Below are 115343 nucleotides of genomic sequence, written 5' to 3'. Positions count from 1 at the left end.
TAGGCAAATTCAAAACCATTGCCCCAGGAGAAATCCTGTGTGTCATTAATAAATTTATTCCTACTCCTTTAATTCATCTATTAAAGCAGCATAAGGCCCAAGACGCTTACGTAGAAACAAAGTCGAAAGAACTTTTCTATACTTACTTTCTAAAGCAATCGGAAGGTCTTTCGAATGCCAATGAGAACAAGAGTGCCTCTACCCCTCAAACAGATGCGCCCGATTCAAATGAGAATCTAACGTTTCATTCTCCCGAATCGTTTGAAGCACTTTTAGCAGATACCCCCCTTTCTAGACAAAAGCAGATCGACGTTCGTTCGCTTGAAATGCCAGGTCCCATGGAAGCTATTCTTCGTGAATTAAAAGAACTTCCTCCGACCCATTTGCTTTTTGTTTACCACAAGCGTATTCCTATCTATTTACTTGAAGAATTAAGCGGACAAAATTTCAAGGTGCATGTACTTCAAAAATCAGAAACGGACATTCAAATGATTTTCATTCCTTCTCATGGCAAACATTAACATTGCAAAAGCGCCCAAAAATGTAGCAATCGCACCCTTTTACATTTCAGGAGCCTTATGCTTCCTAACGCTTTGTGTAATGATGCTGTTCTCCTCCAGCGCTTTTCTTGGACATTATTTTTCTGCTTATATCCTTGCCATTGTGCATATGGCCGCACTAGGATGGGGAACCATGATCATCTTTGGCGCCTCCTATCAACTCTTACCGGTCATTTGTGAAAGAAGCCTTTTTAGTGAAAAACTAGCTCTTAGTTCCTGGGCTCTACTTCTTATGGGCCTTCTAATTTTGGTATGCAGCTTTTGGCATATGTATACTGGCTGGCTCATGGTTTCTGGTGGTACTCTGGTGGTAGTCGCTGCGGTGCTATACCTCATCAATGTTTTGAAAACAGCATCGCTTTGTAAAACCTATTCCATTCAGCGTCTTTTTATGGCAAGCTCCGCCTTTTGGCTTGTCTTTACAACCAGTGTCGGAGTGTTACTCGCTTACAACCTGGCATTCCCCTATATTTCGAGCAATCACTTAGACTTTCTTAAATTGCATGCTCACGCAGGCCTTGGTGGTTGGTTCTTACAACTTATAACCGGCGTAAGCACGAAACTCGTTCCTATGTTTTTGCTTGGGAAATCACAAAAGGAGCGCTTCTTAGTAGGCAGTTTTGTATTGCAAAATTTGGCCTTAGTCCTCTTCTTAGTGGATGGGTTCTTTTTTGGAATTACCCTAAGAGTTGTGCTCTATGCAGCGCTTACCCTTTCGGGAGTTATTCTGTGGATGCTTTATCTCTACGATGCTTTTAAAAACAGACTTCGAAAAAAAATAGAACTGCTCATGAAGCATACTTTCGTCTCCATGATGGTTTTACTGCTCTCGCTATTATTGATTCCAGTCATTTACTTGACAAGTTCGACTTCCGTTACAGTTCTATACGGCACGCTCCTATTTATGGGCTGGATTACTGGCATTATTTTAGGCAAAACATTCAAGACCCTACCGTTCATTGTTTGGAACTCAAAGTATAAACATTTATCGGGCAAAAAGAACATTCCGCTTCCTAAAACCCTCTATAGTGAGAAGCTAGTAAAATTTCAATTTATTCTTTATCTTGCAGCCCTTACTGTACTAAGTTTGGGGATACTTTTCCAAACCCATTGGGTAATACAACTGGGACTAATCCTATGGGTTAGTGTCGCTGGAATTTATCTCGTAAACGTAAGCAAACTCTTTAACCATTTAATAAAAACAACCCACTCATGAGTTCTCAAACCACCTTACCTAAAGACGAACGAGCCATGAATGCTCTCTATGATGTAATCGACCCTGAACTTAATGTCAACATTGTAGATTTAGGACTTGTTTATGACATCACTTTTGCTCCTAACACCGTGCATGTACTCATGACTCTTACTTCACGCTTTTGCCCCATGGGGGATGCCATCAAAACCGGAGTTGTCAATGCACTCGAAGCCGAGTTCCCAGGCGAGGAAATTGAAATCGAATTAACCTTTGAGCCTGCATGGAATTTCGAGTTCGTTTCAGACCAAGGCCGTGAGGAGCTAAACAACCGCTAACCCCCTACTTTTCACACCAAATGACAAAAGTCATACCTAAAAATTTTACAATTCGATTTAAATCAGATAAATTTGTCCTATTAAATTAAACGTTATGAAAAAGACAGTATTATTACTCAGTGCAAGCGCCCTATTATTTGTGGCCTGCAAACAAAACATTGCGAAAGACGCAAACCAAATGACTGCGACTGAAGCGATCGAAATCAAAGCGACCGGAGCTCCAGAAACGCAGGCAATCACTAACCCTCCTTCCCTTCCTGCTCCTGTAGGAGATCGTGAGGCTAAAAAGGTGGTAGTCCACCTAGAGGCAACCGAAATTGAAGGGGAACTAGCGGACGGAGTTACTTACAAATTCTGGACCTTCAACAACACTGTTCCAGGAACTTTTATTCGATTAAGAGTCGGAGACGAAGTGGAGCTGCATCTTAAAAATGCCAGCAACAGTGTAATGCCACACAACATTGACCTTCATGCTGTCAATGGACCTGGAGGTGGAGCAGAAGCTACCAACGTAGCACCAGGGAAAACAGCGATCTTTAATTTCAAAGCGCTTCAACCTGGACTATTCGTATACCACTGTGCGATGGCTCCTGTCCCAATGCACATTGCGAACGGAATGTATGGACTTGTACTTGTAGAACCTGCTGGTGGACTTAGTGAAGTAGACCGTGAGTACTACATTATGCAAAGTGAATTCTATACGACTGGGAAAACAGACGAGAAAGGACTGCAAGACTTTGACCAAGACAAAGGTCTAGACGAAAACCCAACATACGTCGTTTTCAACGGAAAGAAAAATGCACTAATGGGTCCTAACGCACTACAAGCAAAAGTAGGAGAAACTGTAAGACTTTTCGTAGGAAACGCAGGACCAAACCTAGTGAGTTCATTCCACGTGATTGGAGAGATCTTCGATAGAGTGTATATGGAGGGCGGATCTAGAATCAATGAAAATGTTCAAACGACAGTCATTCCAGCTGGGGGTGCCGCTATCGTAGAATTCAAAGTGGAAGTTCCTGGCGAATATGTACTTGTAGACCACTCTATCTTTAGAGCGTTTAACAAAGGTGCAATTGGAAAACTGATCGTGACAGGAGAAGAAAACCAAAAGGTATTTCATAAAGTACAATAAACTTACTCTAATATCAAATTAATCCCAAATGAGAAACCCAATGAAAACAATTACAAAATGGAGCTTTTTGCTAATGGGTTTCTCATTTGTCTTTATCTCCTGCCATAAACCCTTGCAAAAAGAAGCTACTGAAATCAGTGCTGCAACCCAAACCCAAGGAATAAACCCCGAGGTAAAAATGGTCAAAATAGAGGGAGGATTTCTAGAGCCTTTTTACGGAGCTGATTCCACACTAGTGGAAGTGCAAGACTTTCTGATTGACGAGCGAGCTGTCACCCATGAGGAATACCTCGAGTTTGTTAAAAAAAATCCACAGTGGAGAAAAAGCCAAGTCAAAGCTCTTTTTGCGGATGAAGATTATCTTAAAGATTGGCCCGACGACTTAACTCTACCCAAAAACACCCACCCCAAATCTCCCGTGGTTTATGTTTCTTGGTTTGCAGCTTCAGCATATGCGAAGAGCGCTAACAAGCGACTACCTACATTAGACGAATGGGAATATGTGGCTATGGCAGATGAAACCACAAAAAATGCGAGATCCAAACCGGGGTACTCTGAACATTTAATCGAACTCTACAATCAAAAGTTCCGTGAAAAAGGAGAAGTCAAAAAAACCCGTCCGAATTACCACGGAGTTTATAATGTATTTGATCTTGTCTGGGAATGGACCAGTGATTACAATTCCATCATGACCACCTCCGATTCAAGAAAAGGATCGTATGATGACAAAGGACTTTTCTGCGCCGGTGCAGCTACCTCCGCCGCAGATGTATTAAACTACGCCGCTTTTATGCGCTACGCGTTTCGCGCAAGTCTAAAAGCAGATTATTCAATTGCAAACCTAGGCTTTCGATGTGCGAAAGACTTAAAACCTTAAATTATGAGAACCCTACTTATACTCCTCATCCCCTTTTTATTACTAGCGTGCAAAGACACAGGAGCATCCGATTCTAAGCTAGAGCCTGAGTCCAATTCTGTATTTTTACTAGACTCAGAGTGGCAAAATCAAAACGGTGAGACCTTGAAATTAGAACAATTGAAAGGCAAAAATATGGTGGTAGCCATGATCTTCACCTCTTGTACCACTGCCTGTCCCATCCTTATTGCAGACATGAAAAAGATATACAATGGAATAGATGCTAAACATCAGGAATCAACTTCGATGGTTTTGATTTCCATTGATCCGGACAACGACAGTCCAGAGGTACTGAAAGAATTCGCAAAGACCCAAAAAATGGATCAAGAACCTTGGCAGTTTTTAGTCAGTGATAAGGAAAGTCTCCGAAACCTAGCAAATGTGCTCGCTGTGAAATACAAGAAAATTTCTCCGATGGAATTCTCTCACTCAAACATTATAAGTGTCTTTGACAAAAATGGAGTTTTAGTGAATCAAGTAGAAGGAACCGTGCAGCACGATAAAGTTATAAGTGCAGTGAATTCATTGTAATTCACTCGTACACCCAACCGAGTCAATAACTCGTTTTTTTCATTTTTTTCAGAAGCAACTCTTAGTATCTACTAAGAGTTGTTTTTTTGTACAACACTTTATTGATTTCATCATTACAATAATTAAAATCAATTTACATAATCAATAATACTTTAAATGTAATAAAAAATTAAATAAAACCTATCGAAAGTTTTCTTATTTTAATTTAGAATAATTCTAATTAATATCTAAATTTGCTCCCGAAATAAAAAAACGATACAGCTTTATGCGAAAATTAATCCTACCCGCTTTCCTTTTGCTTGCCACTCAATGGCATGCCCAAAACGTAGATACAACTCAGGTTCAAGACATTACAGAGGTCATTATCAACCAAACCAAAACCTACAAAAATGAAAATGCATTTGCAGTTTCAAAGCTTAATCTAAAAGATATTGAAAATCCACAAGTCTACATCAGCATTCCAAAAGTTATTCTTAGAGACCAGGTGGCAACCAATTTTAAGAGCGTTCTCTCAAATGCCACCGGAATCACGCGTCTTTGGGAAAGCACTTCGCGTGGTGGCGACGGAGCCGAATATTACACCATGCGCGGGTTTTCAACACAATCTCGTCTTGTGAACGGAATGGCAAGTTTTAACAACGGAGGACTAGACCCACAGAACATTGAAAACATCGATGTAATCAAAGGACCCTCTGGGACGCTCTACGGGGGAAGTCTTGTTTCCTACGGGGGATTAATAAACATACAAACCAAAAAGCCCGAAGATCACTTCAAAGGAAACATCAATTACATTACAGGGACTAACGCCCTTCACCGCGTTACTGCCGATGTCAACACTCCAATTTCACACGGTTTGTTTCTACGCGTAAACACCGCGTACCACCAAGAGAATTCATTTCAAGATGCAGGATTTACTCGCTCCTTTTTCATTGCACCTTCTTTAAAATACAAAGCAAATGAGCGCCTGACTTTCCTAGTCAACACGGAATTTAAAAGCAACAAAGGTGCGAATGCACCGATGATCTTTTTAAATCGAAATGCACCACTTTCGTTTCATTCCATGGACTTATTTGAAAAGAATTATAAAAAATCTTACACAAGCAATAATTTGACGACTGAAAATCCAAGCTTTAATATTCAGAGCCAGATGATTTATAAACTATCTCCGAGCTGGACCTCGCAAACGCTCGTTTCCTCTAGTTCGAGCAAAGCTCTTGGGTACTATCATTATTTATGGGACAGTTCCAACGGGGATGAATTTAGCCGACTTGTTTCCAAGGCAAACAGTGAGACTTTGGCTACAGGAATTCAGCAAAATTTCATTGGAGATTTTTCTATTGGCACCATGCGAAACCGCCTAGTCGTAGGACTTGATTACCTAGGGACTAATGTAATCAACAACGACTCCGAATGGGTAGGATATGGAACTATTTCGTTAAAAAACCAAACAGACACGGGCATTTTAACCACACAAGGTGCCGATCAAGCCCTTGCTAATGCGAAGGTAGTCCCTGCACAGGCAAAAACAAACATTAAAAGTCTTTACTTTTCAAATGTACTAAATTTGACACCTAAGCTTTCTGCAATGGTTTCCCTTCGCGTAGATAACTTTAGTGGAAAACCAACCCAGTGGTCAGAGGACAAAATCGAAAACCAAACCTCATTTTCCCCTAAGTTAGGTGTGGTCTATCAACCCATTCTGGGCTCACTTTCTCTTTTTGCCAACTACATGAACGGATTTCAATATTTGGCGCCTGTGAAAGTCACTGCAGCTGGTGGAGGCACTCCTACTCTAAAAATATTTGATCCCGAACGTGCAAACCAATGGGAGGTAGGTGCAAAAGCAAACCTGGTCAAGAACAAACTTTCCCTTACGTTAAGTTACTACCATATTAATGTAAGTAACAAAATAATGACTGATCCTGAAAACATCAACAACTCCATTCAAGGAGGAGAAGTCTTAAGCGAAGGATTCGAATTAAGCGCAGTAGGGAATCCAATCGAAGGATTGAGCTTTATTGCCGGCCTGAGTAAAAACTACGCAACTCAATTAAGTGGCGATCCATCCTATGACAATCAACGCCCCGAGGAAGCTGGACCTAAGATTCTTGCGAATTTATGGGCCCACTATAAAATCCCATCCGGAACTCTCCAAAACCTATCGTTTGGCGCAGGGTTGAATTACGCAAGCGAGCAGCACACCTTAAATCGCACCACCACGGGAAGATTTACTCTACCTAGCTATACCGTCTTAAACGCAATGGTAGGTTATTTTCCAAATCGCTATAGCATAGCTCTAAAGCTAGACAACCTAACTAACAAGCACTACTATTCAGGATGGAGTACGGTTAGCCCCCAAAAACTAAGAACGCTCTCCCTTTCGTTAGGGTTTAACTTCTAGGTTTTAATTTTCACGTTTGTTCTGGATGGTCTATCCATCCAGAATTTTTTAAAACTCAACTTTATTCTAAAACTCTTTTCCTCTCTTCCAAAATCAAAAACCCATGAATCCTCGAGCACCCAAAAAGACAAAAAGTCGATTTAAATCCACGATCAAACGCCTGCATCTCTACTTCGGTCTGACGATAGGAGTCTTAATCGTGATTATAAGCCTTACCGGAGCGCTCTATGTTTTTAAAGAAGACTTCGAAAAAGCTCAAAGAAAAGAGATCACTTACCACGGGGAAGAAAACTACGAAACAAAGAAACCACTTCCAATTGCTGCATTAGAACGTCAAATTGACATCCAAGTGGCAGAACCCTACCCTCTGCACTGGGTGGAAATTCCAATTGACAAAAGCAAATCCTACAAATTTTTCTATTTTGAACGCGATCCCGAGGCATGGAACTATTTTGAGGAATACCCTATATACAAATCCGTCTATATCAACCCTTATTCTGGCAAGGTACTTTCCGTGCAGGATGAGAAAATGAACTTCTTCGCCATTGTAAAGTCCATCCATTGGAGCTATATGCTTAATTCTGATTGGGGTAAATATGTGGTCGGAATCCCCGTTATCTGTTTTTTGTTTATGCTTATTTCCGGCATTATATTATGGTGGCCCAAAAACAAAGCCGCACGTAAGCAGCGGTTTTGGTTTCAGTGGAAAAACATTAAAAACTGGCGACGTAAAAACTACGACCTACACAGTATTTTAGGATTTTACGCATCGTTTATCGCCCTTATTGTCACCATCACAGGTTTATTTTACAGCTTTTATTTTATTCAAGCTGCACTGTATTTCGCGTTTTCAGGCGGCAGCACAGTGTATCCAGATAACGCTCATTTAAAATCCCCTGATAAACCTTTAGCAAACACAGAACATGTCTTTGATCGAGTGGTAAGCCAGATCGACGAGCTCTATCCCCATGCAAGTGCCTACTCCTTCGATTTAGGTCATGAGCACCCTTATGATCATGAAGATCCAGAGAATAACCTAGCAGTTTATGTTCGAGGGTACGCGCAAAAATATTACAATTACAGTGAAGTTTTCTTCGATAAAAATTCAGGGCGTTTGCTACTAAATCGACCATATGAAACGCGCAACTTAGGAGAAAAATACATTGCCGCCAATTATGACATCCACGTGGGTGCTATCCTTGGGGTCTTTGGGAAAATTCTTGCCCTAATTTCAAGTTTGGTTTGTGCGAGTCTGCCCATTACCGGGTTTCTCGTGTGGCGGGGTCGAACCAAAAAGAAGAAACGTACGAACGATTCTCCAGTTTAACAAACTTTAGCAAGAATATACCCTCCCTTTGGAAACCTTATTTTCAAAGGGATACGACGGGCTTTTTTAAATCGTGATAGAAAAGAACTGTCCAATTCTTTTCATAGGCTTGCGTTTTCCATTTTTCTCGCAGTTCGCTCGCGGTTTTCCCATCGTAATCGGACTTGTACGCGACTTTGCGTCTCCAATAGCTATACTGAGGCAAATTGTCTCCGCCGTAAAAAACGATTTGTGAGGAAGAAACGATCCAAAATTCTTGATGATACTGCGTATGCCCCCCTGAAATCTCATAATAGATTTCTTTAGTGATCCAACCTTTTGGTTCTTCTAAAAACCGAACTTGGTCTGATTCCTTTAGAGCTTCTAATAAAGGTAAAATATACGAAGTACTGTCCTTACTTTGAAGTGCATTCTCTAAATCGCCTCTTGACACATAAATATCGGCCTTTTTGAAGTGCATCTCAAATTCTCCATGGGCAAAGTGCCCTAGACCCATTACGTGATCTTTATGCAAATGAGAAAGTAAGACTTTGGTCACTTCACTCGGATCGATGCCCTGCGTTTCAAACGCTTGCAGAAGTAGAGACTGGGAAGAATCCTGCAATTGCACCCTCAAATCAATAAGAATTAAATCGAGCTTTGTTCTAATTAAAAAAGGCTGGACTGCCATCCTAAGTCCAGAACTTGGAGAACTCGAACTTAAAATAGAAAATTCGCCATTTGAATCCACATGAAAGTGGCCTAGAAGTAAGGGGATAATCTGCATTCGTTTAAACTATTTTTAGCGTACGTATTTGCAATTTACAACGAATTTTTGATCCTAAGCGAAAGCGATACGCTTTCGATTTGAACCGCTTTTGGAACAAATCTGCAAAACTCGACTGTCCTGTGATGTATTCAGCTCAAAGCTACCGTTCAAAAACCTCATATACTACTGATTATCAATAAAATAATATTTACCATTTTATATCTTAATATTTTATATCTTTAATATCTCAAAATTAGACATTAAAACTTTTTAAATTTATTGACACTCAAACTTTTTAACGATAATTTCATGAAACAACGATTATTGACGCTATGCTTTGCGGTCGGACTCTTAGTAGGTGTTGGTGCACAGCAATCTGCAATTTACCTAGATTCCTCGCAACCTATCGAAAAACGTGTAGAAGATGCGCTCTCAAGAATGACACTTGAAGAAAAAATTGGCATCATTCATGCCCAATCCAAATTTAGTTCTGCGGGCGTGCCACGCCTAGGCATTCCAGAGCTATGGATGACGGACGGTCCCCACGGAATTCGTCCGGAAGTTTTATGGGACGAATGGGAACAAGCAGGTTGGACCACCGATTCATGCATTGCGTTTCCTGCCTTAACCGCCCTTGCCGCAGGGTGGAATAAAGACCTTTCTTTGCTTTATGGAAAATCCCTGGGGGAAGAAGCTCGTTACCGTAAAAAAGACGTTTTGTTAGGGCCTGGGGTAAACATTTACCGTACGCCTTTGAACGGTAGAAATTTTGAATACCTAGGCGAAGACCCTTTTCTAGCTTCCCAAATGGTGGTTCCTTACATTAAAGGGGTACAGTCGAACGGCGTAGCCACAAGTGTAAAACATTTTGCCCTTAACAATCAAGAAACCAATCGCCACGGATACGATGTCATTGTAAGCGACAGAGCTCTTTATGAAATCTACCTTCCTGCCTTTAAAGCGGCTGTTCAAGAGGGAGATTCCTGGACGATTATGGGGGCATACAATAAATACAAGGGACAACACGCTTCCCACAACAAATACCTTCTGATTGACATTCTAAGAAATGAATGGAATTACAAAGGGGCAGTGGTCGCAGACTGGGGCGGAGCTCACGATACAAAAGAAGCAATTTACAACGGTCTTGACCTTGAATTTGGAACTTGGACTGACGGTCTTACCATGGGACAAACCAATGCATACGATAATTATTACCTCGCAAAACCTTACCTTGATTTAATAAAATCAGGAAAAGTGGGCACAGAACAATTGGATACGAAAGTGAGAAATGTCCTTAGACTGTCCTTTAAAACCACCATGGACCAAGACAAACCTTTCGGATCTTTTGGTACAGAGGAGCATGCTGAGGCAAGTAAGAAAATTGCTGAGGAAGGAATCGTACTTTTGAAAAACAAGAACAACCTTTTGCCACTAGATCTAAAATCCTCCAAAAAAATTGCCGTCATTGGGGAAAATGCAATCAAAATGATGACCGTAGGAGGAGGAAGCTCTTCACTTAAAGTAAAATACGAAGTTCTCCCACTGGACGGAATCAAAAACCGTGTAGGCTCGAATGCTACAGTAACCTATGCTCGTGGCTACGTAGGAGATCCAACTGGAGATTACAACGGCGTGGTTTCAGGGCAAAACCTAAAGGACGACCGCTCTGTAGAACAACTAACTAAAGAAGCAATCGATTTGGCAAAAGAATCTGACGTGGTTATTTTCATTGGTGGACTTAACAAAAGCGATTATCAAGACAGTGAAGGGTTTGACCGCAAAGAGCTAGAACTGCCTTATGGGCAAAACGAACTTCTTGCGAAACTTGCCAAAGCAAATAAGAATCTGGTATATGTAAATATCTCTGGGAACGCAGTGGCTATGCCGTGGGTAAATGAAGTGAACTCTATTGTACAAGGATGGTTTTTAGGTACGGAAGCAGGAAATGCTCTAGCCTCCGTTCTTTTCGGCGATGTAAACCCAAGCGGTAAACTGCCCTTTAGTTTCCCCGTAAAATTATCTGACAATTCAGCGCATGCACTAGGGGAATTCCCTGGAGACGATACAATTCAGTACAACGAAGGTCTGTTTGTAGGGTACAGATGGCACGACAAAGAGCATATCGAACCTCTATTCCCTTTTGGACATGGACTTAGTTATACAAAATTCCAATATGGTAATGCCAGCATTGACAAGAAAAGCTTAACTCAAAACGATACCTTTACCATCACGACCACAGTGAAAAACACAGGACAAAGAGCAGGATCGGAAATTGTACAGTTATACATTTCGGACCTTAAATCCTCACTACCCCGCCCTATCAAGGAATTAAAAGGTTTTGAAAAAGTGGAACTTCAACCTGGTGAGCAAAAAACTATCACTTTCACGCTTGACAAATCCGCACTTAGCTTTTTTGATGATAAAAAACACGAATGGGTCGCAGAACCAGGAGCCTTCAAGGCACTTATCGGTGCTTCTTCCAAAGACATTCGTTCGGAAGTCAAATTTGATCTAAAATAAAAATCATTTCACAATTTCATATCAATTGGACCAGCTGTAATAGGCTGGTTTTTTTTTACTTTTGTTAACTGTGCTAGATACAAAATTCATTAGGGTAAGTGCTGTTAACCAATCGTATTTTTCTGTCCGTCGATTTTTGCTAATCATTTTCATCTGTTTGGCTGAATAGTTTTTTTGTAAGATTAAAGTCTGTTAAATTGTGGTTTTTAATTGTCAAAAAATACTTTGTCTGCCAACTTTGAGTTTTTTGTGCTTGTTTATTTGTCGGATTGTCCCAGGGGGGATAAACTCTAATTCCACGTTTTCCCTCTTTGCCATTATTTGTTATTATTCCTTTGTCCACCAAAACGGATTTGGGAAAAATAAACTGTCCAAATTTATCAGCATTTTTTGATGTGATAATTATAAAATCTAAGTCATCTGATATGTCAAATGGTGCCGTTATTCCGTCTTTATTTCTTCTCCACATTGTCACAAACTGCCCCGTTTTTGTTGGTGTTATCTTAGAAACACGATGTTGAATTGTCTTTCCGTTGAGTACAAATGAACAAGCTCCGTATTCTGCACTTTCGGGATTCAACTTTGGGTCGGTCAAGTCAAAACCACAATTATCATAAACCAATTCTTTCGCAACCTTTAAATCGCTATGAAATGAATTTATGATAGTCAATACGTCTTTTGTAGTCATACTTCTTGTTGAAATTTTGTTCGTTTGTAATGTGTTTCGATGTTTTTGAAATAACCTCTAACGTTCCAGTACAACAGCGAGTCTGGGACCAAATTGAGCTTCGTTTTCAGAATTGGCAAATCATCCCAAATATAAACAAACTTCCCATTAAGCCAATTGCCCAAATCCGTTGTAGTCACTATTATGTGTGGTTTTTAGTCAAATCAAAATAACTTCGTTTCTTCAAAATGTTGGATCATTGTTGTACCAATTTGAAATTTGGTGGTAAAAAATAAGCACTTACAGTGCTGTAAGTGCTTGATTTTCAAATAGTGGTCCCACCTGGGCTCGAACCAGGGACCACCTGATTATGAGTCAGGTGCTCTAACCAACTGAGCTATAGGACCTTATTAATATATTACTTTTGTTGGATTGCAAAAATAACACTTTCCATCGACTTTTGAAAGAATTATTTAATTTCTTGACACAATTCCACGAGCACTCCTCCAGTAGATTTGGGATGAAGAAATACAACGAGCTTATTATCTGCACCTTTCTTTGGCTCTTCCGAAACAAATTCAAAACCTTCTTTTTTCAGCCTTTCAACCTCAGCCTCGATATTCTCCACTCCAAAAGCAAGATGATGAATCCCTTCCCCTCGTTTCTCAATAAATTTTGAAATTGCAGACTCCGGTTTGGTGGATTCTAAAAGTTCGATTTTACTCTCTCCTATTTGATAAAAAGAAGTAATCACTCCCTCCCTTTCCACTTCTTCTTTTTTGTAACTACCCTTTCCAAGCAGTCTTTCGAAAAGTGAATCGGATTCTTTAAGCGATTTCACGGCAATTCCTAAATGTTCAATTTTCATGGTATTTAAGTTCTTAATACACCTTAGCCAACTCTTACAATAGAGTCCAGCGAGAGCGAGAGAATATTCAAACAAAAGTAGTAAATTTGCGCCATGAACGAAAGTAACAGACAAAGAAAAGTCGCCCAAATCATTCAGGAAGATTTTTCCGAATTATTTAGAAAACAAGCCTCAGAGAGCAAGCAAAGTTTTCTTGTAAGTGTTTCGGATGTAAAAGTTTCTGCCGATTTAAGTATTGCAAAAATCTATTTAAGTATATTCCCGAACGATTATCGTAAAGCGATTATGAAAGAAATCGAAGAGAACAAATCTCAATATCGAAATTTCTTAGGGAAGAAAATGGGAAAACAGGTCCGTATTATTCCAGAGCTTCAATTCTACCTAGACACTTCGCTGGACGACGTGGAAAGAATTGAGAAAGAATTAAAGGGCGAAGGAGACAATCCCACACTATAAGGAAAGGTGGCAAGTACAGCATACTACATTGCAAAACGCTATTTAATAGCTAAAAAAGGCTCAACTGCAGTCACGTTTATTACGTGGCTTGCCGCTTTTGCAATGATGACCGCTGTAGCCTCCATGTTCATCATTGTGTCTGTTTTTACCGGACTGGAAGACCTCAACAAGGCTCTTATTTCAGATCTGCATGCGGACATTACCATCTCAAGTACTTCTGAAAAACAGCTTAAGGATCCCGTTTTAATTACGAAACTCCTAGAAAAACAAAAAGAAGTAGAGGCCTACTCCAAATTAATTGAAGAAAAAGTCTACCTCAACTACGGCGGCGTAGGTGAAATAGCCTATTTACGAGCGGTCGATTCAAATTACACAAAAGTAAATCCCATAGACAAACGAATTTTCTTTGGAAAACTGCCGGATCTTCGAAAAGGCAAGGAAGTTATTTTAGAAAACAATTTGGACAACCGCCTGGCCATTCCTGTGGGAGAGACGCTAAAACCTGCGTTCATTTACATGCCTAAACCAGGAGTTGGACTCATCAATTCAGAGGCGGACATTTTTGAAAAACAAGAAATTATTGCTACGGGGGTATTCCCAGGAAACGATCAATTGGACAACTACATTATTGCCCCTATTAGTCTTGCTCAATCTCTCTTAGGCACTTCCAATGAAAGTGCATATAAAATTGTTGCCAAACTCCACGACCCAACCCGGGCCTCTAGTGTAAAAGCAGCCCTTAAAAAACAAATGGGTAGCGAATACCAAATAAATACGAAAAACGAAGAAAACGCAGCCTTTTGGAAAATGATCAACACAGAGAAGCTTATGATTTATCTAATCTTTTCTCTTGTTATTTTGATTACTACTTTCAACTTGGCAGGTGCGATCATCATTCTTCAACTCGATAAGAAAAGGCAAGCCATGTCTTTAATTTCTCTAGGGTTTCCAAGAGCGCAGCTACGAAAAATCTATTTCTATACAGGAGTACTTATCGTTGTGATTGGAATCTTCTTAGGACTTGCAATTGGAACCATTCTGTGTGTGATTCAAATGCAAACAGGACTTTTCAAAGCAGGCATTGAACTTCCATTCCCTGTGAGAATCACCCTCGAAAATTATTTCATAGTCGCGGGAGTCGCCCTTGTATTTGGTCTTTTGGTTTCTTGGTTGTTTTCAAAAATCAAGAAAGACCCCTTCCCTGCAGATTAAATCAAGCCTCAAGCCAAAAGTTCCAAAAAAAGCATTGAAACCATTCTCGTCGCGCAAATGCGTGTGAAATTATGTATATTTGATTTATGGAATTACAGGCAAATTACGGACTCGTTGGAAAGGGAATCTCTTATTCTTTTTCACAAAAGTATTTTACCCAAAAGTTTAGAAAATTATTTTTGAAAAATTACAATTATTTCCTACTAGACTTGGAAGACTTAAGCCATATCAAAGAGCGAATTCAAAAGGAAAACTTAAAAGGGTTTAATGTCACCATTCCATACAAAGAACAAATCATTCCCTTTCTCGATGGGCTTAGCCCAGAAGCGAAGGTAATCGGCGCTGTAAACACAGTGAAAATAACGGGCGGGCAATGGGTCGGATACAATACCGATGCTTACGGCTTCGAAAAAACGCTTGAATTGCATCGCAAAGAGCACCATAATTCCGCCCTAATCCTAGGGAATGGCGGTGCTGCGAAAGCGGTTAAATACGTCCTAGATAAACTTGAAATCCCCTACCAAGTTATTGAACGCAAATCGTCTCAAAACTTTGAATCTTTGACCAAGAGTCAAGTGGAGTCAGCCTCACTCATTGTGCAATGCACGCCTGTGGGTACGTATCCAGACCTTGAAAACAGTGTCCCCTTCCCCTTTGAAGCACTAGGAACTAAGCATTTGGTGATTGATCTGATTTACAATCCAGAATATACGCAGTTTATTAAAAAAGCAAGCGATCAAGGAGCAAAATGCTTAAATGGCTATTTCATGCTGGAACAGCAAGCAGAAAAAGCCTGGGCTCTATGGAATAAGTCCCTACCGTGAACGAAAAAAAGCCCAACTACGAAAGAAATCGAAAAAATGTCTATATTTAACGGGCTATTTTCACACGGCGCGTGAAAGAGACCACTAACATAAAGTCAGAAGTTATGAGTATGCAGGATTCCAATGCGACAAACCCCGAAAACAATACAAATCCGAGCGAGCACACGCCTCAAAATTTAGATCCGAGCCAAAACATGGAGCAGCAAGAACCGTTCGAGATTCCAAAGGAAAAGGTGCTTTCGGAAATTGACCCTAAAAAACAGGAGCAGCTTACCGATCAAGTGGCTCCGGATTCCCCAAGTACCTCGCATACCGAGATCATGACTCAGCATACAGCAAATGCACAAAATGTAGAAACGCTTCCTTCCCTTGAAATTCCTGAGGAGAAAGTCCTTTCAGAAATTGATCGCGAAGAAAAAAAAGACGCTCCCTCCTCCAAAAGTAAAAAGCAAGATCCTGTCGGCAACAGAAAAAAAATAGGCTCTCACGAATCGGACTCGGTCGAAAATCTTCTGAGCGACCTCGAAAAGCTAGTGAACCTTCCTGATGCAGGAGAGAGAATCCGATCATTCAATCAATTAAAAGACTGGTCTACTAAGAAAATATCGTTTGAAACGGATCAAAAACGAAAACAGTTCCTTGCCGACGGAAGTCTTGAATCCGACTTTGATTATGAACACCCTTTTCAATCAAAACTCTCAGCCCTTATCTCCATTTTCAAAGAAAAACACGTAGAATGGGTGAAAGACCAAGAAAAACAGTTCGAAGAAAATCTAACTCAGCGACAAGCCATTCTAGAGAGACTAAAAAATCTATACACCTCTAGCGAACCAGGAATTAACCTTTTTCATGAAATCCGCTCCATCAAAAAAGATTGGAATGACGCGGGGCAAGTGGCAAAGTCTCAATTCAAATTATTGAATAACGATTATTACTATCATTTGAATCAGTTTTATCAGGTTTTGGACCTTAACAAAGAATATTTAGAACAGGAACATGTGCACAACCTTGAAAAGCGTCAGCATATCATTGAACGTGCAAAAGATCTTCTAAAAGAACCGGTTCAAAAAGCACTCAATGAACTTCAGTATCTTCATAAATTATGGAAAGAAGAGGGCGAACCTGTGGCAGAAGAGTTCCGTGAATCAACATGGAATGAATTCCGAGCCATTTCCAATCAGATTCACGATCGACGCGTGGAACTTCACACCCAAATGGATGCGCTGCATGACGAGAACTTAAAAAAGAAACGTGAGCTGATTACCCAGATTAAAGGAATCACAAGTACGATTGTTCCTGACAATAATATCAACTTCAAAGACACCTTGAGTAAGGTAGAACAAATACGATCCACCTTCTTAAAAATAGGATCCGTTCCAAAAGAGAATGTAAACGAAACTTGGTCCGAGTTTAAAGAAGCAGTGCGTCAATTCAATTCGGCAAAAAACAAGTTTTTTAAAACCATTAAGAGTGCCCAGCAAGAAAACCTATCGAAAAAATTATCGCTGATTGAAACGGCCAAGCAAAACATGAATTCGGAAGATTGGGACAAGATGGTACCCCTATTCAAAAACTTACAAAGCGAATGGAAGCGCATTGGACCTACCCCGCGCCATACCGTGCAGTCTACTTGGAATGATTTCCGAGAAGCGTGCAATGTCTTCTTCACCAATTTCCGTACAAAAAGCCCTGCTGCTCAGGACAACTGGCTTGACAATTTCAAAGCGAAGAAATTGTTAATGGACGAACTCGCCTCGGTGACAAACCACGCGGACAGTGAGGCAAAAATAGAAGACATAAAAGCTCGTTGGAATGCCTTAGGCAAAGTTCCAAAAGATCGACTTTACATCCATAGTCAGTTCAACAAATTGCTACGTGAAAAATTAAAACTAAACAATCTTAGCGAATACGACCTTAAGGATGAAAATCTTTCCGAGAGCCAATTAACGGACAAAGCAAGAAAGATTAAAAATCAAATTGCAGACCTTGAGACACAAGTCACCAATCTGGAGACCAACCTAAGTTTCTTCCAATCGCCTGGACGTGAGAATCCTTTACTGAAAGACACCTACGAAAAGCTTGACGAGAAAAAAGAACAATTGGAACGACTAAAAGTAAGCCTCCATCATATCATCACAGGAGAATAACAAAATATAAGAGCGTTTCTTTTAGGAGATGCTCTTTTAAAATATTACCATGAGCGATAAGGCCTATATGACACGATGCTTGGAACTTGCCCAAAAAGCGCTTGGAGACACTTATCCAAATCCAATCGTGGGTGCAGTTATTACACACAATGACAAAATCATAGGGGAAGGCTTTCACCAAAAGGCAGGATCACCGCATGCGGAAATCAATGCCATAAGCCAAATCGAGGACCATTCTATCTTAAAGGAATCAACCCTCTACGTTTCATTAGAACCTTGCAGTCACTTCGGCCTGACTCCGCCCTGCGCACTTAGGGTGAAGGAACTAGGATTTAAAAGAGTTGTCATTGGCGTTTTAGATCCAAGTGAAAAGGTGGACGGCAAAGGGGTCAAACTGCTTAAAGAAGCCGGAATTGAGGTCTGTGTAGGAGTTCTCGAAGAAAAAGCAAGAGAGTTAAACAAACGCTTTATAACTTCGCAGATAAAAAAAAGACCTTATATCACTTTAAAATGGGCACAATCTGCAGATGGTTTTCTAGATCAAGACTTCAAACCCACCTCGATATCTAACCCTAAACTTAATCAGTGGGTGCATTTGTTAAGGCATCAAGAACATTCCATTCTTGTAGGAACCCGCACGGCACAAAGGGATAAACCAAGCCTTACGGTACGTCATATAGAGGGCAGAAATCCAATCCGTATTGTTCTTGACTTAGATTTAAAACTCTCTACGGACACCCCACTCTTTAATCTAGAGGCTCCTACCTTGGTGTTTAATTCCAAAAAACAGCAAGTTGAGGGCAATATCGAATACATGAAAATAGATTCTACGAATCTAATTCCGAATCTTTTAACAGAACTTCACCTTCGTGGTATTCAATCCGTACTAGTGGAAGGAGGAGCACAAATGCATAGGCAATTCCTAGAGCTAGGTCTATGGGACACTGCCTACCAAATTCAAAATCCAGAACTTTTTTTAGAAAAAGGAACCCTTGCACCCACAATTAATTCCTTAGCAACTCAAAAGTGGACTATTGGAAATAATCTTTTGACGGAATACAAAAACGATTACTCCTTTTTTAACAGCTCTTCAAGTTGAAAATATCTATCCCCTAGTTTCTTTTTAAGACGTTGATTTGATTTCTTCACAGCCTCTTGGGTTACACCGAGAAGCTGCGCAATTTCTCGTGAAGACAGACCCAATTTTCGCAGAAAGTCAAATCTCTTATTCGATTCGACACTATCCCATGACATGCAACTTTGGGACAACAATCTAGATTTTATGCATGCGTTTTCGTTGAAAATCAACTATCGAAAAAATTCATCTGCGTTTTAAAAATGAGAATGATTCTGTAGAAGATCTACAAAGTTCAAATTTAGTTCAAATTGAACCTTCTCTTTCCTTTTGGAAACAATTCCAATACGAGGTTTTAGCCGCAAAATAATACACTCTGCTCTTTATGCAAAAAACAACCTGGCTATTAAAACACCAAGTTAGTTAGTGAACTACCCACCCACGCTAGAGGCGATGGGCTGGGCTTCGGGCTTCATAGAGTGTGCGTTATTGCTAACGTCTGATTTTCTCTCCACCTTTGTAATGGACAGTTCCTGCCCATATATTTTTAATCCCTCTTTGAGAATGTTCTTTGCAGCATTATGGTCACGGTCTAATTTATGACCGTTGCTACAAATCCATTCTCTTATGGAAAGATTTAAGTCTTGATTTATACAACCACACACGTTGCAAGTTTTTGACGAGGGATAGAAACGATTAACTTTTATAAGTTCTTTCCCATACCAATCACACTTATATTGAAGTAGTGTGACAAAATTACCCCAACTTGCATCAGCAATATGTTTAGATAATTTGTGGTTTTTAATCATACCTTTTACGTTTAAGTCTTCAATACTTATTAAATCATAGGATTCAACAAGCTCTTTACTAACTTTATGTAAGGTATCTAACCTACTGTTTGCGATTTTCTCGTGAATCTTTGCAACCTTGAGCTTTTGTTTTTCAAACCCATTACTGTCTTTTTGTTTACGAGATAAGTGTTGTTGTGCTTTTTTTAATTTCCGTGCATATTTTTTTGTATATCTATTATTTTTAAATTTCCTATTTTCGGAGGTAATCGCAAAGTCTTTAATCCCTAAATCTATACCAACCTGCTTATCTGTTTTTGTTAACTGCTCAATTTCCTGTTCAGTAAAGATTGAAACAAAATATTTCCCTGTTGGTGTTCGGGTTATGGTCACCTTACCAATCTTTCCTTTCAATTCACGGTGCATCTTGATTTTGATGCCATCTTTGAATTTAGGTATAATTAATTTACCGTCATCAATTCTACCGAATTGTGGTACTGTAAAACTGTTCTTGTTTCGACGTGATTTGAACTTTGGAAATTGTGCATTTCCACGAAAGAAGTTTAGATAAGCCGTGTCTAAAGACCTTAAAACAAACTGCAAGCTTTGGCTATTAACTTCTTTCAGCCAATTCGTTTCTTCTTGCTTTTTTATTTTAGTTAATGTGGCTGCTTGCGCATAATAGGTGTCAGACTTCTTATCTGCTTGGTACTGCTGCTTGCGCTCATTTAAAAAGTAATTGTAAACAAAACGTGTACATCCAAAATGTTTAGCAAGGAGTACCTCCTGCTCTTCATTTGGCATCAATCTAAAGCGATATGTCTTATTTACCGTTGTCACTTATGCAAGTTACGACATTTATGCGATAAATACCACTTGTGTAAAAGGTTACGTCTTTAGGTGAAAAACATTTGCAAAAAGCTATAGTATGCAATCCAATTACCTTCGTACCAATCATTCAAAACATTATTTAGGACCGTCTAGTAAACAAAGCAATTCTCTGCCCTTTTAAAGGGCAGTTTTCTTTGGTCAAAAGTTTTCTTATTTTCGCAGTATGATCACGGAGTTTAAAACAGCAGCCTCAAAGGTCGAAAACATTTTAACAAAAGAAAAAGGAAGTAAATTCATTGGGTTTTTATATCCGATTTCAACCGAAGAAGAATTTCAAAAGGCCTTAATTGACATTAAAGCCGCGCATCCTAAGGCCACCCATCACTGTTATGCATTTCGCCTTGGACTTGAGGGAGAGAATTACCGCGCCAATGATGACGGAGAACCCTCTGGAAGTGCCGGACTTCCGATTTACAATCAACTGCTATCCAATGAACTCACCAACGTACTACTCGTTGTAGTTCGTTATTATGGAGGAACAAAGCTTGGCGTATCAGGGCTTGTAAAGGCCTACAAGGAGTCTGCTATATTAACGCTGGAAGAATGTAAAATCATAACCCAAGAATTAGAATCACTTGTACGAGTCACATTTCCATTCGCTTCTCAAAATGTAATATTTACGGTTTTAAACAAACTGCAAGCAAAAGTTCTACAATTTGATGCAGACCAAAGTTGCCAGATCACGGCTAGAATCAAAACTTCACAAAAAGACGACATTTCAAACCAATTTGCTGAAATGCCGTCTGTTCAATTTGAAATAGAGGAGATTCTCTAATTTCAGTATAATTTCATTTCTAATTATTACTTCTTCCGCCAAAAAGCAGAGAGGCAAAATAAATCAATTGAGCAAGAGAGCCCAAGGCGGCAACCACATACGTTCTTGCAGCCCACTTAAGGGAATCCTCAGCTCCTTCGTATTCTGTTTTGTTCGCTAAGGTTCCACTGCTTTTCAGCCAGGCCAAAGCGCGATTGCTTGCATCATACTCCACAGGCAAGGTGACAAAGGCAAATGCAGTAGTCACAGCAAACAAAATTACTCCGACAAGAAGTACGGTTTTGTTTCCACTCATCGCAAGAACCACAAGTCCAGCCATCAGAACAAACTGAAGTAGTCTTGACGATATGTTTACCATGGGTACCATCTTGGAGCGTAGCGTAAGCATTGCGTAAGCCGTCGCATGCTGAACCGCATGGCCCGTTTCATGGGCAGCGACTGCCGCTGCAGCTGCATTTCGTTGCATATAAACTCCTTCGGAGAGATTGATGGTTTTGTTCTGCGGATTGTAGTGGTCAGTCAATTGACCCGGCACAGAAATAACTTGCACGTCGTGAATTCCACTGTCGCGAAGCATTTTCTCTGCAATTTCTTTTCCAGAAAGTCCGTTTTGCAAATGAACCTTACTGTAGTGTGCAAACTTAGATTTTAGCTTATTTTGCACAATCATGCTGACAATAAACACCAGCCCTATAATCAAATAATAACTACCCATATTTCTTATTGTATTGCTTCATAATTTTCGAATGCCGAATATACTAAAAAAGAAGGAAAAACCGTGCCAAATACGTCCACTAAAAAATTAATAATTATCTTTGCCAATTCAATCTAGAAAAATGCCACAACTCTCTGTACAAGAAGTTAAATCTGAGGATGACTTGATGAAATTCATTCAATTCCCAATGGATTTATATCGAAATAACCCGAATTTCGTTCCTTCTTTAATTCAGGATGAAAAATCAATCTGGGATCCCGCCCAAAATCCGGCCCTCGCTTACGCAGAAGCCAAGCAGTTCATTGCGCTAAAAAACGGTAAAGTCGTAGGTCGTATTGCCGTGATGATCAACCACAAAGAGAGAAAAGAATTGGGGGTAGAAAAAGTGCGTTTCGGATGGCTGGATTTCATTGATGATCTTGATGTATCCAAAGCATTGCTTGACACCGCTGCTCAATACGCAAGGCAAAAGGGAATAAACACAATTGAAGGCCCAATGGGGATCACAAACCTTGACAAAGCAGGAATGCTTACCATGGGATTTGATCGTCTGGCCACTATGATTGGGCTATATAATTTCGAATACTACCCTCAGCATATGGAGAGCCACGGCCTTCTAAAAGAAAAAGAATGGGTTGAATACGAATTAACCTTCCCTGAAATCCTTCCCGAAAAAGTAGTGCGTTTTTACAACCTTGTCTTGGAAAAATACGGTTTAAAGGTTTTAAAATTTCAATCCAAAAAAGAGCTGATTCCTTTTGTGGAACCGATGTTTGAACTTCTTGACGAAACGTATCGAAATTTATCCACCTATACTCCTATCTCTCCTGAACAGATCAAAATGTACAAGGAGAAGTACTTCAATTTCATTCACAAAGATTATGTCGTCTGTGTTTGCGATTCAAGTGGGAAATTGGTTGCATTTGCCATTACAATGCCTTCCTATTCCAAAGCATTGCAAAAATCGAAAGGGAAAATGTGGCCTTTCGGATGGATGCATTTCCTTTCCGCAGGACGCAAAAACGAACGAGCCAACTTCTATTTGATTGGCATCCACCCAGAATACCAAAGACGAGGAATCACCTCCATTATTTTTACAGAAATCTACAAATCGTTCAAAAAGAAAGGAATCAAATTCTTAGAAACCAACCCTGAACTAGAAGAAAACAAAAACATTCAAGTTTTGTGGCAAGATTACCATCCCGTTAATCACAAACGAAGAAGGACTTATAGTAAAAAACTTTCCTAAAATGAAAAAGCACCTTCTCGTATATGCTGCTCTGGTCGTACTTTACATTGCATACAACCTCTTTTTCGAGGTGGAGGATCCAAGAACCAATGCAGCGATCAACATTTTAGCCACGAGCGTGCTGTTTTTGTATATCGCTATTCTCGCATTCGTTTTGATCAGAAAGCTGAAAAAAAACAAAAAAGAATAGTTATTTATAACAATTCTAAATTGAACACCCTCTGTTCATTTAAAAAGTCTTTTCTATACCTCATATTTTTTTTCTATCATTAATTCATTAAATTTGCATCTACTATTTAATGCAGTTGCTATGAATTTACCTGAAAATTATATCCCTATACTCTTCCAAGGATTGATAGGACTTAGTTTCGTGCTCTTATCTCTTCTCGGCACCCATTTTCTTGGACCGAAGCAAGTGAAGGGCAATACGAAGAAAAACGAAAGTTTTGAATGCGGTGTGGATGTGGAAGGAAATGCAAGAACACCCTTTTCTGTTAAATATTTCTTGACCGCGGTTCTATTCGTTCTTTTCGACATAGAAATCGTATTCTTTTATCCTTACGCGGTGAATTTCCGCGAGTTTGGAATTGAAGGCTTTTTAGCCGTACTTACGTTTGTCTCTATTTTCTTCTTGGCCTTCCTATACGTTTGGAAACGTGGGGCCTTAGATTGGGACCGTTAAACATTAATTATTAAAACAAACATTATGTCAGATAACAAACCCGTAATTAGAATGGACGCAACTCCACCGGAAGGACTTGAAGGAGAAGGTTTCTTCGCGACCCAGCTCAGCAGTGTGGTGGGACTTGCAAGAAAGCACTCCCTTTGGCCTCTTCCCTTTGCGACCTCTTGTTGTGGAATTGAATACATGGCGTTTCTGAATCCCACATACGACGGAAGTCGTTTTGGTATGGAACGTAACTCCTTTTCTCCACGCCACGCGGACATGCTAATGGTCTGTGGAACTATTTCTAAGAAATTAGGCCCCGTGCTTAAGCAAGTATATACCCAAATGGCAGAACCTAGATGGGTTGTGGCAGTGGGTGCATGCGCCTCTAGCGGAGGGATTTTTGACACTTACTCCGTGTTACAAGGAATCGACAAAATTATTCCTGTAGACGTCTACGTACCCGGTTGTCCTCCAAGACCAGAGCAAATCATTGAAGGAGTCATGCAGGTACAAGCCTTGGCAGAAAGTGAAAGCATTCGAAGAAGAGATTCCGACCAGTACAAAGCTCTTTTAGAGTCTTACGGAATCAACTAAACTATTTGAGGGCACAATAAAGCAGACCTCTTTTGGGAAGCCTGCGCAAATAAAGAAACAACATGAATAACGAATTCGTTTTAGAAGCTCTGCAAAGAGAATTTCAAGATAGCATCCTCTCCTTTAGTGAGCCCTACGGTATGTTAACGCTAGTGGTAAAGAAAGGGGACTTAAAAAAGATCGTCCATTTTTTACGCGATTCTTCGCTCGAAATTAACTTTTTAACGGACATTACGGGCATTCACTATCCAGAGGATACTGACAATGAACTGGGTGTAATTTACCATCTTCATAACATGAAGGAAAAGTTCCGTTTACGAATTAAATCCTTTACCAAGAAAGAAGGTGCCGAGTTTGAAACCCTTACGGATCTTTACGCAGGAGCCAACTGGATGGAAAGAGAAACCTATGATTTTTTTGGAATCAAATTCTCAGGACACCCTGACCTTCGCGTGATCTTAAACATGGAGGATTTGGGATACCACCCGATGCTAAAAGAATACCGTCTCGAAGACGGAACCCGTAGCGACAAGGACGATAACATGTTTGGTAGATAATGCCTACCCATTAACAAGAGCCTATTATGAAAGACAATCAACTCTCCAATATAATTAACCAATTCGATGCCAAGGAACAAATCGACGGTCAACTCTATACGCTGAACCTTGGACCTACGCACCCGGCAACGCACGGTATCTTTGAAAACGTGCTTACCATGGACGGGGAACGAATTGTACACGGTGAACAAACCGTAGGGTATATTCACCGCGCGTTTGAAAAAATTTCAGAGCGCCGAAATTTTTCTCAAATCACGACCCTCACCGACCGAATGAATTATTGTTCGGCACCTATTAACAATATAGGTTGGCACATGACGGTTGAGAAACTAATTGGATGCAAAGTGTCCAAACGTGTCGATTACATGCGAGTGATTATGATGGAACTTGCCCGAATTGCCGACCATATGGTATGCAATGGGGTTACTGCAATGGATGCAGGAGCCATCACGGGACTTACCTATCTCTTTAGAGAGCGTGAAGCCATCTACGAAATGTACGAGCAAATTTGCGGAGCAAGGATGACCACAAACATGGGTAGAATTGGTGGATTTGAAAGAGATTTCACTCCTAAGTTCCACGAACTTCTTCAGACTTGGTTAAAAAAATTCCCTAAAATTTGGGGTGAATTTTGTGCCTTGAACGAAAGAAACAGAATCTTCATGGACCGAACTATTGGAACGGGACCCATTTCGGCAGAACGTGCCTTAAGCTATGGATTTACAGGTCCTAACTTAAGAGCGGCGGGTGTCGATTACGACGTCCGTGTAAACTCCCCTTATTCTTCGTATGAAGATTTTGACTTCATGGTGCCGATAGGTTCCGCAGGAGATACGTACGACCGATTCATGGTCAGACAACACGAGGTCTGGGAAAGTTTAAAAATCATTGAACAAGCCTACAAGAATCTACCGGAAGGAAACTTCCATGAAGATGTCCCCGAATTTTATCTTCCAGAAAAAGCAGAGGTCTACAACAGTATGGAGGCTCTTATCTACCATTTCAAAATTGTCATGGGAGAAACGGAAGTTCCTAAAGGAGAAGTGTACCACTGTGTAGAGGGAGGAAATGGAGAACTTGGATTTTATCTAGTGAGCGACGGCGGAAGAAGCCCTTACAGACTGCACTTTAGACGTCCTTGCTTTATCTTTTACCAAGCTTACCCTGAAATGATTAAAGGTCAAATGATTTCGGATGCCATTGTCACTATGTGTTCAATGAATGTCATTGCCGGAGAACTTGACGCCTAATAAAACGACGTATTTGAAAACCGTTTTGCTTTGAAAAACAAAGTCTTTGACTCCAAAGTAAAACACTATAGAATTCTATACCATGAGCGAAACAATTGCTTTTAAACCCGAATCTTTAGAAAAGGTTCATAAAATAATTGCCCGTTACCCTGAAGGGAGACAAAAATCGGGATTGATTCCAATTTTGCATCTTGCCCAAAAAGAATTTGGCGGATGGTTGGATGTTCCTGTAATGGACTACGTGGCAAGTTTACTTCAAATCAAACCGATTGAGGTGTACGAAGTGGCCACTTTTTACACGATGTTCAATATGAATCCAATGGGTAAGTATGTACTCGAAGTATGCAGAACAGGTCCTTGTTTAACAAGAGGAAGTGAGAAAATTTTAGACCACATCCGTACCACCCTGCAAATTAAAGACGGAGAAACTACGTCGGATGGAATGTTTACTCTTAAGCCTGTCGAATGCTTAGGTGCATGTGGGTATGCCCCAATGCTTCAGCTTGGCAAGTTTTATCATGAAAATTTAACTACTGAAAAAGTGGATGAGATTCTTGCTCTATGCAGACAGGGAGCCCTCGCTTTGGATTAATTTATAGAAGGAGAAATGGGTAAAAAACTTTTACTTAAAAACGCACATATAGAAGGAATTAGAAACTTCGACGTCTACCGCGAGCACGGAGGCTACGAAGCGGCTGAAAAAGCCTTCAAAATGACCCAAGAGCAAATTCTCGAAGAAGTAAAAACTTCGGGACTGCGTGGACGTGGAGGAGCCGGATTTCCAACCGGCTTAAAATGGAGCTTTTTGGCTAAGCCCGAAGGAGTTCCAAGACACCTTGTGGTTAATGCAGACGAATCTGAGCCCGGCACCTTTAAGGACCGATACCTCATGGAATTTCTACCTCACCTACTGATCGAAGGAATGGTTATCTCCTCCTACTGTCTGGGGGCCAACGTTTCCTATATCTACATTCGTGGAGAATACTCTTGGATACCTGACATTTTAGAACAGGCAATAGACGAGGCGAAAGCGGCAGGATTCCTGGGCAAAAACATTTTAGGTTCTGGATTTGATTTGGAAATCTATGTTCAAAGAGGAGCAGGAGCTTACATTTGTGGAGAAGAGACTGCCCTTTTAGAATCCTTAGAAGGAAAAAGAGGAAATCCAAGACTGAAACCTCCTTTCCCGGCTGTGAAAGGCCTTTGGGAAAGACCGACTGTAGTAAACAATGTGGAGTCCATTGCAGCCGTTGTTCCTGTTATTGAAATGAGCGGCGCGGAATACGCGAAAATTGGAGTGGGACGTTCCACGGGAACCAAGCTGATTTCAGCTTGTGGAAATATAAACAAACCCGGAGTCTACGAAATCGACATGAACCTTTCAGTAGAAGAATTCATCTATTCAGAGGAATACTGTGGGGGCATTAAGGATGGAAAAAAACTAAAAGCCTGCATCCCTGGTGGATCCTCCGTTCCTATTCTTCCAGCCAATCTACTTTTGAAAACCATCAACGGCGAACCCAGACTCATGAATTACGAATCTCTTGCGGACGGCGGATTTGCGACGGGTACTTCCATGGGGTCAGGAGGATTTGAAGTACTGGACGAAGATCAGTGCATCGTAGAGCATACCATGACCCTATCCCGGTTCTATGCCCATGAGAGTTGTGGACAGTGCACACCGTGCCGTGAAGGAACTCCATGGATGTATAAAATACTTAAGAAAATTGAACAAGGACAAGGAACCATGGAGGACATCGATCTTCTTTGGGATATTCAAAGAAAAATTGAAGGAAATACGATTTGCCCTCTAGGCGATGCAGCCGCATGGCCTGTGGCAGCTGCAATCCGTCATTTTAGAGACGAATTCGAATGGCATATAAACAATCCGGAAGCCCTAACAAAAAATTATGGACTTGCAAATTATGCAGATCCAATTCCAGTAGCGGCAAGTGCCGAATAAAATGAAGAAGATCTTTCAAATTTTTGTAATTCTTTTTGGAGCTGTGCATTTTGCTTATGCCCAAGAAACCGACACTCTGCAAAACCAAAAAGAATTGGATCTCGAGATTCAACCTTTATCCAAAAAAGGACAAATGTTTGTCTTTTGGGGGTGGAATCGAGCAGGATTTACCGATTCTGACATTCGATTCAAAGGAGCAGACTATAACTTCACTTTAGAAAATGTCGTGGCGCACGATCGTCCTTCGAAGTTAAGTTTAGATTATATCAATCCCGGAAAAATTTCCATTCCTCAATTTAATTTTAGATTGGGATATTTCCTCAAGGATGATTTGGCGCTTGTGATTGCTCAAGACCACATGAAATATGTGATGGACCAAGACCAAACCGTAGGATTCAAAGGAGAAATCACAGATCCTGTATATGCGGCAAAAGTGCAAAATGGAGAGGTTAATTTAAGCGACAGCGAATTTTTAACCTTTGAACATACGGACGGGTTAAACTATGTCAATTTAGGTTTGGAGAAATACAAACCAATCCTCAAAAAGGAAAAGATTGATATCTTATGGAGTTACGGGGGTGGAATTGGAATGCTAATGCCCAAGAGTAACGTAAAATTGTTCGGAAACGAAAGAAGCGATCGTTTTCACGTGGCAGGTTTCGGTCTTGATGCGAGAACCAATATCAATGTCATCTTTTGGAAACGATGGATGGCCAGAGTAGAAGGCAAAGTCGGTTATATTAATATGCCCGATATAAAAACCACCTTAAACAACAAACCCGATAAAGCCTCACAAGACTTTATGTTTGGGCAACTTAATTTTGGGGTTGGCTATATTTTTAAAGTAAAATAATAATTAATTCATTTTAGAATTCAACTATAATGAGCGAAGAAGTTAAAAAATTCAAAATCACCGTAGACGGACAAAGTGTCGAGGTAGATCCTGGAACCACTATTTTAGAAGCGGCCAGACTCATTGGCGGCAAATCCGTGCCTCCGGCGATGTGTTATTATAAGCCCCTTGAAAGCAGTGGAGGGCGTTGTAGAACCTGTTTAGTAGAAGTCTCCAAAGGCTCCGATGCAGATCCTAGACCCATGCCCAAACTGGTTGCCAGTTGTAGAACCACCGTCATGGATGGGATGGAAATTAAAAACCTAACGTCGGAAAGAACCCAAGAGGCTCGAAGTGCGGTAACCGAATTCCTCCTTGTTAATCACCCTTTGGACTGTCCTGTTTGCGATCAGGCCGGAGAATGCCACTTGCAAGATTTAGGCTATGAACATGGAGTCTCACACTCTCGAACTGAATTTGAAAGACGCACGTTTGAACCCGAGGACATTGGACCTAACATCAAACTGCACATGAACCGCTGCATCCTTTGTGCACGTTGTGTACTTGCTGCAAACCAATTAACGGAGGGAAGAGAACACGGAATTCTATTCCGTGGCGAGCATGCAGAAATATCGACCTATCTAAACAAGGCCTTAGACAATGATTTTTACGGAAACGTGATTGATGTTTGTCCAGTAGGAGCCTTAACGGACCGTACCTCGCGCTTTGCTTCACGCGTTTGGTTTACCAAACCTATGGATGCATCATGTGATTGTGAGAAATGCTCAGGAAATGTAGTATTGTGGATGAAGGGAGAAGAAGTAATCCGTGTGACGGCTAGACAGAATCAGTATGGCGAAAGCGAAGAATGGATCTGCAACACGTGTCGTTTTGAGAAAAAAGACCTTAAGTTTTGGAAGGTAGAAGGACCTAGAGCTATCGATCGTCATTCGGTAATTTCACTCAACCATTACCAAAAACCGCAAGACGAACATCTTTTGTTAGACAATCCAGGAGCAAAAGAACTTAGTGCAGAAGACAAGAACTCCTCCTCTCACACGTAAATAGAAAAAAGAAAAAAATCCAATTGATAATTAATTGGTAAGTAAAGTACAGAACTATGGATTTAATCACCTTTAAGATCATACTAGTCGTCAGTCTCTTTGCACTTTCCTTGGGGATTGCAGCATATTCTACTTGGGGAGAAAGAAAGCTGGCCGCTATTTTACAAGACCGAATTGGCCCTAACCGTGCGGGTCCCTTTGGACTCTTGCAACCTTTAGCAGACGGAGGAAAACTCTTCTTTAAAGAAGGCTTTATTCCGCAAAATGCAGAACGCTTTCTTTTCATCTTAGGACCTTCTATTACCATGTTTATCGCCCTAATTACAGGAGCGGTTATCCCTTGGGGGAAAACACTAAACATCGGGGGAGATTCCTTTGCCTTGCAAGTCGCTAACATTGATGTCGGAGTTCTGTTTCTGATTGGAATGGTTTCCATTGGCGTCTACGGAATGATGATTGGAGGTTGGGCCTCGAATAACAAATATTCTCTTATAGGTGCCATTCGTGCTTCTTCACAGATGATCTCTTATGAGCTCGCCATGGGACTATCTCTTCTCTCCATTATTATGATGAGTGGAAGTTTAGATCTAATGAAAATAGTAACGGATCAAGGGACTGGAAAGCTTTGGGGACTTTTTTCCGTGGACGGCCTTAATTGGAATATCTTTTATCAACCCTTAGCCTTTATTATATTTTTTGTAGCGGCTATGGCAGAAACCAATCGACATCCTTTTGATTTGCCAGAATGTGAATCCGAACTTGTTAACGGGTACATGACGGAATACTCCTCGATGAACTTTGGGATGTACATGTTTGGAGAATACGTAAACATGTTCATTTCCAACGCTTTAATTGCCACCTTATTCTTCGGAGGATTTAATTATCCCGGAATAGAATGGGTCACTCAAAATTGGGGTGAAAACGTCGCGGGAATCTTAAGCATCGTATCCATTCTCGCAAAATCTGTGATTGGTATTATGATCTTCATGTGGATTCGTTGGACCATTCCAAGATTCCGCTACGATCAATTGATGCACCTGGGATGGAAATCATTAATCCCACTTGCCCTTTTAAACCTTGTTGTAACAGGAGCTGTAATTTTACTTGCAGGCGCTTAAAAAAAAATAACATTTTGTAGATCTAAGGGAGAAAGCCTCAGGATCCAAACCAAAATAGAATCAGATGAAATTAACAAACAGATCCAAAGTAGTTTCCAATAAGGAAATGACTTTTATGGAGAAGCTATACCTCCCGGAAATTGTAAAAGGAATGGCAATAACGCTGCGCCACGCAATTGAAGGTCCAAAGGGAAAAGTCTTTTCATATCCTGAGGTAGAAAAGCCTCGTGCGAAAGTATGGAGAGGTCTTCATGTCCTGAAAAGAGACGAACAGGGAAGAGAACGTTGTACCGCTTGTGGTCTTTGCGCTGTGGCCTGCCCAGCAGAAGCCATTACGATGACAGCCAGTGAACGTACCCAGGACGAAAAAAATCTTTACCGCGAAGAAAAATATGCTTCGGTTTATGAAATCAACATGCTGCGATGTATCTTTTGTGGTATGTGTGAAGAGGCCTGTCCAAAATCTGCCATCTATTTAACCGATCGACTCGTTGATGTGGAATTGAACCGTGGATCTTTTATCTATGGCAAAGAGAAACTAGTGGAGGATATCAACAATCGCATTGATATCACGGAGCGTCAAAGTGAACTTCAAAAAAAGGCCGTCAAGTAATGGAACAGTTTTTATTTTTCTTAGTGGCAGCAATTGCCCTAGCGAGTGCCTTCTACTTTGTCTTTGCTAAAAGTCCAATGTACGCGGTTCTTTCTTTAATCGTTACAATGTTCTCTATTGCTGGTATGTATGTGCTTCTAAACGCACAATTTTTAGGGATCGTTCAAATCATCGTGTATGCAGGCGCCATTATGGTCTTGTTCCTCTACATACTTATGATGCTTAATTTAAATGAGATGGACGAAAGTAAAAAGCAAAACACTCTTAAATTTATTGGGGTCTTTGCAGGAGGAATCCTGCTTATTGGAATGCTAGGCGCATTTAGAGGTGTGAGTGAAAACATTTATGCGGCCGAAGGAACTGACTACACGGTAGGACTTACAAAAAACCTAGGTCGATTGCTATTTAATGAATATGTACTGCCTTTTGAATTGGCCTCTATTTTAATCCTAGCTGGGATTGTAGGAGCGGTATTAATCGGTAAAAGAGAATTATAAGTTATGGGAGACGTTAATACATTTATTCAAACCGTGCCACTGAACTATTTCATAGTTCTATGCACACTGCTTTTTTGCTTAGGAGTTACAGGAGTGCTTCTGAGAAAAAATGCCATCATTATTTTAGGATGTGTAGAGCTGATGCTAAACTCAGTAAATCTTTTGCTTGCAGCCTTCTCTAGTTATAGTGGAGACGGACACGGTCAAATACTAGTGTTTTTCATCATGGTTGTAGCCGCTGCCGAAGTAGCTGTGGGACTCGCCATTATTTCTATGTTGTATCGAAATACAAAATCGGTAGACATAAGCATCTTTAACAAACTAAGAGGATAACAAACAATGGAAAATTTGGTTTACGCAATCGTTTTATTACCTCTCATTGGGTTTGTTTTTAACGGACTCTTTGGAAAAAACTTACCCAAAATAGTTGTGGGCACCCTTGCCTCACTCATGGTTTTAGGTTCCTTTTTAATAGCGGGGTATCTCTTTTTAAACTTCCAAGCGGACTCAGCGCCTGTGATTGTACGCGCTTTTGAGTGGTTTACCATTCATGGAATGCAAATTAATTTTAGCTTTCAAATAGATCAACTTTCCTTAATGATGATCTTAATCATCACAGGAATTGGATCTCTTATCCACTTGTATTCTATCGGATACATGCATACAGACAAAGGGTTTCATCGCTTTTTCGCGTATTTGAACCTGTTTATCTTTATGATGCTGCTGCTTGTCATGGGATCCAATTATGTAATTCTATTCATTGGATGGGAAGGCGTAGGACTTTGTTCTTACCTACTCATTGGATTCTGGTACGAAAACAAAGAATTTGGGAAAGCAGCACGAAAAGCCTTTATAATGAACCGTATTGGAGACTTAGGTCTTCTAATGGGTATTTTCATGATTGCCCAACATACCAATGCACTTGATTACCTATCGGTGGCTCAAAATGCATCCCTATTTCAACTCGATTCAGGTGTAATCATATTCATTTGTGCCTCATTGTTTATAGGTGCCGTAGGTAAATCCGCTCAAGTTCCTCTTTACACATGGTTACCCGATGCGATGGCAGGACCTACCCCGGTTTCGGCTCTAATCCATGCTGCAACGATGGTAACTGCCGGAATCTACCTAGTGGTTCGTTCAAACTTTCTGTATGTCCTTGCCCCTACTGTAATGGATGGAATCCTTTTCATAGGAATTCTCACCGCGTTACTTGCCGCGTTCTACGCATTGAGACAAAATGATATCAAAAAGGTTCTAGCCTATTCCACAGTTTCACAACTTGGATTTATGGTCGTTGCCTTAGGAGTCGGAGCTTACTCTGCTGCTATGTTCCATCTAATGACACATGCCTTTTTTAAAGCCCTTTTATTCTTAGGTTCAGGTTCCGTAATTCACGCGATGAGCGGAGAGCAAGACATGCGCCTAATGGGAGGACTTAAAGACAAAATTAAAATCACGCACATTACCTTCTTAATCGGTACGTTTGCTATTTCTGGAATGCCTCTTTTCTCAGGAATGATTTCCAAAGATGAAATCCTTGTGGCTACTTGGGCGAAAAGTCCACTTTATTGGGTACTACTCTTCGCCATTGCAGCGATGACCGCTGCCTATATGTTCCGTCTTTATTACTTGACCTTCCATGGAAGCTTTAGAGGAACAAAGGAACAAGAAGCGCATCTTCACGAAAGTCCTTTGAATATGACTTTACCTCTTGTGGTCTTAGCGGTACTATCTGTAGTGGGTGGATTCTTAAACCTACCGCATCTCATTGCTGAGGGTAAATTTGCAAACCTAGAGCACTGGCTTAGCCCCGTTTTAACCGATACGGTCAAAAGCCAAATTCAGGCAAATTTACAGGGACTGAGTCATACCACTGAACTGATTCTTCTAGCCCTTACTATCACCATGTTCTTTATTGTATGGATGGTCGTTAGACACCTGTATGTAACGAAGAATAAACTAGCCTTAGAAGATTCAAAATACACAGGCTGGGAGAAACTCTCTGCTCGGAAACTATACATAGATGAGCTATACAATGCCCTAATTGTACGCACGGTCGAGGGACTGGGTCGTGCAGGTAAAATGTTTGATGTTTCCATCCTGGACAAAGCGGTAGATTTCGTAGGAGAAGGTGCCGAAGAAAGTGGAAAATCCATGAAACGTCTACAAAACGGAAACGTAGAGAACTACGTACTCGTGATGGCTCTTGCCGTCGGACTTATTTTGATCGTTAACTTTATATTACAATAGTAATGTCGTATCATTTATTAGCATTATTACTGCTGCCCCTATTAGGCGCTATCGTTCTGTTTTTCTTGAAAGGAAAAAGCAGTAAGTTTATTGCCTTAGGCCTTTCCATCGTTCAATTAATTGTGACCTTGTGCACCTTTAGTGGTCTGGACTCGTCTTTAACGGTGAACCAAGTATTGCAGCATGAAATTAACTACCCGTGGCTGCAATTTGTAAAGAGTACCCTACATTTCGGGATCGATGGTATGTCTATGCTGTTGCTCTTACTTACCAACATTTTGGTGCCGCTGATTATTTATTCTTCGTTCAATAAAAAAAATCCGTACCGCTCTAGCTTCTATGCATTAATCCTATTGATGCAGTTCGGACTCGTTGGTGTGTTCACATCGTTGGACGGACTTTTATTCTACATCTTTTGGGAAGTTACTTTAATTCCGATTTGGCTCATCGCGGGTCTTTGGGGTCAAGAGGACAAAAAGCTTAAGTTTACCACGAAATTCTTCGTGTACACTTTTGTGGGCTCTTTGTTTATGCTTGGTGGATTTATCTACGTGTACCTCTACTCTCCTTCGTTTGCCTTAACCGACATGTACAATGCAGCTCTGAACTTAAATCAGCAAACCGTCGTTTTTTGGTTTATTTTCTTTGCTTTTGCCGTCAAATTACCGGTTTTTCCGTTTCATACATGGCAACCCGACACCTATACCTATTCTCCCACTCAGGGAACCATGCTTCTTTCTGGGATCATGCTTAAAATGGCGATTTACGGTATTTTACGTTATCTACTCCCGATCGCGCCGGACGCAGTTGCAGGTATATCCGGAACCATCGTTCTGGTTCTTGCCATCGTAGGAGTCCTCCACGGTGCCTTAATTGCTCTCATACAAACTGACATCAAACGAATTTTCACATATTCCTCGTTCTCTCACGTCGGCCTGATGGTCGCAGGTATTTTTGCCTCAGCCCTACTCGTACTTAAGGGTACGTGGACAATTGAAGGAGGAGAAGGAGCTTTGGTGCAGGCTTTTGCTCACGGATTCAATATCGTGGGACTGTTCTACTGTGCGGACATCTTAATTAAACGATTCCAAACCAGAGACATTCGCCAAATGGGTGGCCTTGCCAAAACGGCCCCTAAGTTTGCGGTGCTCTTTATGATTGTGCTACTTGGATCAGTAGGACTACCCTTGACCAATGGTTTTATCGGAGAATTTATTCTACTAAAATCCATCTTTGATTACAATGTCCTAGCAGCCATTATTGCGGGAATCACGATTATTTTAGCTGCGGCATATCTCTTTAGAGCCTACGGTCATACGATGTTAAATTCAGGAGACCCTTCTATCCTGGAGAGTACAAAAGATTTATCCACCTCTGAATTCATCGTCATGGCTACCCTTGCAGGGTGCGTGATTTTCTTTGGTGTCGTACCCGGACCCATCCTTGATTTGGTCGGAAGTTCATTGACGTTTATCTACCAATCCATGGTAAACTAATAAGTATAAAATGAGTGTATTAATTATTGTTTTCATAAGCGCAATTGCAGCCCTATTTTCTGGAGTTTTTAACCAAGGAAAATATGCACGTTACCTTGGAATCGCGGGACTTCTAGTCGCCCTCTATGTAAGTTATTTACCGGAACCTTCGTTCTTTCTTAAGTACCATTCGATGTACGAATACGGAGCCAATACGGCCCTGTTTACAAAACTTACCCTAGTCATTACCCTATTAATCTTCTTCTTAGGAGGTTTCTCCTTTAACAACCACCGCTCTCATCAATCTGAGCTATATGCATTGATGCTATTTTCGGTTTGTGGAGCTATTGTACTCTTTGGGTATCAAAACTTAGTTACTTTATTCTTAGGAATTGAAATTCTCTCCATTCCACTTTATGTTCTGGCGGGAGCAAGCAAAACCAACTTACGATCCAACGAAGCCTCGGTTAAATATTTTTTAATGGGTTGTTTTGCAACCGGATTCCTACTCTTTGGTATTGCTTTAATTTACGGAACTTCCGGAAGCTTTGATCTCTATCAGATTCACCAATATGCAATTGAATATCCTTCGAACTTAATGCTTATCATGGGCGTGATAATGATGATTGCAGCGATGGGATTCAAAGTTGCACTCGCTCCTTTTCATATGTGGAGTCCGGACGTTTACCAAGGTTCTCCTTCGCTCGTCACCACTTTTATGATGAGTGTCGTTAAAATTGCAGGATTCTATGCCCTCTTTAGATTGATGACCATTGCCTTTATTGGAGTCTACGATCAATGGTTCAATATTTTAGGAATTATGGTGATCATCACCTTGTTACTGGCCAACACCATGGGTCTTGCTCAGACCAATGCAAAAAGAATGCTTGCCTACTCTTCTGTTTCCCACGCCGGGTATATAGCACTCATTTTTTATGGGCTCAACTCTCTCTCTACTTATAATTTGGCTTTCTACCTATTTGTTTATGCAATTGCATCGGTAGGGGTAATGCTCTGTCTAATCTGGGTCGAAAAACTAAAAAGAGAGACCTCGTACAACGCCTTTAAAGGCTTGGCGAAAACCGAACCTATCCTAGCCGTGGTTGCGACTGTTTCCCTACTTTCGATGGCAGGAGTGCCATTAACGGCAGGGTTTATGGGGAAATTTAGTCTCTTTGCTCAAGCCATGGATGGCGCAGTCTTTTTGGTGCTTGTCGCCATTCTAGGATCTGCCGTTTCGATTGCCTATTACCTTCGATTGATTATGGCAATGTTCTTCTTTAAAGAAACTACTTTCAAGACTTCCGAGACCTCCTCTTTGACGTACAAAATCGTGGCCTTATTTGTAATTGCTGTGCTCATTGCTTTAGGAGTCTACCCTGATCTCTTTGCCATGCAGTTTGCAAGCTAATTGGCTTACATAAAAGAAGAAATGGCCTTTCCAGATTGGAAAGGCCATTTTACGTCAAGAAGTACTGCGAATTTGAAGGGATTCCTCACTTAAAATTTGTAACTTTATCCTAGTTATAACCTAAAAACAAATCCCCATGAAAAAACTATTTCTACTAGCGATTAGTGCATTCTTTACGCTTAACGCTTGTCAAAAAACAGAATCCACCTCCTCTGAGCACATGCATGAAGCGGCGATGTCTCATGCACAAGATTCCTTCCAGGATCTAAGGACAATTGAACAGCAAGCCAAACTTGAATTAAACGGCACAGATCGCTGGGAAACCAACCCTGAAATGCTTCCCTTCATCCAAAAGCAAGAGACCCTGCTTGCAGATTTTAATGCCTCAGAAAAATCCTATTCTCAACTTGGGAAAGAAATGAATGAGGCCAACGAAGAACTCATCAAAAGTTGCACGATGGAGGGGAAATCTCACGAGGTTCTTCATGTATGGCTTACAGAGCATATGCATGGCTTGGAAGCGCTCGCTGGAAGCACAGATCAAGAGCAGGGAGAAAATGCTCTTAATAGCTTAAAAATATCGATGAGCACTTACCATAAGTATTTCAATTAAAATTTGAGTTTGAAATTGGAGTCGAAGCAGGATTCCTCTTTAAAGTGAAAGCCGTCCCGATAGTAGGTATCGAAACGGCTTTCTTTTTTGCTTTGTATGATTAATTTACCTTTCGAAAACAAGGTAACCAGAGACCGGTAAATCGAACTTGACTTTTCCAGTAAGTTCCTTTTGGCTTTTATCAAATACATTCGTAAATGTTCCCTTCACATTTGGATCCTCGAGTTCGAACTGAACCGGTTCCTTAGAAAAATTTAAAAGCGTAAGAACCTCTTTTTCCCCATTCACTCTTAAATACGCTAGGACTTTCTCTTCCTGCGTCGTGTTTAACCAAAAGGTTTTCACTTTTGGATCTCCCCCGCGAAGTGCAGGATTCGAAGCTTTCAACTCTAATAGCGTTTTATAAAAGCTATGTAGTTCGGGCTGAGAAGTCCAAGGAATTGGATCTTTCTCGAAAAACTCTAATCTTTTGGTTTTAAGTGGTAACTCTTGTCCGTTGTAAATTAACGGAACTCCGTTCCATGTGACTGAGAAGACGGCAAGCGGTTTGGCAAAAACACCGTATTTTTCGTATTCTGTTCCGTTCCAAGTATTTTCATCATGGTTGGATGTGAACCAGGCCCGCATAGAGTTATCTCCAATATCAGAGTAGCGCTGTAAAAGTGATTTCAGCTCACTTAGAGGTAAGTCTTTCTCGTTAAAATCTTTTGTTTTGTGCATCCAATTCCAAATGTAACTGGCATCAAAAACTTTTCCATATTCAGGCGTGTCTAATTCATCAAACTCTCCAAGCCAGAAAAGAGGTCTTACCTGATCTAGTTCCGCTCTAGCCTCCTGCCAAAAATCCACTTCAACCCAGGATGCGAGGTCGCATCGGAACCCATCAATGCCCGTGTTCTCTACCCAAAACTTCATTGCATCGATCATTGCTCTTCTCAACTGAGGTTTGCTATAATCTAACTCAATAATATCCTCCATACCGGAAGCGATTTGAAACGTATCCGTTTTAGGATCTATCAAATAATATTCGGGATGAGTTTTAGTCCACGTATGGTCCCAACCTGTGTGGTTTGCTACCCAATCGATAATTACTTTAAAACCCATGGAATGCGCCTCATCCACGAGATGCTTAAAATCTTCAAGACTCCCAAATTCAGGATTAATCGACGTGTAATCGGCTGCTGCGTATTGACTTCCTAAAGTTCCCTTCTTTTGCTCCTGCGCAATGGGAGTAATTGGCATGAACCAAAGCGTCTTCACACCCATATCCTTTAGTCGTGGAAGATGCTTTTCAAAGGCTTTAAAGGTCCCCTCAGGAGTATATTGTCTAATATTTACTTCATAAATCGTAGTTGTGTGTTTCCACTCACTTGGTGTCTCACTCATGGTCATACTGTTTTTAGGGCTGTTGCAGCTTAAAAGCAAAAGGCTTAGTGCAGCAAAAAGGATCAATTTATTCATAATACATTTATTAAGTTTAAGTCGCTTAATTGCTTCTTCTTGGCGCAATCCGGCCAAAGCTTAACGCGCAAATCTACGGATTTGAAGCGAAAGTTACCCAATTAAAAAGCTGCACTCTTTAAAAAAGTGCAGCTTTATTTATGCTTGTGTTTATAGGCCTCTTAATCCAAATCCTCCTCAAAAGAGGAATCAGAATACCCCTCAGCTTCATCGTCTTCAAAGTCGAGCGAATCGTCATCAAAATCGGCATCCCCAAAATCATCGTCAAAACCGAATTCATCGTCTTCTCCACCTACCTTCGGACTTCCTTTTGCTTTGGCTGGACCCTGCTTACTCGGGGCTTTGAGAGGCACATTTCCAAATCGAAATACCGTTATGGGGTAGTTAACCGAAGGTTTCTCCTCGTTAATTTCAATGAGTTCCAAGAAAAACTCCCATAAATCTAAGAGTCCATATTGAAACTGTACTTTATCGCCCGCTGTTTCAAAGGCTTCACTTACGTAGATATCAGACATAATTTCCCCGTCACCTAAATCACTCATGTCTTCTAAAGGAACGCTTTTATAAACAGTCCCGTCGGATTCTAATAAGTTGAAATTGGACAGCTCTTCGCCTTGAAGAGAAAATGCACTTTTGATTCCTAAATGCAAGTTCCATAGAGTTTGTTTCCCTTTGATTTCAATATCGCGAAAGATGTCTTCCCTTGTATCTAAAATAATACGGATTTTGTAAACCATAGTCTTTTCAGCACTTTAATTTTTATTGATTCGTTTGCTCTGATTAGAGCTGCAAATATATAACAATTGCAAAATCCTTTTGGAGAATTTTGTAAAAATAAATTCAAAAAAAAGAATTAAATTCCGACCCTACACCGGGGCTTTTTCGAGAAAGAAGCCAAACTTAGTGCCCTCTAGATATACGCTTTCCACGTGAATCGACTCGTTATGAGCCTCCAAGATATGCTTCACGATTGCAAGTCCAAGTCCGCTACCGCCTTCGCGGCGATTTCGGCTGGATTCGACGCGGTAAAACCTTTCAAAAATACGAGGAAGAGCCTCCGGCTTGATTCCCATCCCATTGTCCTCGACCTCGATTAAAACTTTGCTTTTTAAAACGGTCGTACGGACACTAATTTGAGGTTTTTGGCGATTTGCGTAATGAATCGCATTGGAGATTAAATTGATCAGCACCTGCTCGATTTTTTGCTTATCGGCGAGCACATAGACCTGGGGTAAGGCTCCTGTAATACTTAATTTCGCATTGCGCGACTGGGCATCTAAATCAAGCATATCAAAGACTTCACGCGTTAAGCTATGGATTTCAAATTTAGACACCTTTAACTTTATCTCTCCCGCCTCAAAACGGTTAATCATGTCTAAATCATTCACAATGGTCAAGAGTCGCTCTACTGATTTCCCTACACGGGTTAAATACTTATCGCGAATACTTAAGTTCTCTACGGCACCATCAATCAAGGTCTCAATGTATCCTTGAATAGAGAATAGCGGGGTCTTAAGTTCGTGCGAAACATTTCCGATATATTCCTTTCGGTAGGTTTCCATCTCGTTAATCATATCGAGTTCACTCGCGCTGCGATTGAGCTTTTCCGAAAGCTCTTTAAATCCAATGTTATTTGGATCGGCAAAAAAATCCTTCGGAAGCTCTGTGGCCATTTTTTGAATTTGCTTCCGAGAATAGTAACGAACCAAATAATCCACACCTACATAGGTGATAAAGAATATGAGCAAAATACTGATAATAAAAAGCAGAATATTATCGTTAGGACCATCATAGGCACCTTTATAGTAATCATACATCAGCACGATAGCCGTAATAGCTAACGTCATGAAAAGGGCCGCGATGGAGGAGAGACGGTTCAAAACAGAAGTTGAAATTTAAATTAGACCACTAACTTATATCCAATTCCTTTTAGGGTTTGGATACGGCGGTCACCTAATTTTTCGCGTAGTCGGCGAATGTGCACATCAATAGTACGTTCCCCAACGATCACATCATTTCCCCAAACTTTCTCCAATATTTCTTCTCGCTTAAAAACCTTTTGTGTGTTAGAAGCCAGAAGGTATAGCAGATCAAATTCTTTCTTAGGGAGTAGAAATACTCTTCCTTCTTGCGTGACTCGGAAGTTATCCTTGTCAATAATTAAATCCCCTACTTCCAGTACATTATTCACCTCCTCACTTTTGCTTGTGAGTTGCAAAAGAGCATTAATTTTTGAAATAAGAATCTTTGGTTTTATGACTTTGACGACATAATCGTTTGCGCCAGCTTGGTAACCTGCTAGTTGGGAGAACTCCTCTCCTCGTGCTGACAAAAATACAATTAAGGTCGACTCTAATGATTTGATTTTTCGAAGTTCTTGGCAGGTTTCGATCCCGTCTTTCTCCGGCATCATCACGTCAAGTAAAATTAAATCTGGATTAATTTCCCGCGCCTTTTCAATCCCTTCGGTACCGTTATCGCAAGCAAAGACCTCGAAGCCTTCCTTTTCTAAATTATACGATAGAATTTCCAAAATATCGTGCTCGTCGTCAATTAAAAGAATTTTTTTTCGGCTCATTTTTAAAGCGGTGATGTATTAAAGAGGTAAAGTTAGCTAATTTCATTGAGTTGGGACACTGGCCTCGCCGTGTGTTTACAGAAACTTAACATTGCCCTAAATCTCGTAAAGGTTTATTAAAGATTATTTAAACATTCGTAAACCGCCTCAGACCTCCAAGTTGAGTTCCTTTGTGGCGAATTATAACAGAAACGAAAAGCAATGAAAAGAAGTACAATAAGTATCGCGGCGTTTTTTCTATCCGCCTCCTTTACTTACGGGTTTGCACAAACCCAGGACACAATCAGAACCGAAAAGAAAATTGAAGGGGTTGTGATCCGTGGAACCACGAACAAAGGCGCAGAAGCAAACCTTATTCAAACCCAACGACGCTCTTTAGAAGTCATCGAACGTGTAGGCTCCCTACAATTAGAGAAACAAGGAATTGGGGATGTTTCCCTTGCGGTAACCAAAGCAACAGGAACTCAAAAACAACAAGGATCTGGACAGATCTTCATCCGTGGACTAGGAGACCGTAGCAATGCAACGACCATCAACGGACTTTCGATTCCTTCAAACGATCCCTCTTTCAAAAACATCGATTTGAGCATTTTGAAAACGGACATGATTGATTACCTTTCCCTAGACAAGGTCTATCATCCGAAACTTTGGGGCGATGTCTCTGGAGCCACTGTCGATATAGTATCTAAAATTCATACGGGAAAACCTTATTTTAAAGTAAGCCTTTCCAGCTCTGCAAACCTCTCAACGCTTAAGCAAAATACATTCTACAAAGCACAAGGACTTAATTTCTTTGGCTGGAATGGCGCGACCAAGCCTACTGATAATGCTGTTTTAGCCCAAGGATTTGCCTTTACAAAAGGAACTCAAAACCAGGAAACCTTCACCCCTATCAATTCCTCATTGGCTGTCGACTTTGGTCGCAACTTCAAAATAGGATCAGAGGGCAGACTTTCCGTCTTTGGATATGGTGCTTTTGAAAATGATCATCAATATGCTCAAGGTACTTTCGGAGGCTCATACGATAGTGGCACTTCCTCCAACAAACTTTACTCTCGAAGCGAAGAATTCAAATATACGACAAACACTACGGGCCTTATCAATTTGAACTACCGTATGAATTCGAGAAACTCTGTTAATTTCACAGGGAATTACATCCACACAACAGACCAAAAATTAGGATTCTATGAAGGACACAACCGAGATTTCTTGGACGATCCTTCCGAAACCACAGGCTATACGCAGATGCGTCGTGCGGCTACGAAAGTCAACGACCTTCTTGTTCTCCAACTTAGAGGCGAGCATGCGCTAGCAGACGATTTAAAATTGAATTGGAATTTAGGATATAACAACCTAGACAGTAAACATCCAGACCGTCAACAAAACGTATCTGTATTTGATCGCGCAAGCTCCCAAAGCTATTTCGCGAGTAGTAACCCAGGTGTAAATCACCGATACTTTGACTCCTTAATTCAGTCTGACTACGTTGGAAACCTATCACTTGACTACCAGCTTAGCGACAGAGCAAAGGTATCCTTAGGATACAATACAAAATATCAGGACAGTGATTTCCAAGCTACGCAGTACAACTTCCGAGTGAAGCTTGCACCTTTCAACTACTATGTTGACCCTGGCAATTACGACTCGTTTTTCAATCTAGGGAATTACCAGACTGGCGCTTATTTTGACATTGTTACCTTTAGGGGAGACATCCTACACAATGGGCAGGCGGCTCTTATTCCTCAGTTTTACCAATCAGAAGTATTCAACAATGCTGGATATGCCAATTTAGACTATGAAATAAGTGATCGTTTCACTGGACAATTGGGAGTTAGAGTGGATCACCTGGACCAGCACATGGTTTACAACACCGCAATCTTTTCCAACGGAGGTGAAGTTCAAAAAAACTACACAAAAATCTTACCTGCACTTAACTTAAAGTATGTCCTAAACGATACGCAGAACTTACGATTTTCCGCTTCCAAAACCTACACATCCCCACTATTGCTGGAACTAGCCCCGTTTGAATATGAAGACATTGACGATTCTAGCTATGGAAATATCGATCTCTATCCTTCTGACAATTACAACGTGGATTTGAAATGGGAAATGTTTCCTAAGAAAAGTGAGTTAATTTCAATTACTGCTTTTGCGAAACTCATTCAAAATCCAATTGCGAGAGTGACGGTAGCCTCTTCGGCGAACTTATCCTCTTTTGTTAACGTAGGAGATACGGGGAAAATCTTCGGTTCCGAAGTAGAAATCCGTAAGGATTTGTATGAAAGAAATGGAACGAGGTTGTATGCTTTTGCCAATGCCACCTACCTCCACACCACGCAAGATCTTGATGCGGCCAAAGTGAGCAGGGAAAACACAACTGTTGCCGTGAACTTCATTAAAGACCAAGACAACATGACCGGCGCTTCTGATTTCCTTGCCAACGTAAATCTAGGATGGCAACAAAAAGGAAACCGTGGTGAAACTCTTGACTTTGTAGTATCCTACTCTCATATTTCTGACAATGTCTACGCTTTAGGTTATGAAGGACTTGGAAACCAAATCGACAAGTCAATCAATACTCTGGATGCGGTCGCTAAAATTAAATTCAACAATGGAATTGGATTAACCTTTAGTGGGAAAAACCTATTAAACCCTACTTTCTCGAGAATCCAAAGAAACACGACGGTAGACCACACCATCCGAGAGTTCAAAACAGGAATTTCTCTAGGCGCAGGCGTTTCTTATGAATTCTAACCCCCCTTTAATACAATCAATCAAACAAATAATTAATAAATCAAAATTTTAAAGTAATGAAAAAAAATCAACTAAAAGTATGGACCCTTGGCGCACTAATTGCCTCAGGTCTTGCCCTTCAATCTTGTGACAATTCAAACGATCCCGTAATTGCTCCCCCAACAGGGATTGCAACGAATCCAAGTGACTTTAAAGGAGAAGTTAAATCAGGAGAAACAGTAACGCTAGACGCTAGCCAAACCTATACAATTACAGGAGCTATTCACGTAAAAGAAGGTGGAAAACTTGTCATTCCTGCAGGAACTCAATTCAATGCAACCGCTGGAACTGCAGCATACCTAACCGTTGAGCAAGGAGGACAGATTTTCGCAAACGGTACAGCGACACAACCGATTGTCTTCACGTCAAGTGCAAAAACACCAGGAAGCTGGGGAGGTATCGTTTTAAGCGGCAGAGCACCAATCAACAAAGGAACTATAGCGACGGCAGAAGTTGGAAATACACAGTACGGAGGAACCAATGCTTCGGATAACTCAGGTTCATTGACCTATGTGAGAATCGAATATGCAGGAGCTTTATTTACCGCTGAAAAAGAATTTAACGGACTTTCTCTTTTCGGAGTAGGTAACGGAACCAAAATTGACAACGTATCTTTAATCAACGGATCTGATGATGGAATCGAATTCTTCGGAGGAACTGTGAATGTATCGAATATTGTCTCTGTTTACAACGAGGACGATGCCTTTGACTGGACAGAAGGATGGAACGGTACTGCTACGGGGATCTATACCAAAAGAAGAGCAGATAAAATCGGAAACCGTGGGATTGAAGCGGACAACAATTCTAACAACAACGATGCGGATCCAAGATCAAATCCTACTATCAAAAATGCAACCTTTATTGGATTTGCAGGAGTTGGAGAATCTGATGGAATTAAATTAAGAGTAGGTAGCCATGGAACCTTTGACAACATCGTACTAGACGGATGGAGCACAGGATTCAACTTTGAACACGACTCTACCTTAAGTCATTTCCTAGGAGGTAGCAAAATTACCAACGTAAAATATGTGAACATTGGAAAAGAAGCTTCTGCTAAAACTTCACTTGGAATATCTATGGACATTCCTGCATTAACCATTGGCGTGAACGCAAGCGCAACGGGCGCAGGTGCAGGTTCTGCAACACCAACTTGGGCTACCGGTTGGTCTGGACTTTAATCAAACTGTTATAATTCAAATGGTTTAGCCGTTGGAGCAATCTGGCGGCTTTTTTTGTGCCTTTGGATAAAGGCTCAATTTAAAGCCAAAACAAATAGGGAAAACCCTTTCGATCTTCCCTCCATTCTAAACTTAAAAAAGAATTCTCTTTAAAGCTAGTCTTCGTCCGAATACTGCTCCAAAAAATAGGAAAACTCGAAGTCATCTACTTCCTCCTCCAGATCTTCAAGCGTCTCAATAAGCCCTTCAAACGTCTCAAGCTGATCCACACTCATGTTGACAAACTCAATATGAAGAGGAAGCTTTACCTCGCTTGAAATGGAATCGTGGAGTGCATCTAAATTGTCCCCAAAATAATCTGGAAGAGTTAGTTTTTCCTTCAATTGACTATAGAATTCACTTTCTTCTCCAATGATGCTGAAGTCGATAAAGACTTGGTTTGTGTCCATAACTTAAAAAAGATTTTTGGCTTATTGTTTTTGAAATGATCTGTAATGGTCTTTGCTTAACCAAACCTCTCCTTTCTTGGTAAAGACAATCCGATCCTTCCCTCTTTGGCCACAGTTGTAGTTTACATCTGCTTCCATGTAGGTATTTTCAATCGGCAAGAGTTTTTCGCGGTTGCCAAATATGTCTCCTCCGATGGCCTGTCCAGGTAAAATTTCACAAAGGTTTCCCTCGCTGGCAATCCACCCTTTATGTTTTGCTTGCGATTTCGTAAGATAATAAGAGGGCAGCTGCCCATTTTCTTTCACATAAGAAATCACTAGGTCTTGCCGGGTTAATTCCTTTATGTCCTCGTTGGATTTTAAAACGACATCCTTATTTTCCATCGCGCTTTGAACGGGTTCAATTTGCTGTGGGCTTGCGTCCGGCACAATTATCGTCCCACTACTTTGGCCTGTAAGATCTCGAAAATCTCCAGAATTAATAAAAAACAGGGCGATGAACATGGTCATGGCTCCGATAAAGAAAAAAAGTATTTTTTTATTTCGATCTGATTTCATTTGTCAATTTATTTTAATCTCTCCACTGTTCCGGGATATCGCAAACAGGAATTGGATTCATTTTATGTTGCGCTTGAGAATTCATGCGCTTAAAAATCTGGTAGACTTCGAGCATTCGTCCCTGATAATCGTCTTGCGACTTTTCTCCCCATTCTTTTTGAATGGCTTCAAGCTCCTTGTAAGTAGCTCCAATTTGGTCCTCATCGGTACGCTCCACGTCCCATAGCCCATCAGTGGGAATGGCATTTTGAATTGAATCTACCAAATCCAATTCTCGCGCCAAGTTGTAGACTTCTGTTTTATAAAGATCTCCTATGGGAGAGACATCCACACCTCCATCTCCGTATTTGGTATAAAAACCGATGCCAAAATCTTCCACTTTGTTTCCTGTACCACAGACGAGCAACCCTTGAGTTTGTCCATAATAATAAAGCGTTAGCATTCTTAACCTCGATCGGGTATTGGCTAAGGCTAGGCGGTTGTCGCTTACCGGAAGATTCGATTCAAGCGTGCCCTCCAAATTCTCAAAGGGATCGGTTAAGTCCACTTTCAAAGCTTGCACATGACTATATTTCTTCTTTAAATCTTCTATATGCTCCCAAGCTCGGTTCACCTCAGACTCTTTCTGACGAATGGGAATTTCTAAAAGCAAAAGTTCAAGTCCCGTTCTTGCGCATAGTGCAGAAACTACGGCGGAGTCCACTCCCCCTGAAATACCAACCACATAGCCTTTCACACCCGCATTATGAGCGTACTCTTTTAGCCAGTCCACGATCCGATTAATTATTTTTTCGCTTTGCATCTTTTTTATTTGAACTTCGAACCTTGCAACGAGGCAAGTCCTTTTATTTTACTTAATTTTGTAAATTATATTACGTGGTAAAGATAACAAATGACATGCAGAGATTGGGTGGGATGTCTTATTTTTTTAATCAGAAATTTTGAATCTCTTGATTCTCATTTTGATTAAACAATGGACAGAAATAAAAAATCCACATTTCCCAAGCAAGCCCACTTACTCTCACTAATCCCTAAGCAAATGCTTAGCAGAGAATTTTAATAAAATGAAAAAGACGCAAATCACACTTGATGTAGAACTAGACGAAAACAACGTGCCAGAATCCATCTTATGGAATGCCCAAGACGGCGGAGTTGAAAAACAGCCAACCAAAGCGACAATGATCTCAGTTTGGGACGATCGTACGATGGAGGCTTTGCGGATCGATCTGTGGACGAAAGACATGCCGCTTGATCAAATGAAGATGTTTATCCATCAGGTTCTAATTTCACTTGCTAGTACGTATTCGAGAGCTTCTGGTGAGGAAGACGTAGCCGCATGGATGGAAGAAATGGCCGAAGAATTCGCCAACAAATCAGCAATTAAAATGTAAAGAACGATGAAATTTAATACCAAAGTTATTCATGGCGGTCAACAGCATGAACCGCATACCGGGTCGGTAAATGTACCCGTTTTCTTAACCTCCACTTTTGCCCAGGAAACTCCTGGAAAATTAAAAGCAGGATATGAATACTCACGAGGCGCAAATCCCACAAGACAGGCCTTAGAAGATTCTCTTGCAAGCATTGAAAATGGCCACACGGGTCTAGCCTTCGGTTCAGGACTTGCTGCCATCGATGCCGTGTTAAAACTTTTAAATCCAGGCGATCACATTGTGGCTGTGGATGATTTATACGGCGGCACTTATCGATTGTTCACAAAATTGTTTTCTAAATACCAACTAGAGTTTTCTTTTGTAAGCTTCGAGAACGCAGAGAATTTAGACTCAGTGATTCAAGAAAACACAAAGCTTGTTTGGCTCGAGACTCCCACCAATCCGCTAATGAAGTTAGTGGACATTAAAAAAGTGGCAGCTCTTGTGAAAGGCAAAAATATTTTGGTAGCCGTGGACAATACCTTTGCTACGCCTTACATTCAGCGCCCACTTGATCTGGGTGCCGACATTGTAATGCATTCGGCTACCAAGTATCTAGGAGGGCACTCCGATGTGATCGCTGGAGCCTTAATTACCAAGACCAAAGAGCTTGGAGAAGAACTGCATTTCATCCAATTTGCAAGCGGAGGAATTTTAGGACCTCACGATTCCTATTTAGTTTTGCGAGGAATCAAAACGCTTTCCCTTAGAATGGAACGTCATAGCGAAAACGGAATGAAAGTCGCCGAATTCTTAGCGCAGCATCCCAAAGTAGACAAGGTATTTTACCCCGGACTGAAATCAAATCCTCAGTACGATCTTGCTCAAAATCAAATGAATGGTTTTGGCGGAATGGTCTCCTTTACTTTTAAATCCAATGACAAACAGCAGGCTGTGAAATTTTTAGAATCTATCAAGGTTTTCACCCTAGCAGAAAGTCTTGGCGGTGTGGAATCTCTAGCCAACCACCCTAGCACCATGACCCATGCCTCGATTCCTGCAGAAAAAAGACAAGAATTAGGTATTACAGACGATCTCGTGCGACTAAGTGTCGGTATTGAAGATGCAGATGATTTGCTAAGCGACTTAGAAAACGCTTTATCCTTTTAAAGTAAAAAGAACGGCCTTGCCGTTCTTTTTTGATCTAATTTTAGTACCATGACAGACTTTACTCAATATTTAGAGAACTATATTTCTTTAACCTCCAGTGAAAATTGGCAGCAACAACTCCTTCTTTCTAAACAAAAAACGCTAGACTTGCTTAGTCCACTTTCCGACCAGCAGGCCCTGTTTCAATACCAAGATGGCAAATGGAGTATCAAAGAAGTCTTGCAACATCTTATCGATGCCGAAAGGATTTTCCTTTACCGTGCCCTACGCTTTTCACGTAAGGATACGCAGCCACTGCAAGGATGGGACGAGGAACTTTATGCCCAAAATGCGGCGGCAAATGCTCGCCCTCTCTCTGAGATGCTAGAAGAATTTAAGTGTGTACGAAAATCTACTTTCCTATTTTTTCAAGCACTCCCAAAAGAGAGTCTGCATTTTTCCGGCGTAGCAAACGGCCACGAAATCCAAGTCGAACAACTTGGCAAACTCTTGTTAGGCCATCATTTGCATCATCATGAAATTCTTAAAACTCGCTATTTTCAAAAGGCACCATGGAACAAGTAATTGAGGTTTTAAATAACGACGGGGTCATTCTTTACCCCACCGATACAATTTGGGGTTTAGGCTGCAAAGCTACTAGTCTAGAAGCCATTCTTCGCATCTACGAGATTAAGTCTAGAGAAAAGAGCAAATCCATGATCATCCTAGTGGAAAACGAGAAAAGATTGATGGACCTCGTGGAAGTACCCTCCATTGCTTGGGAACTCATCGATCTTGCGGAGAAACCACTGACCCTAGTCTACGACCAGCCGAAGGGCCTTCCAAAAGAGCTTTTGGCACCCGACGGGAGCATAGGTATTCGCTTAACCAAAGAGCCCTATTTGAAAAAACTAATCTCAAAAATAAATTGCCCTTTGGTTTCCACTTCAGCCAATTTAAGTGGCGACAAAAGTCCTCTGCAGTTTTCGGACATCCATAAAGACATTGTCTCTAATGTTGACTTTGTTGTCAATCAGGACCAAGATCGCGTTTCTACGTTTTCAGGTTCTTCCATCATTCGCATTTGGAGTGACAATCGAATCCACGTGATACGTGAGTAATTTTCTAAAGGATTCGTATCTTTGCCAGGAAGGGAACTTTGCCACACCTGGAGCACCCATTGTCCTTACTAAATCCAAGGATTTTTGTCAATATGAAACTCAATTTAGTACAAAATAAAAATTTCAAGCTTTTCAAAACGATCTCGCAAATCGCCGAGCAACGGGGCCAATCCGCCTATATTGTGGGAGGCTATGTGCGTGATCTTTTATTAAAAAGAGACACACCTACAGATATTGATTTTGTCACGGAAGGCTCTGGTTTAGAACTTGCCACGGCCGTGGCATCGGAACTTGGACCCAATCTAAAGGTTTCACTTTTTAAAACCTATGGAACGGCTATGTTCAAGCACAAGGGGCTTGAACTTGAATTTGTTGGCGCAAGAAAGGAAAGTTATACGGAAAACAGCCGCAATCCTAATGTCGAATCTGGCAGTTTAAAAGACGATCAGATGCGTCGCGACTTCACCATCAATGCCATGGCGATCTCGCTTAATCCTGAGTCTTTCGGAGAGCTCATTGATCCATTCTTTGGCATTGAAGATCTTGAAAACAAAATCCTTCGAACCCCTTTAGAACCTGAGCAAACCTATAGTGACGACCCCCTTCGAATGATGCGTGCGCTCCGATTTGCTTCTACCTTGAATTTCACGATAGAACCCAAATCCCTAGCCGCCATTACGACGCAAGCAGAGCGAATAAAAATTGTCTCCATGGAAAGGGTCATGGTGGAATTCAATAAAATAATGCTTTCACAGAAACCGTCCCTTGGCCTACGCCTTATGGAAGAAACGGGTTTATTAAACCTAATTATTCCCGAACTTGTTGCGCTAAAAGGAGTAGAAGAAATTGAGGGACAAACCCATAAAGACAACTTCTACCATACCCTTGAGGTAGTGGACAACATTTCCTTGTTCACAGAGAATTTATATTTGCGCTATGCCGCTCTTTTCCACGATGTGGGAAAAGCACCCACTAAAAAATTCGTCGATGGAATAGGCTGGACTTTTCATGGCCATGAATACCTAGGTTCAAAAATGGTAAGAACGCTCTTTCAAAGACTTAAACTTCCACTAGGTTCAGACATGAAATATGTGCAAAAACTTGTCAAACTATCCTCTCGACCTATTTCACTGGTTACCGACGATACTTCTGACAGTGCCCTTAGACGTTTGCTATTTGATGCGGGGGAAGATATGGAGGATCTATTCACTTTATGCAAAGCCGATATCACCACCAAAAATTCAAAAAAACAGCGTAACTTTAAAAAGAATTTTGATTACGTGGCTAGCAAAATCAAGGAAGTCGAAGAGAAAGATCAGATTCGAAATTTTCAACCTCCTGTTTCTGGAGAAGAAATCATGGCACTTTTCAATCTATCCCCCGGACGTGAAATTGGAATCCTAAAGGAGAAAGTCAAAGAAGCTATTTTAGAGGGTGAAATTGAAAATGAAAAATCCCAGGCGATTTCCTATGTGATTAAGGAAGCTGAAAAACTAAATGTAAAACAGAAATAAAACAAACAAAACCACCAAATCATTTGATTCTGGTGGTTTTGTTGTTCTTCTTTATACTTCTTAAAATTGATATTCAACCCCTAGCATGTAGGAACGAGGAAGCGTCGTGTAGCCTGCAACGTCCGTGTAGGACTTATTAAAAAGATTTCCAATATTTAAATTCGCTTGTAAGGCCTTCGTGATCTTCTGATTCGCGCTTAAGCGAAACACGTGGTAGCTTTCCAAATTCACATCTTTCACACTTGCACTTTGATCATCCCAGTAGGAGTCACTGCGGGAGGAAACGAATTGATGCGAGAGAGCTAGTGAAGTGCTTTCAAAAGGATCGTACTGGATATAGGAATTTACCCTCTGTTTAGGTTGACGCAAACGAGTAAGCTCATTTTCTTTCTCAACAAAACTGAAATTGGCACCTAGTCTCCATTTCTGTTGCCATTTGGTGTCAAATCCCAATTCAAATCCGTTCACTTTGTTTTCATTCACATTAATAAATTGTCCTGTGAAATCAGGATTGTTCACGTAGGCGAAAACATCTTGTTCGTTTCGCATAAAGAAAGATCCGTTTAATACAAGAGACTGGTCCTTGCGACCTACACTAAAATTCACCTCGTGCGTGGAATTGGTTTCCGGTACGAGTTCTTTGTTTTCTACTGTATAGGGTAAGCTTCCATAAAATTGGTAGAGCGTAGGTGCAATGAATGCAGTGGCGTAAGAATATCCTATTTTATAATAGTTTGAACCAAATTCTTTGAGGACAAATGGATTTACACTGTATACCAAATGATTTCCAAATTCAGAATGGTGGGTGTTTCGGGCGCCTAGGTCCAAATGGAACAACCCCCAGTTTAAATTGGCATTGGCAAAGACATCAAAATTCGAAACCTTCGTTTCTTTCAAAACAAGGACGTCTTCCATCGATTCTCCACCCCAAGGAAGAGCTTTGGATCCCATTTTCTGAGTCTCGTAGGAAACTCCTGCACTTAGAGAAATGTGCTGATTAAATGTATAGTGATTTAAAAGTTCTACAAAGCTATTCTCACCCTTGTAAAAATACTCATCACGGTAGTGGTCCGAATTCCAATTCTGAATTGTTCTTTCAGAGCCAGACAAACGTGAATTGAGCACGAGTTGTCCACCTTTGTATTTGTAATACCCTCCAACACCCACGAATTGTTGGGAGTCGTCTCCTCTTCCTTTACCGTCCGAAAAGGCCCCCTGATCATCCTCGTGGAAATGATGAGACATATTGCCTTGCGCATAGAATCCAAAAGAATCTCTGTCATAGCCGATTCGAGCCCCCAGACTTTGTCTTTCGCTTCCATCTTTATCAAACCCCTCTCCTTTTGCAGAAGAAAGTCCGTCCTGTTTCTCATTTGTTCCATTCAGATTGTAGCTCCAAGCCCCTAGTTTCCCACGAAGAGCTAGCTGTTGACCAAAATGACCAAATGAACCTCCTTTTAAACCTGCGACTCCCTGCAGTTTTTTCTGAGCGCTTTCAAGCGTTCGAATATTAATAACCGATACGGTCGCATTCGATCCATACAGAACGGAAGAAGACCCGTTAAGAACTTCGATACTTTCTATGGTCTCCAAAGGAATCAGACGAAGATCCGTAGCGGTATAGTCGTTTCCTGTCACATCTTTTAGGGGTACTCCATCGATTAGGATGAGTACATTGGCAAGTTTACCTCCTCGCACTTTTGGGAATTTGGGTTCTTGCGAGTTGTTCGAGGCACCAGTGAGTTGAATGCCGCTCACACTTTGAAGTACCTCGCCTAAGTCACTTCCCTTAAAGCGCTGTAAATCTTGGGAAGTTAAAAGCATCACGTTCTTACCGGTAGCATAAAGTTGCTGCTTCTGTTTACCTGCAATTGTTACCTCTTGAATTTCGCCAATTGCGGGTTGTTGTTGGGCATGCACTACTGATTGTACGACAAGCAGCGCTCCAACAAAAATTAATCGTTTTCTCATAATTGAAAAATTTTGGTTAAAGTTTACTTACCGGAAAAAATAAAGTCTAAGTCCTTTGCCGTAATGCAAGGGATATTCAGGCTTTTCCTCCGAAAGCGTTAATAATTCGAGTGCTCTTAGATAGGTTTCCTGACTTTCACATTTTTAGGCCTTCTCCTTACGGGATGTAAAAATGGCTCTTCTAAAAATTAGACGACGGTGATTTACAGTTGCGGGGACAGTTGGTGAATTGCACACCATTCCCTGTTCTAGGAACGAGGCGAAGATACGAATAAAGAAAGAGTCTTACTTTAAAAAATTATAGGAAGCTGGAGTCAAATGAAAACGGAAGCAAATCCCGAATGGAGCGTGTTTTGCAGACCTCTCCAGTAGTGGACGCAAAATACACTTCAATCTCTTGTCCCTGCTTGCTTTCATATTCAAGAATGCTTTGTCGACAAGCGCCGCATGGAGGGGCAAGTACAGGATTCTCTACAGACCTTTCTGGACCGCCGATGACAAACAATTTAAGAATTCTTTCACTCGGATAGTTTGCCGAAGTCCAAAAGATGGCTGTACGTTCTGCACAAAGGCCAGAGGGATACGCAGCATTCTCTTGGTTATTCCCCAAAACAATCTCTCCATTTTCGAGTAAAAGTGCACAGCCCACTAGGAATTTAGAATAAGGGGCATACGCGTTTTTGCGAGCTTTTTGGGCCGCTTCGTAAAGTTTCTGTTCCATCGCATCTAGCTGCTCAACGGAATCGAAATATTCATAGTCGATGGTCAATTCTTTGTTCATCTAAAACATCTATAAAGTGGGAGTAAATGTAGGACTTTTTCTTGGAGAGTAAAGCCCAAGCCTAGGTTAATGAACGAAAAAAGGTTAATTTTACCTCTTATACAATCAAAAAATAGTACGAATGAAACTTTTCACTCCCTTAAAGCTACGAAATTTAGAATTGGAAAATCGCTGGGTGATGTCTCCCATGTGCATGTACAGTTGTGAGCATGGAATGCCCAATGATTTCCATTTTGTTCATTATGGATCTAGAGCCATGGGAGGTACAGGACTTTTAATTATGGAGGCGACCGGCGTTTTACCAGAAGGTAGGATAACTCATAAATGCCTTGGGCTTTGGAACGATAAGCAAAAAGTAGAGCTAGAAAAAATCGTTTCTTTTATTCATAAAAATTCGAATTCAAAAGTAGGCATCCAACTTGCGCATGCGGGAAGAAAAGCCTCCACTTGGGAAGGTGTTCAATTGCCTGCTTCCGAGGGCTGGATTCCCGTCGCACCTTCTCAAATCCCCTACAAAGACTCGGAACAGATTCCACACGAATTAAATGAACAGGAGATCAAAGAGATCGTTCAGGCCTTTAAAAATGCAGCAGAGCGTGCGCTTGACGCGGGGTTTGACCTTCTTGAAATTCACGGTGCTCATGGATATTTGATTCATCAATTCCTCTCTCCTTTGTCCAATCAAAGATCGGATCTGTACGGTGGCTCCTTTGAGAACCGGATTCGTTTTCTACTTGAAATTATAGACCAAATCACTCCTTTGCTAGATCAGAAGCATCCCCTTCTTGTTCGGCTATCTGCGGATGAATATGCGCAAGAGGGTTGGGATGTATCGCAAAGCATTGCCCTTTCCAAAATTCTGAAATCGAAAGGGGTGGATTTAATTGATGTCTCAAGTGGTGGGAATATTCAGGGGGCTAGAATTTCCGTATTTGATTCTTACCAGGTACCCTTTGCAGAAGCCATTCGAAGTGAGGCATCGATTAAAACAGGAGCCGTGGGACTTATTCACAATGCATTGCAAGCAGAAGAGATTTTAATCCAAGACAAAGCAGACCTTATTTTTGTAGGTCGAGAAATCCTTCGAAACCCATATCTCGCAAGCCAAACGGCCATGGAGTACAATGAAAACTGCAGTTTTCCAGTGCAATACGAACGAGCTAAACGAGGATGAAATTAGAAGATTTTTTCTGGAGTTGTCCCTATAAAACTTACCTAGGCATTGAGTGCTATGGGTGTGGAGCGCAGACTGCCCTTGCTTTACTTTGGAAAGGAGAATTTGCCGAATCGTTTCGCACCTATCCCGCGCTCCCCACTCTACTACTACTTGGACTCGTGTTTCTTTTCTTTGTCATAACAAAAAAGAGGAAGCTACAAAACTTGCTGCTTCCCCTTGTGATCCTTAATGTGGTCCTTATTCTAGGCTCTTATTACCTACTCTAAGTTTACGATTTAAACTTACTTATGACCTCTAATGTTTTTTCAAGTTCTTGTTCTTTTATTGCATCGGAAATAAACCAAGTTTCAAAACCACTCGGTGGTAAATAAATACCGTGGCTCAATAAATGGTGAAAGAATTCATTGAACATCTCGTGATTCGCTTGAGCCGCCTGATCGAAATCTTTCACCTCTGAGGTTTCGAAGAACAAAGACATCATAGAGCCTTTGCGGTTGATCAGATGAGAGATCCCTTTTTCATTTAAAATAATGGAAATTTCACGGTCTAAAATTTCAGCTGTACGGTTAATTCTTGTATAAAACTTCTCGTCTCCTAGAATTTGTTCTAAAGTCACTAGCCCGGCTCTCATCGCTAAAGGGTTCCCACTCAACGTACCGGCCTGATAAACGGCACCCTTAGGTGCAAGATGATCCATAATTTTATTCGGCCCTGCGAAAGCGCCCACCGGCATTCCTCCTCCTATTACTTTTCCAAACGTGACGAGGTCTGCACGAACACCAAAAACCTGTTGCGCTCCCCCGAAAGCAAGACGAAAGCCTGTCATTACTTCATCAAAAATCAAAAGTGCACCGTGTTGGTCGCATAGGTCTCTAAGGGCTTGCAAGAAATTGTCTTCGGGTAGAACACATCCCATATTCCCCGCTACCGGTTCAATAATGATTGCGGCAATATCGCTTCCTTCTTTTTCAAAAAGTGACTTTACGCCCTCTAAGTCATTATACTTTGCAAGTAGAGTGTCTTTCGCTGTTCCTTTCGTCACTCCTGGAGAATTCGGATTCCCGAAGGTCGCAGCTCCACTTCCTGCTTTAATTAGGAACGAATCCGAATGACCGTGGTAACATCCTTCAAATTTTACAATTTTATCTCTCCCAGTACATCCTCGAGCTAACCTCACGGCGCTCATGCAAGCCTCAGTCCCTGAAGAAACCATACGAACTTGGTCTATATTGGGTACTTTGGAGACGATCAATTTCGCGATTTGAGTTTCAAGTTCGGTGGGAGTACCAAACGAAAAACCACTTTCAGCCTGCTGTTGAATCGCTTCTAAAACTTTAGGATGTGTATGCCCTAGAATTGCGGGCCCCCAAGAATTAATATAATCAATATATACTCGGTTGTCTTCGTCAGTTAAATAGGCTCCCTTCGCCGACTTCATAAACACGGGTACTCCCCCTACGGATTTGAAGGCACGTACGGGTGAATTCACCCCGCCAGGAATGTATTTTTTCGCCTCATCGAAGAGTTCTGAACTTCTTTGGTATACCATAATAAATCAATTTAAGAACGAAAAAATCTCTTCGTTCAAGGTGTGCAAATTTACGAAATTAGAAGGAGACTTAGCGTCTCGGCTTGCGCTTTTGGAGATAAATCAGCTGGCCTACACGGGGCTGTTCGCCGTAAGACATTCGATTTTTAGAATAAAGTTGGGAGAGCTTCACGCCAAATTTCTGAGCGATGTCATGCATGGTTTCACCTACTTGTACCTCGTAGGTTGCAACTAGGGCTTTGGAAGATTTGGCTTCTAGGAACAAAACATCGTTTTTCTGTAGCTCTGGACCAGAAAGCTCGTTCCATTTCATAATCTGCTTCTCTCCAATATTAAATTTATTGCTGATAAATGCAACGGTAGTGGTGGCAGGAATGATAACAAATTTCTTTCGAGAATTGGGATGGGTTTTAATGAGAATTCCTTGAAGGAGTTCCGCTTCCGAACGCAACTGCTGAACATCCTCCACTCTTTGCGCATAAGAAACTTGCTTATAAGGAACAGTTAAGGTGACAGGTTCCGTTTTCGCATTGGTTTGATCTAATTGCGCCATGAAAATCTTATCCTCCCGCAGTTCCGGATATAGCTTTAGAAGTGTAAAGTAAGTCTCTTTCGAACTTGTACGATCGAATTCGTACAGTTTTAATTTTTCAATCTTATCAATTAAAATATAAGCATACATAGGATTCGTTGCGTACCCTGCTTTTTTAAGTCCATGGGCCCATGCTTTGTAATCTTGCATGTCTAGCGTGAAAAGATTCTGATAGTATTTTCGAAACCGTAAAAATTTAGAATGATCTTCGTAGGATTCACGCGGATCTTCATACACTCGAAAGCATTCATTGGGCGCATCGTCCGTATGGGACATGGTTTTCCCAGTCCACTCTTCCTTGCATTTAATTCCAAAATGATTGTTGCCCATTTGCGCGAGACGGCTCTGGCCTCCTCCGGTTTCTAATAGACCTTGAGCTAAGGTTATTGACGCGGGAATTTGGTACTTCTCCATTTCCTCCACCGCATAGGGTGCGAATTTTTGGATGTATTGATCTTCTGTCTTCCAACTTTGACCATTCAAAAATGTAATTATTAAAAGCGTAAAAGCAACCAAGCTCTTTTTCATGTCTTATCTATTTAAACTAAATTAGTTTTGCTCTAATTCTCTACAGGTTGAATTAACACTCTGCCCTTTGATTGCAAAAATTCATTTGCGCCTGCAATTCCTTGCAGACCACCCGTGTGAATGGCTAAGATCCTGGTTCCTTTTGGGAAATAATCTTTCTCGATTAACCCGAGTAAACTCTGCATCATCTTCCCCATATAAAGAGGGTCTATCGCCACCGAAAACTGACTCGAAAATGCATTCACAAACTCAATGAGTTCGACCGACATTTTTCCATATCCGGCTTCCGCCGCCTCGATCAATTCAAAATTCTCTCGTCCTGAAAGACGACTAATAATCGCATCCAAGCTTCCATCCTTAACGACCTTAAACCCTAGGATTTTCTGATTTGGACCCGCAAATTTGGAAAGCCCTGCAAGGGTTCCCCCCGTGCCTACGGGCGCACAAATATAATCAAAACTTTGAGTTTCAACCCCTAGAACATGTTTAAAGCCTTCCACTGCCAATTCACTCGTGCCTCCTTCCGGGATTAAAATTGCATCTTTCGCTAGGGCTTTCACAAGTTGCACAATTTGTCCTTTCTCTCGGTAAACCTCTCTCGAAACAAAACTAAATTCCATTCCATTTTGGTGGGCAAAACGAAGAGTGGGATTTTGCATCCAACTGTCTTTTAACTCCTCTCCACGCACAATTCCATGGGTGGCAAAACCAAAGCGTTTTCCCATCGCAGAAATTGCGGCAATATGATTGGAATAAGCACCTCCAAAGGTATAGATTACCGGTTTTTTTGTTTCATTTTCCAGTAAAGTTTTGATGGGATAGAAAAGTTTCCAGAATTTATTCCCCGAAATCTCAGGATCTATCTGATCCTCTCTTTTCAAAAAGAGGCGCACCTCCTTTTTTATCGGAAGCTCAACAATAGGAGCGGTATTCAATGGCAGTTCCATATAGGTTTCAAAATTAAAACATTTCCCGCAACTTCGTCCTATTTTGCCAGCCGAATTCAATAGCCCCCGCGCACAAAGCCTCTATTGGGTAGCAAACAAAAATTTAATAAAACTAAATAGAGCCTTCTATTTTATGCTAAGATTTTAATATCTTCGCCATCAAAACGACGCGAGGTGGGCGAAAAAGAGCAAATCTTTTCCAAATTAATAAAAGATAATCAAGGTTTGATTATCAAAGTCTCACGCCTCTATACAAACTCTTTGGAAGACGAAGAAGACCTTTTCCAAGAAATTGTGTTACAATTATGGAGAAGCTACGACACATTTAAAGGACAAAGTAAAATTTCGACATGGATGTATCGCGTCGCACTGAATACCGCTATTACGCTATTTCGAAAGAAAACAAAATCGCCGAAAACAGATGAACTCATGGAATACCACCAAAGAGATTATCTGGAAGAAGACAACGATGAGAAACAATCTCAGATAGCCCTACTCTACAAAGTAATTAAATTACTTCCAAGAGTAGAACGAGCCATCGTTGTCATGTACTTGGACGATCAGCCCTACCGAGAAATTGCAGAAACGTTAGGTATCTCCGAAGTAAACGCTCGGGTCAAAATGAACCGTCTAAAAAAGACACTTAAAGAATTGATGGAAAAGCATGCCTGAATTTGATCTTGATAGCCTGAAAGAGCAGTGGCAAACACAGCCACTTACTCAAAAATACGGAGCGCCAGAAATCCTTGAAATGCTCAATAAGAAGTCACGTAATTATGTGAAATACATTTATTATATAAGCATCGCAGAGTTCACCCTTTTTATTGCCATCGCTTTGTATTACATCCTAAGTGGAGACGATTTGGGTGATTTCATGAAAACCATTGGGAAATTAGGAATTGAAAATCCCGATCAGTACCGCGAAATATTCTCGGTGTTGTATACGGTAATGAAAGTGTCAAGTCTCCTCGTGAGCAGCCTGTTTGTGGTGCGCTTCTACAGGGCATACAAAAAAATCAAAGTTGAGGAAAATCTAAAAAAATTCATACTACAAATTGTAGCATTTCGAAAAACAGTGAATTTATTTATACTGGTAAACATTTTATTAATCGTCCTGTTTATTGGAATGATTATTACTTTCCTCTTTGCTCTTTTATACCAAGAAAACGTTCAAATAGACAGTCCGACTCTTTATGGACTTGCTACAGGTATGATCGTCTCAACGATCCTGAGTGTGGTTCTAATCTGGGGGTACTACCGTCTGGTTTATGGCATATTAATAGGTCGCTTAGGTAGAAACTTAAAACAACTTCAGCAGATTGAAAATACAAACGAAAATTAAAATAGGCGTACTTTAAAAAGTACGCCTATTTTAATTTCGCATAAGATGCTTTTCTTTGTTAGAAAGCAGAATGCTACAATTCCTTTCTTAATCTAGCTACGGGAATACTTAACTGTTCACGATATTTAGCAATCGTTCTACGAGCAATATTATACCCCTTTTCTTTTAACAAACCGACCAGCGCATCGTCCGTATAAGGCTTTCTTTTGTTTTCATTATCAATCACTTCCTGCAAGTGCATCTTTATCTCTTTGGTAGAAACCTCTTCACCATCGTCGTTGGTTAACGAATCTGAGAAAAGATCTTTTAGATAGACAATACCATTGGGCGTATCTGCATATTTACTTTTCACAACCCGCGAAATGGTCGATATATCAAACCCAGTGATGTCAGCGACATCTTTCAGAATCATGGGTTTAAGGGATTTATCATCTCCAGTCAAAAAGTATTCCTTCTGCAATTTCACAATCGCAGTAATGGTTTGAAGCAGTGTATTCTGCCTTTGGTTAATAGCATCAATATACCATTTTGCAGCGTCTAGCTTTTGTTTAATAAACAGTGCTGCTTGCTTGTGCTCACTCGAAGTTTTGTCATGGGAATACGTAGAGAGAATCTCCTTGTATTCATCAGAAACCCTTAGAGTAGGTGCATTTTTGCTATTAAGCAAAGGAACTACTTCGAATTTTCCTTTGGCTAGTTCCTTGATTTGAATTACAAAATCCGGAATGATTTCCTGGTTGATTGTGATTGTTTGGGTATCAAAATTCCCACCAACTTTGGGAGAAAGTTTTGATATTTCCTCTAACGCATCTTTGAGATCCTCCTCTTCCACATCGTACTTCTGCATGATCTTGCTATAGTGCTTATTGGTCAGAGCATCAAATTGATTGCGAAGGATATTTGCAGCTAAACTAACAGACTTATCGCGTGTGACTTTCTTTTCAATTTGAAGCAGAAGACATTCCTGCAGGCTTCTTGCCGCCACTCCCGGAGGATCTAGTTTTTGCAAATAGTTCTCCAGGATATTTTCAACCTCTTCTTTGGTCGTGTAGATCCCTTGAGAAAAAGCCAGATCGTCTACAATCGCCTTAATTTCACGTCTTAAATAGCCGTCTGTATCTAGGTTGCCAATTATATATTCCCCTATTTTTAGTTCATTTTCTCCGATATTAATTAGGCGAATCTGTTCGATCAAGTAATCGTACAGGGTCTGCCCTTCCGTGAGAAGACTTTCATTGTCAAATTCTTCGTCATCCGCTGAATAATTGCTTGAAGCGGTTTTATAGGAGGGTTCATCGTCGAAAAGATATTCATTCACATCAAAATCCGTATCGATTGTCTCGGTCCCTTCCTCTTCATACTCCGCACCGTCCTCAAAATCGTCCCCTTCCTTTTCCTCTTCACTCGTCCTTTCAAGGGCAGGATTTTCCTCCAACTCTCGCTCCAACTCTTCTTCAAATTCAAGTGTATGAAGCTGAATCAGTTTCATCAATTGAATCTGTTGAGGAGCCAGTTTCTGGCCTAGTTTAAGTTGTAAATTTTGTTTTAACATATATCAGTTCAAGCTACAAAAATAACGGCTATTCTATCGGGGGATTCTATAGGCTTTCCGAAATATTTTATATAATTATTAAAATTCTGCGCTTTTTGGGGTCCTAGGGAACGGAATCACATCTCTAATATTGGTCATTCCGGTCACAAATAGAACGAGTCTTTCAAGACCCAATCCAAATCCAGCGTGGGGAACGGATCCAAACTTTCGAGTATCTAAATACCAATAAAGCTCCTGCTGATCCACTTCCATTTCCTCCATCTTTTTCTTAAGCACTTCAAGACGTTCTTCTCTTTGGGATCCCCCAATGATTTCGCCTATGCCTGGGAATAGAACATCCATTGCAGCCACCGTTTTCTCCTCTTCATTCAGGCGCATATAGAACGCTTTGATTTCTTTCGGATAATCGAAAAGGACTACTGGGCATCCAAAATGCTTTTCCACTAGGAATCGTTCGTGCTCACTTTTTAAATCGGCACCCCAACCCTCGACCGGGTATTGGAATTTACCCTTCTTATTTTCTTTTGAGTTTAGTAGAATTTCAATGGCCTCTGTGTAGGAAACCCTTTTAAATCTCTTCTCAATTACATTTTCTAATTTTTCAATGAGTCCTTCCTTTGCACGGTCCTTCTCAGGCTTTTGCTTTTGCTCCTCTGAAAAACGTTTGTCTAGAAAAGCTAAGTCTTCCTTGCAGTTCTCTAATACGTACTTGATTACATATTTCAGGAAATCTTCGGCTAAATCAATGTTGTCCTCAAGATTGTTGAATGCAACCTCTGGTTCCACCATCCAGAATTCCGCTAAATGCCGAGTTGTATTGGAGTTTTCAGCCCTAAAAGTAGGTCCAAAAGTGTAAACACGGCCCAGCCCCATCATCGCTGTTTCTGCCTCAAGTTGACCCGAAACCGTCAGTGAAGTCTTGCGACCAAAAAAGTCTTGTTCAAAATCGACTTGTCCTGCATCGTCTTTTGGAAGGTCGTTTAAATCTAGCGCCGTGACGCCAAACATTTCTCCCGCACCTTCTGCGTCTGCTCCCGTAATTATAGGCGTATTAATATAACTAAACTGATTTCTATTGAAATACTCATGTATAGCAAAGCTCACTGCACTTCTTACTCTGAATACTGCGCTAAACAAATTGGTTCTAAATCGCAAATGCGCTTCTTCCCTTAATTTCTCAAGAGAGTGTTTTTTGGGCTGTAGGATCGTCTTTTGCAATTCCTCATAGAAATTGTCGCCTAAAATTTCAATTTTTTTTGCGATGATCTCAACGTTTTGACCGGCTCCTTGGCTTTCCACCACTTCACCTGTGATCTTTAGAGAAGATCCAATATTAATTTTCTTGATTAAATCTTCGCTGAACCCGAGTTCTGGATTCACTACGATTTGCAAATTGTTGAGTGTCGAACCGTCATTCAATGCGATAAAACGATTAGAACGAAAAGCTTTAACCCATCCGTACACGGTAAGGTCATGATGAAGTACTTTCTTGTACTCTTGTAGAATGTCGTTTAGGGTACTCTTTTTCATAGATACATCTGTTGAGGACAAAGATAATAAAAATTGGCTTAATTTTTGATAGCGCAAAAATAAATCCATCGTGAAAAAAGAATATTTTTCCGAATGAATTGGACTTACTGCCTACTAAAAACCACCAAAGTCCTATATTTTTCGAAACTTGTAAAAGCTCCAAAGTTTTCGTTTTTGAAGATATTCCCTATCGTGCTCCATAGCGTACGCTTCTCTTTCAAAAGAAATACGCCTATACGCTTGAGGACCATTTTTCAATTTATAAAACCAATAATAGTATTCAATCACATACCATAGGTAAAAAAAAACGACCAGAAGTTCAAGTTGTTGCCGCAGATGAATTCGTTCATGATTAAGCAACACAGAATCTTCTAAATCCTGTTTAGAGCGCAAAATCACAAATGGAAATAGCGTGATGCCATTTATTTTCGTATTTTTGAGAAGTATTGAACAGACCACAACCATAGTTCAAAACTAATCAAAAAAAATGTAGTTTAAAATTTAACTTATGTCTCGTCTACCTATCAAAGAAAATGAAGACTATTATTATAACGAGCAAGGATACAGAGTTTTTACGGAAAACTACCATTTGAAAAGAGGGTTTTGTTGTAAAAACGGATGCAAGCATTGCCCCTATGGCTACGACAAGAAAACGGATACCTTTAAAAAAAACCAAGATAAAAACAAATCAAAATGAAAAAATACACGTTCCTTTTATTCATAGCGGCGAGTTTAGTTGTGGCCTCTTGTAGCCCCTTCCAAGTTCGCTCTGATTATGCAGAAACTACCAATTTCAATCAATACCGTACTTACCAACTTCGGATTCAAGATTTGAAATTAAATGACATTGACAAAGACCGAGTTTTGAATGAAATCTCGAAGCAACTTCAAACCAAAGGACTTACACCTTCACAAAATCCTGAACTTATCATAAATGTAAAGGCAAGGCATAAAAATGTAAATGACATCCACACTTCAAACCCTTACGGCCTATACGGTTGGGGTAGCCCTTGGGGCTGGGGCTTTGGAATGCAAAGAACTTGGAGCACCAATTACAACCGCGGGGGCCTTGTCATTGATCTAATCGATGCAAAAACCCAGAGATTGGTTTGGCAAGGAATCGGCGACGGAATCTCCGTGGATTCTCCAAAACAAAAGCAAAAACAGATCCCACAAATCATCGAAGAAATGATGGCAAATTATCCGCCGAAAGCAAATTAATCCACTGTCTATCTACTATACAATCAACGAGACTAAATGCCTCGTTGATTTTTTTTACGCGATATTTAAACAATCGAGCGAAGGAATGGAATGTTGCACATTACGCCTACACGTCACCTTCATTCAACAAAAAATTCCGAGTCGAATAGACTCGGAATTTTTTGTTTATCAGGCGCAATAACGCGAGAAGATTACCCTAATCTAATAGTTCTGAAATAGGATTCCCAATAGTTCCACTTGGATTTTCTATTTTTAACATCTGCGCTAACGTAGGAGCAATATCGGACATATGATAAGGCTTTGAGCTAGACCCTTTTTTGACCCCAGTTCCCATGAAGAGTAGAGGTATGTGCGAATCATAAGAGTTCCAAACAGTATGTGTTGTCCCTGTTTTTGAATAGGAAGGCAAAAGACCATCTTGTGGAATAATCTGAATATCGCCACTCCGCTGCCAATGATACCCATTGATCATTCGAGTCTTTATCGGTTCTGGAATTGCTGCCTCTGGAAGTTCCCTTAGCTCAACTGCGTAGAGAACACCTTTCTCCTGATTCAGCCAGTCGACCACATGGTTTGCCACATCATCGTATTCTAGATCTGCAGACTTAATTGTTTTTTTATTTAAGTACACTTGGTAGTTTTGAAAACCTAAAACTAAATCTTGCTTTCCAAATTCCTTTTTCAACTCCTTTTCTAAATCTGCGATAAGTTCTGGGGCAAAAAAGCCACTTTTCAGCTTGTTTTCTTTCATGTATCCTTCAGAATGAGCCGCTCCATGGTCGGCGGTCAAAAAGACCAGGTAATTTCCTTTGCCCACTTTCTGATCTAATGCCTTGAAGAATTCAGCTAAGTCACGATCTAGCCTGATATAAGTGTCTTGAACTTCAATGGAATTGGGTCCAAACTTATGCCCCACATAATCCGTGGAGGCAAGGTTTACAACCAAGAAATCAGGATCTGCATCTTTTCCAAGTCCATACCCGTCCACAGCCGCTGTAGCAGCCATAAATGTAAGGGTATTTCCAAAGGGTGTACTGCGTATTACATTTTTGTCTTTATCAAAATCAGCAAGTAAATTTTTATACGGGAAAGTAGGAGTAGTCGCACTTCCTAAAAGTCCTTCCCATGGAACATCATCTCGTGTACTTTCTTTATACTCTTTTGGATTTAAAACCAAATCCCATCCTTTAGAAACGAGAGATCTAGCATGGTTTTTAGCATTAAAGTCTTGTAGCCATTTAGGGAGTTCATTCATATAATAGGAACTCGTCACAAAATGTCCATTCCCTTCATCAAACCAAAAGGCTCCTAAGGGATTATGTCCGGCCGGCAAAATGGAGGCGCGGTCCTTTAACGATACTCCAACCACTTTTGAACGAAAGCTAGTGGCAATACCCAATTGATCTGTGATCGTGCTACTATTCAAATTAATTGGCGAATGGCTTCCAATTTTGTTTGAACTTGCCCCCACACCTTTTACTTGCGTATCGGTAGTGCAATAGACACTCTCTCCGGTCTCACGATCAAGCCAGTCATTTCCGGCAATTCCATGAATCGAAGGAACGGATCCAGTATACACAGAAGTATGTCCAATAGCGGTGACCGTAGGAATGTAATCAATCATTACATTGCTAAAGTTATACCCCTCACGAATCATACGATTAAAACCCTCATTCCCATAATGATCTTGGTAGCGATTTAGATAATCCCATCTCATTTGGTCGACCACAAGTCCGACCACAAGTTTAGGAGTTTGATTCTTGGAAGACGTCGCCGTTTGCGCGCCTAGACTAAGGCTTATGAACAAGCCAAGAAATAATAATCTCAAATTATTACGCATGCTTTAATATTTTAGACAAATTTACTATAAATAGACGATTTAAAGGCCCAACGAAAAAAATTCACATTTTATTAATATTCCATAAGCCCGATCTTTACGCTGCTTAAATTCCAATTAAGATAAAATTCTTACCTATGGAGATTTAATAATCTGGATATTGAACCGCTCTTTGATAAGATCTTGGTGGTATAGGCCTAAAAAAACCTCGCATAAGCGAGGTTCAAGATCATGATATCTTTTATTAAAATTTAAGATCGTTATTGACTGCTTTAACAGCCTCAGCAGCGGCATTAAATTTCTCTTTTTCTTTGTCGCTAAGTGGAATATTGACAATTTCTTCTACTCCATTTTTTCCGATGATAGCCGGTACGCCTAAACAAATGTCATTTTGCCCGTATTCGCCCTCTAAAAGAAGGGAACAAGGAATCATCTTTTTCTGATCGCAAGCAATCGCTTGTACCATGACGGAAACTGCAGCCCCTGGCGCATACCATGCAGAAGTACCTAACAATTTGGTTAATGTCGCACCGCCCACTTTGGTTTCTTCTACCACGTAATCAATCTGATCTTGGGTTAAGAACTCATTTACTGGGACTCCATTTCTTGTTGCTTTACTTATCAAAGGAAGCATACCCGTGTCGCTATGTGCAGCAATCACCATTCCGTCTACATCGGAAATTGGCGCCTCTAACGCTTCTGCTAACCTATACTTGAATCTTGCGCTATCCAGAGCTCCTCCCATCCCAATAATACGGTTTTTAGGAAGTCCTGATGTTTTATGGACAAGATATGCCATGGTGTCCATTGGATTGGATACGATAATAATAATCACATTTGGGGAATGCGCTACTAGATTTTTAGTAACCTCACTTACGATTCCAGCATTGATTCCGATGAGTTCCTCACGTGTCATTCCTGGTTTGCGTGGAATTCCTGAAGTAATTACAGCAATATCTGAATTTGCAGTTTTGCTATAATCCCCTGTGGTTCCCACAATTTTTGTGTCAAATCCGTTCAGTGAGGCAGTTTGCATTAAATCCATAGCCTTTCCTTCCGCAAATCCTTCCTTAATATCGACTACGACCACTTCCGAACAAAAATTCTTCATGGCAATATATTCTGCACAACTAGCTCCTACAGCGCCTGCTCCTACGACGGTTACTTTCATAATTTTATTTGATTTTTAATAGATTTTAAATTTCGAATTGATTCTCACAAAAGAGAGATTTGTAAAGTATTCAAATTTACAAATAAGTTCGATTTTACACAATTCCAAGCGACATATTTTAATTTCAGGCCAGCCCTTAAAAAAACAACCTATTTTTCTTCTTCAAAATAAAGTCGATAGTATTTTCCTTTTTCGTCTTGTCCCGTTTCAATTAACTTGCGATCTCCATGCACGTATATGTGAAAATTCTTATCGAGTTTGATAACACTCTTAAAATATCTAGCATTCTTTTTAACCGCGGATTCATTTATTACAAAATCTTCCGCAATGGAAACTTGCATATCTTGCTCATAGTCGGTTTTGTAATTGACAAAACTTTCGATTACATTCTGATCCTCTAAAACGTTGGATGTAAAGTCCTCGAACTCGAACTGATCTCTATCTTTAAAAAAGGAAATGGATTTGTTTAAAAAATCAGCCTGGTCTGCCTTAGAAATTTCAAACTCTTGGGGCAGTTGTTTGGTTATAAAATCTTTATAGACAGCTAAGGTCTCTTGTGTATGAAAATAGGCATCATTTCTTTGCTTCACTTTCAAAAAATCTTCAAACCAATAATACTCATCTCCATTCTTGTTTTGGTCTATTACCGAGACTGCGTATCCAAGATCTGAATCTACATTATAAATCACACAACCTTTGTCAAGTTTTGTAAGTCCAATTCCGTAATCCTTGTTAAGATCAAATGACTCCTCTGAGGGTTCAATTTTCAAAAAGGGAAGTTTGGTTTCTGTTTTAAAAAGGCCCACTTTTGCCACCGAAGTTTCATCTCCTTCTTCTGGTTCAAAATAGCACACAAACAAATCTCCTCCTTGCACTCTTGGATTTTGCGTGATTTCAAACAAATGGGTCGCAATGTTCTCACTTTCAGTCAAAAACACACTAGGAACCTCAAATATCTGGTTAACTGCCTGATAAATGGGATTTTGATTCAAGTAGGTATCGCTATAGAATTGAAACTGCTCATCACTTTTAAACCCTTTTAAGAAAAAATCAGTAAGCGACTCCTTCATGCCTTCCTCTACTTCCAACTCTTCAGAGGAAATACGTAGACCTTCCCCATTAATTTTATTACCTACACGGTGTACTATAATTTTTGAAAACATTTCTTAGATTTTTGTTGAAATGCAAAAGTATCTAATTCCTTCTAATTCCAAAGCTCTAAATCTCTTCATAATAACAAAAAATGCATTTTACCCACTAACAGTTCCGTCCCCAGACTTGTAATGGTGCTGCCAAACTCATTATTAAAATGAACTGCTAGATTTTCTCCAACGTCTTATTTAGAAATAACATCTACCGAACTCAATACTTTAGTACTACAAATATCAAGGATGTTCTGCTCACAACTGCAGGATTAGTACGTTTTCCTAAATTTTTGATTTTTTGTTTTAACTCATCAGGTAGAGCATCTGACAAATTCCTCAACTCTCCAGATAAAGAATCGAACTCCACTGATAAGCGCACTTGTTGGTGCACCTCCATAGATGCTAAAAAGTGTTTTCCTGGAATGTAATAGGTATAATTTTTCGAGTTTACTATTTGCTGCAAACCTTTAAAATTTACCATTCTTCTAAGATCGGTACTGGATTGAAAAAGATAAACACCGATTAACTGCCGGTATGCCTGATTGTCGAACGCTCATACCGTTAAAATATAAGTTTAGTTTATTACTCGTCATTGAGTGGAAACTCCGCAGTAATAACCGCAACCTAAAACTGTTTGACCCTTGATAAACAAAAAAAATCGCTGCAAACCATACGTTTGCAGCGATTTCATTTTATATTTCAATCGATATTAATCGATGATAATTACTAATTATTTGACTTCTTCGAAATCTGCATCTTGCACATCATCAGAAGCAGGCCCTTGGTCTTGTTGTGAATCCGCACCTTGCCCTGAAGCAGCAGCCTGTGCACTGTATAACTCTTCAGAAGCTGCTGTCCATGCAGCATCTAAAGCTTCCGTCTTCGTCTTAATAGACTCTAGATCTTTGGTTTCATAAGCCGCTTTCAACTCTGTTAAAGCCGTCTCAATTCCCGCTTTTTTATCTGCTGATAATTTGTCTCCGAATTCTTTCAGTTGCTTTTCCGTTTGGAAGATAAGTGCATCCGCTTTATTAATCGCTTCGGCTTCTTCTTTACGTTTCGAGTCTGCAGCTGAGTTTTCCTGAGCCTCTTTCTTCATTCTTTCAATTTCGTCTTCTGATAAACCTGAGCTAGCCTGGATTTTAATTGTTTGCTCTTTTCCAGTGCCTTTGTCTTTTGCAGATACACTTAGAATCCCGTTCGCATCAATATCAAAGGTTACTTCAATCTGAGGAACTCCTCTAGGTGCAGGTGGAATATCTTGCAAATCAAAACGACCAATTTCTTTGTTATCGTTAAACATTGGGCGCTCGCCTTGACCTACTCTAATACTTACCGCAGGTTGGTTGTCTGAAGCGGTTGAGAACACTTCTGATTTCTTTGTTGGAATCGTAGTGTTGGCCTCAATTAGTTTCGTGAAAACAGAACCCATCGTTTCAATTCCCAAAGAAAGTGGAGTCACATCTAAAAGAAGTACATCTTTTACATCTCCTGTAAGTACTCCCCCTTGAATGGCAGCACCAATCGCTACAACCTCATCAGGGTTCACTCCTTTTGAAGGTTTTTTACCAAAGAATTTTTCTACTTCTTCCTGAATTTTAGGAATTCTAGTAGAACCCCCTACTAAGATCACCTCGTCAATATCACTCGCTGAAAGTCCAGCATCGGATAGAGCTTTTTTACAAGGTTCCATAGAGCGTCTTACTAGATCTTCAGAAAGTTGTTCGAATTTCGCTCTAGTTAAGGTTTTCACTAAGTGTTTAGGACCACTAGCCGTGGCTGTAATATAAGGAAGGTTTATTTCTGTCTGGGTAGAGGCGGAAACTTCAATTTTCGCTTTTTCAGAGGCTTCTTTCAGTCTTTGTAAAGCAATCGGATCTGCTTTTAGATCAACTCCCTCTTCTGCTTTAAATTCGGAGGCAAGCCAATTGATAATCACGTTATCAAAGTCATCCCCACCTAAATGTGTATCTCCGTTTGTAGACAACACTTCAAATACTCCATCTCCTAAATCTAGGATTGAAATATCAAAAGTTCCACCTCCTAAATCGTAGACCGCAATTTTTTGATCTTTGTGGTTCTTATCAAGACCATAGGCTAAAGCAGCAGCTGTAGGTTCGTTGATAATTCTCTCAACTGTAAGTCCTGCAATTTCACCTGCTTCTTTGGTCGCTTGTCTTTGTGCATCGTTAAAGTAAGCGGGAACGGTAATCACCGCTCTACTCACTTCCTGTCCAAGATAATCTTCTGCTGTCTTCTTCATTTTTTGAAGAGTCATTGCAGAAATTTCTTGTGGTGTGTATTCTCTGTCGTCAATTTTCACTTTCACAGAATCGTTCGCTCCTTTGACAAGGTCGTACGGCACGTGTGTGTCTTCTCCTTCTAAATTAGAGAAATGCGTTCCCATGTAACGCTTGATTGAATTAATGGTTTTTGTTGGGTTCGTCACTGCTTGTCTTTTGGCAGGATCCCCTACTTTTCTTTCTCCATCCTCTGTGAATGCTACAATGGATGGCGTTGTTCTTTTTCCCTCTGCGTTAGGAATAACCACGGGGTCTTTTCCTTCCATTACTGCAACGCAAGAGTTCGTAGTCCCAAGGTCAATACCGATTATTTTACTCATTGTCTGTATATTTTTTTGTTAAATTAAATTTTCAAGGTCTCAATCTCTAAAAATATACCAAGCTAAAAAATATGACAAATTGACAGAGAAAATAACACAAACGGTTGAAATCACACTTGAATTCTACCCTAAGTTTTACGCCTGACTCTAGGATTAGGACATTCTTTGCTTCAAGCTAGAGAACCAAAATCTTGCTCCCTAACGAGCACTCTACCTTTTTGCCTAAAAACAACAAAACGGCCAAAGAAAAACTTTGGCCGTTTTATGGATATCAAATTTTATCTATTTAAGGGTCAAGATGTATTCTACCATCTTAATTGCATTCTCTTGGCTAAGTCCTGCGTGAGGGGTCATTGGGATTTGTCCCCAAACTCCTACACTTCCCTCAATAATGTGTTTTGCGAGAACGTCTTTGTCTGCGTCCGTATACTTCGCAGCGACATCTTTATAAGAAGGTCCAATTAGGGTTGCGTCCTCTTTGTGGCAGGTTAGGCAGTCCATACCTTGAATCAAAGTAAGGCCTTCATCTTGCGCTGGAGCTGCGTCCACTGAAGCGACAGGTTCCTCAAGCATCACATTGGATTCTACTCCTGAATCCTCTCCCTTTTTGGAACAAGCAATTACCACTGCGCCCATTAAAACTAGCATTGCGATCTTTTTCATAGTCTTTTAAATTAAAGTATTAGTTATAGGTTTTACGTATGTTTGATTGCAAAGATAGAAATTAAATGAATGCAATGACAGCTAACAAAAATCATTTTACACCTATGACCGGGGTCATAAACCTTCTATTGAAAAATTCACTAAATTTGAGACGAACCAACGAAATTTATTATGAAAAGACGCCGATTACTCGAATTATCGTTACTAGCATTTGCCCTAATTTCTTGCGGCAGTGATAAAAATGAAAGTTCGATTCCAGCGGGTTCCCAAACGACCTCAAAAACGGAAAAATCCTCAGGGGCGAACTCGTACGATCCGACGAGAGGAATTGGACAGTACGATGTTAGCAACGTAGATTTAAGCACATTTGATCCTCAACTCGCTGCAAAAGGCAAAGGCATTGCAGATGTAAAATGCATGACTTGCCATAAAACAACGGATGAAAAACTCGTTGGTCCAGGCTGGAAAGGGATCACAAAAAGACAGACTCCCCATTGGATTCTAAATTTTATTTCCAACCCTGACCCTATGCTCGATGTCGATCCCGAATTGCAAAAACAGCTAGAACTCTGTCTTGTTAGAATGCCAAATCAGGCTCTTGCGGACACAGAAGCGAGGCAGCTCCTTGAGTATATGCGTGAGATCGATGGAACTAAATAACTTATTTGAATTCCTCTAAACCCCCTAAAACAGTCTCTTTTTTCAGGGGACTATTTTCAAGACTGGTCTTGCTTTTAGGCTTAAAAGAAGGGCAAGAACACTAAGACAAATCCCGATAGAGATTGCAACCAAAATAGGAGCTGTAAATGGGATCCCAATGTACTTCACCGAGAAGACTCCCGTCAGTCCTAAAACTGTCTGATTGAGGAAGATGAAAAGAAGAACACATTGAAGTGATCGAGTGACTCTTTTCGTCATAAAAAACCGGTTGGTGGCTAGAATCTGATTGACTAAAAACATGGAAATGCACATCAACAAAACCAAATGAAGGTAGGCGATCACAACGTTTCGAAAACCAAAGGCAAATTGACTGATTTGAGGCACCACGGAAAAGAGTTGCAATAAGATTTTCACTGCAAAAGCAAACCCTACATACCAAAGAGTAAAACGGTGCATAGGCGAATAAGCCAAAACTAGTTTAGACCAATTTAATTTCACTAATCGCAGGAGTCGAAAAGCTCCATACGTCTGCGCCACTGCAGACAAAACGATAAGAGCATACAGGGTAGAATCTAAATCCATCCACAAGATGGAGAGTCCAAATCCAAAAACAGCACCGAGAAGCATCGGGTAGAAAATCAGGTGGTTCTCCTTGGACGAAATTTCTACGCCAATTCTCTTTAAGGACTCTAAGAAAAGACCTATTGCCACAAAGAGAAAACAGCCGTTGTACTGAAAATGCAGATAAAAATAACTAGAAGCTAAATAAAGTTCCTGATCAACAAGTCCCGTCGCTTTGCTAAAGCTCAAATAAAAAATACCAAGCGAGGAAAAAGCGGCGAGGCCCAGACCGACCTTAAACCATCGAACTACAAGAGAAGGGTCCTTCCAAAAATCCTTTAAAAGAAAAGCAAGGAATGCAAAGCCCGTGAAAAGACAAATGCTACAGGCCACTATAGAGAGCCAATAGTACCCTGCGTAGAGGAAAGTCGGGATCATTAAAAGAGCGCCGATCGCATTCAATACGAGGAGCACTCGGTACTTTCGAAGCTTGGCTAAAGCCAAATGCTTTTGAATGTAAATCAACATCAGTACGTAGAGTACTTGGGTTATCCATCCGTAGAATGCAAAATGAGAATGGGCCTCTTGAAGAAATTTTTGGTCCAATTGAGGCAAAGAAAATGCAATCTTATAGCGCATTATAGTGCCCAATACAGCGACCAGAAAAAGATTCAGAATAGAGAACTTTAACCAGAACACTTGATTTTTCATAGTTGAATTTGTTTTTATTGCTTCTTTTTGATGAGATACTGTGAAATCCTATCGGTAGACTTTAGACAAATATTTTTCCTTTTACAATTGCAAGTCGGCCGCTTCTCTCCATTCTTTTGACAGTCCGAATGACCGTCTCAATTCGAAGTCCCGTCATGAGCGAAAGTTCTTTGCGCGTCAAATCGACCCTGGTTTTGCTTGCTTCCTCACCGAAGTGCTCTTTCTTATAGTCAAGCAGATGGTTGTAAATCTGTTCTTCGGGGTTTAAAAACACGAGATTCTTCATCGATAGACTTTTACGAAGGGATTTCTCCGCCACCGACATGGTAAAGAAAAGCATTTGGTCGGGTCTACTTTGAAGGTACTCTAAAAAGAGTGTTCTTTTTAACCGAAGTACACGGGCACTTTGTGAGTACACCTCCACATGACCCGGAAATGGCTTTTGAAGAAGAACTGCGGGCTCCGCGAAAAAACTCCCCTCGCTTACGCGGTGCTGCAAAAACTCCTTTCCATCTTGTGTTAAGTTAAAAACGAAGAGCTCTCCTTCCATTAAATAATAAAAGCAGTCCGAGCAGTCGCCTTCCTTTAGGATAAGGTCCTTTTTTCGGTATATCCTCTCTTCACATAAGGCTGCATTTTCAATACAATCGTCGATTAAAAAAGCCATAAGATATAGGGTTAGTGGAATTCAAAGGTAGGAAGATTTTTTTTACGAAACCTTGTGACTTAGCCCATATATATCATCTTTTCGAGCATAAAATTTCTTATTTTTGACAAAAGAACACCCATGTCGGCACCATTTAACCCTCGGGACATCACCTGGCTCGCTTTTAACGAAAGAGTCATGCAAGAAGCGAACGATCCGAGTGTCCCTTTACCGCTACGAATTCGATTTCTAGGAATCTTTTCAAACAACCTAGATGAATTTTTCCGGGTCCGTGTTGCAGGTCTTAAACGAGCCATGGATTTTAAGGACAAATTCATTACGGATTCCTTTTTCCAGCCTCCTTCCAAGATACTCTCCAAAATCAATGAAATTGTAATTGATCAACAAAGAGCCTTTGACCGCACCTGGGAAGAGATCCAAAAAGAAATGGCCCAAGAGGGTGTATACATTAAGTCTCCCCATGAGCTCAGCAAGTCGCAGAAAGAATTTGTCGCGGTCTATTTTGATCAGGAAGTGGAAAGCAACGTAATTCCAATTCTGTTAAATGAAAACACAACGATGCCTTATTTACGCGACAAAAGCTTATACATCGGCATTGCGATGCGAAAGAAAAAACATCAATACCAAAGCCATTATGCAATTATAGAGGTGCCTTCTCGTATGCTGGGCCGTTTCACACTCCTGCCTTCCAAAAAAGGACATCAGGATGTAATGCTGCTAGAGGATGTAATCATTGCAAACCTCCCGCACATTTTCTCCTATTTTGGATTTGACGAATTTGAAGCGCATTGTTTCAAAGTCACAAAGGATGCCGAATTTGATTTGGACAACGATATTAAAACGACCCTAGCTGAAAAAATTGACAAAGCGGTGAAGTCTAGAAGAAAAGGCAAACCCACTCGTTTTGTGTTTGACCAGGATATGGACAAAGCGCTGTTAGAGTTTTTGATTCGTAAGCTTCATTTGACTTCGAAAGACAGCATTATTCCAGGGAAAAAAATTCACAACTTTAAGCACTTCATGGATTTCCCTGCGGTCTTTCCAGCTGTGAAAACTCCGGAGCAAAGAACGAGTTTTACTCATCCTGAATTCGCATTGGGACAAAGGGTAACGGAAGTAGTGTTAAAAAAGGACGTTCTTTTTACATTTCCTTATCATAGCTTCACGCCCGTCATTGATCTTTTAAGAGAATCTGCAATGGATCCCCATGTCCAGACGATTCAAATTACAGCCTACCGTCTCGCAACCAATTCCAAAATTGTCAACGCCCTAATTAACGCAGCGCGTAATGGCAAGCAAGTAACCATTATGCTTGAACTTCGTGCTCGTTTTGATGAAGAAAACAATTTGAAATGGAAAGAAAGACTAGAACTAGAAGGGATCAAGGTACTGCTTGGCATTCCAAACAAGAAAGTCCACGCCAAATTATGCGTGATCAAAAAACGATTAAACAATAAGACTTATCAGTATGGTTTTATTAGTACAGGGAATCTGCATGAAAAAACTGCTAAAATTTACTCCGACAACCTTTTAATGACTTCTGATCGAACAATCATGGCAGACATCAACAAAGTTTTCGAGGTATTAAAAAAACCAAAGTCTGATTTGGAGCTCTCTCTAAAAAATTGCAAAAAATTACTCGTTTGTCCCAAATACATGCGTGAAAAGATTGAGTGGCATATTGCCCGCGAAATTTCCGAGGCGAAAGCAGGTCGAAAAGCCCTTATCATTGTGAAGGTCAATTCCCTTAGCGACCGTGAAATCATACAACATCTTTACGAGGCTGCGAAACTGGGGGTCGTGATAAAGCTGATTGTAAGGGGAATCTACTGCCCTGTGAATCAAAAGGAATTTGTAAAACCTATTGAAGCCATAAGCATCGTAGACGAATACCTTGAGCATTCTCGTCTCATGTATTTTTTCAACAAAGGATCGGAAGATGTTTACCTTTCCTCTGCCGATTGGATGACAAGAAACCTCGACTATCGGATTGAAGCGGCGGTCCCGATCAAAGACAAAACTTTAAAACAAGAAATCAAAAACATCTTGGAAATTCAACTTAAAGACAATGTGAAAAGCCGAATTTTAGACAACAAATTAAAAAACAAATACAAAACTACAGACGACAAACCTTTTCGTTCCCAAATTGAAACCTATAAGTATCTGAAAGCCAAACTCCCAACCGATACACTCACTTAAAAAGAAATAATTTAAGACTGTCTTCCATTGAAAAAGAAAAGCTAACCACGAATTCTCTACTTTTGTATAAAATCCAGACCCAATGAAGATTGCCGCCATAGACATAGGAAGTAATGCCGCTAGACTCTTAATTAATGAAGTTCTTTCTACTGAAAACGAAGGAAAAGCAGAATATGTTAAACTAAATCTACTGCGCATTCCTCTACGTCTTGGAATGGATGTCTTTTCGTACGGAGAAATCCGAGAGGAGCGAGAGAAAATGATCTTAAACTGCATGAAGATTTTTTCGCAACTGATGAATATGTATGGAGTGGAGCATTACCGAGCTTGTGCCACGAGTGCGATGCGCGATGCGCGCAACGGCGAACAGATCATTGAAAAAGTCAAAGAATCCTCTGGCATTGGAATTGAAATCATTTCCGGAGACGAGGAAGCAAGCTTAATCTACGAAAATCATATTGCAGAGACACTCGATACCCATTTTGGCTATTTATACATTGACGTGGGAGGAGGTTCCACTGAACTTATGTATTTTGAGAACGGGGAACTTCTTTATAAACGTTCTTTTAACATAGGCACCATCCGACTTCTGAACGGTCTGGTGGAAAAAGAGCAGTGGGATGAAATGAAAACTGCCATTAAAAGTAGCATCCTGTCTGACAAACCAAAAGTAGCAATTGGTTCCGGAGGAAACATCAATAAACTTTTTTCCCTTAGTAAAACAAAAGATTCGAAACCGCTTTCGGCTCAAACTCTAAAAAAATACTACAAAGAACTCTCTGCTCTCTCGGTGCAAGAGCGAATGAGCCAATACCATCTTCGAGAGGACCGAGCTGATGTTCTAGTTCCTGCCTTAGAAATATTCAACAAAGTGATGAATTGGAGTCACATCAATAAGATTTACGTCCCTAAGATTTCTGTGGCTGACGGATTAATTCATAGTATTTATGAAAATTTACAAACTGATCAGAAATAACTATCTTTATCCAGGCTGCAAATAAGCAGCGTTCATTAAATAAAAAAATAAATCCCATGAAGAAAACGCCTTTATCTACCCTTATATTACCCGCTATCCTTGCTGTTGTATTTATATTAGCCATTCTATGGGCCTATCCAATGTACAGAGTCTGGTCTCAAGAAATGGCTGGGAAAGCGGAATTCGCAAAGGCTGAACAAAACCGAAGAATCAAAATTGAAGAAGCGAAAGCAAATCTTGAAGCCGAAAAACTAAATGCACAAGCGGAAGTCGAACGTGCAAAAGGAGCCTCTGCTGCAATCAAAATTGAAAACGGTGCCCTATCGGACAAATACATCCAGTACCTGTGGGTTCGCCAACAAAACAACCTCAATGACAAAACGGTCATTTACATTCCTACCGAAGGAAACCTTCCTCTTTTAGAAGCAGGTCGAAATGCAGGGCCAAAAACGAACGGAGCTGCTAGCGAATAACGCTTGCAGCTCCATATATTACTTTTTTTCTAGACTTAATCCGCAATATTAACGACTTCTTTAATTTCAGGGGCAAATTGCTTAATTGTATTTTCCACGCCTAATTTCATAGTCGAAAAGCTCATCGGACAACCGTTGCAGTTCCCATGCAATTTTACAATCACTTTCTCGCCTTCTACATCGACTAGTTCGATATCGCCTCCGTCACCATTAAGAAACGGACGAATGCTTTCCAGTGCTTCAAGCACCTTGGTTACTGTTTGTTCATGAACTCTATTTTCTTTCATTGTGTCTGTTTTATTTCTTTGGTGAACACCCCGCCATGGTGGTGATTTTCACCGCTTCGGTCGGAGGTAAATTGGTATTCCGCTCCACTAGACTCTCGATCATAGCTTGCGCAGTTTTGATATAAACCTCTTCTATTTTTGAGCCTTCTTGCAACGCAGCAGGTCTTCCGACGTCACCGGCTTCTCTAATACTTTGAATCAAAGGTATTTCCCCTAAAATCGGAATATTTAAATCTTGTGCTAAATACTGTGCTCCTTGATTTCCAAAGATATAGTATTTATTGTCTGGCAATTCTTCCGGTGTAAAGTAAGACATATTTTCAATCAAACCAAGGACTGGAATATTGATACTTTCCATTGTAAACATAGCAATTCCCTTTCTTACATCTGCAAGAGCGACATGTTGAGGAGTACTCACAATCACAGCGCCTGTAACAGGTACTTCTTGAATGATGGAAAGGTGAATATCTCCTGTTCCCGGAGGAAGATCCACTAATAGGAAATCTAGCTCTCCCCAATAGGCATCCCGAATCATTTGATTTAACGCTTTTGAAGCCATAGGGCCTCTCCAAACCACAGCTTGGTTCGCCCCAGAAAAATAACCAATGGAAAGCATCTTCACGCCATAATTTTCCACAGGCTTCATTAAATTTTTCCCATTCACCTCGACAGAAATTGGTTTCTGACCTTCTGTGTCAAGCATAGTGGGAACGGAAGGACCGTAAATATCTGCATCTAGTAAACCTACCTTAAAGCCCATCTTGGCTAAAGTGACGGCTAGATTGGCTGCCACAGTAGATTTCCCTACTCCCCCTTTCCCAGAGGCTATTGCAATAATATTTTGAATACCTGGAATGGTTTTTCCTTTAATCTGGCTCTGTTGAACCTCAGAGGGCTCTGGTGAGGAGATCTTTAAATTTAATGAGAGGTTTTCGCCAAATTGAGAAGCAAAGGCCTGCTTCATGGCAACTTCTAATTTTTTCTTCTCATGCATCGCGGGAGAATGCGCTTTCATGTCGATATAAACATCGTCTCCCATCACTTGCAAATTGGTAACTAAATCATCAACTTCGATCTCTTTGAGGAAGTCTTGAACTTGTATTTTTGTTGGCATATTTACACTTTCTAATACCACAAAATTACGGAATTTAATCCACAATTTAGAATCAGTAAAATTAAGAGAGGCTGATATCAATCATGCTGCTCGTGAGAGCTCGATTTTTGATTTTTACCATGGAATAACAAAGCAATTAAAAAAGCGGAAAAGGAGGGGATAACCCATTCTAAACTGTGTTCAAACAAAGGAAGAGAGGATCTAAAAGATTCGATAGACTCAGAAAACAATCCCAAGTGCTGCAGCACCGCAAGCAAAGCTAAAATCGTGGAGACTCCTATGGCGACAAGATATGGGAGTTTCGAAAAGACAAATTTCCCAAAAAGCAAAAGGGTTAGAATCAGCGTAAAGGTAATTGGATAAACAAAGCCTAAAATAACTACGGCATATTCAATAATTTCGTCGACTCCTTGAACCGAAAAGAAGGCCGACACTAAACAAGTCGCAAGCACCCCTATACGATAAGGAATCTTTCCTTTAGTGAAATCTTCAGCAAAACCTCCCATCGCTGAACTAAGGGCTATCGCTGTGGTAAGACAAGCAAAAGCAACTGCAACAGAAATCACATAAGTACCACTGGAACCCAACAGGTCCGTTGAGATCTGCAATAGAAGTTCCGTTCTTGAAAAATTCTCAGAAAGGGAAATACCCGAATGGGCTCCTAAAAAAATCAGTCCTCCATAAATAAAGAGAAGTGCTAGCATGGAAATAAGACCTGCACTGAGGGTAACCCGAAATTTTGCAAGTGGAGAATCAAATCCTTTTTGTTTTGCAGCGGTAATAATAATTCCCGCGAAGATCACGGAGGCAAGGACATCTAAGGTTTGATACCCTTCATGAAAAGCAGATACGAAGGATTTGGTTTGACTTAGCTGCGTCTCAACACTTGGAGCAAAGGGACTTACCATCCCAACGATGACAAGCAGACCTAAACTGAGGATGAGCAGTGGCGTCAGTACGTTTCCAATAATATCCACAATTTTCGATTTGGACGAAGAAAAAAAGTACACGATTGCAAAAAACAAAACGGCAAAAACATACTTATTAAAACCGGGCACGATAGGGAGGACCCCTACCTCAAATGTAGTCGCACCTGTTCTGGGAATTGCAACCAAAGGTCCGATGCACAACATGATCAATAGTCCAAGAAGACTCACCACTACAGGGTGAATTCGTCTCCCTAGGTCCGTAAAGCTATTTCCGTAGAGTACGACTGTTAGCACCCCTAAGAAAGGCGCAATAATTCCAGTCGTAAAAAATCCTGCAATCGCCATGGCCCATTCTTGACCGGATTGAAGTCCTATAAAAGGCGGGAGAATTAAATTTCCCGCCCCAAAAAACATTGCAAAAAGCGCAAACCCAAGGGTAATGGAAGCGCCAAAATATTTCTTCATTTCCTTTCTTAGTTTCTTAAGTCTTATCGGTGTTTAGAGGTCTCCTCCATGGTTATCAAGCTGTCCTTCCCACTTCGATACGGCGGCCGTAGAAAGTGCATTTCCAAGGACATTGGTCATACTTCTCCCCATGTCACAAAAATGGTCAATCGGCAGAATTAGGGCAATTCCTTCCGGAGGAATTCCAAACATGGAACACGTGGCCACAATGATCACAAGACTGGCTCTTGGAACTCCTGCAATACCTTTCGAAGTAAGCATGAGCACAAGTAACATGACAATCTGTTCGCCTACTGTCATGTCAATTCCATAAATCTGTGCAATAAATATAGAGGCGAATGTCATGTACATCATACTTCCGTCCAAATTGAAGGAATATCCCAAAGGCAAAGTAAACGAAACAATTCGATTGTTACACCCAAAACGCTCTAACTCTTCCACTAACTTTGGAAATACGGCCTCCGAGCTTGTGGTCGAAAAGGCAATTAATAACGGTTCTTTGATGCGACGAAGTAATTCGAAGAGTCGATTCCCAAGGATCATATACCCCACAAGGCATAGCACCAGCCAAAGAACGAGTAAGGCGAAGAAGAAATCGCGCAAATACACGGCATAGACCGTGAAAATGTCAAATCCTTTGGTAGCTACAATTGCGGCAATGGCACCAAATACACCTAGAGGAGCTACCCACATAATGTATCCTACCATTTTTAATACGGCATTCGCAATGACATTAAGTCCATTGACAATAGGTTTCGTATAAGCTTCTCCCATGTTGGCGAGAGCGACCCCAAACATAACCGAGAAGACTACAATCTGAAGGACCTCATTAGTTGCAAAGGCTTCAAACAAACTTTTCGGGACTACATGGTTCACAAAATCTGCCATGCTGAAACTTTTCGTCGTACTAAGGAGTTCTCCAGCAGAAGAGGTGTCGGTTAAATCAAGTTCAATTACATTACCTGGAGCTAGCCAGTTCACAAAGACAAGACCAATGACTAGGGACACCAATGAGGCTGTTAAAAACCAAAGCATCGCTTTGGTCCCGACGCGTCCGATCATTTTCATATCACTCATCTTCGCAATTCCTACCACAAGGGTAGTAAATACTAAGGGGGCAATAATCATCTGGACCAAACGAATGAATATGGTGCCTAAAAGTTTAATGTTGTCAGAAAATCCGACGGCGTTTTCTGGATAACGAAAATGCACGATAGCGCCTGCCACAATCCCCAAAATAAGGGCAATGATGATGGCGAAAAAGAGTTTATTTTGTCCTTTCATAGGTTTATTTTTCAAAGAGTTACAAATATAGTTTTTTTTACCAAACTAGCACCCTATGAGACTTAAGGACAATTTACACCGTTTATAATCCATCAAAAACCTGAGGACCACTTCGTTAATAGCAAAATGAAAAATTCCTCTTTAAGCAAAAGAGGAATTAAGAAAAGTATTTAAAATTAAATTTAAGCTTTTAAATAGCGTGCGTAGGCATAGCCTTCCACTCCTGCGGAAGTTCTAATTTTCCACCAATCGTCTGAGCTCTGCTCGACCAAGGTAACAAGTTCACCTTTCGCCGCTTTTCCAACCACGGCAGCATCCGTTGACGGCTTCTGTCTTACATTAAGATTGGATTCTTCCGTAGCAACCGTAAGGTTAACCCCTGCACTCAGTCCAGAGACTTGTACATCAATATTGATATCCGAAGCCGTATAAGAAGGATCGATTACACCAAGGGCGTTCCATACCTCGTCTTTTACTCCCGTGTTACCTGCGGTACCGCTGATATATAAAATTCCATTTTGTTCTTGAACTTGCAAATTGGAAACACCTGCCGTTTGAGCAGCCGAAACGACGGTGGCATATTTGTCTTGTAATGTGCTCATATTCTACTCTATTTTACAGTTAAATTGTTATTGTAAGCGCCTACATTTAGAGCGTCTACAGATTCTTTAATCTTTCTTGCTTGCGCTGAAGAGACTTGTCCGGAAAGCGTAAGCTGTCCATTTACAACCTCAACCGTGACAGAAGGAAAATCTTTTGTTGCATCTTGTACTTTCTGAAGAACGACAGGATCTACGGAGTTTACAACCACCGGAGGTGCCACAACGGACATATCCATTACTTCTTTAATTCCAGGAATCGCCTTGAGCGACGCAATCATTGCATCTTTTGATTCTTGGTCAGCGAAAGAACCCCCTAGGTGGGCGACGCCTTCATCGACCTGAACAGTTGCGGTTGGATTCGCTGAAACTACCGTAGTTGCTTGAGTTTGAAGTTCTTGATCTGTTACTTTCTTTTTACAAGAAATGGAAGCCATCGATACACAAAGCGCAAGGGCGGCCATTGCAAAAGTCTTTTTCATAGTATTATTGATTTAATGTTACTCAAAAGTAAACAATAAATACTGTGCCGAATTACACTTTTCTATTAAACTTTTCTTAAATCTTTCCCTTTCGAATTTGTCTTTTCCCATTTCATCTTAACTTAACAGCGCTTATTTCAAGATTATTTTCATAAAAAAAACCCTATAGAGACGAGCTCTAAGGGCTTTTATGATTTTACAGAACTAGCCTATTTCGTAGTATGGTAATAAGCAAGCATTTTATAATAAAGCTTTGCGGCAAGAAAGGCTGTAGGTTTAGAGTACGTACTCTCCATAAGCTCTACAATATCAAAAGCCACTACATTGCATTTTTCAAACACTCTCTTCAAAAGCTCTAATGTAGGATACCATTCGAGCCCCCCCGGTTCAGGCGTTCCTGTAGAGGGTGCAATGGACGGGTCAAAGGCATCTAGGTCAATCGTAATATAGACATTCCCCGATACTTTCTCTAACACCTTTTCGATCCAATTTTCATCGCCATGGATTTCATGCGCGCAAAAGCATTGTCCTTTCGGTACATGGACCATTTCTTCTTGATCCATCGAACGAATCCCAACTTGAACCAAATTGTGGTCCTTGCTTGCCTGGTAAACGGCGCAAGCATGGTTACAGGCTGAGCCATGAAATTCGGGTCTTAAATCGGTGTGGGCATCGAGTTGTAAAACCGTTAGATTCTCGAATTTCTCCCCTACCGCTTTGATGGAACCGATGGACACCGAGTGTTCTCCCCCAAATAAGGTAAAGAGTTTATCGTCCTCCATTAAAAGCTCTTTGGTTTTTTCATACACTGCCTGCGTCATCTGCTCTGGCGTTGAATTCTCCGTGACTTCTCCTGCCATCCAGACTCCATGTAGGAAAGGTTCGGTTCCCGTTTCTATATCGTATAGCTCCATGTTTTCAGAAGCATCGAGAAAAAGTTCTGGGCCTTTGTCTGCCCCTTTGCCCCAGGTGGAAGTTCCATCGTATGGAACGGTTAAAAGCATCACTTTAGAAGTGTCTTTAGCTGCATTTTCTTCTGGAATTCCTGCGTATGTATTCATTTGTTTCAAGTTAATTGATAAGCTTGGCAAAGATAAGAATTTTCAAAATCGTAAATTTGCTGCAAACCAAATTAAATGCCATTAAAAGCAATTCTTTTTGACATGGACGGTGTCATTGTAGACACAGAGCCCCTGCATCGCAAAGCCTACTACAAAACCTTTGAAGAGTTAAACATCGAGGTAAGCCCGGAGCTATATTCATCCTTTACCGGCTGTTCCACGCAGAAAGTCTGTGAAAGTCTAATTGCCAATTTCAACTTAGACCATTCGTGGAATGAAATCGCAGCCTTAAAGCGGGCCTATTTCAAAAATCTTTTCGACCATGATCCCCATTTCGATTTACTTCCTGGAGTCAAAAGCTTAATTCAGCATTATCATGAGAATGGCCTCACCTTAATTTTAGCTTCCTCTGCTCACATGAACACAATCAATTGGGTATTTGAGCGCTTCAATCTCGAGAGTTATTTCCAAGGAAAAATAAGTGGTGCGGATTTAAAAGCTTCAAAACCTCATCCTGAGATTTTCGAAAAGGCTGCTCAAATGGCCAAAGAAGAAAAATCCAATTGCATGGTAATTGAAGACTCCACCAATGGAATCCTTGCGAGTCAGCGAGCAGGAATCTTTTGTGCTGCTTTTAAAAGCCCTCACAGCGAAGGGCAAGACTATACCCATGCCAAACTCGTAGTTAGCGATTTTGAAGAATTGCGCTTGGAGAAAATCACTCCGCACTTTGCATAAAAAAGAGCTGCATTTGCAGCTCTCTATTTAATACCCAAGAAGTTTTAAAACATCTTGCGGCTCTTGTTTTTCACGGAAAATCTCATACTGAAACTCTCCATTTTCGTCTTTCTGAATCAGCACGTGTCTTGGTTGAGGCATTAGGCAGTGATGCACTCCTCCATACCCGCCAATGGTTTCTTGGTAGGCTCCTGTATGGAAAAACCCGATATAAAGTGGTTTGGTGTCACTAAAAACAGGTAGATAGATCGCATTTGTATGCTGTTCAGAATTGTAATAATCGTCTGAATCGCAGGTCAGCCCGCCTAAAAACACTCTCTCATACGAGTCATCCCAACGGTTAAGGGGAAGCATAATAAAATGTCTTGAAATAGCCCACGTGTCAGGAAGAGTGGTCATAAAAGAGGAATCAATCATATTCCATCTCTCTCTATCGTTCTGTCTTTTTTGAGAAATGATCTTGTACAAATTCGCGCCGCTTTCCCCAACTGTGAAACTTCCAAATTCGGTATAAATATTTGGCTCTTCTACTCCTTCTTCCTCACAAAACTTCTTGATTTGAAAAACAATTTCCTCCACCATGTATTGGTAGTCATAATCAAAATTTAAAGACGTTTTAATTGGAAATCCACCTCCAATATTTAAGGAGTCTACTTCTGGAGCAATCTTTTTCAGTCTTGCGTACACTCGCAGACATTTGTAAAGCTCGTTCCAATAGTAGGCCGTATCTTTTATTCCTGTATTGATGAAAAAGTGGAGCATTTTCAACCTTGCATTAGGATGCTCTGCAATTTTCTGAGAATAATACGGGATGATATCTTTGTACCCAATGCCGAGTCTTGAGGTATAAAATTCAAACTTAGGTTCCTCTTCCGAGGCAATTCGGATTCCAATATTAAACGTGGAATCAATACTTTCCGTTAGTTTATCCAGTTCACGGTAATTGTCTAGAATGGGTGTAATGTGCTCAAATCCACTATTAATCATCTCCGAAATTTTTTGGAGATAATCGTCCGTTTTGAAACCGTTGCAGATTACTTCAATGGATTTGTCTGCTTTTTTATTTTCATAGAGTGCCTTCACGATATCCATGTCGTATGCGGAGGACGTTTCAATGGAAATATCATTCTTCAATGCCTCTTCTAACACAAAGTTAAAATGGCTACTTTTTGTACAGTAACAATAGCGATATCCCTTTCGATACTCATGTTTTTCGAAGGCTTCCTTGAACCAACCTTTCGCCCTTTGGATATTGTAAGAGATCTTGGGCAAATAACTAATCTTTAAAGGGGTACCAAACTGTTCAATCACGTCCATTAAAGGAATGTCGTGAAAGGAAAGGTTATTTTCAGAAACATTAAACTCTTCCGTAGGGAAGAAAAGTGTCTGATCGATTAGTTCCGAATACTTTATTTTCATGTCTTTTTAAAAAGCCTATTTGGGGTTAATTGCTTGTGCAAAATTGCGAAAAAAAAGCGATATAAATGTCTAAAATTCGAAGTGCCCTCAAAATTTAGATTTTGGGTTGATTCCCATACTCATTGCCGAGGAAAAGCAGGAGATCCCCTGTGGTATATTCAATCGATATATTTGATTTTTCTGCGAAATTTCTAGTTCCTATTCGCCCTAAAATGGAAAGTGACTCTTTCTTTAGCTCCCAATGGAGTCCAGTGGTCTGAATTCCATGCGCCTCTGGAAAGGGGTAAAGAGAAACAAGTTGCCCTTTGTCCACCTGAACTTCATAGAAAGGTGGAATAAAGTAGTACGTAGAATAAGAATCAAAAAATCGAATCTCTAACTTCTCTTTAAATTGATAGGCCACTGAGAGATTTCCTAAAAAGTGGTCCATCTCTCCGCCACTCCCTCCGTACACATCAACCTTTACTACGTCTCTTCCTTCCATGATTTCCAAGGCTTTATAAAAGTCTGTATGTTCTTGGTCTGGAGTATAAATATGTTTATCAAAAAATTCCGATTGCGAATCGATGGGTCTAGAATCAAAATCCCCGGATATAAAATCAAGATCGGAAGGATCCACCTTAAGAGCGGGCAAATAAAAATAGGCGCCGTCTGTACAAGCTACAAGATCATACTCCTCTAAAGAAGGAATGCTCTGTGGGGGCTCACCATTGATAAACAAAAGGGCTTTTTTCTCCACGACTAGCGATTGTTAGGATTCCAGTACGATTCACTTTGTCCCGATTCATGCGCGACAAAGCGGGCCGCGATAAAAAGATAATCGGAAAGTCGGTTTAAGTATTTTATGAGTTCAAGCCGTACTTCTTCTGTTTGGCTTAGTTCCACCAAATTCCGTTCTGCACGACGACAAATGGTTCGTGCCACATGGAGTGTACAGGCTCCCTTGTCGCCAGAGGGTAGAATAAAATATTCAAGTGGCCTCAGATTTTCATCGAGCTTATCCATCCACTGCTCTAATTCTTCAATTTCTTTATCCGAAATCACAAGAGGCAGTCTTGACTTTCCATTTGCCAAAAACAACTTATCCACCGGGGTGGCCGATTCCGATCCTACAGTAAATAAATCGAACTGGATCTTAGACAATTGTTTAAGCAATTCCTCGTTTTGGATTTCTGACTTGGCAAGACCTACAAACGCGTTTAACTCGTCGATGGTGCCGTAACTTTCGACCCTTGGATCCGACTTCGAAACTCGGGTTCCTCCGTAAAGAGCCGTTTGGCCTTTGTCACCTGTTTTTGTGTAAATTTTCATATGCTGTAACTTCTGATTTTGGCCAAAACCCTTAGGTCGTGGCAAGCTTCAAATGTAGCAAAAACAAAGTTATTCCTTATAGGATTCGACTAATTTATCCAAATTAAGACTTCGTGCGGAAGCATCAAAGATCTTTTTGTAGGTTCCGTGGTTTTCTAGTAGTTCGTGATGAGAACCCGATTCCACTACGCGACCTTTTTCCATCACATAGATTTGATCTGAATCTAAAATCTGAGATAAGGAATGAGATATAATGACGACCGTACGTCCTTTTTTAATAGCATCAAGCGAGTTTTTAATCTGCTGAGTCGCAATGGCATCTAAGCTCGCGGTTGGTTCATCCAAAAGGATAATGGGTGGGTCTTTCAAAAAAAGTCGCGCAATAGCGATTCTCTGTTGTTGTCCCCCGGAAAGTTGCGTCGCATCGTGGGCATACCCTTGAGGGAGCTCCATGATTTGGTCATGCAAATACGCTTTCTTTGCTGCATTCTGGACCTGCTCTAACGTGGCATCCACAGCCCCATACCGTATATTGTCTTCAATCGAGCCTTGAAAAATATGGTTGCGTTGAAGCACCAGACCAATTTCGTTTCGCAAATGGGCATTGTCGTATTGATCTAACCCGACAGAATCTAGACAAATCTCTCCCGATGTCGGCAAATAAAATTTACATAATAAATTGATCACGGTCGATTTTCCAGCTCCACTTAGTCCCACCAGAGCCGTGGTTTTACCGCTTTGAATTTTCATGGAAACGTCCTTTAGCGCTTGCGCTCCACTTGGATAGGTGAAATCCACGTTTTTCAGTTCAAATTCTCCTTTAATCGCTGGCGTTTGAGAACCACTAAATTCCGTCTCATCGTCCGCGTTTAGAATCTCAAAATATCCTTCTGCATAGATAACTGCATCGTTCATATCGTCGTAAATTCGATGCAATTGACGAATCGGAGCGGAAACATTGCTAAAGAGCATAATGTGAAGCATAATCGCCCCTAGGGTCATTTGTTGATTTAAAACCAGATACACGGTGAGTAAGATCACCATCACCAAACCAAACTGTTCAATAAAAGTTTTAAGTCCGTCGTATATAAAGTTGGTTTTTCGAGTATACAATTGACTCTCCATTAATTGCATCTGCAAATCGTACTGCTTTTTGCCTTCAAAGCCTTCTTGAACAAAGCTTTTAATCACCATGATAGAATTAATGAGGTTTAGAAGTCCAGAGTTCTTTTTCTCTCTTTGATTTCGAAGCTGTCTTCGCACACCACTTAGGCGTTTGGCTTGCTTAGCGCTTACAAAAAAGTAGATGGGTACCACGACACTCGAAACAAGTCCCACGTATACATTTTGCATGTACATCACCACCAGAGCGATGGCCGCATTCGCGAAAAGAGGCAAAATGTCAATAAAGAAATTTTGAACCAATCGAGTTAAGCTCTCAATTCCTCGATCGATTCGTGTTTGTAGTTTCCCGGATTGATGATTCTCATCGTTGAAAAAGGCGACGCGGTAGGTTAAAATCTTATCGATTACCGTTTGCGCTAATACCGAGCTCGTATTAATTCTGATTTTTTCTCCGTAGAATTTCTGTCCGAAATTAATAAAGATATTGGCAAGTTCCTTCCCTAACAAAATTGCGGAAATGACCACCAAAACATGAATCCCTTCCACCATGGGGCTTGGCAGCTTTAAAAGCGCTTCTACTTGGTCCACAGTGTACTTGAGCACAAGCGCATTCACCTGTGCCATTAGAGCTCCGATTAGTGTCAGAAAAAGGGTACCGATGATCATAAAACGATACGGCCGAATAAAAGGCTGTACCTGCTTATAGATCCCTAATACAGTAATTGTTTTTCGAAAAGGTTTTACCACCTTCTTTCCAAAGCAAAAACGATGCTAAAGCCCACCGCCTTAAGAGAATTCAGAGGAATAAGTAGTCAAATAATGCAATTGGGCAGAGGACAGATTTTTCGCTCTTTGAATTTCATTTTCTAAATAGGACGACGAAGGAAGGTTGATTTTTTGAAACAAAAAGGAGTTGTTTGCCTCGCGATCCACTACGTTTTTAAAGATATGTTCAAGGTCCTTATTGGCTAAGGAAGCAAAAGAAATATCTTCAAAACCTTGGACGAGTCGCAGGTTTTCCTCGTTTTTATAATGAGCATCCACGAAATTTTGGAATTCGACTCGATCTGCAAAATTTCCAGCCCAAATGTGATATCCGATCGCTTTTTTCTTCGGTTTGTCTTCGATACTTTGGTAAACGAAATTTTCCCCTAAATAGGCTTCTCTTACTTGGGGGTCGTGCGCTAAGTCCGACGGAAGCCCCTCTTTAAGGATCCTTCCTTCAAACATAATATAAGTCTTATGCGTAATGGCAAGAGTCTGCTGCACATTGTGGTCTGTGATTAAGATCCCAATGTTTTTTTCTGTAAGACTTCTCACAATCTTTTGGATGTCTTCTACGGCAATGGGGTCAACCCCAGCAAAGGGTTCGTCTAAAAGAATAAAATTAGGACTCGTAGCAAGACATCTTGCGATTTCTGTGCGTCGTCGCTCACCTCCGGAGAGTAAATCCCCTCGGTTGGTTCTTACATGCTCTAAGGAAAACTCTTCAATCAGTTCATCGCATTTATACTGCTGCTCTTTTTTAGAAAGTTTAGTCAATTGCAAAACCCCTAAAATATTTTCTTCTACAGAAAGTTTACGAAAAACAGACGCCTCCTGAGCCAGATATCCAATTCCCTTTTGAGCCCGTTTATACATGGCATCCGAAGTGATGTTTTTGTCATCTAAGAAAATCGTTCCCGCTGTCGGTTTCACAAGTCCCACGGTCATGTAGAAAGTGGTCGTTTTTCCAGCCCCGTTAGGTCCTAGAAGCCCTACAATTTCTCCTTGAGCTACCTCTACCGAGACCCCTTTGACCACTCTTTTCGGTCCGTATTCCTTTACTAAATTTTCCCCTCGTAAAATCATAGCTACAAATATAATTATTTTGTGAATAGTGCGCACTATCTTCCTTAACTGGCAGCTGCCCGTAATTTCTGACACATAGCTCTGATTTTCCTCTTCTTCTTAAGGCTAAATGCGACAAGTCAAGAGGGAGATTGCCTTCAAATTTCCACTTTGCAAAGGAGAAAGAAAAAATTGAGACAAAAAAAAGAAGCAAACTAAAAAATGTTTACTTCTTATTTTCTAACCAATGGCAATTTTAAGCTTGTAAAAGTGTGGCTACTTCTTTTGCTGCATAGGTGAATATCATATCGGCACCTGCTCTTTTGATGCACGTTAAACTTTCTAGTAAAGCTTTGTCATTGTCAATCCAGCCGTTCTGTGAGGCTGCTTTGAGCATTGCATATTCTCCACTCACGTGGTACACGGCTATGGGAAGATCAATGCTTTCTCGTACTTTGGAAACAATATCCAAATAAGGCATCCCCGGCTTAATCATAATGATGTCTGCCCCTTCGTCCACGTCTTTCAAAACTTCATCAAGTGCTTCTCTAGAGTTTGCAAAATCCATCTGGTAGGTCTTTTTGTCCTTTGGAACCAGCTCCGATTCTTTAGGTGCACTATCTAATGCACTACGAAACGGTCCGTAAAACGCACTTGCATATTTTGCAGCATAACTCAAAATTCCCACCTCAGGGTACGAATTTTCCTCAAGGGCTCCTCGAATCATGGCCACTCTCGCGTCCATCATATCGCTAGGCGCAAGGACATCAGCTCCTGCTTTCGCAAGAGATAGGGACATTTTCACGAGCGCATCGTTTGTTGCATCGTTATCAATTTTGCCTTGGTTTACAATTCCGTCATGTCCATAAATCGAATACGGATCAAGTGCTACGTCGGGCATAATCACCAGACCAGGAACCGCATCTTTAATGGCTTTGATGGAAGTTTGCATCAAACCGTTATCGTTCCAAGACTCCTTACCTGTATTGTCTTTAAGATCCTCCGATACTTTCATATAAAGGTTAATCCCTTTGATTCCCATCTTGTAAATCTCTTGGCATTCTTTTACGGTAAGATCGAGGCTTCGTCTAAAAACACCTGGCATCGAATCGATGGGTTCGATTTTGTCTTTCCCTTCCATTACAAACATGGGTAAAACGAGATCGTTTACACCTAATACCGTTTGTTGCACGAGTTGTCTAAGGGACTCCGATGTGCGAAGTCTTCTATTTCTTGAATATACTATCATGATACTAAATTAATAAGAGGGCTAAATCGCTCTCATTTCGAAGGCAAATTTACGGATAAAATACGAGAGCTTTCCTTTTGAGAGCGTCGTAGAAAACAGATTTAAATCAGGTATAGGAGGCTTAATAACCCGCTTCTCCCTCCTTCCCTTCTAAAAGAGCTAAGGCGGAGGAGGTTCCTATTCTAGTGACTCCAAGTTCAATCATTTCTTTTGCCTCCTGGGAACTTCGAACGCCCCCTGCAGCCTTAATAGGCAAATCTCCAGCGTTTTCTTTCATCAGCTTAATTCCCTCGACGGTGGCTCCGTTGGGCTCCCCATTCGGTGTTTTGAAAAACCCGGTTGAGGATTTTACAAAAATCTGAGCTCTTTCTGATTCTGAAAAATGAGCCTGAGCCAAAGAAGAAAGCAAAGCCGTGAGCTCCGCGATCTGAGTGGACGTCAGGGCAGCTATTTCAATAATCCATTTTACTATTTTACTATGGCCTAACGCGAGTTTGGAGCCTTCAATGAATTCACGGCTTACCAAATCCACATTCCCATTTTTGTATTCGTTGTAATTGATCACGAAATCAAGTTCGTCTGCCCCGTCCTCGATCGCCTTTTTTGCTTCTTTCAATTTCTCCTCGATCGAGTAATCTCCTTCATGGAACCCTATCACGGTTCCTACCTGCACCTTACTTGACTTGGAAACAAGGTATTCTTTCACCTCTTTTACAAACTCAGGACGGATCATCACCGCAAACAGCTCATGCTGCACTGCTTCCTTTGCAAGCGAAAGAACAATCTCTTGGGTTTGCTCTTGGGTTAGTCCTGATTGCGCAGGCGTTTTAAGGTATGTGGAATCTAAATAAGTAGCTATATTCATGGTTTTATACTTTAAGTTGTCGGTTAATACTTTGTTCCAAAGATATTAAAGTTTCGGTTCTCGTTACGCCTTTAAGTTTTTGAAGTTGATTTAAAAGTCGCATCAAATGGTCATTATCACGGCAGTATACTTTCAGAAATATCGTGTAATTCCCTGTCGTATAATGCGCCTCCACGACCTCGTCCACGTGCTGCAAAGCCGCAACACAATCTTGGTAGTGACTTGGCTTTTCCAAATACACACCGATGTAGCAAACGACCTTATACCCTAGTTTTTTGGGATTGATTAGAGACACCGAAGATTCAATAATGCCCGCAAACTCAAGTTTTTTAATTCGTTGGTGCACCGCGGTCGTGGAAATTCCAATTTGCTTTGCAATTACCGCAAGAGAGCTCTTTTCCGAATTGGTCAATTGCTCAATAATCCGCCTATCAGTGGCATCTAAATCGTATTCTTTGTCTGTATTGGTTTTCATCGTGTCGATTTTTTTAGGATACGTTAAATTCTACGAGGACAGGAAAGTGATCGCTGTAGCCCCCGAGGTAGCGACGTCCCGCATACGTGCGGTAAGGCCTCCCCGAAAACTTCCGATCCCAATTCGAGATTTTCGCATGGTTAAAAACACTTGCTCTCGAAAATTTCAGTTTTTGCCTAGACGCTCCAAAAAACGAGGTGGAGAGCAAGATTTGATCAAAAAGTAGGCCTTGCTTCTGGTGAAAGGTCGAATAATTTCCCGATTGATAAAGCTCGAGAAAGGGATTTTTCATCACTTCTTCTCCCCCTTTCTCAAAGCGCAAATGATCGATCATTTGGCTCGTTGGGTCTTCATTAAAATCACCCATCACAAGCACGGACTCGCCCTCTAAGCGATGACTTTCCATTGCTTTAGCAAGGTCTGTAAGAATAAACTCTCTTTTTGGTGCATTGATTTCATCCTCTCTTTTCGAAGGCAAATGCACAACGTATACATTTACAATTTGCTCCTTGTATTTGATCTTGCAATAAAGAATGTCACGTGTCGTATCATAGTTTTCAGGATCCTTATCCGGAATTTCAAAAAAATAAACCATCGGTCTCGATTCTAAAACCTCCACTTGAGATCGATCGTACAAAAGTGCCACATCGACACCCCGTTCGTCCAAGCTTTCGTAGAGTATATAATCAAAGGAATCCGTAAAAGGCTCATACTGCAAAAGAGCTTTTAAGGGCTCTTTGCCCTGTACCTCACTTAGCCCCACAAACAAGGGCATTTGCCCACATTCACTTTGCACCAATTCAAAAACGCTCGCTAGTTTTTTGAGTTTCGTCTCAAAGCGCTCTTTATTCCAATTTGGAAGTCCAGAGATTCGGGGATCGAATTTATTCCTTGCCACAGGATCCGGCGGAAAAAGATTCTCCACATTGTAAAACATGACAAAGGCTTTATCTAAATTTTCTAGTGAGCTAGAGGCGTTCATTAAAATCAGTATTTAAACAACCAAAGGTTGATTCATTTTCATATTATTCTAGTAAATCCGGGCGTTTCTCTGCCGTGATTCGCAGGGCCTCATCATGGCGCCACTGTTCAATTTTCGCATTGTGTCCACTCACTAAAATGGAAGGAACTTTCAATCCCTTGTACTCCTCCGGACGGGTATAAATGGGAGGTGCCAAGAGATCGTCTTGAAAACTATCGCTAAGCGCACTTTGCTCATCGTTTAAAACGCCAGGCACCAAGCGAATAATACTGTCCGCTAAAACACAGGCTGCAAGTTCTCCACCGGTTAAGACATAATCTCCAATGGAAATTTCCATCGTAATATGAAGATCTCTAACCCTCTGATCGACTCCTTTGTAGTGTCCACAAAGAAAAATAAGATTTTTTTTGAGCGATAGATGGTTGGATAAGGACTGCTTTAGCGTCTTGCCATCGGGAGTCAAATAGATGACCTCATCGTATTCTCGCTGCGACTTAAGCTCCATTATGCATTTGTCTAAAGGCTCTACCATCATGACCATACCTGCTCCGCCCCCGTAGGGCATATCATCCACCTGTCTATGCTTCCCTACGCTCCAATCTCGCAATTGGTGAAAATGCACCTCGACGAGTCCTTTCTCAACCGCGCGTTTCAGGATTGAAGTTTGGAAAGGGCTTTCCATGAGTTCGGGAAGTACACTTATAATATCAATTCTCATTGTTCAGTTCGATTGTTTTTGTTGGGGATTATAATGAGTCTTAAAGAGCTGTCTTTGTTAATATAGCTCCACATCCAATTGAAAAATATAGCAATTTTATTTCGAACGGATAAAATAAGCATCAAATGCAGGAACATCCATAAGTACCAAGCAAAAAAGCCTGAGAATTTAAACTTGGGAAGGTCAACCACCGCACGGTGCTTCCCGATCGTGGCCATACTCCCTCTGTCAATGTATTCGTATTCCACCCAGGAACTTCCGTCTTTTTTCAAAATATTTTTCCCAAGTCTTTTCCCTTGATTTATAGCAACATTGGCAACCTGAGGATGCCCCTGAGGGTAAAGTGGAGTTTCCATGTAGGCAATGTCCCCGATTGCAAATATATTATCATATCCTTTCACTCGATTGTAACGGTCGGTCACATAGCGATTGCGTACCATGGACTCAGGGGCTAATCCTTCAAGGACATTGCCTACAACGCCAGCCGCCCAGATCACATTATTGCTTGGAATCTCGAGGCCACTTTCCATATAGACGCGGTCTCCGTCGTAATCCACTACTTTTTCCCCGCTTAATAGTTTTACACCTAGGTTTTTCAAGTATTCCTCAGATTTGTCTTGCGCATGATCGCTCATCACACTTAGAGGCTTCTCGGTCGCACTAACTAAAATTACATTTAAAGAATCGAAATTCATATTGGGATAATCCCGAGGTAGAATCTCTCTTTTCATCTCGACAAAGGCTCCGGCAAGTTCAACTCCCGTCGCTCCACTTCCCACAATCACGAGATTCCAATTGCCATCATCGGATCGACTTCTCTCCATAATGAGCTTCTCAAAAGTAAGCAGCACATGATTCCGAATTGCGATCGCTTCTTGCGTATTTTTCATCCCAAAGGTCAGGGACTCCATTTTCTCATTTCCAAAGAAATTTGTTTTGCATCCCGTGGCAATGATGAGTTTGTCGTAGTGAAACTCCGCATCCTCCGTAATCACTCGGTTTTCCTCCGGCACAATCTGCTGCACGCTTGTCATTCGAAACTGCGTATTGCGCGACCGCTGGAAGATTTTACGAAACGGGAAGGAAATATTGGAGGGTTCAATTCGTCCACAAGCAACCTGATAAAAAAGCGGCTGAAACATATGATGGTTCACCTTGTCAATCAGAATCACTTTCTTGTTTTTATTGTTGAGGGTCTTTGCAAGCTGTAATCCTGCAAAGCCTCCCCCTATGACTACAATCTTCTCTCTTGTTTCCATACTACAAATTTACTCAATTATAATCGAATAGGCCTTAAATCTCTTTTGGAAAGTAGGCCCTTTGAATTCAAAAAAAAGTAGAGCCGAGCTTCAAATTCCCTCTCAAAATAACCTAATTTTGCAAGTCCATGGCGAAAAAGAAGAACCCTAAATCCAAATCTCGATCCCTCCACAGTCGTCGAAAACACCGGCGCCATGCAAGAAGCAAAATTTTGCTGATGCTTTTTGCTTCGCTTCTCCTAGGAACGGGCTATATGCTTAAAGAAAAAATCACGCTGTATGTAGTTACTTATCTTCGTCCTAAGGAGCACAAACTTTTAAAGAACAAGCCAAGTGAGCAGCAGCGTATCGAGCGAATCACTGCCCATTATGCAGACAAAACCTTTGGAATTGATCTTTCACATTACCAAAACCCTAAGGATATTCAGTGGGACAGTCTTAGCATTGGTCACGGAACGATTCCCATTGACTTCATCATCCTTCGAGCCTCAATGGGAACTAACGGCAAGGATGAGAAGTTTGAAGAATTCTGGAAAAGTGCCGGGAAACAAAACAAATTAAGAGGGGCATACCATTTCTATCGCCCTGACGAGGACCCCATTAAGCAAGCCGCTCAATTTTTAGAATCGGTGCAACTCGCAAAAGGAGACCTTGCGCCTGTGCTGGACATTGAAAAAGCACCTCGAAAGATTTCCAAGAAAAATCTCAAAAAAAACCTGCAACTTTTTCTAGACATTGTCCAGGAACGCTACCAGGTTAAACCTATTCTGTACACATATTACCATTATTACAACGAATACCTGGCACAGGATTTCTCCTCGTATCCGGTTTGGCTTGCCAACTATAACGATGTGCTTCAGCCTCATGAAAGCCACTCCTGGTCGATGTGGCAATTCACGGAAAACGGAATCATAAACGGCATCAACACCAAAGTGGACCTAAATGTGTATAACGGTTCCCTTGGGTCTATGAAGGAACTGACAATACCTTAATTTTAATCCCTTGAAATGCCTTTTTTATCCCTTGGCAAGCAAAGGGGAAATAACAAGGAATTTGCGTACTTTTGCCCGTTCTAGACCTTATTAAGCGAAAAGCACTATGAATTATGTTTCGGTGGAGAATCTCTCCAAATCTTACGGTATCAAATCATTATTCCAAGATCTGACCTTTCACATCAACGAAGGGGATAAGATTGCGATTGTGGCCAAGAATGGTAGTGGAAAATCCACACTACTGAAAATCCTGATGGGTCTAGAAATTCCAGATTCGGGGGAAGTTAAAATCTCGAAAGACATTCAAATCGTCCTTTTTGACCAAGAAATAGACTTTGACCCCAACCTAAGTGTCGAGGAATTTATGATGAGTCTAGAAAGCAAACCCATCTTGGCTCTTCGAAATTATCAAAAGGCCCTAGTTTCTTCTGACCCTAACGCCATGGAAGAAGCCCTTGCAGAAATGGAAATTCACAAAGCATGGGATCTCGAATCGGAAATGACGCAAATTCTTTCTCAACTTAAGATCACCCATCTCGAAGCAAAAATGGGAACTCTTTCGGGAGGACAGGTGAAACGTGTGGCACTTGCCAAACTCCTAACCGAAACCCGGGCCGAGCACCGCCACGTCCTACTAATTATGGATGAGCCGACTAACCATTTGGATGTCGAAATGGTCGAGTGGCTCGAAAACTATCTTTCGAAAGCGAAAATCACCCTTTTGCTTGTCACCCACGACCGGTATTTTTTAGACACCGTGTGTGAGACCATTTGGGAAATGGAAGACCAAAACCTTTACGTGCACCAAGGTAGCTACGCTACGTACTTAGAAAACAGAATGATTCGGGAGGAAAACCTTTCCTCCACCATCGATAAGGCAAACAATTTGTATCGCAAGGAATTGGAATGGATGAGACGCCAACCCAAGGCTCGTACAACCAAATCAAAATCCCGTATCGATGCCTTTTACGATACGCAAAAAGTGGCAAAATCGGCCGTCACCAAACAATCTCTCGAACTTCAATTTGAGATGAAACGTTTGGGACAGAAAATACTTGAACTTAAAAACATTGACAAAGCCTATGGGGATAAGGTTTTGATTAAAGATTTTAGCTATCAATTTCAAAGAGGTGAAAAAGTAGGTATTGTCGGAAAAAACGGAGCCGGTAAATCTACCCTGCTCAATATCATCCAAGGATTGGAACCTATGGACGGAGGTCAAATTGAAACTGGAGAGACACTTAAATTCGGCTACTTCTCTCAAAAAGGTCTTACTTACAACGAAGAGCAGCGCGTCATTGATTACATCAAGGACATTTCGGAAAACTTTCCCATTGCCGGAGGCAAAACCATAAGCGCTTCACAGTTTCTTCGACTCTTTCTATTTGATGACCAAACCCAGTACTCGCCGATTTCAAAACTTTCGGGCGGAGAGAAAAGAAGACTCCACCTAATGCAGGTATTGTTTCAGAATCCTAACTTCTTAATCTTTGACGAGCCCACCAACGATTTGGACCTTCCCACTTTAAGTGTACTGGAGAACTTTCTTCAGAATTTCCAAGGCACACTCGTAATTGTTTCTCACGACCGATACTTTATGGATCGGATTGTGGACCACGTTCTTGCCTTTGAAGGAGGAGGAAAAATCAAAGACTATAGTGGAAACTTCTCTGAGTACAGAGAATCTCTCAGTGAAAAAGAACAGGAGAGAAAACAACAAGTTGAAAGTACAAAGCCTAGTGCTGTAGTCGCCGAGGCAAAACCACAAAACACGGAATCAAAACGAAAACTATCCTTCAAAGAATCGCAAGAGCTGAAGCAAATTGAAAAGCGAATGCCCGAAATTGAATCGCAGAGAGCCCTGTTGCTAGAGAAATTAAATGTGCAGAGCGAATACCAAGAGATAGCAACGCTCAGTAAATCTCTTGAATCGTTGACCCAGGAACTTGAGGAGATTGAATTAAGATGGCTTGAACTCCAAGAACTTGGTTAAAACTTACTTCTAATGACTACTCACTAACGATGGAAAATCAAAAACAATTAGTCGCAAAATACGGTCTTTTCACTGCCATTTCCATGGTGGTTGGTCAAGTAATTGGCTCGGGAATCTTCTTTAAAGTAGACGATGTTCTTTTCGCTACAGAAGGCAGCGCACTAGCTGGGCTCCTTGGGTTTTTCATCGTGGGAATCAGTGTGATTTTTGCCTCAATTACGATGGCCAATTACGCGCAGCTAATTCCTAAAGATGGAGGAATCTTAAGCTATGTTGAGTATCGCTTCGGCTCGAAAGCCTCAGCGCTTGTGGGCTGGATCTACCTCAGTTTATTCTACCCGCTGCTCACCGCGGTTTTATTCACCGTTTCAGGAATCTACATCTCGCATTTTATTGCGGAATTCTATTCCTTTACCCCGAGTTTTTTGCATTACAGTGCGGTAGGGTTCTTATGTTCTTTTGTCTTCTTTCTATTTAATATCTACCGGCCCAAGTCTAGCGGTCTTTTTCAGCAACTCACGACCGTTTTAAAACTAATCCCCTTGCTTCTGATTGCCTCTTTTGGAGTTTTAAGCATGCTTCCGGAGTCGCAAGACGTTTCTGCTGTCAGCGCTCTTTCGAGCTCATCTTCGCTGTCGAGCGGAAGTAGTTTTTGGACGCTGGTCGCGGCCAGTTTCATTCCAATTGCATTTGCCTTTGACGGTTGGTACATTGCTACACAAATTTCAGGGGAAGTGAAAAATGCGCGAAAGAACCTGCCAAAAGCTCTTATTATAGGAACATCTCTCGTACTTGTGGTTTATGTCCTTTACTACCTTGGAATCGTTCTGCGAATGAGTCCCGAGTCTATAATGGAATATAAGGACACCTATATTATCGAGTACTCGAAAAAATTTGGATCCAATGCCGCCTCTTGGCTCATGCAGCTCTTTATTATTATTTCCGTATTGGGAACAGCAAACGGCCTGATGCTAGCCTCAATCCGCGTCCCTTTTCAATTCTTTAATTTAAAAGCATCCAAGAAATTTTTGAACTTGGGAAAACTAAACTCGAATACAGGGATGCCTGTTCGTAGTGCCTACTTTGCGTATGTAGGGATTATCTTTTATATCCTTGCTTACTTCTTCACCAATACCCATAGGGTATTCACCGAGTTAAACTATGACATTTCTGCAATTCCGATTGCATTCATTTACATGGTAAACGGTGCCTTGTTTGTGGGATTGTTCAAACTCCTTCGAGAAGGAGTCATTTCCAATCAACGACCTCTAAAATCAATTATAGCGGTCTTTGCGCTGCTAGGCATTGCCATTGTTCTGATCGGAACTGCAAGTGCTCAAAATGGCCTTAGTTACCTTCTAGTAAGCGCGGTCTATATTGCCATTGGGCTGCTTTTTATCCGCAATAAGTAGAAAAGGTACCTAGGGGCGAATGCCCAGGAATTCCTTCCCAAAGAGGCGAGAGCTCGAATGGAAATTCGACCATATCGCCAAGAAGTGTGGACTGCTATTTGCAAAAAATCTTGTATTTTTGAGCCTCACAAACTATTAAATTAATTACCCTCTATGGAAGAAAGCAAAGCCTATATTGAACTTGTGTACCACGTGTTAGAAGACTGGCGTATCCGGTTCGCCGAATTCACACCCAACTTAATTGTAGGTATTGTTGTGTTTTCCACTTTTGCTTTTGGAAGTAAGTACTTTGCAAAAATCACCGTGAAAGTGGTGCACAAACTCTTTCCACGCACCCGTGACAAAGATACAATCGTCAGTCTAGTGGGAGTTTTTCGTTTCTTCATCTTACTGATTGCGACCTTTATCACCTTAGAGATCATGGGACTCAATGGCTTTTTCATGAAACTTTTAGGAAGTTTAGGGGTTGCCGGGATCATTGCAGGGGTCGCACTTAAAGACATCGTCTCGTCGATGTTCTCGGGAATGCTAGTCAACATCGACAAGGCCTTTAAGATTGGCGATTACGTCACAATCAACGGGATATCGGGAACCGTTGTGGAAATCGGATTTCTGACCACGAAACTCATTGCGGACGATGGACGCAAAGTATACATCCCTAACCAACTAATCTTTAGCGCTCCGTTTGTCAACTATAGTGCCTCAGAATACAGAGTCCTTTCGATTGGACTTGAAATCCCTAATACCCAAGATCTACAAAAAGCAAAACAATCCCTTTTAGACGAAACAAAGAAATTCACGTTTGTTGATACCAATAAAAACATTGATGTCTTTGTCATGGACCAGCGACTTGGAATCTATAGCATTGAGGTTCGGTTTACCATGAAAAAAGGAGAGAGTATTTTAAATGTAAAAAGTGAATCCATTTTACAACTTAAAAAACGGCTGGACCAGGAAGGCATTGAAACATCCATCCCAGCGCTTCCTTACATCAGCTAACCTTGTCTTTTCACGAAAAGAATTAAATCAAAAAGCGGCCTTCCAAAATTGGAAGGCCGCTTTTTAAATTATAGTTCTGCTTCTTACTTCGCAAGAACTTCTTTCACTTTGTTTGCCGCTTCTTCAAGTGTAATTGCAGAGTGAATAGGTAGACCTGCTTGGTCAATTAATTGTTTCGCTTCTTCTGCATTGGTTCCTTGCAATCTTACGATTAGCGGAACTGGGAATTCTCCAATCGCTTTGTAAGCATCTACAACTCCTTGTGCAACACGGTCGCATCGTACGATACCTCCGAAGATATTAATTAAAATTGCTTTTACGTTTGGATCTTTAAGGATGATATCGAAAGCGATTTTCACTCTTGCCGCATCTGCTGTCCCCCCAACATCCAGGAAGTTTGCAGGGTTACCGCCTGAAAGCTTAATAATGTCCATGGTCGCCATGGCTAGACCTGCACCGTTCACCATACAAGCAACGTCTCCGTCTAATTTAACGAAGTTAAGTCCTGCTTCGCCTGCTTCTACGTCCATTGGATCTTCTTCTCTTTTGTCTCTTAATTCCGCTAAGTCTTTATGACGGAACAAAGAATTGTCATCCAAAGTCACTTTTGCATCTACCGCAATGATTTTATTGTCTGAGGTTTTTAAAACCGGGTTGATTTCAAACAAAGAAGCGTCAATCCCTACATACGCATTGTATAGACTGGATATGAATTTCACAAATTCTTTGAACGCATTTCCTTCTAGACCAAGGTTGAAGGCAATCTTACGAGCCTGGAACCCTTGAAGACCTAAAGCTGGATCTACGATTTCTTTGTGAATTAAATGAGGAGTCTCTTCCGCAACTTGTTCAATATCCATTCCCCCTTCGGTAGAATAAACCACTGTGTTTTTGCCTTGAGCTCTGTCTAAAAGGATGGACACGTAAAACTCTTTGGTTTCCGTCTCGCCTGGATAATAAACGTCTTCTGCAACTAGCACTGAGTTTACTAATTTTCCTTCGGCCGAAGTTTGTGGAGTCACAAGCTGCATGCCTAGAATATTCTGTGCATTTTCTTTAAGTTTCTCCAAGTTAGGGGAAAACTTAACACCGCCACCTTTACCACGTCCGCCAGCGTGAACTTGAGCCTTAACAACCCAGCCTTCGTTGCCGTTCATTTCTTTAAGTTTACCTGCAGCGTCTAGAGCTTGCTCGACATTGTCTGCCACAAAACCGCGCTGAATTGCAACGCCATACTTTGCTAAAATCTCTTTAGACTGATACTCGTGAAGATTCATAATATTTTAATTAGATTTAAATTCTTAAGTCGCACAAATTTACGAAAAAGTTAAGAGTTGGGGCGTGGGAAAAATAGATTTTTTTACCCCTGCAAATTCCGACGGGTAAAAAGCACAAAGGGATAGAGATTTCCTACGTGTGTCCCGCTCGTAAAACAACTCCTCCTAAAGTTTTACTTTCAAAAAATGATAGATCAAAAGACCCCAGCTGAGAATCATAAACAATCCTCCTAGCGGTGTAATAGGTCCTAAGAACTTTAAATTCACCCCCCAGTATTCTTGGAAGCTTAGGGCATAGATGCTAAATGAGAAAAGAAGGGTTCCTAAGATCATAAACCAGGAGATCCATTTATCCACACCCGTGTCGAACTTCAAAATAAAACCGACGACAAGTAGGAAAAAAGCCGCATACATTTGGTACCGAACTCCGGTCTCAAAACTAGCTAATTTTTCTACAGATAAGATCTTGCGAAAGGCATGAGCACCAAATGCGCCAAGGATTACAGACAGGAGTCCATAAATTGCACCGATCACTAGGGTTGCTGTTTTCATAATATTCCAGATTTAATTTTATTGTTTTCTGCTAAATTCTATTATTCTGTCCCCCCTCGCAATTGGTTCAATTGGGAAATTACTTCGTGGTGGGTCACGGTTTTGGTCTTAAAATACGTCACGAAATAGTCTTTCTCCTCCTGCGTAGCATTTAGCTGGTTCAAAATATTAAAAAGGTGCATCTTCATATGTCCCTTTTGAATCCCAGTGGTAATTAGCGAGCGTAAAGCTGCAAAATTCTGGGCAAGTCCAGAGACCGCTAAGATACTCATTAATTCCTGTGCTGAGGGTTTTCCAAGAAGTGCAAAGGAAAACTTTACTAAAGGATGTAAATTTGTAAGCCCACCTACAACGCCTACAGAAACGGGCAAATCAATCCAAAATCGAAAAACTCCGTCCTCCACGGTGCAGTGGGAAAGCGATCGGTACTGCCCGTCCCTTGCTGCGTAGGCGTGAGCACAAGCTTCCGTGGCTCGAAAATCATTTCCAGTGGCAATGACTACGGCATCGACCCCGTTCATAATCCCCTTGTTATGAGTGGTCGCCCGAAAGGGTTCTAACTCGGCAATGGTAACCGCCTGCTTAAATTTCCACGCGAACTCTTCGTTGGAGATCCCACTATCGTCGTTGATTTCATCTATTTGACAGCTTACTTCAGCCCGTACCAAACAATCCGGTGTATAGTTCGAAAGAATATTCATAACCACTTGAAGTGATTCTTTTTCTTCGCTCGTAAAGCTATCTTCGTTTTGCACCTCTTCTCGGAGTGTTTTTCCAAACTGCTCTAGGCAAGAATTAATAAAATTAGCACCCATGGAATCCACTGTATCAAAACTCGCTTTGATCTGGTAGTAATTCTCCATATCTGCGGTCTTATCAACCAATCGAATGTTGAGAATCCCCCCTCCTCTCGCGCGCATATTGTAGGTAATGGCCTCGGTGGCTTCAAAGAGTTTCTTCTTCAATCTAAAATTGAAAAAATGCTGGATTTTATGGGTCTCGGCTTTAAAAATGAAATGAGTGTGACCTAGTTTTTTGGTATTCACAATCGTGGTTTTGAACCCACCCTTCTGAAGCCAGAATTTGGCAGCTTTCGAAGCGGCCGCAACGACAGAACTTTCTTCTACGGCCATCGGCAATGCAAAAAGCTTCCCATCAATCAAAAAATTGGGTGCGATTCCATAAGGCATGTAAAAATTTGTCAGTGTATTTTCTGAAAATTCCTCGTGTAGTTTTTGAAGGTCCGTATCCGGGTTCCAATATTGAGTTAAGACCTCCTCATAACGAGTGTCTCCGCTTAAATATTCTTGGACAATCCACTCTATTTTCTGGGATTTGCTGAGTCTTGAAAATCCTTCAATGGGCTTGTGCATCATGGTATGTTTTGGTATTTCTAGCGGCTGTTAAATGCCGTATCTATTTAATTAAATCTCCATCGGATTCAAGGCAAAGATAATGAAATATACCTTTCGAGCCTTGCTTTGAGACACTTTGTGAGGAGATGAATTCAAGCCCTTTTGAAAATAAAATTCTTTGAACACCCTACCTTATAACGATCGAATATTGGGAAAATGAGATGTATTCTCATAGCGCTATCGAGCAAACTCTAGTTTCAGAATTTTCATATAAGTCGAGCTCCATTAGCGTATTCCTTTGTCTTCAGCCCTATTGGGTCTCTACTCCATTCCAAGTTCTACTCCACATCAAAAAAAAACAAATTTATACTTATATACTTCTCAGGTAAAGAATTTAACAAAACTTTGACATTCCAAATTCGAAATCGGAAATAAAATACCCTAACTTTACTTTCTTATCCTACATCAATGCAACGAGGGAATTTCCTGGGGTATCTTTGCACTATCAAAACACACATTAACAATTAAAAAATATTATTATGTCAACAAAATGGAACTTAGACCTTGCACACAGTGAAATCACTTTTAAAGTAAGACACCTTATGATTTCAAACGTGAAAGGACAATTCACAGATTTTAACGTCGAACTAGAAAGCGAAGACGATCAATTTAAAAATGTAAATGCAAAAGCAGAAATCAAAACGGACTCCGTTAACACCAAGAGTGCAGACCGTGACACCCACTTAAAAAGTGCTGATTTCTTCAACGCAGAACAATTCCCAACCATCACCTTCCAAACCAACAAATTGAATGACGAAGTGACAGGAGAATTAACTATTAACGGTGTTACAAAACCTATTACTCTTGACGTAGAATTTGGAGGAGTAGGTGTAGACCCTTGGGGAAATACAAAAGCAGGTTTCTCCTTTGATGGAAAAATCAAACGAAGCGAATTTGGTCTTAACTGGAACGCTGCCCTAGAAGCAGGAGGCGTTATGGTTAGTGACGACGTGAAAATCGCAGGAGAACTTCAGTTCGTGAAAGCATAAATTTTTCATAGTATAGTTTTTGGAGTTCATCTTGTGGTCACACAGATGAACTCTTTTCATTTTCAAATCTTGCCTTATGAATTTACAAGACCTAGAGCGCCTTGCTTCCGATTTTAAACCGACCGAGCAAATGCCCGTCCTTTTTCTAGGACATGGATCCCCAATGAACGCAATCGAAGAAAATCAATTTGTGCAAGGATTTCGTCAAGTAGCGAGTGAAATCCCAACACCCAAAGCAATTTTATGCATTTCAGCACATTGGTTCACAAGGGGAACATTCGTCACAGCCATGGAACTACCCAAAACCATTCACGATTTTGGAGGTTTTCCACAAGCTTTATTTGATGTTCAATATCCCGCGAAAGGCAGTCCCGGTTTAGCGGACCAAACCAAAGAACTACTTCTTCCTGCCTCAGTGCAGTTAGACGAATCCTGGGGACTTGACCATGGGGCGTGGAGTGTACTTCGTCACATGTACCCTGAAGCAGACATCCCTGTAATCCAGTTGAGTATTGACTACACAAAAGATGCAGCCTATCATTTTGATTTAGCCCAAAGACTCTCCAAATTAAGAAATAGCGGCATTTTGATTATTGGAAGTGGCAACATTGTTCATAATTTACGACTAATCGATTGGCGAAACATCAACACCGTAGGAGCGGGTTGGGATTGGGCAATTGAGGCCCATCAAAAAACAAACGAATGGATTTTGGATGGGAATTTTGACCCCCTGATTTCCTATCAAAAACAAGGCACCGCCCTTCAATATGCAGTGCCAAGTCCAGATCATTATTTACCTCTGATTTACTCTTTAGGGCTTAAAGGCAAAAAAGAAGCGGTTTCTCTTTTTAACGACGAGCTCATAGGCGGAAGCTTAAGCATGACAAGCGTTAAAATTGGAAATTTTTAAGCGATTAGTTCACTTCGAATTTTCTTTCTCGAATCAAAGTAGCGATGGATAGAATATCCTTACCTATTAGTCGATCGTCTTCTAATTTGTCCACTTGCGTGCGAATTAGGTCGTAATTTTTCTCTACAATTTTTGAACATTTTGCAGGGCGTCTAAACTCAAGTCCTTGCGCTGCGAACATTAATTCGACTGCTAATATGGACACAAGATTCTCAAGAACTTGGTTGAATTTTCGTCCTGAAATACTTCCCATGGAAACGTGGTCCTCCTGACCTAAGCTGGTAGGAATACTGTCTGCTGAAGCTGGGAAACAAAGTGATTTGTTTTCACTCACAAGTGCTGCCGAGGTATACTGTGGAATCATAAACCCTGAATTCAATCCCGAGCTTTCCGTTAATAATCTTGGAAGTCCAAATTTCCCTTCTAAAAGCAAATAGGAACGTCTGTCTGAAATATTCCCTAATTCTGCTGCAGCAAGGGTGGCATAATCAAGTGGCATGGCAAGCAATTGCCCATGGAAATTTCCACCTGAAATACTTTCCTCTGCACTAAGTACAATCGGATTGTCGGTAACAGAATTTAATTCGATTTCAGCCAATTGTTTCAAATGTTCAAATGCATTTCTAGAAGCACCATGTACCTGCGGTACGCAACGCATAGAATAAGGATCTTGCACTCGATCACAGAATTCGTGGGACTTAAGGTTATCTGAATTTTTCAATAATTTGACCATTCTTTGCGCTACTTTTTTACTTCCTGCAAAAGGTCTTATCTCATGAAGTTCTTTTTTGAAGGGACTTGCAGAGCCTCGGTAAGCTTCAAGTGACATGGCAGCTGCAAGATCTGCAAGATCTAGTAAATAGGCCATATTCTCCAAGCCTACTAGAGCATGAGCAAGAATGAACTGGGTCCCATTGATAAGTCCTAGCCCTTCTTTTGGTCCCAAATCCAAAGGTTCTAGTTTATGCTTCTTTAAAACTCTTGCACTGTCCACAGGCACACCATTTTCCCAAATTTCGCCGAGTCCCAAAAGGGGAAGCACCATATGAGACAAAGGAGCCAAATCACCGGAGGCTCCTACCGATCCTTGTTCTGGCACTACGGGAATTAAATCTTTCTCCACCATAAGAATCAGACGCTCAATCATCTTCAAACTCACCCCCGAATACCCTTTGGAAAGAGCATGAATCTTCGAAATCATCATCAGTTTTGATAATTTTTTATCGATCGGCTTTCCTACGCCTACGGCGTGGGAAATAATTAAATTATATTGAAGTTGAGCTGTTTCTTCGTCAGATATTTTCACATCGCACAATGGACCAAATCCCGTATTTATTCCGTAGACCGTTTGATCGGAATCTACAATTTTTCGCACATTCTTTTCCGAAGCGAGAATTCTTACTTTAGCGGCCTTATTTAATTTCGCCAATTTCGGTTTCTCTGCAATGGCAAGTACATCCTCTAAGGAAAGGATATCGGTTCCGTATATCATAGGGTAATTTTTGACTAATTTACAACTTTTCTTAAAACTTGCATCTTCCTAGCGGAATGAAATTAGCGCAATCCCTAGGCTTGCAAAAATCTACTTCTTTTTCTCCCGCTAGAAATACTACTCCCCACAAAGCGAAGGATATCCACTTGAAATTAGTACTTTTGTAGGGTGGACAGCGCATTAGAATTACAACTTAAGACCCTACCGACAGACCCAGGTGTTTACCGATATTACGACGTAAACGACCAACTCTTGTATGTGGGCAAAGCGAAGAATTTAAAAAAAAGAGTACTCTCCTATTTCAACAAGACTCTTTCCGGATATCGAACGAAAATTATGGTGGGGAAGATTCACCGTTTAGAAACCACAATTGTTCCGAGTGAATACGATGCGCTACTTTTAGAAAACAATCTCATTAAAGAGCATCGTCCTATTTACAACGTCCTAATGAAGGACGATAAAACCTACCCTTGGATTTGTATAAAAAACGAAGCATTCCCTCGAGTATTCCTGACAAGGAATCGCATTAAAGATGGATCCGAGTATTATGGACCTTACGCCAAGGTTCGTCCTGCAAAAGTCCTATTGGACACGATTAAAAATCTCTATCAAATTCGTTCATGCAGCCTCAATCTTTCTCCAGAAAAGGTTGCAGAAGGGAAATACCGAGTTTGCCTGGAATACCACATCAAGAACTGCAAAGGACCCTGTGAAGGTCTTGAGTCTAAAGAAAGTTACGATGACAAGATTGAGGCCATTCGCGGCATCGTAAAAGGAGATTTCCGAAAAGCAAAAGAGTACCTCCAGCAAGAGATGATCGGATTTGCGCAAAATCTAGAATTTGAAAGCGCCCAATTGGTCAAAGATCGTCTTGCGCAACTTGAAGACTATCAAGCAAAGCACACGGTGGTCAATCCACACATTGATGATGTTGATGTTTTTGCGATGATTAGTGACCAAAGCGAAGCCTTTGTCAACTATTTTAAAATTAAAAATGGAAACATTATTCAAAGCTATACCACGGAGATCAAAAAAGTACTTGAAGAACCAGACGAAGAAATATTAGAAGAGGCAATTATTGAAATTCGCAAACGATTTAAATCTGATTCCAAAGAAATTTATTTGCCGTTTCATCTTGCAGTTGAGTTTCCGGGCATCAAATTAATTGTACCCAAAGTTGGAGATAAAAAACGACTTGTTGAGCTCTCGGAAAAAAATGCAAAAGAATACCGGGTGGAGAAACTTAAGCAAGTTCAAATTGTCGATCCCCAGCGCCATACCGATCGGATTATGGCCGAGATGCAAAAGCTCCTGAAAATGCCAAAAGAACCCCGTCATATCGAGGGGTTTGACAACTCAAATATTCAAGGAACAAATCCAGTGTCTGCCTGTGTTGTATTCAAAGACGGAAAGCCCAGCAAAGCGGACTATCGAATTTTTCATCCTAAAACCGTGGAAGGTCCTGACGATTATGCCACCATGGAAGAAGTAGTTTACAGACGCTACAAACGACTTTTGGACGAGGGCCAAAGTTTGCCACAGTTGATCTTAATTGATGGAGGTAAAGGCCAGCTATCCTCTGCTATGAAAAGTCTTTCTCTGCTTGGAATCAGCCACAAAATCACCGTGATTGGGATTGCAAAAAGACTTGAAGAAATTTACTTCCCGCACGATCCTGTGCCTTTGTATTTGGATAAGAAATCAGAGACTCTAAAGGTTTTGCAACGTGTTCGTGATGAATCTCACCGATTCGGGGTGAAACACCATCGAGCTCGCCGAAAGAACTCCACCATTTTGACCGAACTCGATCAAATTAAAGGCGTGGGAGAGAAAACAACTTTGCAATTACTTCAGTCGTTAAAATCGGTGAAACGGGTTAAAGAAGCTTCTCAACAGACCTTAGAATCGATCATAGGAAAACAAAAGGCATCCCTTGTTTGGACTCATTTCCACCCAAATGAATCCTAAGGAGTTTCTTACTTCCCAACAAACACTTCTTTTGTAAAATTTCCTTTAGAATCACGCATCTCAATCACGAAATTCTCCCCTTCGCTATATCCTATAGCCGTAGAGGCATCCCCTAGAGTTACGTGGTAAATACCTGTTTTAGCAGACTCTTTAAAGTCCGCAAAAGGCGCCGTATTTTTTGGCTGGGTTAAAATAAAATGGCCAGCTCCAAGATTCACTTTTGTGTAGTCCACTCCTTTCCAAGTAAATACTTGGAATCCAGAACTAGCTTCCACTTTTGTTTGGATAGTTTCAACCACTTCAGTGCTCGTAGTCTCTTGCGCTTTCGCAGGGGCTGAGGCCACCTGCTTTTGCTCCACAATCACCTGCTTAGGAGTTTCCTTTACCACCTCCTTCATAGCAGGACTAGACGCCTTAATATTCACGCCACTTCCTGTCGATACGGGCACTTGAGCAATGGCTTGCAAAAGCGCATCTTGAAATCCTTTGTGGAATTCTTTAATGCGAGACTCCGCCTTAAATGAGCTTACGACTCGGCCCTTGCAATCTTTAAACACTAAACTAACTTTGTTTCTAAACATATTGCTCGTATCGACAAGCTCTGCAGATACAACTTGGCATAGATCGTTTCCAATCTGAGATGCCAAAATCGAGGGTTCCTCCTGAGATGTACTATAGTTCTTATCCTCAAGTTTACTTTGTAAAATCTTGTTTAAATTATAAGCATTGTTTGTTTTGAAATCGTTGAATTTCACAGGTACATACACGTATTTATAGTCTGCTAAGTTTTGAGCACCAAGAAGCAAACTAAGAAATACAAAACTTAAAGAAAGAAGAATTTTCATAACATCAAAGGTTTAAATCCAAATTTAGAAAAAAAAACTGAATTCAGGGTAAGTCATTTCATTTAAAACAGCATTTGAAAATCCCGTACAAAAGATTAAGATGCCCTTACCACACCTTTACGATTCAATAAGTTCGCCGTCGTTTTGCTTAGCCAGTTTGAGAGTTCTTCGGGTCTTAATAATTCCATTTACAACTATGGATAAAATCATAACAAGCGATGCGACATAAAAGATAGGACTCATATGTTCTGAATCACCAAAGATGAAATAGGCTAAAATAATCCCATAAACAGGTTCTAAATTCACAGTCAACACCAAAGTAAAAGGAGTAATATACTTCATTAATTTGATGGACTCAAACATAGGAAAGGCTGTAAAGAAACCTGCCAAAATAGTAACTAATATCAAATCACGTGTGGAAATATTCCCCATATCACCAAGCTGTCCCGTAAATAGAAAAATAACAGACAATACAGCCCAGCCGCACAGGATTTCATAGAAAATAATATTCCCGGAGGAAGTTTTACCGTACAGCTTTCCATTAAAGACCGAAAAGATAGTTCCAAAGAGCGCAGTCAAGATTCCGAAGAAAATTCCCTCTTTGTACTGAAACTCAGTACTGAAAATAAGATACATACATGCTACAATAACCACCCCCATTATAATTTCTGAAAGATCCATCTTTCGTTTAAATACAAGAGGCTCTAGTAGAGCAGCAAAAAGAGTGGAGAGTGATAAACAACTTAAGGCAATGGAAACATTGGATACTTTAATCGAGTAGAAAAAGAAGAGCCAATGCAGACCCATGAAGGTACCTACACCCGCCAATTGAAAGAATAATTTTTTTGAAATGGAAAGACTTTGCTTACGAAAAATTCGTAAGAAGACATAGAGAAATACAGCAGCTAAAAGCATTCGATAAAAAACTAGCACTTGCGCATTGGCATGAATCAACTTTCCAAGTATTGCCGTAAACCCCCACAAAAACACAATTAAGTGCAACCGAAAAAGCGCCGAATTCTTCATATAAAACGTCCTCTGTATGTAATTAGAAAATAATGCAATCGTTCTCCCTTCGCATTCTCACCCCAAAATAGTTCCAAAAGTTTTGAAAACGAAAACAAATGTAAGCCTTTTTTCGATTGAATGAAAAGTCTTATATTTAAGGCTATAATAAATTTTTAAAATGGACCTAGAATTCAATAAACGTGAGGATCAAAATAAATTAGTACTTGCAGAAATCAACCGTCTTTACGCACATATAAAAAAGGGTGGCGGGGAGAAAAGAATTGAAAAACTACATGCGGAAGGGAAAATGACAGCGCGTGAACGTATTGAGTATCTTTTAGATCCTAATTCAAAATCCATAGAAATTGGAGCCTTTGCAGGCTTTGAGATGTACGAAGAAAGTGGCGGCTGCCCCAGTGGAGGGGTTGTAGTTGTAATGGGATATGTCGCAAATCGTCAATGCCTAGTTGTGGCAAACGATGCGACGGTAAAAGCAGGTGCATGGTTTCCAATCACAGGAAAAAAGAATCTAAGAGCACAAGAAATTGCCATGGAAAATCGTCTTCCCATCATTTATCTTGTCGATTCCGCAGGTGTATATTTACCTATGCAGGATGAAATCTTTCCTGACAAAGAACATTTTGGCAGAATTTTTCGCAACAATGCAAAAATGAGTTCCATGGGAATTATTCAAATCTCCGCTGTAATGGGAAGTTGCGTTGCTGGAGGAGCCTATCTTCCTATTATGAGCGACGAAGCCATGATCGTCGATAAAACTGGCTCTATCTTCCTAGCAGGAAGTTACTTAGTCAAAGCCGCTATCGGAGAATCAATTGACAATGAAACCTTAGGAGGAGCAAGTACACACTGTGAAATTTCAGGCGTTACAGACTTTAAAGCAAAAGACGACAAAGATGCCTTAGACAGAATCCGAACCATTATGGGGACTCTTGGCGAATCTCAAAAGGCGGGCTTCAATAGAATTGAACCTCAATTACCAAGTAGAGATCCAAGCGATCTATTTGGAATCATGCCGAATCTAAGGACCGAACAGTACGATACATTTGACATTCTAAGTTGTCTAACAGACAAAGACACCCTACTAGAATACAAACCTGATTATGGAAAAACGATTATCTGTGCGACCGCAAGAATTGATGGCTGGGCCGTAGGCATTGTAGCCAACCAAAGAAAACTTGTCAAAAACGGCAAAGGCGAAACCCAATTTGGAGGAGTCATTTACTCTGACTCGGCGGACAAAGCCACGCGCTTTATCGCGAATTGCAATCAACGTAAAATACCACTCCTCTTCCTTCAAGATGTCACAGGTTTTATGGTCGGATCAAAATCTGAACATGGAGGAATCATCAAAGACGGAGCAAAAATGGTCAATGCAGTAGCCAATAGCGTTGTGCCAAAATTCACGGTGATTACAGGAAACTCTTATGGGGCCGGAAATTATGCCATGTGTGGTAAGGCTTATGATCCTCGACTTATTGTCGCATGGCCATGGGCAGATCTAGCGGTCATGGGTGGATCCCAGGCTGCGAAAGTTTTAGCCCAAATCGAAGCTTCTACCCTTAAAAAACAAGGCATCGAAATTACAGAAGAAAAACAAAATGAAATTCTAGAATCGATTTCAAAGCGCTACGAACAGCAGACGAAAGCCACATATGCGGCAGCAAGGCTTTGGACCGACGCAATCATCAATCCCGAAGATACACGAAAGTGGATTTCAATGGGAATTGAAGCGGCCAATAGAGCGCCTATACAAGAATCCTTTAACATGGGGGTGCTTCAAGTCTAACCTAGCGATTAGAATCTACCCTTTCACCCACAAAAGCATCCCATCTCGGATGCTTTTTTTGTTTTGTATGGGATGTTAGGGATTGGATCCCTTGCTTGCAAGGGGATCTGCCTTCTCCATTCGAGAAGTAAAGACATAAAAAAATCCCCAATCACAATGTGATTGAGGATTCAAAAAAAAACTGGCGGCGACCTACTCTC

Annotated in this window: 108 protein-coding genes, 1 tRNA gene, 2 pseudogenes and 1 riboswitch (1 of these 112 running past the window's edge); of the genes and pseudogenes, 59 read left to right on the top strand and 52 right to left on the bottom strand. The window is 40.8% G+C overall.

All coding sequences use genetic code 11. The features are described from left to right. The 8 genes and pseudogenes from ACX3PU_RS08265 to ACX3PU_RS08230 all read left to right on the top strand — a co-directional run. Positions 1-521 carry the 3' portion of a DUF2249 domain-containing protein gene (locus ACX3PU_RS08265; RefSeq protein WP_459084532.1) on the top strand. It extends 358 nt beyond the left edge of the window, so only the last 521 of its 879 coding nucleotides appear in the window; the start codon falls outside the window, past its left edge; it ends in the stop codon at positions 519-521. Further along, positions 508-1776: a hypothetical protein gene (locus ACX3PU_RS08260; protein WP_459084531.1), complete on the top strand. Its 1269-nt coding sequence runs from the start codon at positions 508-510 to the stop codon at positions 1774-1776. The genes ACX3PU_RS08265 and ACX3PU_RS08260 overlap by 14 nt, the downstream gene beginning before the upstream one ends. Beyond that, complete coding sequence (locus ACX3PU_RS08255; protein ID WP_459084530.1) at positions 1773-2090, top strand: metal-sulfur cluster assembly factor; 318 nt, start codon at positions 1773-1775, stop codon at positions 2088-2090. Before ACX3PU_RS08260 ends, ACX3PU_RS08255 begins: the two co-directional genes overlap by 4 nt. 94 nt (positions 2091-2184) lie before the next feature. After that, positions 2185-3207: pseudogene (nirK, locus tag ACX3PU_RS08250) on the top strand (copper-containing nitrite reductase); the annotation flags it as partial. A 55-nt stretch (positions 3208-3262) separates the two neighbouring features. Continuing rightward, positions 3263-4099, top strand: a complete 837-nt coding sequence (locus tag ACX3PU_RS08245; protein WP_459084529.1) for a formylglycine-generating enzyme family protein — start codon at positions 3263-3265, stop codon at positions 4097-4099. 3 nt (positions 4100-4102) lie between these two features. Continuing rightward, the gene (locus ACX3PU_RS08240) at positions 4103-4669 is read left to right on the top strand and encodes an SCO family protein (RefSeq protein ID WP_459084528.1); all 567 of its coding nucleotides are present in this window, start codon (positions 4103-4105) and stop codon (positions 4667-4669) included. A gap of 265 nt (positions 4670-4934) precedes the next feature. Continuing rightward, a complete protein-coding gene (locus tag ACX3PU_RS08235; RefSeq protein ID WP_459084527.1) occupies positions 4935-7070 on the top strand; it encodes a TonB-dependent siderophore receptor in 2136 nt (711 codons plus the stop codon). A 103-nt stretch (positions 7071-7173) separates the two neighbouring features. Then, entirely contained in the window at positions 7174-8397 is a 1224-nt protein-coding gene (locus ACX3PU_RS08230; protein ID WP_459084526.1) for a PepSY-associated TM helix domain-containing protein, read from the top strand. A 43-nt stretch (positions 8398-8440) separates the two neighbouring features. Here the strand turns inward: ACX3PU_RS08230 and ACX3PU_RS08225 are convergent, their stop codons facing one another. Beyond that, positions 8441-9163 (bottom strand): MBL fold metallo-hydrolase, encoded by a 723-nt coding sequence (locus tag ACX3PU_RS08225; RefSeq protein ID WP_459084525.1) that lies wholly within the window; start codon positions 9161-9163, stop codon positions 8441-8443. A gap of 291 nt (positions 9164-9454) precedes the next feature. Here ACX3PU_RS08225 and ACX3PU_RS08220 point away from each other — a divergent pair, with 291 nt between their 5' ends. Beyond that, complete coding sequence (locus tag ACX3PU_RS08220; protein WP_459084524.1) at positions 9455-11665, top strand: glycoside hydrolase family 3 C-terminal domain-containing protein; 2211 nt, start codon at positions 9455-9457, stop codon at positions 11663-11665. Positions 11666-11804: 139 nt separating this feature from the next. Here the strand turns inward: ACX3PU_RS08220 and ACX3PU_RS08215 are convergent, their stop codons facing one another. From ACX3PU_RS08215 to mce, 3 genes are all read right to left on the bottom strand, one after another. Further along, complete coding sequence (locus ACX3PU_RS08215) at positions 11805-12353, bottom strand: MepB family protein (protein ID WP_459084523.1); 549 nt, start codon at positions 12351-12353, stop codon at positions 11805-11807. Between the two features lie 312 nt (positions 12354-12665). Next, positions 12666-12739, bottom strand: a tRNA-Ile gene (locus ACX3PU_RS08210). A 62-nt stretch (positions 12740-12801) separates the two neighbouring features. Further along, complete coding sequence (mce, locus tag ACX3PU_RS08205) at positions 12802-13200, bottom strand: methylmalonyl-CoA epimerase (RefSeq protein ID WP_459084522.1); 399 nt, start codon at positions 13198-13200, stop codon at positions 12802-12804. Between the two features lie 93 nt (positions 13201-13293). Between mce and rbfA the strand changes: the two genes are divergently transcribed. From rbfA to ribD, 5 genes are all read left to right on the top strand, one after another. Beyond that, entirely contained in the window at positions 13294-13656 is a 363-nt protein-coding gene (gene rbfA, locus ACX3PU_RS08200) for a 30S ribosome-binding factor RbfA (RefSeq protein ID WP_459084521.1), read from the top strand. A 6-nt stretch (positions 13657-13662) separates the two neighbouring features. Then, complete coding sequence (locus ACX3PU_RS08195) at positions 13663-14868, top strand: ABC transporter permease (protein WP_459084520.1); 1206 nt, start codon at positions 13663-13665, stop codon at positions 14866-14868. A gap of 86 nt (positions 14869-14954) precedes the next feature. Next, the gene (locus tag ACX3PU_RS08190; RefSeq protein WP_459084519.1) at positions 14955-15692 is read left to right on the top strand and encodes a shikimate dehydrogenase family protein; all 738 of its coding nucleotides are present in this window, start codon (positions 14955-14957) and stop codon (positions 15690-15692) included. Positions 15693-15796: 104 nt separating this feature from the next. Further along, positions 15797-17839, top strand: a complete 2043-nt coding sequence (locus tag ACX3PU_RS08185; protein WP_459084518.1) for a DUF349 domain-containing protein — start codon at positions 15797-15799, stop codon at positions 17837-17839. 49 nt (positions 17840-17888) lie between these two features. After that, positions 17889-18938 (top strand): bifunctional diaminohydroxyphosphoribosylaminopyrimidine deaminase/5-amino-6-(5-phosphoribosylamino)uracil reductase RibD, encoded by a 1050-nt coding sequence (gene ribD, locus ACX3PU_RS08180; RefSeq protein WP_459084517.1) that lies wholly within the window; start codon positions 17889-17891, stop codon positions 18936-18938. 407 nt (positions 18939-19345) lie between these two features. Here the strand turns inward: ribD and tnpB are convergent, their stop codons facing one another. Continuing rightward, positions 19346-20542 (bottom strand): IS200/IS605 family element RNA-guided endonuclease TnpB, encoded by a 1197-nt coding sequence (gene tnpB / locus ACX3PU_RS08175; RefSeq protein WP_459084516.1) that lies wholly within the window; start codon positions 20540-20542, stop codon positions 19346-19348. A 214-nt stretch (positions 20543-20756) separates the two neighbouring features. On the opposite strand from tnpB, the gene ACX3PU_RS08170 reads away from it, so the two are divergent. Next, positions 20757-21368: an IMPACT family protein gene (locus ACX3PU_RS08170; RefSeq protein WP_459084515.1), complete on the top strand. Its 612-nt coding sequence runs from the start codon at positions 20757-20759 to the stop codon at positions 21366-21368. Between the two features lie 19 nt (positions 21369-21387). Here ACX3PU_RS08170 and ACX3PU_RS08165 read toward each other — a convergent pair whose 3' ends face one another. Further along, a complete protein-coding gene (locus ACX3PU_RS08165; RefSeq protein WP_459084514.1) occupies positions 21388-22083 on the bottom strand; it encodes a zinc metallopeptidase in 696 nt (231 codons plus the stop codon). Between the two features lie 121 nt (positions 22084-22204). On the opposite strand from ACX3PU_RS08165, the gene ACX3PU_RS08160 reads away from it, so the two are divergent. From ACX3PU_RS08160 to ACX3PU_RS08075, 18 genes are all read left to right on the top strand, one after another. Continuing rightward, positions 22205-23332, top strand: coding sequence for a GNAT family N-acetyltransferase (locus ACX3PU_RS08160; protein WP_459084513.1), 1128 nt, complete (start codon positions 22205-22207; stop codon positions 23330-23332). Position 23333: 1 nt separating this feature from the next. Next, the gene (locus ACX3PU_RS08155) at positions 23334-23522 is read left to right on the top strand and encodes a hypothetical protein (protein WP_459084512.1); all 189 of its coding nucleotides are present in this window, start codon (positions 23334-23336) and stop codon (positions 23520-23522) included. 120 nt (positions 23523-23642) lie between these two features. Continuing rightward, positions 23643-24014 carry an NADH-quinone oxidoreductase subunit A gene (locus tag ACX3PU_RS08150; protein ID WP_459084510.1) on the top strand — a complete coding sequence of 124 codons (372 nt, stop codon included), beginning with the start codon at positions 23643-23645 and terminating at the stop codon, positions 24012-24014. Between the two features lie 24 nt (positions 24015-24038). Further along, entirely contained in the window at positions 24039-24596 is a 558-nt protein-coding gene (locus tag ACX3PU_RS08145) for an NADH-quinone oxidoreductase subunit B (protein WP_459084509.1), read from the top strand. Between the two features lie 62 nt (positions 24597-24658). Then, positions 24659-25153 carry an NADH-quinone oxidoreductase subunit C gene (locus tag ACX3PU_RS08140; RefSeq protein WP_459084508.1) on the top strand — a complete coding sequence of 165 codons (495 nt, stop codon included), beginning with the start codon at positions 24659-24661 and terminating at the stop codon, positions 25151-25153. Between the two features lie 26 nt (positions 25154-25179). Continuing rightward, on the top strand, positions 25180-26403 hold the full coding sequence (locus ACX3PU_RS08135; protein WP_459084507.1) for an NADH-quinone oxidoreductase subunit D: 1224 nt from the start codon (positions 25180-25182) through the stop codon (positions 26401-26403). Positions 26404-26485: 82 nt separating this feature from the next. Continuing rightward, positions 26486-26995, top strand: coding sequence for an NADH-quinone oxidoreductase subunit NuoE family protein (locus ACX3PU_RS08130; RefSeq protein ID WP_459084506.1), 510 nt, complete (start codon positions 26486-26488; stop codon positions 26993-26995). 15 nt (positions 26996-27010) lie between these two features. Beyond that, entirely contained in the window at positions 27011-28366 is a 1356-nt protein-coding gene (nuoF, locus tag ACX3PU_RS08125) for an NADH-quinone oxidoreductase subunit NuoF (RefSeq protein WP_459084505.1), read from the top strand. 1 nt (position 28367) lies between these two features. Next, positions 28368-29219: a hypothetical protein gene (locus tag ACX3PU_RS08120; protein ID WP_459084503.1), complete on the top strand. Its 852-nt coding sequence runs from the start codon at positions 28368-28370 to the stop codon at positions 29217-29219. Between the two features lie 29 nt (positions 29220-29248). Then, positions 29249-30262: an NADH-quinone oxidoreductase subunit G gene (locus ACX3PU_RS08115; protein WP_459084502.1), complete on the top strand. Its 1014-nt coding sequence runs from the start codon at positions 29249-29251 to the stop codon at positions 30260-30262. A 56-nt stretch (positions 30263-30318) separates the two neighbouring features. Further along, positions 30319-31380, top strand: a complete 1062-nt coding sequence (nuoH, locus tag ACX3PU_RS08110) for an NADH-quinone oxidoreductase subunit NuoH (RefSeq protein ID WP_459084501.1) — start codon at positions 30319-30321, stop codon at positions 31378-31380. 64 nt (positions 31381-31444) lie between these two features. Then, the gene (locus ACX3PU_RS08105) at positions 31445-31993 is read left to right on the top strand and encodes a NuoI/complex I 23 kDa subunit family protein (RefSeq protein WP_459084499.1); all 549 of its coding nucleotides are present in this window, start codon (positions 31445-31447) and stop codon (positions 31991-31993) included. Next, the gene (locus ACX3PU_RS08100) at positions 31993-32490 is read left to right on the top strand and encodes an NADH-quinone oxidoreductase subunit J family protein (RefSeq protein ID WP_459084497.1); all 498 of its coding nucleotides are present in this window, start codon (positions 31993-31995) and stop codon (positions 32488-32490) included. Before ACX3PU_RS08105 ends, ACX3PU_RS08100 begins: the two co-directional genes overlap by 1 nt. A 3-nt stretch (positions 32491-32493) precedes the next feature. Next, a complete protein-coding gene (gene nuoK / locus ACX3PU_RS08095) occupies positions 32494-32823 on the top strand; it encodes an NADH-quinone oxidoreductase subunit NuoK (RefSeq protein ID WP_459084496.1) in 330 nt (109 codons plus the stop codon). Positions 32824-32829: 6 nt separating this feature from the next. Then, positions 32830-34743, top strand: a complete 1914-nt coding sequence (nuoL, locus tag ACX3PU_RS08090; RefSeq protein ID WP_459084494.1) for an NADH-quinone oxidoreductase subunit L — start codon at positions 32830-32832, stop codon at positions 34741-34743. Positions 34744-34745: 2 nt separating this feature from the next. Further along, on the top strand, positions 34746-36239 hold the full coding sequence (locus tag ACX3PU_RS08085; protein WP_459084493.1) for a complex I subunit 4 family protein: 1494 nt from the start codon (positions 34746-34748) through the stop codon (positions 36237-36239). Positions 36240-36249: 10 nt separating this feature from the next. After that, positions 36250-37629, top strand: coding sequence for an NADH-quinone oxidoreductase subunit N (locus ACX3PU_RS08080; RefSeq protein WP_459084491.1), 1380 nt, complete (start codon positions 36250-36252; stop codon positions 37627-37629). A 136-nt stretch (positions 37630-37765) separates the two neighbouring features. Then, positions 37766-38242: a hypothetical protein gene (locus tag ACX3PU_RS08075; protein ID WP_459084490.1), complete on the top strand. Its 477-nt coding sequence runs from the start codon at positions 37766-37768 to the stop codon at positions 38240-38242. Positions 38243-38347: 105 nt separating this feature from the next. Here ACX3PU_RS08075 and ACX3PU_RS08070 read toward each other — a convergent pair whose 3' ends face one another. From ACX3PU_RS08070 to ACX3PU_RS08055, 4 genes are all read right to left on the bottom strand, one after another. Continuing rightward, on the bottom strand, positions 38348-39703 hold the full coding sequence (locus tag ACX3PU_RS08070; RefSeq protein ID WP_459084489.1) for an alpha-amylase family glycosyl hydrolase: 1356 nt from the start codon (positions 39701-39703) through the stop codon (positions 38348-38350). A 161-nt stretch (positions 39704-39864) separates the two neighbouring features. Continuing rightward, the gene (locus ACX3PU_RS08065; RefSeq protein WP_459084488.1) at positions 39865-40440 is read right to left on the bottom strand and encodes an IS1096 element passenger TnpR family protein; all 576 of its coding nucleotides are present in this window, start codon (positions 40438-40440) and stop codon (positions 39865-39867) included. Positions 40441-40569: 129 nt separating this feature from the next. Continuing rightward, positions 40570-41550, bottom strand: a complete 981-nt coding sequence (locus ACX3PU_RS08060; protein WP_459084612.1) for a sensor histidine kinase — start codon at positions 41548-41550, stop codon at positions 40570-40572. 53 nt (positions 41551-41603) lie between these two features. Next, a complete protein-coding gene (locus ACX3PU_RS08055; RefSeq protein WP_459084487.1) occupies positions 41604-42281 on the bottom strand; it encodes a response regulator transcription factor in 678 nt (225 codons plus the stop codon). A gap of 201 nt (positions 42282-42482) precedes the next feature. Here ACX3PU_RS08055 and ACX3PU_RS08050 point away from each other — a divergent pair, with 201 nt between their 5' ends. Then, positions 42483-45035 (top strand): TonB-dependent receptor domain-containing protein, encoded by a 2553-nt coding sequence (locus ACX3PU_RS08050; protein WP_459084485.1) that lies wholly within the window; start codon positions 42483-42485, stop codon positions 45033-45035. 56 nt (positions 45036-45091) lie between these two features. Further along, positions 45092-46252, top strand: a complete 1161-nt coding sequence (locus ACX3PU_RS08045; RefSeq protein ID WP_459084484.1) for a hypothetical protein — start codon at positions 45092-45094, stop codon at positions 46250-46252. Between the two features lie 155 nt (positions 46253-46407). Here the strand turns inward: ACX3PU_RS08045 and ACX3PU_RS08040 are convergent, their stop codons facing one another. The 3 genes from ACX3PU_RS08040 to nadE are packed head-to-tail and all read right to left on the bottom strand — an operon-like array spanning position 46408 to position 48061. Continuing rightward, complete coding sequence (locus ACX3PU_RS08040; RefSeq protein ID WP_459084483.1) at positions 46408-46701, bottom strand: barstar family protein; 294 nt, start codon at positions 46699-46701, stop codon at positions 46408-46410. Between the two features lie 21 nt (positions 46702-46722). Next, positions 46723-47259, bottom strand: coding sequence for a ribonuclease domain-containing protein (locus ACX3PU_RS08035; RefSeq protein ID WP_459084482.1), 537 nt, complete (start codon positions 47257-47259; stop codon positions 46723-46725). 13 nt (positions 47260-47272) lie between these two features. Beyond that, on the bottom strand, positions 47273-48061 hold the full coding sequence (nadE, locus tag ACX3PU_RS08030) for an NAD(+) synthase (RefSeq protein ID WP_459084481.1): 789 nt from the start codon (positions 48059-48061) through the stop codon (positions 47273-47275). Between the two features lie 262 nt (positions 48062-48323). Here nadE and gldC point away from each other — a divergent pair, with 262 nt between their 5' ends. The 5 genes from gldC to ACX3PU_RS08005 all read left to right on the top strand — a co-directional run bounded on the left by gldC (position 48324) and on the right by ACX3PU_RS08005 (position 52416). Continuing rightward, entirely contained in the window at positions 48324-48650 is a 327-nt protein-coding gene (gene gldC, locus ACX3PU_RS08025) for a gliding motility protein GldC (RefSeq protein ID WP_459084480.1), read from the top strand. Positions 48651-48656: 6 nt separating this feature from the next. Continuing rightward, complete coding sequence (locus tag ACX3PU_RS08020; RefSeq protein ID WP_459084479.1) at positions 48657-49802, top strand: cystathionine gamma-synthase; 1146 nt, start codon at positions 48657-48659, stop codon at positions 49800-49802. Between the two features lie 48 nt (positions 49803-49850). Further along, entirely contained in the window at positions 49851-50366 is a 516-nt protein-coding gene (locus ACX3PU_RS08015) for a DinB family protein (RefSeq protein WP_459084478.1), read from the top strand. Beyond that, positions 50354-50902 (top strand): L-threonylcarbamoyladenylate synthase, encoded by a 549-nt coding sequence (locus tag ACX3PU_RS08010; RefSeq protein ID WP_459084477.1) that lies wholly within the window; start codon positions 50354-50356, stop codon positions 50900-50902. Before ACX3PU_RS08015 ends, ACX3PU_RS08010 begins: the two co-directional genes overlap by 13 nt. 92 nt (positions 50903-50994) lie before the next feature. Then, entirely contained in the window at positions 50995-52416 is a 1422-nt protein-coding gene (locus ACX3PU_RS08005; RefSeq protein WP_459084476.1) for a CCA tRNA nucleotidyltransferase, read from the top strand. A 60-nt stretch (positions 52417-52476) separates the two neighbouring features. Here the strand turns inward: ACX3PU_RS08005 and ACX3PU_RS08000 are convergent, their stop codons facing one another. Both ACX3PU_RS08000 and cdd read right to left on the bottom strand, forming a co-directional pair. After that, positions 52477-54387 carry a TonB-dependent receptor gene (locus tag ACX3PU_RS08000; RefSeq protein WP_459084475.1) on the bottom strand — a complete coding sequence of 637 codons (1911 nt, stop codon included), beginning with the start codon at positions 54385-54387 and terminating at the stop codon, positions 52477-52479. Positions 54388-54489: 102 nt separating this feature from the next. After that, a riboswitch (cobalamin riboswitch) is annotated at positions 54490-54679 on the bottom strand. Positions 54680-54685: 6 nt separating this feature from the next. Then, complete coding sequence (gene cdd / locus ACX3PU_RS07995) at positions 54686-55168, bottom strand: cytidine deaminase (RefSeq protein ID WP_459084474.1); 483 nt, start codon at positions 55166-55168, stop codon at positions 54686-54688. A gap of 121 nt (positions 55169-55289) precedes the next feature. On the opposite strand from cdd, the gene namA reads away from it, so the two are divergent. Further along, entirely contained in the window at positions 55290-56342 is a 1053-nt protein-coding gene (gene namA, locus ACX3PU_RS07990) for an NADPH dehydrogenase NamA (protein ID WP_459084473.1), read from the top strand. Then, positions 56339-56611 carry a DUF2752 domain-containing protein gene (locus ACX3PU_RS07985; RefSeq protein ID WP_459084472.1) on the top strand — a complete coding sequence of 91 codons (273 nt, stop codon included), beginning with the start codon at positions 56339-56341 and terminating at the stop codon, positions 56609-56611. The genes namA and ACX3PU_RS07985 overlap by 4 nt, the downstream gene beginning before the upstream one ends. Before the next feature lie 2 nt (positions 56612-56613). Here the strand turns inward: ACX3PU_RS07985 and hemL are convergent, their stop codons facing one another. From hemL to ACX3PU_RS07970, 3 genes are all read right to left on the bottom strand, one after another. After that, positions 56614-57894: a glutamate-1-semialdehyde 2,1-aminomutase gene (gene hemL, locus ACX3PU_RS07980; protein ID WP_459084470.1), complete on the bottom strand. Its 1281-nt coding sequence runs from the start codon at positions 57892-57894 to the stop codon at positions 56614-56616. A gap of 70 nt (positions 57895-57964) precedes the next feature. Then, positions 57965-59014: a glucosaminidase domain-containing protein gene (locus tag ACX3PU_RS07975; protein WP_459084469.1), complete on the bottom strand. Its 1050-nt coding sequence runs from the start codon at positions 59012-59014 to the stop codon at positions 57965-57967. Between the two features lie 32 nt (positions 59015-59046). Beyond that, entirely contained in the window at positions 59047-59961 is a 915-nt protein-coding gene (locus ACX3PU_RS07970) for a 1-aminocyclopropane-1-carboxylate deaminase/D-cysteine desulfhydrase (RefSeq protein WP_459084467.1), read from the bottom strand. A 174-nt stretch (positions 59962-60135) separates the two neighbouring features. On the opposite strand from ACX3PU_RS07970, the gene ACX3PU_RS07965 reads away from it, so the two are divergent. Both ACX3PU_RS07965 and ACX3PU_RS07960 read left to right on the top strand, forming a co-directional pair. Beyond that, entirely contained in the window at positions 60136-60633 is a 498-nt protein-coding gene (locus ACX3PU_RS07965; RefSeq protein WP_459084466.1) for an RNA polymerase sigma factor, read from the top strand. Next, positions 60626-61303, top strand: a complete 678-nt coding sequence (locus ACX3PU_RS07960) for a beta-carotene 15,15'-monooxygenase (RefSeq protein WP_459084465.1) — start codon at positions 60626-60628, stop codon at positions 61301-61303. The genes ACX3PU_RS07965 and ACX3PU_RS07960 overlap by 8 nt, the downstream gene beginning before the upstream one ends. Positions 61304-61376: 73 nt before the next feature. Here ACX3PU_RS07960 and rpoN read toward each other — a convergent pair whose 3' ends face one another. The 3 genes from rpoN to ACX3PU_RS07945 form a co-directional block, all read right to left on the bottom strand. Beyond that, on the bottom strand, positions 61377-62855 hold the full coding sequence (gene rpoN / locus ACX3PU_RS07955; protein ID WP_459084464.1) for an RNA polymerase factor sigma-54: 1479 nt from the start codon (positions 62853-62855) through the stop codon (positions 61377-61379). A gap of 78 nt (positions 62856-62933) precedes the next feature. Next, complete coding sequence (gene asnS / locus ACX3PU_RS07950) at positions 62934-64385, bottom strand: asparagine--tRNA ligase (RefSeq protein ID WP_459084463.1); 1452 nt, start codon at positions 64383-64385, stop codon at positions 62934-62936. Positions 64386-64517: 132 nt separating this feature from the next. After that, positions 64518-64850, bottom strand: coding sequence for a hypothetical protein (locus tag ACX3PU_RS07945; protein ID WP_459084462.1), 333 nt, complete (start codon positions 64848-64850; stop codon positions 64518-64520). Positions 64851-64893: 43 nt separating this feature from the next. Here ACX3PU_RS07945 and ACX3PU_RS07940 point away from each other — a divergent pair, with 43 nt between their 5' ends. Next, the gene (locus tag ACX3PU_RS07940) at positions 64894-65082 is read left to right on the top strand and encodes a DUF5522 domain-containing protein (protein WP_459084461.1); all 189 of its coding nucleotides are present in this window, start codon (positions 64894-64896) and stop codon (positions 65080-65082) included. Further along, positions 65079-65606 (top strand): DUF4136 domain-containing protein, encoded by a 528-nt coding sequence (locus ACX3PU_RS07935; RefSeq protein ID WP_459084460.1) that lies wholly within the window; start codon positions 65079-65081, stop codon positions 65604-65606. The genes ACX3PU_RS07940 and ACX3PU_RS07935 overlap by 4 nt, the downstream gene beginning before the upstream one ends. Before the next feature lie 196 nt (positions 65607-65802). On the opposite strand, the gene pafA is transcribed toward ACX3PU_RS07935, so the two are convergent. The 5 genes from pafA to ACX3PU_RS07910 all read right to left on the bottom strand — a co-directional run bounded on the left by pafA (position 65803) and on the right by ACX3PU_RS07910 (position 73045). Then, the gene (pafA, locus tag ACX3PU_RS07930; protein ID WP_459084459.1) at positions 65803-67413 is read right to left on the bottom strand and encodes an alkaline phosphatase PafA; all 1611 of its coding nucleotides are present in this window, start codon (positions 67411-67413) and stop codon (positions 65803-65805) included. Positions 67414-67687: 274 nt separating this feature from the next. Beyond that, the gene (locus tag ACX3PU_RS07925) at positions 67688-68614 is read right to left on the bottom strand and encodes a malate dehydrogenase (protein ID WP_459084458.1); all 927 of its coding nucleotides are present in this window, start codon (positions 68612-68614) and stop codon (positions 67688-67690) included. A 149-nt stretch (positions 68615-68763) separates the two neighbouring features. Beyond that, positions 68764-69777: a nucleoid-associated protein gene (locus ACX3PU_RS07920; RefSeq protein WP_459084457.1), complete on the bottom strand. Its 1014-nt coding sequence runs from the start codon at positions 69775-69777 to the stop codon at positions 68764-68766. 712 nt (positions 69778-70489) lie between these two features. Then, entirely contained in the window at positions 70490-72382 is a 1893-nt protein-coding gene (gene dnaK, locus ACX3PU_RS07915; RefSeq protein ID WP_459084456.1) for a molecular chaperone DnaK, read from the bottom strand. Positions 72383-72664: 282 nt separating this feature from the next. Then, the gene (locus ACX3PU_RS07910) at positions 72665-73045 is read right to left on the bottom strand and encodes a c-type cytochrome (protein WP_459084455.1); all 381 of its coding nucleotides are present in this window, start codon (positions 73043-73045) and stop codon (positions 72665-72667) included. Positions 73046-73216: 171 nt separating this feature from the next. Here ACX3PU_RS07910 and ACX3PU_RS07905 point away from each other — a divergent pair, with 171 nt between their 5' ends. Further along, positions 73217-73705, top strand: a complete 489-nt coding sequence (locus tag ACX3PU_RS07905; protein ID WP_459084454.1) for a c-type cytochrome — start codon at positions 73217-73219, stop codon at positions 73703-73705. Positions 73706-73747: 42 nt separating this feature from the next. Here ACX3PU_RS07905 and ACX3PU_RS07900 read toward each other — a convergent pair whose 3' ends face one another. Then, positions 73748-74977: a hypothetical protein gene (locus ACX3PU_RS07900; protein WP_459084453.1), complete on the bottom strand. Its 1230-nt coding sequence runs from the start codon at positions 74975-74977 to the stop codon at positions 73748-73750. A gap of 61 nt (positions 74978-75038) precedes the next feature. Further along, positions 75039-75644 carry a Crp/Fnr family transcriptional regulator gene (locus ACX3PU_RS07895; RefSeq protein ID WP_459084451.1) on the bottom strand — a complete coding sequence of 202 codons (606 nt, stop codon included), beginning with the start codon at positions 75642-75644 and terminating at the stop codon, positions 75039-75041. A gap of 120 nt (positions 75645-75764) precedes the next feature. Between ACX3PU_RS07895 and ppk1 the strand changes: the two genes are divergently transcribed. The 3 genes from ppk1 (at position 75765) to ACX3PU_RS07880 (ending at position 79292) form a co-directional block, all read left to right on the top strand. Further along, positions 75765-77843, top strand: a complete 2079-nt coding sequence (ppk1, locus tag ACX3PU_RS07890) for a polyphosphate kinase 1 (RefSeq protein WP_459084450.1) — start codon at positions 75765-75767, stop codon at positions 77841-77843. An 82-nt stretch (positions 77844-77925) separates the two neighbouring features. Next, the gene (locus ACX3PU_RS07885) at positions 77926-78819 is read left to right on the top strand and encodes a Ppx/GppA phosphatase family protein (protein ID WP_459084449.1); all 894 of its coding nucleotides are present in this window, start codon (positions 77926-77928) and stop codon (positions 78817-78819) included. A gap of 56 nt (positions 78820-78875) precedes the next feature. After that, positions 78876-79292: a hypothetical protein gene (locus ACX3PU_RS07880; RefSeq protein ID WP_459084448.1), complete on the top strand. Its 417-nt coding sequence runs from the start codon at positions 78876-78878 to the stop codon at positions 79290-79292. 35 nt (positions 79293-79327) lie between these two features. Here ACX3PU_RS07880 and ACX3PU_RS07875 read toward each other — a convergent pair whose 3' ends face one another. From ACX3PU_RS07875 to speB, 7 genes are all read right to left on the bottom strand, one after another. Then, positions 79328-79579 carry a NifU family protein gene (locus ACX3PU_RS07875; protein WP_459084446.1) on the bottom strand — a complete coding sequence of 84 codons (252 nt, stop codon included), beginning with the start codon at positions 79577-79579 and terminating at the stop codon, positions 79328-79330. Between the two features lie 10 nt (positions 79580-79589). Then, positions 79590-80693, bottom strand: coding sequence for an Mrp/NBP35 family ATP-binding protein (locus tag ACX3PU_RS07870; protein WP_459084445.1), 1104 nt, complete (start codon positions 80691-80693; stop codon positions 79590-79592). 77 nt (positions 80694-80770) lie between these two features. After that, entirely contained in the window at positions 80771-82087 is a 1317-nt protein-coding gene (gene brnQ, locus ACX3PU_RS07865; protein WP_459084444.1) for a branched-chain amino acid transport system II carrier protein, read from the bottom strand. A gap of 33 nt (positions 82088-82120) precedes the next feature. After that, entirely contained in the window at positions 82121-83371 is a 1251-nt protein-coding gene (locus tag ACX3PU_RS07860) for a dicarboxylate/amino acid:cation symporter (RefSeq protein ID WP_459084443.1), read from the bottom strand. Positions 83372-83553: 182 nt separating this feature from the next. Next, positions 83554-83973 (bottom strand): SH3 domain-containing protein, encoded by a 420-nt coding sequence (locus ACX3PU_RS07855; protein WP_459084442.1) that lies wholly within the window; start codon positions 83971-83973, stop codon positions 83554-83556. Positions 83974-83981: 8 nt separating this feature from the next. After that, positions 83982-84452: a BON domain-containing protein gene (locus ACX3PU_RS07850; RefSeq protein ID WP_459084441.1), complete on the bottom strand. Its 471-nt coding sequence runs from the start codon at positions 84450-84452 to the stop codon at positions 83982-83984. A gap of 209 nt (positions 84453-84661) precedes the next feature. Next, complete coding sequence (speB, locus tag ACX3PU_RS07845; RefSeq protein ID WP_459084440.1) at positions 84662-85513, bottom strand: agmatinase; 852 nt, start codon at positions 85511-85513, stop codon at positions 84662-84664. Between the two features lie 75 nt (positions 85514-85588). Between speB and ACX3PU_RS07840 the strand changes: the two genes are divergently transcribed. Then, entirely contained in the window at positions 85589-86251 is a 663-nt protein-coding gene (locus ACX3PU_RS07840; protein WP_459084439.1) for an HAD family hydrolase, read from the top strand. A 27-nt stretch (positions 86252-86278) separates the two neighbouring features. Here the strand turns inward: ACX3PU_RS07840 and ACX3PU_RS07835 are convergent, their stop codons facing one another. From ACX3PU_RS07835 to ACX3PU_RS07785, 11 genes and pseudogenes are all read right to left on the bottom strand, one after another. Then, positions 86279-87670 (bottom strand): type III PLP-dependent enzyme domain-containing protein, encoded by a 1392-nt coding sequence (locus tag ACX3PU_RS07835; RefSeq protein ID WP_459084438.1) that lies wholly within the window; start codon positions 87668-87670, stop codon positions 86279-86281. Between the two features lie 94 nt (positions 87671-87764). Next, positions 87765-88409 (bottom strand): thiamine diphosphokinase, encoded by a 645-nt coding sequence (locus tag ACX3PU_RS07830; protein ID WP_459084437.1) that lies wholly within the window; start codon positions 88407-88409, stop codon positions 87765-87767. A 2-nt stretch (positions 88410-88411) separates the two neighbouring features. After that, the gene (locus tag ACX3PU_RS07825) at positions 88412-88981 is read right to left on the bottom strand and encodes a cob(I)yrinic acid a,c-diamide adenosyltransferase (protein ID WP_459084436.1); all 570 of its coding nucleotides are present in this window, start codon (positions 88979-88981) and stop codon (positions 88412-88414) included. Between the two features lie 69 nt (positions 88982-89050). Next, positions 89051-90772 carry an ABC transporter ATP-binding protein gene (locus ACX3PU_RS07820; protein WP_459084435.1) on the bottom strand — a complete coding sequence of 574 codons (1722 nt, stop codon included), beginning with the start codon at positions 90770-90772 and terminating at the stop codon, positions 89051-89053. 459 nt (positions 90773-91231) lie between these two features. Continuing rightward, positions 91232-91957, bottom strand: a pseudogene (gene lptB / locus ACX3PU_RS07815) (LPS export ABC transporter ATP-binding protein); the annotation flags it as partial. A gap of 235 nt (positions 91958-92192) precedes the next feature. Then, positions 92193-93185 carry a porphobilinogen synthase gene (gene hemB / locus ACX3PU_RS07810; protein WP_459084434.1) on the bottom strand — a complete coding sequence of 331 codons (993 nt, stop codon included), beginning with the start codon at positions 93183-93185 and terminating at the stop codon, positions 92193-92195. Between the two features lie 121 nt (positions 93186-93306). Further along, the gene (deoC, locus tag ACX3PU_RS07805) at positions 93307-94050 is read right to left on the bottom strand and encodes a deoxyribose-phosphate aldolase (RefSeq protein ID WP_459084433.1); all 744 of its coding nucleotides are present in this window, start codon (positions 94048-94050) and stop codon (positions 93307-93309) included. A 4-nt stretch (positions 94051-94054) separates the two neighbouring features. Then, positions 94055-94525 carry an Lrp/AsnC family transcriptional regulator gene (locus ACX3PU_RS07800; RefSeq protein ID WP_459084431.1) on the bottom strand — a complete coding sequence of 157 codons (471 nt, stop codon included), beginning with the start codon at positions 94523-94525 and terminating at the stop codon, positions 94055-94057. A gap of 13 nt (positions 94526-94538) precedes the next feature. Further along, positions 94539-95507, bottom strand: a complete 969-nt coding sequence (locus ACX3PU_RS07795) for an endonuclease/exonuclease/phosphatase family protein (protein WP_459084430.1) — start codon at positions 95505-95507, stop codon at positions 94539-94541. 43 nt (positions 95508-95550) lie between these two features. Continuing rightward, the gene (gene trmD / locus ACX3PU_RS07790) at positions 95551-96225 is read right to left on the bottom strand and encodes a tRNA (guanosine(37)-N1)-methyltransferase TrmD (protein WP_459084429.1); all 675 of its coding nucleotides are present in this window, start codon (positions 96223-96225) and stop codon (positions 95551-95553) included. After that, entirely contained in the window at positions 96222-97484 is a 1263-nt protein-coding gene (locus tag ACX3PU_RS07785; protein WP_459084428.1) for an NAD(P)/FAD-dependent oxidoreductase, read from the bottom strand. Before ACX3PU_RS07785 ends, trmD begins: the two co-directional genes overlap by 4 nt. A gap of 128 nt (positions 97485-97612) precedes the next feature. Here ACX3PU_RS07785 and ACX3PU_RS07780 point away from each other — a divergent pair, with 128 nt between their 5' ends. From ACX3PU_RS07780 to ACX3PU_RS07765, 4 genes are all read left to right on the top strand, one after another. Beyond that, positions 97613-98476 (top strand): glycoside hydrolase family 25 protein, encoded by an 864-nt coding sequence (locus ACX3PU_RS07780; protein WP_459084426.1) that lies wholly within the window; start codon positions 97613-97615, stop codon positions 98474-98476. A gap of 106 nt (positions 98477-98582) precedes the next feature. After that, entirely contained in the window at positions 98583-100469 is a 1887-nt protein-coding gene (locus ACX3PU_RS07775) for an ABC-F family ATP-binding cassette domain-containing protein (protein WP_459084425.1), read from the top strand. A gap of 29 nt (positions 100470-100498) precedes the next feature. After that, positions 100499-101881 (top strand): APC family permease, encoded by a 1383-nt coding sequence (locus ACX3PU_RS07770; protein ID WP_459084424.1) that lies wholly within the window; start codon positions 100499-100501, stop codon positions 101879-101881. Positions 101882-102034: 153 nt separating this feature from the next. Continuing rightward, on the top strand, positions 102035-102880 hold the full coding sequence (locus ACX3PU_RS07765) for a mechanosensitive ion channel family protein (RefSeq protein WP_459084423.1): 846 nt from the start codon (positions 102035-102037) through the stop codon (positions 102878-102880). An 83-nt stretch (positions 102881-102963) separates the two neighbouring features. Here ACX3PU_RS07765 and sucC read toward each other — a convergent pair whose 3' ends face one another. The 3 genes from sucC to ACX3PU_RS07750 all read right to left on the bottom strand — a co-directional run bounded on the left by sucC (position 102964) and on the right by ACX3PU_RS07750 (position 106085). Next, positions 102964-104157: an ADP-forming succinate--CoA ligase subunit beta gene (gene sucC / locus ACX3PU_RS07760; RefSeq protein ID WP_459084422.1), complete on the bottom strand. Its 1194-nt coding sequence runs from the start codon at positions 104155-104157 to the stop codon at positions 102964-102966. A 165-nt stretch (positions 104158-104322) separates the two neighbouring features. Further along, positions 104323-104709, bottom strand: a complete 387-nt coding sequence (locus tag ACX3PU_RS07755) for a DUF423 domain-containing protein (protein WP_459084420.1) — start codon at positions 104707-104709, stop codon at positions 104323-104325. A 41-nt stretch (positions 104710-104750) separates the two neighbouring features. Beyond that, on the bottom strand, positions 104751-106085 hold the full coding sequence (locus ACX3PU_RS07750; RefSeq protein ID WP_459084419.1) for a hydroxymethylglutaryl-CoA reductase, degradative: 1335 nt from the start codon (positions 106083-106085) through the stop codon (positions 104751-104753). A 518-nt stretch (positions 106086-106603) separates the two neighbouring features. On the opposite strand from ACX3PU_RS07750, the gene ACX3PU_RS07745 reads away from it, so the two are divergent. Together ACX3PU_RS07745 and ygiD are read left to right on the top strand one after the other, a co-directional pair. Further along, the gene (locus ACX3PU_RS07745) at positions 106604-107113 is read left to right on the top strand and encodes a YceI family protein (protein ID WP_459084418.1); all 510 of its coding nucleotides are present in this window, start codon (positions 106604-106606) and stop codon (positions 107111-107113) included. A gap of 76 nt (positions 107114-107189) precedes the next feature. Then, entirely contained in the window at positions 107190-108023 is an 834-nt protein-coding gene (gene ygiD / locus ACX3PU_RS07740) for a 4,5-DOPA-extradiol-dioxygenase (protein ID WP_459084417.1), read from the top strand. A 4-nt stretch (positions 108024-108027) separates the two neighbouring features. Here the strand turns inward: ygiD and hutH are convergent, their stop codons facing one another. Further along, positions 108028-109515, bottom strand: coding sequence for a histidine ammonia-lyase (gene hutH / locus ACX3PU_RS07735; protein WP_459084416.1), 1488 nt, complete (start codon positions 109513-109515; stop codon positions 108028-108030). A gap of 168 nt (positions 109516-109683) precedes the next feature. Here hutH and uvrC point away from each other — a divergent pair, with 168 nt between their 5' ends. Continuing rightward, a complete protein-coding gene (gene uvrC / locus ACX3PU_RS07730; protein WP_459084415.1) occupies positions 109684-111483 on the top strand; it encodes an excinuclease ABC subunit UvrC in 1800 nt (599 codons plus the stop codon). An 8-nt stretch (positions 111484-111491) separates the two neighbouring features. On the opposite strand, the gene ACX3PU_RS07725 is transcribed toward uvrC, so the two are convergent. Beyond that, positions 111492-112328 carry a hypothetical protein gene (locus ACX3PU_RS07725; RefSeq protein ID WP_459084414.1) on the bottom strand — a complete coding sequence of 279 codons (837 nt, stop codon included), beginning with the start codon at positions 112326-112328 and terminating at the stop codon, positions 111492-111494. Positions 112329-112445: 117 nt separating this feature from the next. After that, a complete protein-coding gene (locus ACX3PU_RS07720; RefSeq protein WP_459084413.1) occupies positions 112446-113354 on the bottom strand; it encodes a DMT family transporter in 909 nt (302 codons plus the stop codon). A gap of 160 nt (positions 113355-113514) precedes the next feature. On the opposite strand from ACX3PU_RS07720, the gene ACX3PU_RS07715 reads away from it, so the two are divergent. Further along, complete coding sequence (locus ACX3PU_RS07715) at positions 113515-115143, top strand: acyl-CoA carboxylase subunit beta (RefSeq protein ID WP_459084412.1); 1629 nt, start codon at positions 113515-113517, stop codon at positions 115141-115143. The last annotated feature ends 200 nt before the right edge of the window (positions 115144-115343 follow it).

The organism is Chryseobacterium sp. A301 (genome assembly GCF_054489425.1).
Note: the sequence above shows the minus strand (reverse complement) of the source record. Positions and strands in the feature narration are given on the sequence as shown.

Coding starts and splice junctions, on each gene's coding strand:
- ACX3PU_RS08260 (WP_459084531.1), top strand. CDS start 508: ATGGCAAACATTAACATTGCAAAAGCGCCCAAAAATGTAGCAATCGCA.
- ACX3PU_RS08255 (WP_459084530.1), top strand. CDS start 1,773: ATGAGTTCTCAAACCACCTTACCTAAAGACGAACGAGCCATGAATGCT.
- ACX3PU_RS08245 (WP_459084529.1), top strand. CDS start 3,263: ATGAAAACAATTACAAAATGGAGCTTTTTGCTAATGGGTTTCTCATTT.
- ACX3PU_RS08240 (WP_459084528.1), top strand. CDS start 4,103: ATGAGAACCCTACTTATACTCCTCATCCCCTTTTTATTACTAGCGTGC.
- ACX3PU_RS08235 (WP_459084527.1), top strand. CDS start 4,935: ATGCGAAAATTAATCCTACCCGCTTTCCTTTTGCTTGCCACTCAATGG.
- ACX3PU_RS08230 (WP_459084526.1), top strand. CDS start 7,174: ATGAATCCTCGAGCACCCAAAAAGACAAAAAGTCGATTTAAATCCACG.
- ACX3PU_RS08225 (WP_459084525.1), bottom strand. CDS start 9,163: ATGCAGATTATCCCCTTACTTCTAGGCCACTTTCATGTGGATTCAAAT.
- ACX3PU_RS08220 (WP_459084524.1), top strand. CDS start 9,455: ATGAAACAACGATTATTGACGCTATGCTTTGCGGTCGGACTCTTAGTA.
- ACX3PU_RS08215 (WP_459084523.1), bottom strand. CDS start 12,353: ATGACTACAAAAGACGTATTGACTATCATAAATTCATTTCATAGCGAT.
- mce (WP_459084522.1), bottom strand. CDS start 13,200: ATGAAAATTGAACATTTAGGAATTGCCGTGAAATCGCTTAAAGAATCC.
- rbfA (WP_459084521.1), top strand. CDS start 13,294: ATGAACGAAAGTAACAGACAAAGAAAAGTCGCCCAAATCATTCAGGAA.
- ACX3PU_RS08190 (WP_459084519.1), top strand. CDS start 14,955: ATGGAATTACAGGCAAATTACGGACTCGTTGGAAAGGGAATCTCTTAT.
- ACX3PU_RS08185 (WP_459084518.1), top strand. CDS start 15,797: ATGAGTATGCAGGATTCCAATGCGACAAACCCCGAAAACAATACAAAT.
- ribD (WP_459084517.1), top strand. CDS start 17,889: ATGAGCGATAAGGCCTATATGACACGATGCTTGGAACTTGCCCAAAAA.
- ACX3PU_RS08170 (WP_459084515.1), top strand. CDS start 20,757: ATGATCACGGAGTTTAAAACAGCAGCCTCAAAGGTCGAAAACATTTTA.
- ACX3PU_RS08165 (WP_459084514.1), bottom strand. CDS start 22,083: ATGGGTAGTTATTATTTGATTATAGGGCTGGTGTTTATTGTCAGCATG.
- ACX3PU_RS08160 (WP_459084513.1), top strand. CDS start 22,205: ATGCCACAACTCTCTGTACAAGAAGTTAAATCTGAGGATGACTTGATG.
- ACX3PU_RS08155 (WP_459084512.1), top strand. CDS start 23,334: ATGAAAAAGCACCTTCTCGTATATGCTGCTCTGGTCGTACTTTACATT.
- ACX3PU_RS08150 (WP_459084510.1), top strand. CDS start 23,643: ATGAATTTACCTGAAAATTATATCCCTATACTCTTCCAAGGATTGATA.
- ACX3PU_RS08145 (WP_459084509.1), top strand. CDS start 24,039: ATGTCAGATAACAAACCCGTAATTAGAATGGACGCAACTCCACCGGAA.
- ACX3PU_RS08140 (WP_459084508.1), top strand. CDS start 24,659: ATGAATAACGAATTCGTTTTAGAAGCTCTGCAAAGAGAATTTCAAGAT.
- ACX3PU_RS08135 (WP_459084507.1), top strand. CDS start 25,180: ATGAAAGACAATCAACTCTCCAATATAATTAACCAATTCGATGCCAAG.
- ACX3PU_RS08130 (WP_459084506.1), top strand. CDS start 26,486: ATGAGCGAAACAATTGCTTTTAAACCCGAATCTTTAGAAAAGGTTCAT.
- nuoF (WP_459084505.1), top strand. CDS start 27,011: ATGGGTAAAAAACTTTTACTTAAAAACGCACATATAGAAGGAATTAGA.
- ACX3PU_RS08120 (WP_459084503.1), top strand. CDS start 28,368: ATGAAGAAGATCTTTCAAATTTTTGTAATTCTTTTTGGAGCTGTGCAT.
- ACX3PU_RS08115 (WP_459084502.1), top strand. CDS start 29,249: ATGAGCGAAGAAGTTAAAAAATTCAAAATCACCGTAGACGGACAAAGT.
- nuoH (WP_459084501.1), top strand. CDS start 30,319: ATGGATTTAATCACCTTTAAGATCATACTAGTCGTCAGTCTCTTTGCA.
- ACX3PU_RS08105 (WP_459084499.1), top strand. CDS start 31,445: ATGAAATTAACAAACAGATCCAAAGTAGTTTCCAATAAGGAAATGACT.
- ACX3PU_RS08100 (WP_459084497.1), top strand. CDS start 31,993: ATGGAACAGTTTTTATTTTTCTTAGTGGCAGCAATTGCCCTAGCGAGT.
- nuoK (WP_459084496.1), top strand. CDS start 32,494: ATGGGAGACGTTAATACATTTATTCAAACCGTGCCACTGAACTATTTC.
- nuoL (WP_459084494.1), top strand. CDS start 32,830: ATGGAAAATTTGGTTTACGCAATCGTTTTATTACCTCTCATTGGGTTT.
- ACX3PU_RS08085 (WP_459084493.1), top strand. CDS start 34,746: ATGTCGTATCATTTATTAGCATTATTACTGCTGCCCCTATTAGGCGCT.
- ACX3PU_RS08080 (WP_459084491.1), top strand. CDS start 36,250: ATGAGTGTATTAATTATTGTTTTCATAAGCGCAATTGCAGCCCTATTT.
- ACX3PU_RS08075 (WP_459084490.1), top strand. CDS start 37,766: ATGAAAAAACTATTTCTACTAGCGATTAGTGCATTCTTTACGCTTAAC.
- ACX3PU_RS08070 (WP_459084489.1), bottom strand. CDS start 39,703: ATGAATAAATTGATCCTTTTTGCTGCACTAAGCCTTTTGCTTTTAAGC.
- ACX3PU_RS08065 (WP_459084488.1), bottom strand. CDS start 40,440: ATGGTTTACAAAATCCGTATTATTTTAGATACAAGGGAAGACATCTTT.
- ACX3PU_RS08060 (WP_459084612.1), bottom strand. CDS start 41,550: ATGACGTTAGCTATTACGGCTATCGTGCTGATGTATGATTACTATAAA.
- ACX3PU_RS08055 (WP_459084487.1), bottom strand. CDS start 42,281: ATGAGCCGAAAAAAAATTCTTTTAATTGACGACGAGCACGATATTTTG.
- ACX3PU_RS08050 (WP_459084485.1), top strand. CDS start 42,483: ATGAAAAGAAGTACAATAAGTATCGCGGCGTTTTTTCTATCCGCCTCC.
- ACX3PU_RS08045 (WP_459084484.1), top strand. CDS start 45,092: ATGAAAAAAAATCAACTAAAAGTATGGACCCTTGGCGCACTAATTGCC.
- ACX3PU_RS08040 (WP_459084483.1), bottom strand. CDS start 46,701: ATGGACACAAACCAAGTCTTTATCGACTTCAGCATCATTGGAGAAGAA.
- ACX3PU_RS08035 (WP_459084482.1), bottom strand. CDS start 47,259: ATGAAATCAGATCGAAATAAAAAAATACTTTTTTTCTTTATCGGAGCC.
- nadE (WP_459084481.1), bottom strand. CDS start 48,061: ATGCAAAGCGAAAAAATAATTAATCGGATCGTGGACTGGCTAAAAGAG.
- gldC (WP_459084480.1), top strand. CDS start 48,324: ATGAAAAAGACGCAAATCACACTTGATGTAGAACTAGACGAAAACAAC.
- ACX3PU_RS08020 (WP_459084479.1), top strand. CDS start 48,657: ATGAAATTTAATACCAAAGTTATTCATGGCGGTCAACAGCATGAACCG.
- ACX3PU_RS08015 (WP_459084478.1), top strand. CDS start 49,851: ATGACAGACTTTACTCAATATTTAGAGAACTATATTTCTTTAACCTCC.
- ACX3PU_RS08010 (WP_459084477.1), top strand. CDS start 50,354: ATGGAACAAGTAATTGAGGTTTTAAATAACGACGGGGTCATTCTTTAC.
- ACX3PU_RS08005 (WP_459084476.1), top strand. CDS start 50,995: ATGAAACTCAATTTAGTACAAAATAAAAATTTCAAGCTTTTCAAAACG.
- ACX3PU_RS08000 (WP_459084475.1), bottom strand. CDS start 54,387: ATGAGAAAACGATTAATTTTTGTTGGAGCGCTGCTTGTCGTACAATCA.
- cdd (WP_459084474.1), bottom strand. CDS start 55,168: ATGAACAAAGAATTGACCATCGACTATGAATATTTCGATTCCGTTGAG.
- namA (WP_459084473.1), top strand. CDS start 55,290: ATGAAACTTTTCACTCCCTTAAAGCTACGAAATTTAGAATTGGAAAAT.
- ACX3PU_RS07985 (WP_459084472.1), top strand. CDS start 56,339: ATGAAATTAGAAGATTTTTTCTGGAGTTGTCCCTATAAAACTTACCTA.
- hemL (WP_459084470.1), bottom strand. CDS start 57,894: ATGGTATACCAAAGAAGTTCAGAACTCTTCGATGAGGCGAAAAAATAC.
- ACX3PU_RS07975 (WP_459084469.1), bottom strand. CDS start 59,014: ATGAAAAAGAGCTTGGTTGCTTTTACGCTTTTAATAATTACATTTTTG.
- ACX3PU_RS07970 (WP_459084467.1), bottom strand. CDS start 59,961: ATGGAACTGCCATTGAATACCGCTCCTATTGTTGAGCTTCCGATAAAA.
- ACX3PU_RS07960 (WP_459084465.1), top strand. CDS start 60,626: ATGCCTGAATTTGATCTTGATAGCCTGAAAGAGCAGTGGCAAACACAG.
- rpoN (WP_459084464.1), bottom strand. CDS start 62,855: ATGTTAAAACAAAATTTACAACTTAAACTAGGCCAGAAACTGGCTCCT.
- asnS (WP_459084463.1), bottom strand. CDS start 64,385: ATGAAAAAGAGTACCCTAAACGACATTCTACAAGAGTACAAGAAAGTA.
- ACX3PU_RS07945 (WP_459084462.1), bottom strand. CDS start 64,850: ATGGTTGTGGTCTGTTCAATACTTCTCAAAAATACGAAAATAAATGGC.
- ACX3PU_RS07940 (WP_459084461.1), top strand. CDS start 64,894: ATGTCTCGTCTACCTATCAAAGAAAATGAAGACTATTATTATAACGAG.
- ACX3PU_RS07935 (WP_459084460.1), top strand. CDS start 65,079: ATGAAAAAATACACGTTCCTTTTATTCATAGCGGCGAGTTTAGTTGTG.
- ACX3PU_RS07925 (WP_459084458.1), bottom strand. CDS start 68,614: ATGAAAGTAACCGTCGTAGGAGCAGGCGCTGTAGGAGCTAGTTGTGCA.
- ACX3PU_RS07920 (WP_459084457.1), bottom strand. CDS start 69,777: ATGTTTTCAAAAATTATAGTACACCGTGTAGGTAATAAAATTAATGGG.
- dnaK (WP_459084456.1), bottom strand. CDS start 72,382: ATGAGTAAAATAATCGGTATTGACCTTGGGACTACGAACTCTTGCGTT.
- ACX3PU_RS07910 (WP_459084455.1), bottom strand. CDS start 73,045: ATGAAAAAGATCGCAATGCTAGTTTTAATGGGCGCAGTGGTAATTGCT.
- ACX3PU_RS07905 (WP_459084454.1), top strand. CDS start 73,217: ATGAAAAGACGCCGATTACTCGAATTATCGTTACTAGCATTTGCCCTA.
- ACX3PU_RS07900 (WP_459084453.1), bottom strand. CDS start 74,977: ATGAAAAATCAAGTGTTCTGGTTAAAGTTCTCTATTCTGAATCTTTTT.
- ACX3PU_RS07895 (WP_459084451.1), bottom strand. CDS start 75,644: ATGGCTTTTTTAATCGACGATTGTATTGAAAATGCAGCCTTATGTGAA.
- ppk1 (WP_459084450.1), top strand. CDS start 75,765: ATGTCGGCACCATTTAACCCTCGGGACATCACCTGGCTCGCTTTTAAC.
- ACX3PU_RS07885 (WP_459084449.1), top strand. CDS start 77,926: ATGAAGATTGCCGCCATAGACATAGGAAGTAATGCCGCTAGACTCTTA.
- ACX3PU_RS07880 (WP_459084448.1), top strand. CDS start 78,876: ATGAAGAAAACGCCTTTATCTACCCTTATATTACCCGCTATCCTTGCT.
- ACX3PU_RS07875 (WP_459084446.1), bottom strand. CDS start 79,579: ATGAAAGAAAATAGAGTTCATGAACAAACAGTAACCAAGGTGCTTGAA.
- ACX3PU_RS07870 (WP_459084445.1), bottom strand. CDS start 80,693: ATGCCAACAAAAATACAAGTTCAAGACTTCCTCAAAGAGATCGAAGTT.
- brnQ (WP_459084444.1), bottom strand. CDS start 82,087: ATGAAGAAATATTTTGGCGCTTCCATTACCCTTGGGTTTGCGCTTTTT.
- ACX3PU_RS07860 (WP_459084443.1), bottom strand. CDS start 83,371: ATGAAAGGACAAAATAAACTCTTTTTCGCCATCATCATTGCCCTTATT.
- ACX3PU_RS07855 (WP_459084442.1), bottom strand. CDS start 83,973: ATGAGCACATTACAAGACAAATATGCCACCGTCGTTTCGGCTGCTCAA.
- ACX3PU_RS07850 (WP_459084441.1), bottom strand. CDS start 84,452: ATGAAAAAGACTTTTGCAATGGCCGCCCTTGCGCTTTGTGTATCGATG.
- speB (WP_459084440.1), bottom strand. CDS start 85,513: ATGAATACATACGCAGGAATTCCAGAAGAAAATGCAGCTAAAGACACT.
- ACX3PU_RS07840 (WP_459084439.1), top strand. CDS start 85,589: ATGCCATTAAAAGCAATTCTTTTTGACATGGACGGTGTCATTGTAGAC.
- ACX3PU_RS07835 (WP_459084438.1), bottom strand. CDS start 87,670: ATGAAAATAAAGTATTCGGAACTAATCGATCAGACACTTTTCTTCCCT.
- ACX3PU_RS07825 (WP_459084436.1), bottom strand. CDS start 88,981: ATGAAAATTTACACAAAAACAGGTGACAAAGGCCAAACGGCTCTTTAC.
- ACX3PU_RS07820 (WP_459084435.1), bottom strand. CDS start 90,772: ATGATCATCGGTACCCTTTTTCTGACACTAATCGGAGCTCTAATGGCA.
- hemB (WP_459084434.1), bottom strand. CDS start 93,185: ATGATAGTATATTCAAGAAATAGAAGACTTCGCACATCGGAGTCCCTT.
- deoC (WP_459084433.1), bottom strand. CDS start 94,050: ATGAATATAGCTACTTATTTAGATTCCACATACCTTAAAACGCCTGCG.
- ACX3PU_RS07800 (WP_459084431.1), bottom strand. CDS start 94,525: ATGAAAACCAATACAGACAAAGAATACGATTTAGATGCCACTGATAGG.
- ACX3PU_RS07795 (WP_459084430.1), bottom strand. CDS start 95,507: ATGAACGCCTCTAGCTCACTAGAAAATTTAGATAAAGCCTTTGTCATG.
- trmD (WP_459084429.1), bottom strand. CDS start 96,225: ATGAGAATTGATATTATAAGTGTACTTCCCGAACTCATGGAAAGCCCT.
- ACX3PU_RS07785 (WP_459084428.1), bottom strand. CDS start 97,484: ATGGAAACAAGAGAGAAGATTGTAGTCATAGGGGGAGGCTTTGCAGGA.
- ACX3PU_RS07780 (WP_459084426.1), top strand. CDS start 97,613: ATGGCGAAAAAGAAGAACCCTAAATCCAAATCTCGATCCCTCCACAGT.
- ACX3PU_RS07775 (WP_459084425.1), top strand. CDS start 98,583: ATGAATTATGTTTCGGTGGAGAATCTCTCCAAATCTTACGGTATCAAA.
- ACX3PU_RS07770 (WP_459084424.1), top strand. CDS start 100,499: ATGGAAAATCAAAAACAATTAGTCGCAAAATACGGTCTTTTCACTGCC.
- ACX3PU_RS07765 (WP_459084423.1), top strand. CDS start 102,035: ATGGAAGAAAGCAAAGCCTATATTGAACTTGTGTACCACGTGTTAGAA.
- sucC (WP_459084422.1), bottom strand. CDS start 104,157: ATGAATCTTCACGAGTATCAGTCTAAAGAGATTTTAGCAAAGTATGGC.
- ACX3PU_RS07755 (WP_459084420.1), bottom strand. CDS start 104,709: ATGAAAACAGCAACCCTAGTGATCGGTGCAATTTATGGACTCCTGTCT.
- ACX3PU_RS07750 (WP_459084419.1), bottom strand. CDS start 106,085: ATGATGCACAAGCCCATTGAAGGATTTTCAAGACTCAGCAAATCCCAG.
- ACX3PU_RS07745 (WP_459084418.1), top strand. CDS start 106,604: ATGTCAACAAAATGGAACTTAGACCTTGCACACAGTGAAATCACTTTT.
- ygiD (WP_459084417.1), top strand. CDS start 107,190: ATGAATTTACAAGACCTAGAGCGCCTTGCTTCCGATTTTAAACCGACC.
- hutH (WP_459084416.1), bottom strand. CDS start 109,515: ATGATATACGGAACCGATATCCTTTCCTTAGAGGATGTACTTGCCATT.
- ACX3PU_RS07725 (WP_459084414.1), bottom strand. CDS start 112,328: ATGAAAATTCTTCTTTCTTTAAGTTTTGTATTTCTTAGTTTGCTTCTT.
- ACX3PU_RS07720 (WP_459084413.1), bottom strand. CDS start 113,354: ATGAAGAATTCGGCGCTTTTTCGGTTGCACTTAATTGTGTTTTTGTGG.
- ACX3PU_RS07715 (WP_459084412.1), top strand. CDS start 113,515: ATGGACCTAGAATTCAATAAACGTGAGGATCAAAATAAATTAGTACTT.